107 protein-coding genes (2 of these 107 running past the window's edge) are annotated in these 114461 nt (G+C 61.4%); 40 read left to right on the forward strand and 67 right to left on the reverse strand.

The features are described 5' to 3' along the window. The 4 genes from MLD24_RS02345 to MLD24_RS02360 form a co-directional block, all read right to left on the reverse strand. Positions 1-137: the 5' end (the start) of a chemotaxis protein CheA gene (locus MLD24_RS02345; protein ID WP_248163488.1), read on the reverse strand. Its footprint begins 1792 nt before the window's first position; 137 of the gene's 1929 nt are visible here — the first part of the coding sequence; its start codon is at positions 135-137; the stop codon falls past the left edge of the window. 19 nt (positions 138-156) lie between these two features. Continuing rightward, positions 157-522: a response regulator gene (locus MLD24_RS02350; protein WP_227175176.1), complete on the reverse strand. Its 366-nt coding sequence runs from the start codon at positions 520-522 to the stop codon at positions 157-159. 136 nt (positions 523-658) lie between these two features. Further along, positions 659-1807 (reverse strand): methyl-accepting chemotaxis protein, encoded by a 1149-nt coding sequence (locus tag MLD24_RS02355; protein ID WP_248163490.1) that lies wholly within the window; start codon positions 1805-1807, stop codon positions 659-661. A 442-nt stretch (positions 1808-2249) separates the two neighbouring features. Continuing rightward, on the reverse strand, positions 2250-3014 hold the full coding sequence (locus tag MLD24_RS02360) for a substrate-binding periplasmic protein (protein WP_248163492.1): 765 nt from the start codon (positions 3012-3014) through the stop codon (positions 2250-2252). 168 nt (positions 3015-3182) lie between these two features. Here MLD24_RS02360 and MLD24_RS02365 point away from each other — a divergent pair, with 168 nt between their 5' ends. After that, a complete protein-coding gene (locus MLD24_RS02365; RefSeq protein WP_248163494.1) occupies positions 3183-4103 on the forward strand; it encodes a glutathione S-transferase family protein in 921 nt (306 codons plus the stop codon). A 54-nt stretch (positions 4104-4157) separates the two neighbouring features. Here MLD24_RS02365 and MLD24_RS02370 read toward each other — a convergent pair whose 3' ends face one another. The 11 genes from MLD24_RS02370 to MLD24_RS02420 all read right to left on the reverse strand — a co-directional run bounded on the left by MLD24_RS02370 (position 4158) and on the right by MLD24_RS02420 (position 14853). Further along, positions 4158-4745: a CBS domain-containing protein gene (locus tag MLD24_RS02370; RefSeq protein WP_248163502.1), complete on the reverse strand. Its 588-nt coding sequence runs from the start codon at positions 4743-4745 to the stop codon at positions 4158-4160. A 77-nt stretch (positions 4746-4822) separates the two neighbouring features. Next, complete coding sequence (locus MLD24_RS02375) at positions 4823-5125, reverse strand: hypothetical protein (protein ID WP_248163505.1); 303 nt, start codon at positions 5123-5125, stop codon at positions 4823-4825. 218 nt (positions 5126-5343) lie between these two features. Further along, on the reverse strand, positions 5344-6456 hold the full coding sequence (locus MLD24_RS02380) for an extracellular solute-binding protein (RefSeq protein WP_248163507.1): 1113 nt from the start codon (positions 6454-6456) through the stop codon (positions 5344-5346). A gap of 28 nt (positions 6457-6484) precedes the next feature. Continuing rightward, the gene (locus tag MLD24_RS02385) at positions 6485-8215 is read right to left on the reverse strand and encodes a chloride channel protein (protein ID WP_248163509.1); all 1731 of its coding nucleotides are present in this window, start codon (positions 8213-8215) and stop codon (positions 6485-6487) included. A gap of 123 nt (positions 8216-8338) precedes the next feature. Continuing rightward, on the reverse strand, positions 8339-8647 hold the full coding sequence (locus MLD24_RS02390) for a ribbon-helix-helix domain-containing protein (protein WP_227175166.1): 309 nt from the start codon (positions 8645-8647) through the stop codon (positions 8339-8341). 52 nt (positions 8648-8699) lie between these two features. Beyond that, positions 8700-9281, reverse strand: coding sequence for a DJ-1/PfpI family protein (locus tag MLD24_RS02395; RefSeq protein WP_227175165.1), 582 nt, complete (start codon positions 9279-9281; stop codon positions 8700-8702). A gap of 203 nt (positions 9282-9484) precedes the next feature. After that, the gene (locus MLD24_RS02400) at positions 9485-9844 is read right to left on the reverse strand and encodes a hypothetical protein (protein WP_227175164.1); all 360 of its coding nucleotides are present in this window, start codon (positions 9842-9844) and stop codon (positions 9485-9487) included. Positions 9845-10010: 166 nt separating this feature from the next. Beyond that, on the reverse strand, positions 10011-10616 hold the full coding sequence (locus MLD24_RS02405) for a CAP domain-containing protein (RefSeq protein WP_248163512.1): 606 nt from the start codon (positions 10614-10616) through the stop codon (positions 10011-10013). Between the two features lie 202 nt (positions 10617-10818). Further along, positions 10819-11646 carry a DUF6160 family protein gene (locus tag MLD24_RS02410; protein WP_227175162.1) on the reverse strand — a complete coding sequence of 276 codons (828 nt, stop codon included), beginning with the start codon at positions 11644-11646 and terminating at the stop codon, positions 10819-10821. A gap of 92 nt (positions 11647-11738) precedes the next feature. Beyond that, entirely contained in the window at positions 11739-13553 is a 1815-nt protein-coding gene (locus tag MLD24_RS02415) for a choice-of-anchor D domain-containing protein (protein WP_248163515.1), read from the reverse strand. A 274-nt stretch (positions 13554-13827) separates the two neighbouring features. Continuing rightward, complete coding sequence (locus MLD24_RS02420) at positions 13828-14853, reverse strand: helix-turn-helix transcriptional regulator (protein WP_227175160.1); 1026 nt, start codon at positions 14851-14853, stop codon at positions 13828-13830. Between the two features lie 503 nt (positions 14854-15356). Here MLD24_RS02420 and MLD24_RS02425 point away from each other — a divergent pair. Beyond that, positions 15357-15710, forward strand: a complete 354-nt coding sequence (locus MLD24_RS02425) for a hypothetical protein (protein ID WP_248163517.1) — start codon at positions 15357-15359, stop codon at positions 15708-15710. 39 nt (positions 15711-15749) lie between these two features. On the opposite strand, the gene MLD24_RS02430 is transcribed toward MLD24_RS02425, so the two are convergent. The 4 genes from MLD24_RS02430 to MLD24_RS02445 form a co-directional block, all read right to left on the reverse strand. Continuing rightward, positions 15750-17387 carry an FMN-binding glutamate synthase family protein gene (locus MLD24_RS02430; protein ID WP_248163520.1) on the reverse strand — a complete coding sequence of 546 codons (1638 nt, stop codon included), beginning with the start codon at positions 17385-17387 and terminating at the stop codon, positions 15750-15752. A 75-nt stretch (positions 17388-17462) separates the two neighbouring features. Then, complete coding sequence (locus MLD24_RS02435; RefSeq protein ID WP_248163522.1) at positions 17463-18905, reverse strand: efflux transporter outer membrane subunit; 1443 nt, start codon at positions 18903-18905, stop codon at positions 17463-17465. Beyond that, the gene (locus MLD24_RS02440; protein WP_248163524.1) at positions 18902-22051 is read right to left on the reverse strand and encodes an efflux RND transporter permease subunit; all 3150 of its coding nucleotides are present in this window, start codon (positions 22049-22051) and stop codon (positions 18902-18904) included. The genes MLD24_RS02435 and MLD24_RS02440 overlap by 4 nt, the downstream gene beginning before the upstream one ends. Positions 22052-22054: 3 nt before the next feature. Then, the gene (locus MLD24_RS02445) at positions 22055-23227 is read right to left on the reverse strand and encodes an efflux RND transporter periplasmic adaptor subunit (protein ID WP_227175155.1); all 1173 of its coding nucleotides are present in this window, start codon (positions 23225-23227) and stop codon (positions 22055-22057) included. Positions 23228-23446: 219 nt separating this feature from the next. On the opposite strand from MLD24_RS02445, the gene MLD24_RS02450 reads away from it, so the two are divergent. Together MLD24_RS02450 and MLD24_RS02455 are read left to right on the forward strand one after the other, a co-directional pair. Continuing rightward, positions 23447-24085, forward strand: coding sequence for a TetR family transcriptional regulator (locus MLD24_RS02450; RefSeq protein ID WP_248163527.1), 639 nt, complete (start codon positions 23447-23449; stop codon positions 24083-24085). A 79-nt stretch (positions 24086-24164) separates the two neighbouring features. After that, a complete protein-coding gene (locus tag MLD24_RS02455) occupies positions 24165-24572 on the forward strand; it encodes a VOC family protein (protein WP_248163529.1) in 408 nt (135 codons plus the stop codon). A gap of 47 nt (positions 24573-24619) precedes the next feature. On the opposite strand, the gene MLD24_RS02460 is transcribed toward MLD24_RS02455, so the two are convergent. Further along, entirely contained in the window at positions 24620-25102 is a 483-nt protein-coding gene (locus MLD24_RS02460; RefSeq protein WP_227175152.1) for a DUF1499 domain-containing protein, read from the reverse strand. 378 nt (positions 25103-25480) lie between these two features. Between MLD24_RS02460 and MLD24_RS02465 the strand changes: the two genes are divergently transcribed. Further along, positions 25481-26488: a lipase family alpha/beta hydrolase gene (locus MLD24_RS02465; RefSeq protein ID WP_227175151.1), complete on the forward strand. Its 1008-nt coding sequence runs from the start codon at positions 25481-25483 to the stop codon at positions 26486-26488. An 8-nt stretch (positions 26489-26496) separates the two neighbouring features. Next, positions 26497-27543: a lipase secretion chaperone gene (locus MLD24_RS02470; RefSeq protein WP_248163531.1), complete on the forward strand. Its 1047-nt coding sequence runs from the start codon at positions 26497-26499 to the stop codon at positions 27541-27543. Positions 27544-27855: 312 nt separating this feature from the next. Here the strand turns inward: MLD24_RS02470 and MLD24_RS02475 are convergent, their stop codons facing one another. Next, a complete protein-coding gene (locus tag MLD24_RS02475; protein ID WP_248163534.1) occupies positions 27856-28557 on the reverse strand; it encodes a hypothetical protein in 702 nt (233 codons plus the stop codon). A 233-nt stretch (positions 28558-28790) separates the two neighbouring features. Here MLD24_RS02475 and MLD24_RS02480 point away from each other — a divergent pair, with 233 nt between their 5' ends. Further along, positions 28791-29084, forward strand: coding sequence for a YebG family protein (locus tag MLD24_RS02480; protein WP_248163536.1), 294 nt, complete (start codon positions 28791-28793; stop codon positions 29082-29084). Positions 29085-29223: 139 nt separating this feature from the next. Further along, positions 29224-29631: a DUF2721 domain-containing protein gene (locus tag MLD24_RS02485; protein ID WP_248163539.1), complete on the forward strand. Its 408-nt coding sequence runs from the start codon at positions 29224-29226 to the stop codon at positions 29629-29631. Here MLD24_RS02485 and MLD24_RS02490 read toward each other — a convergent pair. Then, positions 29628-31157 carry a peroxidase family protein gene (locus MLD24_RS02490; RefSeq protein ID WP_227175146.1) on the reverse strand — a complete coding sequence of 510 codons (1530 nt, stop codon included), beginning with the start codon at positions 31155-31157 and terminating at the stop codon, positions 29628-29630. The two genes, MLD24_RS02485 and MLD24_RS02490, sit on opposite strands and share 4 nt — an antisense overlap. A gap of 361 nt (positions 31158-31518) precedes the next feature. Beyond that, positions 31519-33159 carry a methyl-accepting chemotaxis protein gene (locus MLD24_RS21635; protein WP_227175145.1) on the reverse strand — a complete coding sequence of 547 codons (1641 nt, stop codon included), beginning with the start codon at positions 33157-33159 and terminating at the stop codon, positions 31519-31521. Between the two features lie 280 nt (positions 33160-33439). On the opposite strand from MLD24_RS21635, the gene hmuQ reads away from it, so the two are divergent. Then, positions 33440-33742 carry a heme-degrading protein HmuQ gene (gene hmuQ / locus MLD24_RS02500; protein WP_227175144.1) on the forward strand — a complete coding sequence of 101 codons (303 nt, stop codon included), beginning with the start codon at positions 33440-33442 and terminating at the stop codon, positions 33740-33742. Between the two features lie 51 nt (positions 33743-33793). Here the strand turns inward: hmuQ and MLD24_RS02505 are convergent, their stop codons facing one another. The 3 genes from MLD24_RS02505 to MLD24_RS02515 are packed head-to-tail and all read right to left on the reverse strand — an operon-like array spanning position 33794 to position 36424. Further along, on the reverse strand, positions 33794-34828 hold the full coding sequence (locus tag MLD24_RS02505; RefSeq protein WP_248163542.1) for a zinc-binding alcohol dehydrogenase family protein: 1035 nt from the start codon (positions 34826-34828) through the stop codon (positions 33794-33796). Then, the gene (locus MLD24_RS02510) at positions 34825-35970 is read right to left on the reverse strand and encodes an alkene reductase (protein ID WP_248163544.1); all 1146 of its coding nucleotides are present in this window, start codon (positions 35968-35970) and stop codon (positions 34825-34827) included. Before MLD24_RS02510 ends, MLD24_RS02505 begins: the two co-directional genes overlap by 4 nt. Before the next feature lies 1 nt (position 35971). After that, a complete protein-coding gene (locus tag MLD24_RS02515) occupies positions 35972-36424 on the reverse strand; it encodes a VOC family protein (RefSeq protein ID WP_227175141.1) in 453 nt (150 codons plus the stop codon). Positions 36425-36523: 99 nt separating this feature from the next. On the opposite strand from MLD24_RS02515, the gene MLD24_RS02520 reads away from it, so the two are divergent. From MLD24_RS02520 to MLD24_RS02545, 6 genes are all read left to right on the forward strand, one after another. Beyond that, positions 36524-37417, forward strand: a complete 894-nt coding sequence (locus MLD24_RS02520; protein WP_248163547.1) for a LysR family transcriptional regulator — start codon at positions 36524-36526, stop codon at positions 37415-37417. Positions 37418-37527: 110 nt separating this feature from the next. Beyond that, positions 37528-39261 (forward strand): alkaline phosphatase D family protein, encoded by a 1734-nt coding sequence (locus MLD24_RS02525; RefSeq protein ID WP_248163550.1) that lies wholly within the window; start codon positions 37528-37530, stop codon positions 39259-39261. Positions 39262-39446: 185 nt separating this feature from the next. Further along, positions 39447-39812, forward strand: coding sequence for a CidA/LrgA family protein (locus tag MLD24_RS02530; RefSeq protein WP_227175138.1), 366 nt, complete (start codon positions 39447-39449; stop codon positions 39810-39812). Beyond that, complete coding sequence (locus MLD24_RS02535) at positions 39805-40545, forward strand: LrgB family protein (protein WP_248163552.1); 741 nt, start codon at positions 39805-39807, stop codon at positions 40543-40545. The genes MLD24_RS02530 and MLD24_RS02535 overlap by 8 nt, the downstream gene beginning before the upstream one ends. A gap of 86 nt (positions 40546-40631) precedes the next feature. Continuing rightward, a complete protein-coding gene (locus MLD24_RS02540) occupies positions 40632-41264 on the forward strand; it encodes a hypothetical protein (RefSeq protein WP_248163555.1) in 633 nt (210 codons plus the stop codon). A gap of 220 nt (positions 41265-41484) precedes the next feature. Beyond that, positions 41485-42375: a DUF6160 family protein gene (locus tag MLD24_RS02545; RefSeq protein ID WP_227175135.1), complete on the forward strand. Its 891-nt coding sequence runs from the start codon at positions 41485-41487 to the stop codon at positions 42373-42375. A 22-nt stretch (positions 42376-42397) separates the two neighbouring features. Here the strand turns inward: MLD24_RS02545 and MLD24_RS02550 are convergent, their stop codons facing one another. Together MLD24_RS02550 and MLD24_RS02555 are read right to left on the reverse strand one after the other, a co-directional pair. After that, positions 42398-43423 carry a GGDEF domain-containing protein gene (locus tag MLD24_RS02550; RefSeq protein ID WP_248163558.1) on the reverse strand — a complete coding sequence of 342 codons (1026 nt, stop codon included), beginning with the start codon at positions 43421-43423 and terminating at the stop codon, positions 42398-42400. 124 nt (positions 43424-43547) lie between these two features. Further along, positions 43548-44495 carry a DMT family transporter gene (locus tag MLD24_RS02555; RefSeq protein WP_248163560.1) on the reverse strand — a complete coding sequence of 316 codons (948 nt, stop codon included), beginning with the start codon at positions 44493-44495 and terminating at the stop codon, positions 43548-43550. Between the two features lie 179 nt (positions 44496-44674). On the opposite strand from MLD24_RS02555, the gene MLD24_RS02560 reads away from it, so the two are divergent. Both MLD24_RS02560 and MLD24_RS02565 read left to right on the forward strand, forming a co-directional pair. Beyond that, positions 44675-45598, forward strand: coding sequence for a LysR substrate-binding domain-containing protein (locus MLD24_RS02560; protein WP_248163562.1), 924 nt, complete (start codon positions 44675-44677; stop codon positions 45596-45598). Between the two features lie 175 nt (positions 45599-45773). After that, on the forward strand, positions 45774-46439 hold the full coding sequence (locus tag MLD24_RS02565; RefSeq protein WP_248163565.1) for an AbiTii domain-containing protein: 666 nt from the start codon (positions 45774-45776) through the stop codon (positions 46437-46439). Positions 46440-46451: 12 nt separating this feature from the next. On the opposite strand, the gene MLD24_RS02570 is transcribed toward MLD24_RS02565, so the two are convergent. Then, positions 46452-47345, reverse strand: a complete 894-nt coding sequence (locus MLD24_RS02570; protein WP_248163567.1) for a LysR family transcriptional regulator — start codon at positions 47343-47345, stop codon at positions 46452-46454. 104 nt (positions 47346-47449) lie between these two features. Here MLD24_RS02570 and MLD24_RS02575 point away from each other — a divergent pair, with 104 nt between their 5' ends. Then, positions 47450-47668 (forward strand): DUF2798 domain-containing protein, encoded by a 219-nt coding sequence (locus MLD24_RS02575; protein ID WP_227175129.1) that lies wholly within the window; start codon positions 47450-47452, stop codon positions 47666-47668. A gap of 68 nt (positions 47669-47736) precedes the next feature. On the opposite strand, the gene trpB is transcribed toward MLD24_RS02575, so the two are convergent. Continuing rightward, complete coding sequence (trpB, locus tag MLD24_RS02580; RefSeq protein ID WP_248163569.1) at positions 47737-48939, reverse strand: tryptophan synthase subunit beta; 1203 nt, start codon at positions 48937-48939, stop codon at positions 47737-47739. 246 nt (positions 48940-49185) lie between these two features. Between trpB and MLD24_RS02585 the strand changes: the two genes are divergently transcribed. After that, complete coding sequence (locus MLD24_RS02585; RefSeq protein ID WP_248163571.1) at positions 49186-51012, forward strand: 5'-nucleotidase C-terminal domain-containing protein; 1827 nt, start codon at positions 49186-49188, stop codon at positions 51010-51012. Positions 51013-51084: 72 nt separating this feature from the next. Here MLD24_RS02585 and MLD24_RS21515 read toward each other — a convergent pair whose 3' ends face one another. After that, positions 51085-53025 carry a methyl-accepting chemotaxis protein gene (locus MLD24_RS21515; RefSeq protein ID WP_282450395.1) on the reverse strand — a complete coding sequence of 647 codons (1941 nt, stop codon included), beginning with the start codon at positions 53023-53025 and terminating at the stop codon, positions 51085-51087. 429 nt (positions 53026-53454) lie between these two features. Here MLD24_RS21515 and rsgA point away from each other — a divergent pair, with 429 nt between their 5' ends. Beyond that, positions 53455-54498, forward strand: a complete 1044-nt coding sequence (rsgA, locus tag MLD24_RS02605) for a ribosome small subunit-dependent GTPase A (protein WP_248163573.1) — start codon at positions 53455-53457, stop codon at positions 54496-54498. A 98-nt stretch (positions 54499-54596) separates the two neighbouring features. On the opposite strand, the gene MLD24_RS02610 is transcribed toward rsgA, so the two are convergent. Beyond that, positions 54597-55067, reverse strand: coding sequence for an Lrp/AsnC family transcriptional regulator (locus MLD24_RS02610; protein ID WP_227175124.1), 471 nt, complete (start codon positions 55065-55067; stop codon positions 54597-54599). A gap of 188 nt (positions 55068-55255) precedes the next feature. Here MLD24_RS02610 and MLD24_RS02615 point away from each other — a divergent pair, with 188 nt between their 5' ends. Together MLD24_RS02615 and MLD24_RS02620 are read left to right on the forward strand one after the other, a co-directional pair. After that, entirely contained in the window at positions 55256-56209 is a 954-nt protein-coding gene (locus MLD24_RS02615) for a hypothetical protein (protein WP_248163575.1), read from the forward strand. Positions 56210-56362: 153 nt separating this feature from the next. After that, positions 56363-57724 carry an MBL fold metallo-hydrolase RNA specificity domain-containing protein gene (locus MLD24_RS02620; protein WP_248163577.1) on the forward strand — a complete coding sequence of 454 codons (1362 nt, stop codon included), beginning with the start codon at positions 56363-56365 and terminating at the stop codon, positions 57722-57724. A 59-nt stretch (positions 57725-57783) separates the two neighbouring features. On the opposite strand, the gene MLD24_RS02625 is transcribed toward MLD24_RS02620, so the two are convergent. Beyond that, positions 57784-58176, reverse strand: a complete 393-nt coding sequence (locus MLD24_RS02625) for a MerR family transcriptional regulator (protein WP_248163579.1) — start codon at positions 58174-58176, stop codon at positions 57784-57786. Between the two features lie 105 nt (positions 58177-58281). On the opposite strand from MLD24_RS02625, the gene MLD24_RS02630 reads away from it, so the two are divergent. Next, positions 58282-59328 (forward strand): SDR family oxidoreductase, encoded by a 1047-nt coding sequence (locus MLD24_RS02630; RefSeq protein ID WP_248163581.1) that lies wholly within the window; start codon positions 58282-58284, stop codon positions 59326-59328. A gap of 158 nt (positions 59329-59486) precedes the next feature. Continuing rightward, positions 59487-59975 carry a DUF2244 domain-containing protein gene (locus tag MLD24_RS02635; RefSeq protein WP_248163583.1) on the forward strand — a complete coding sequence of 163 codons (489 nt, stop codon included), beginning with the start codon at positions 59487-59489 and terminating at the stop codon, positions 59973-59975. Here the strand turns inward: MLD24_RS02635 and MLD24_RS02640 are convergent. The 6 genes from MLD24_RS02640 to MLD24_RS02665 form a co-directional block, all read right to left on the reverse strand. Next, a complete protein-coding gene (locus tag MLD24_RS02640) occupies positions 59969-60895 on the reverse strand; it encodes a DMT family transporter (protein ID WP_248163586.1) in 927 nt (308 codons plus the stop codon). The two genes, MLD24_RS02635 and MLD24_RS02640, sit on opposite strands and share 7 nt — an antisense overlap. Then, positions 60888-61430, reverse strand: coding sequence for a cytochrome b (locus tag MLD24_RS02645; RefSeq protein WP_248163588.1), 543 nt, complete (start codon positions 61428-61430; stop codon positions 60888-60890). Before MLD24_RS02645 ends, MLD24_RS02640 begins: the two co-directional genes overlap by 8 nt. Before the next feature lie 115 nt (positions 61431-61545). After that, a complete protein-coding gene (locus MLD24_RS02650) occupies positions 61546-63240 on the reverse strand; it encodes an L-lactate permease (RefSeq protein ID WP_248163591.1) in 1695 nt (564 codons plus the stop codon). A 118-nt stretch (positions 63241-63358) separates the two neighbouring features. Further along, positions 63359-64042 carry a LutC/YkgG family protein gene (locus MLD24_RS02655; protein ID WP_248163593.1) on the reverse strand — a complete coding sequence of 228 codons (684 nt, stop codon included), beginning with the start codon at positions 64040-64042 and terminating at the stop codon, positions 63359-63361. Continuing rightward, entirely contained in the window at positions 64039-65478 is a 1440-nt protein-coding gene (locus tag MLD24_RS02660; protein ID WP_248163602.1) for a LutB/LldF family L-lactate oxidation iron-sulfur protein, read from the reverse strand. The genes MLD24_RS02655 and MLD24_RS02660 overlap by 4 nt, the downstream gene beginning before the upstream one ends. Further along, entirely contained in the window at positions 65475-66242 is a 768-nt protein-coding gene (locus MLD24_RS02665; protein WP_248163605.1) for a (Fe-S)-binding protein, read from the reverse strand. Before MLD24_RS02665 ends, MLD24_RS02660 begins: the two co-directional genes overlap by 4 nt. Positions 66243-66594: 352 nt before the next feature. Here MLD24_RS02665 and pdhR point away from each other — a divergent pair, with 352 nt between their 5' ends. Together pdhR and MLD24_RS02675 are read left to right on the forward strand one after the other, a co-directional pair. Continuing rightward, positions 66595-67356 carry a pyruvate dehydrogenase complex transcriptional repressor PdhR gene (pdhR, locus tag MLD24_RS02670; protein ID WP_227175109.1) on the forward strand — a complete coding sequence of 254 codons (762 nt, stop codon included), beginning with the start codon at positions 66595-66597 and terminating at the stop codon, positions 67354-67356. A 266-nt stretch (positions 67357-67622) separates the two neighbouring features. Beyond that, on the forward strand, positions 67623-69578 hold the full coding sequence (locus MLD24_RS02675; RefSeq protein ID WP_227175108.1) for a methyl-accepting chemotaxis protein: 1956 nt from the start codon (positions 67623-67625) through the stop codon (positions 69576-69578). Between the two features lie 51 nt (positions 69579-69629). Here the strand turns inward: MLD24_RS02675 and MLD24_RS02680 are convergent, their stop codons facing one another. The 3 genes from MLD24_RS02680 to MLD24_RS02690 form a co-directional block, all read right to left on the reverse strand. Continuing rightward, the gene (locus tag MLD24_RS02680; RefSeq protein WP_248163607.1) at positions 69630-71276 is read right to left on the reverse strand and encodes a methyl-accepting chemotaxis protein; all 1647 of its coding nucleotides are present in this window, start codon (positions 71274-71276) and stop codon (positions 69630-69632) included. A 499-nt stretch (positions 71277-71775) separates the two neighbouring features. Further along, on the reverse strand, positions 71776-72564 hold the full coding sequence (locus tag MLD24_RS02685) for a MipA/OmpV family protein (RefSeq protein WP_248163609.1): 789 nt from the start codon (positions 72562-72564) through the stop codon (positions 71776-71778). Between the two features lie 72 nt (positions 72565-72636). Further along, positions 72637-72804 (reverse strand): hypothetical protein, encoded by a 168-nt coding sequence (locus MLD24_RS02690; RefSeq protein ID WP_227175105.1) that lies wholly within the window; start codon positions 72802-72804, stop codon positions 72637-72639. A 153-nt stretch (positions 72805-72957) separates the two neighbouring features. Between MLD24_RS02690 and MLD24_RS02695 the strand changes: the two genes are divergently transcribed. Both MLD24_RS02695 and MLD24_RS02700 read left to right on the forward strand, forming a co-directional pair. Further along, on the forward strand, positions 72958-74094 hold the full coding sequence (locus tag MLD24_RS02695; RefSeq protein WP_248163611.1) for a sensor histidine kinase: 1137 nt from the start codon (positions 72958-72960) through the stop codon (positions 74092-74094). Then, complete coding sequence (locus tag MLD24_RS02700) at positions 74091-74729, forward strand: response regulator (RefSeq protein ID WP_227175103.1); 639 nt, start codon at positions 74091-74093, stop codon at positions 74727-74729. Before MLD24_RS02695 ends, MLD24_RS02700 begins: the two co-directional genes overlap by 4 nt. 2 nt (positions 74730-74731) lie before the next feature. Here the strand turns inward: MLD24_RS02700 and MLD24_RS02705 are convergent, their stop codons facing one another. The 3 genes from MLD24_RS02705 to MLD24_RS02715 form a co-directional block, all read right to left on the reverse strand. Further along, positions 74732-75250, reverse strand: a complete 519-nt coding sequence (locus MLD24_RS02705; protein ID WP_248163614.1) for an Lcl C-terminal domain-containing protein — start codon at positions 75248-75250, stop codon at positions 74732-74734. Between the two features lie 29 nt (positions 75251-75279). Then, positions 75280-75552, reverse strand: coding sequence for a hypothetical protein (locus MLD24_RS02710; protein WP_248163616.1), 273 nt, complete (start codon positions 75550-75552; stop codon positions 75280-75282). A gap of 91 nt (positions 75553-75643) precedes the next feature. Beyond that, on the reverse strand, positions 75644-76474 hold the full coding sequence (locus MLD24_RS02715; RefSeq protein ID WP_248163618.1) for a helix-turn-helix domain-containing protein: 831 nt from the start codon (positions 76472-76474) through the stop codon (positions 75644-75646). 259 nt (positions 76475-76733) lie between these two features. Here MLD24_RS02715 and MLD24_RS02720 point away from each other — a divergent pair, with 259 nt between their 5' ends. The 3 genes from MLD24_RS02720 to MLD24_RS02730 all read left to right on the forward strand — a co-directional run bounded on the left by MLD24_RS02720 (position 76734) and on the right by MLD24_RS02730 (position 80731). Next, positions 76734-78215 carry an alanine/glycine:cation symporter family protein gene (locus tag MLD24_RS02720; RefSeq protein ID WP_248163620.1) on the forward strand — a complete coding sequence of 494 codons (1482 nt, stop codon included), beginning with the start codon at positions 76734-76736 and terminating at the stop codon, positions 78213-78215. Between the two features lie 108 nt (positions 78216-78323). Beyond that, positions 78324-79727: an aspartate ammonia-lyase gene (locus MLD24_RS02725; RefSeq protein ID WP_248163622.1), complete on the forward strand. Its 1404-nt coding sequence runs from the start codon at positions 78324-78326 to the stop codon at positions 79725-79727. After that, complete coding sequence (locus MLD24_RS02730) at positions 79724-80731, forward strand: type I asparaginase (protein ID WP_248163624.1); 1008 nt, start codon at positions 79724-79726, stop codon at positions 80729-80731. Before MLD24_RS02725 ends, MLD24_RS02730 begins: the two co-directional genes overlap by 4 nt. A 6-nt stretch (positions 80732-80737) precedes the next feature. Here MLD24_RS02730 and MLD24_RS02735 read toward each other — a convergent pair whose 3' ends face one another. Both MLD24_RS02735 and MLD24_RS02740 read right to left on the reverse strand, forming a co-directional pair. Beyond that, on the reverse strand, positions 80738-81286 hold the full coding sequence (locus MLD24_RS02735) for a hypothetical protein (protein WP_248163627.1): 549 nt from the start codon (positions 81284-81286) through the stop codon (positions 80738-80740). After that, complete coding sequence (locus MLD24_RS02740) at positions 81283-82254, reverse strand: LysR family transcriptional regulator (RefSeq protein ID WP_248163630.1); 972 nt, start codon at positions 82252-82254, stop codon at positions 81283-81285. Before MLD24_RS02740 ends, MLD24_RS02735 begins: the two co-directional genes overlap by 4 nt. Positions 82255-82388: 134 nt before the next feature. On the opposite strand from MLD24_RS02740, the gene MLD24_RS02745 reads away from it, so the two are divergent. The 3 genes from MLD24_RS02745 to MLD24_RS02755 all read left to right on the forward strand — a co-directional run bounded on the left by MLD24_RS02745 (position 82389) and on the right by MLD24_RS02755 (position 84917). Continuing rightward, on the forward strand, positions 82389-83066 hold the full coding sequence (locus MLD24_RS02745) for a DJ-1/PfpI family protein (protein ID WP_227175088.1): 678 nt from the start codon (positions 82389-82391) through the stop codon (positions 83064-83066). A gap of 123 nt (positions 83067-83189) precedes the next feature. Next, complete coding sequence (locus MLD24_RS02750; RefSeq protein ID WP_248163632.1) at positions 83190-84071, forward strand: chemotaxis protein; 882 nt, start codon at positions 83190-83192, stop codon at positions 84069-84071. Between the two features lie 45 nt (positions 84072-84116). After that, on the forward strand, positions 84117-84917 hold the full coding sequence (locus MLD24_RS02755) for a tetratricopeptide repeat protein (RefSeq protein WP_227175084.1): 801 nt from the start codon (positions 84117-84119) through the stop codon (positions 84915-84917). Between the two features lie 91 nt (positions 84918-85008). Here the strand turns inward: MLD24_RS02755 and MLD24_RS02760 are convergent, their stop codons facing one another. The 6 genes from MLD24_RS02760 to putP all read right to left on the reverse strand — a co-directional run bounded on the left by MLD24_RS02760 (position 85009) and on the right by putP (position 91136). Next, positions 85009-86232 carry an MFS transporter gene (locus tag MLD24_RS02760; RefSeq protein WP_248163634.1) on the reverse strand — a complete coding sequence of 408 codons (1224 nt, stop codon included), beginning with the start codon at positions 86230-86232 and terminating at the stop codon, positions 85009-85011. An 87-nt stretch (positions 86233-86319) separates the two neighbouring features. Then, positions 86320-87267, reverse strand: a complete 948-nt coding sequence (locus tag MLD24_RS02765; RefSeq protein WP_248163636.1) for a 5-oxoprolinase subunit C family protein — start codon at positions 87265-87267, stop codon at positions 86320-86322. Next, positions 87264-87971, reverse strand: a complete 708-nt coding sequence (gene pxpB, locus MLD24_RS02770) for a 5-oxoprolinase subunit PxpB (RefSeq protein ID WP_248163639.1) — start codon at positions 87969-87971, stop codon at positions 87264-87266. The genes MLD24_RS02765 and pxpB overlap by 4 nt, the downstream gene beginning before the upstream one ends. Next, positions 87968-88723, reverse strand: a complete 756-nt coding sequence (locus MLD24_RS02775) for a 5-oxoprolinase subunit PxpA (protein ID WP_248163642.1) — start codon at positions 88721-88723, stop codon at positions 87968-87970. Before MLD24_RS02775 ends, pxpB begins: the two co-directional genes overlap by 4 nt. 30 nt (positions 88724-88753) lie before the next feature. Next, the gene (locus MLD24_RS02780; protein WP_248163645.1) at positions 88754-89623 is read right to left on the reverse strand and encodes an urea carboxylase-associated family protein; all 870 of its coding nucleotides are present in this window, start codon (positions 89621-89623) and stop codon (positions 88754-88756) included. Next, positions 89616-91136 (reverse strand): sodium/proline symporter PutP, encoded by a 1521-nt coding sequence (gene putP, locus MLD24_RS02785; protein ID WP_248163649.1) that lies wholly within the window; start codon positions 91134-91136, stop codon positions 89616-89618. Before putP ends, MLD24_RS02780 begins: the two co-directional genes overlap by 8 nt. A gap of 102 nt (positions 91137-91238) precedes the next feature. On the opposite strand from putP, the gene MLD24_RS02790 reads away from it, so the two are divergent. Next, a complete protein-coding gene (locus MLD24_RS02790; RefSeq protein ID WP_248163651.1) occupies positions 91239-92129 on the forward strand; it encodes a LysR substrate-binding domain-containing protein in 891 nt (296 codons plus the stop codon). On the opposite strand, the gene MLD24_RS02795 is transcribed toward MLD24_RS02790, so the two are convergent. Beyond that, on the reverse strand, positions 92119-93285 hold the full coding sequence (locus MLD24_RS02795) for an iron-containing alcohol dehydrogenase (protein WP_486628161.1): 1167 nt from the start codon (positions 93283-93285) through the stop codon (positions 92119-92121). The genes MLD24_RS02790 and MLD24_RS02795 overlap by 11 nt on opposite strands. 162 nt (positions 93286-93447) lie before the next feature. Here MLD24_RS02795 and MLD24_RS02800 point away from each other — a divergent pair, with 162 nt between their 5' ends. The 3 genes from MLD24_RS02800 (at position 93448) to MLD24_RS02810 (ending at position 97134) form a co-directional block, all read left to right on the forward strand. Beyond that, on the forward strand, positions 93448-94356 hold the full coding sequence (locus MLD24_RS02800) for an AraC family transcriptional regulator (protein ID WP_248163654.1): 909 nt from the start codon (positions 93448-93450) through the stop codon (positions 94354-94356). Between the two features lie 198 nt (positions 94357-94554). Further along, on the forward strand, positions 94555-95658 hold the full coding sequence (locus MLD24_RS02805) for a helix-turn-helix transcriptional regulator (RefSeq protein ID WP_248163658.1): 1104 nt from the start codon (positions 94555-94557) through the stop codon (positions 95656-95658). A 192-nt stretch (positions 95659-95850) separates the two neighbouring features. Continuing rightward, complete coding sequence (locus MLD24_RS02810) at positions 95851-97134, forward strand: hypothetical protein (protein ID WP_248163661.1); 1284 nt, start codon at positions 95851-95853, stop codon at positions 97132-97134. A 92-nt stretch (positions 97135-97226) separates the two neighbouring features. On the opposite strand, the gene MLD24_RS02815 is transcribed toward MLD24_RS02810, so the two are convergent. The 4 genes from MLD24_RS02815 to MLD24_RS02830 form a co-directional block, all read right to left on the reverse strand. Next, positions 97227-98921 carry a methyl-accepting chemotaxis protein gene (locus tag MLD24_RS02815; RefSeq protein ID WP_248163664.1) on the reverse strand — a complete coding sequence of 565 codons (1695 nt, stop codon included), beginning with the start codon at positions 98919-98921 and terminating at the stop codon, positions 97227-97229. 239 nt (positions 98922-99160) lie between these two features. Then, positions 99161-100507, reverse strand: coding sequence for an NADP-specific glutamate dehydrogenase (gene gdhA / locus MLD24_RS02820; protein ID WP_248163668.1), 1347 nt, complete (start codon positions 100505-100507; stop codon positions 99161-99163). Between the two features lie 96 nt (positions 100508-100603). Further along, positions 100604-100990: a nucleoside diphosphate kinase regulator gene (gene rnk, locus MLD24_RS02825; RefSeq protein ID WP_248163671.1), complete on the reverse strand. Its 387-nt coding sequence runs from the start codon at positions 100988-100990 to the stop codon at positions 100604-100606. A gap of 315 nt (positions 100991-101305) precedes the next feature. Further along, positions 101306-101545 (reverse strand): hypothetical protein, encoded by a 240-nt coding sequence (locus tag MLD24_RS02830; RefSeq protein WP_248163674.1) that lies wholly within the window; start codon positions 101543-101545, stop codon positions 101306-101308. Between the two features lie 118 nt (positions 101546-101663). Between MLD24_RS02830 and MLD24_RS02835 the strand changes: the two genes are divergently transcribed. Next, on the forward strand, positions 101664-102224 hold the full coding sequence (locus MLD24_RS02835; protein ID WP_248163678.1) for a TetR/AcrR family transcriptional regulator: 561 nt from the start codon (positions 101664-101666) through the stop codon (positions 102222-102224). Between the two features lie 67 nt (positions 102225-102291). Here MLD24_RS02835 and MLD24_RS02840 read toward each other — a convergent pair whose 3' ends face one another. The 7 genes from MLD24_RS02840 to soxR form a co-directional block, all read right to left on the reverse strand. Continuing rightward, a complete protein-coding gene (locus tag MLD24_RS02840; protein ID WP_248163681.1) occupies positions 102292-103392 on the reverse strand; it encodes a sulfate/molybdate ABC transporter ATP-binding protein in 1101 nt (366 codons plus the stop codon). Then, positions 103389-104252: a sulfate ABC transporter permease subunit CysW gene (gene cysW / locus MLD24_RS02845; RefSeq protein ID WP_248163685.1), complete on the reverse strand. Its 864-nt coding sequence runs from the start codon at positions 104250-104252 to the stop codon at positions 103389-103391. The genes MLD24_RS02840 and cysW overlap by 4 nt, the downstream gene beginning before the upstream one ends. A gap of 1 nt (position 104253) precedes the next feature. Then, positions 104254-105105, reverse strand: coding sequence for a sulfate/thiosulfate ABC transporter permease CysT (gene cysT / locus MLD24_RS02850; RefSeq protein WP_248163901.1), 852 nt, complete (start codon positions 105103-105105; stop codon positions 104254-104256). A 36-nt stretch (positions 105106-105141) separates the two neighbouring features. Further along, positions 105142-106137, reverse strand: coding sequence for a thiosulfate ABC transporter substrate-binding protein CysP (gene cysP, locus MLD24_RS02855; protein ID WP_227175037.1), 996 nt, complete (start codon positions 106135-106137; stop codon positions 105142-105144). 180 nt (positions 106138-106317) lie between these two features. Continuing rightward, positions 106318-108111, reverse strand: coding sequence for a diguanylate cyclase (locus MLD24_RS02860; protein WP_248163688.1), 1794 nt, complete (start codon positions 108109-108111; stop codon positions 106318-106320). 177 nt (positions 108112-108288) lie between these two features. Then, positions 108289-110136: a LamG-like jellyroll fold domain-containing protein gene (locus MLD24_RS02865; RefSeq protein WP_248163691.1), complete on the reverse strand. Its 1848-nt coding sequence runs from the start codon at positions 110134-110136 to the stop codon at positions 108289-108291. 173 nt (positions 110137-110309) lie between these two features. Further along, positions 110310-110756, reverse strand: coding sequence for a redox-sensitive transcriptional activator SoxR (gene soxR / locus MLD24_RS02870; RefSeq protein WP_248163694.1), 447 nt, complete (start codon positions 110754-110756; stop codon positions 110310-110312). Between the two features lie 72 nt (positions 110757-110828). On the opposite strand from soxR, the gene MLD24_RS02875 reads away from it, so the two are divergent. Then, positions 110829-112031 carry an MFS transporter gene (locus MLD24_RS02875; protein ID WP_248163697.1) on the forward strand — a complete coding sequence of 401 codons (1203 nt, stop codon included), beginning with the start codon at positions 110829-110831 and terminating at the stop codon, positions 112029-112031. Positions 112032-112069: 38 nt separating this feature from the next. Here MLD24_RS02875 and MLD24_RS02880 read toward each other — a convergent pair whose 3' ends face one another. Together MLD24_RS02880 and MLD24_RS02885 are read right to left on the reverse strand one after the other, a co-directional pair. Beyond that, positions 112070-113638: a BCCT family transporter gene (locus MLD24_RS02880; RefSeq protein ID WP_248163700.1), complete on the reverse strand. Its 1569-nt coding sequence runs from the start codon at positions 113636-113638 to the stop codon at positions 112070-112072. Positions 113639-114060: 422 nt separating this feature from the next. Beyond that, positions 114061-114461, reverse strand: the final stretch of a protein-coding gene (locus tag MLD24_RS02885; protein ID WP_248163703.1) for a TonB-dependent receptor. Its footprint extends 1711 nt past the window's final position; 401 of the gene's 2112 nt are visible here — the last part of the coding sequence; its start codon lies off the right edge, out of view; it ends in the stop codon at positions 114061-114063.

A 114461-nucleotide genomic window follows, 5' to 3' on the forward strand; every position in this document is an offset into this window, starting at 1 on the left:
GCACGAAAGATGCTGTTGAGGTCCTCCGGGTCCGGCTGGCCCAGGTCGAGGTCCATCAGCCGTTGTTCCATGGTATCCAGGTGTTCCTGGCTCTCCTCGAAGAACACCGTATGGAACTGGTTCAGGTCGATGCTCATGGCAGTCTCCGGAACTGCCCTAACGCAGGACTTTGGCGGTGATCTCCAACAGATTGGCGGGGTTGAACGGTTTCACCATCCAGCCCGTGGCGCCGGCCGACCGGCCCTTGGCTTTCATGTCATCGCTGGCCTCGGTGGTCAGCACCACGATCGGTGTGCGCCCGTAGCTGGCCATGGAACGCAGGCTCTTGATCAGGGTCAGGCCATCCATCTTCGGCATGTTCTGGTCGGTCAACACAAAGTCGTAACGGGTGGTTTTGCACAGATCCAGTGCCTGCTGACCATCGGCCGCGGCCGTCACCTGATAGCCACCGGTTTTAAGCGTATGCTCCACCATCTGTCGGATCGACGCGGAGTCATCAACAATCAAAACGTGCTTGCCCATATACTCTCTCCAGAAGGTCGGAATGCATGGGGAGCTGACGACGGCTCCCTTGTCGTGTTTTTTAGTCTTTGTTTGTAGATCGTTATTTATAGATCGTTAGCTATGATTCGCTGTTTGGCAGTCGCTACTGATGCCGCTAAAACAGTTCCACCTCACCGGCTGCCATGGATTGTTGACTGACCGGGCTCTTCCGGAACCCGGACAGGCCACGCTGGGCTTCTGCCAACGCCGCCGCCAGTTGCGCCGGCTCATCACTTCGGGACAACGCCATCGCCAGCTCGCTCAACAGCCCCAGGCGCTGGCTCAGGTAGTCGGAGGTCTGGGTGGAAATATCCTCGAATTGCAGGCCCCGGGTGGCGCGATCAGATGCGTCCACCAGCTCTTCGGCAATGCGATTGACGTTCTGGGTCAACATCCGTTCGCGGTCGGCCAGCTTTTGAAGGTTCCTGATCGATGCCTCAGCTTCGGCCTTGGACTCGGTGAGGGTATCCAGGTCCTGGGCCGCAATGGCACCAATGTGCTGGCTCAGGTGGGCGACCGCCTCATTGATGCCCTGAAGCTGCTTGCGGATATCGCTGCTGAATTCCGCGGATCGTTTGGAGAGCGACCTTACCTCGTCGGCAACCACGGCAAACCCACGGCCGTGCTCCCCTGCCCGGGCAGCCTCAATAGCGGCATTAAGAGCCAGCAGGTTGGTCTGTTCCGCCAACTGGTCAATCTCTTCCAGGGCCTTCATCACCGCTGGCATCTGTTGATCAACGGAAGTGACTTTGGTGACCAGATCGGTGAGGTCTTCGCTGATCTTCACGGTATTGCCGATCAGAAAGTCCAGCATCTCCGAGGTCTTGCTGGAAAAATCGTCGATGCTGATGCCCTGATCTGACGGGTCCTGTCCCGAGAGAATCTCGCCAATGGCCTGTTTCTGCTCATTCAGCAGGCGATGAATGTCATCAAACGCGCCCCGAAGCAGCTGCACACCGTCCTCAAGCACGCCTTGCAGACTCTGGAGCTGCTCCCGATGCAGGGAAAATTCGTCCTGTGCCAGCTCACCAATCCCCTGCAACACCTCATGCTCTGCGGCGCGCTCCCCGGCGCTTACCTGGGCTGCGTCTTCAACGCTGTGATCCTGGCGAGCGATCAGCCAAACCGTCGCTGCAGGGACAACGGCAGCCACCACGACCGCCAGCCAGTCAACTGTCAGCCAAAGCATCAGCAAGCCGGTCAGGGTGCCGGCAACAGCGGCCAGGGGCGTCAGATAGGAGGGGCCTTCAGAGACTCTGGGCATCGGCATGATCCTTCACAAGGTCACCAGTCACACATCCATCAGTTTGGTCCGATGAGCGCTACGGCCGCCGTTACTCTCGGGGCAATTACGTTACGAATGACAGTCGGAGTTTGAAATCCGGTAAAACAGGCGGCCCGCCAGAATCACAACTCACCTGAGCGCTTTGCCTGTCAATACCTATGATTGCGACACATTCTTCAGTGTAGACAAGATTTCATCGGCGTCAGGCCAGTGGAAGGATTTTCTTCGGCAAGTGGGGAAGGAAGAAAGGAACCGCTCGGATTCCAGGACCTGGGACCAGATCAGGTAGATCGGGAAGTAAGCGCCGGCGATCTATGGCTGGCGACAGTCTGAGCGGGAGCAGCGCAGCGTGCTCTACCGTTACTTCAACCTGGACCTGCGCAAATACCTGTAGCGCCAGGGTCCCTTCTGGAGGCGGCGCTCAGCTTCGGCCCGTCGCATTCCGGTAGCGACGCAGCATGTCCTGGTAGGCCGGGCTGCGACGGAGCTGGCGCAGGGCCTCATCAAACGAGTGGATCAGGGACTCGGGGGTCTGCCGCGAGAACGCGATGAACAGATCCATGGTGCAGGCAACGTGGGGAGAAGCACGGAAGCGCCCCTGGTAGCGATCCTGGCTGACGTAGAACTCCGCCACTTGCCGGTTCATCAGCAACGCGTCAATACGCCCCAACTCCAGCATTTTCAGCCCGGCGTCCAGATCAGGCACCCGGTGGCGGTGGATGGTGTCCAACGCCTCAAACTCAGGGCAATAGAAATAGCCCGCCGAGTAGCCGATGCGCAGGCCGTCCAGATCGGCCAGATCATCCAGAGTTTCGGAGCGAGCCCGGGTGTGCAGGATCACCGATTCACTGCTCACCAGGGGCACCCCGGAAAACTGAAACCGTCGGGCCCGGTCGGGGTTTCGCTTGATTCCGAGGATGGCGTCGCTATGGCCTCGCTCCAGTTGTCGCATTGCCCGTTTCCAGGGCAGGAACGTCAGCTCAACCGGGGTATCCATGCGCTGGAACACCGCCTCAGTGATCTCCCAGAGCACCCCTTCGGGCCCGCTATCGCCCTCAACCAGCAACGGTGGCCACGCTTCGGTCACCATCTGTACCGGTTCAGCCCGTGCCGTGCAGATCAAGGCCAGGCTCGCCCACCAAAGCAGCACCAGTTGCGCTGCGTACCACCTGCGCCGCTTTCGCATCTGCGCCTATCCCCCTTCAGATCCAGCCAAGAACCATCGAGCACTACCCGCCGATAGCGCGCCATTCAATGGTCGGCACGGCCATTTGTCCAGTCCGCGCATTCCGTTACGGTAGCCCATCCGCTCTACAATACAACGCCTGACAATACATCGCCTGGAGGCACCCCAGTGCAGGAACTGATCCTCTACCACTACCCGCTGTCGCCGTTCTCAGAAAAGATCCGGGCCATGCTGGGCTACACCGGTCTGGCGTGGCACTCGGTCACTGTGCGGGAAATGCCTCCCCGTCCTGAGCTGGCCACGCTTGCCGGCGGTTACCGCCGGATACCGGTTGCCCAGCTGGGTGCCGACGTGTTCTGCGACACCCGCTCGGTGGCGCGGGAAATCGCCCGACTGGGCCATGCGCCGGAGCTGGTGGTGGAACAACAGAGTGAGCAGATCCAGGCCTTTGTGGCCGAAGCCGACCAGGCCGTTTTTCTGGCCAGTCTGATCACAGCCGGCGGGCCTGGCGTGCTATGGAAGATGATCCGGCAAACGTCGTTGGTGGACACCTGGCAGTTTCTGCGGGACCGTGCTGGCATTGCACGTCTGGCAAAGGTCAAAGCCGACAGCCCCTGGCAGGCAAAACAGCGGCTGGACAACCACCACGCGTTGATGAACGACCGACTTCAGCATCAACCGTTTCTGTTTGGCGATACCCCGTGCATCGCGGATTTCTCGGCGTATCACAGCCTGTGGTTCCTGTGCGATTTTGCCGGCAAACCGGTACTGCGCAAATGGCCTGCGGTGGAGGAATGGTTTGGCAGGATGCGGGCCTTTGGCCATGGCCAGCCCAAGCCGATGACCAGTGATAATGCTCTGGCACTGGCCAAGGCCGCCACACCGCGCCCCGTCGACTGCTGCGACGAGGCCCTGGGCGGCGATACCGTCACGGTTGCGCCCAGCGACTATGGCCGCGATCCGGTAACCGGGCAACTGCGTCATGCCGATGATCATGCCCTGGTGGTTGCCCACGCCGATCCCGGGATCGGCACCGTGCATCTGCACTTTCCCCGACACGGCTTTGAACTCAGAGCTGCGGCTCAATAGGCCATCAGACCGCGAGCCGGCAACCGGATCAATGACCCGGCGCCGGCGGTTCGATCAGTCGAAATGGCCCTGTACCGCTGCCATGATGTCGGAGAAGGATGTCGCCCGGACCTCACTGTCCAGCGGGATCTGCAGCCGTTTGGAGACCTGGCTGGCGGAGATCAGCCCCACCACCGCATTCGCACTGCCGTCTGTCACCACCAGGTGCTCCGCATGCTGGTGCTGGAAGGTGGCCACCACATCACCCACGCTGGCCCGTTCCAGGTCCGCCAGACGGACCGACGGCAACGACGCCAGTGGCTGCATGATGTCGGGAACCCGCACCTCCTCAAGCGGCCGCCCCATCTGATGGGCGCGCGCCATGGCGCGCTTGCCCAACACGTCCTTGAGGGCAATCAGGCCGATGCAATCACCACTTCGGTTAACCACCAGCTTGAGAGCGACATCCGCCAGCTTCATCCGCACGCGGGCGTCACCGACGGACAGGTCATGATCAATCACCGAGGGAGCCTGCTGGCGAAAATCCGTCATCAGGATCAGCGCCGGATCATCGAGCGTCAGCTCCAAATGACTGCCAGGCTGGGCGATAGTGGCGGACGGCTGCGCCGCGGTTGCGGTCAGGGCATGGTAATAGTTGCTCATTGTGTGCCTCACTACAGAACAGGAAATCGAAACACCTGGCACTGGTCACAATACCAGGCGCAGAATCGGATCGGAGTTCAGCAGCGGGCCGGAGGCGCCTGAGGCAACTGGGGGAAATGAATCAGACGACGCCTTGGGGATCGCAGGCCGCGGGCCGTCAGTGGCACGACCCTGGACGACAGCAGCACGCTGGCTACGACGCACAGGATCAGCCAGGGGCCATCCGACGGCGACGGGTCACGGCCATCGGCGTCCAGTGACCACTCCACCACCAGGTCGGTCAGCACCGGTCCACCGGCGTGGTCCGGAGACTGGACAGCCAGCAGCCCGACTGCAAACAGAGCCAGGAAAACCGCGATGGTCCATTGACGTTGAGTCATCACATCCGCCCAAACCGCCCGGCCATGACCAGGAACGGCGTCGCATTGAAGATCGGCTGGCGCAGGCGTCCGCCTTGATTTTGATCAAGGCAATGCGTCCAACGCTCTACTCTCACCATGGGCCCGGCGATGGCAAACCACAAGGCAGATGGAGAAGAATTCATCCTGGGAGCCCCGCATTCACTCCCTGGCCACAAACGCTGGCGAAACGAACGTCGTCAATCAGCGTCTCCCTGTGCCTCACCATCGCGCTTCAGCCAGGCCTCGAACCGCCGCGCCCGTAACCCTGCCGTGCGGGCATACCAGTCATGGTCGCGATCAATCGCCCCGGACAGGTGCGACGGCGCGGTCGGTAGATGGGGGGCCATGGCAACACCCGACGCCCGATGTCGGCCAACCCGCCATTGCGCCGAATAGCGGGTCGGCCCATAGCTGATACGATTCGCCAGCGCCGCCATGGCCTCGGTACGGGTAGCGTGGCGAATGAAACGATGGGCCTCGGCCACCTGGTCACTGCCGCGGAGAATGGTCCAGCTGTTGTAATCCAGCAACTGACCGTCCCAGATCACGGTGATCGGTGCTCCCCGCGTCACCTGGGCGTGAAAGAAGCGACCATTGAAGCCGGACGCCATGGCCACCTCGCCATCCTCCAGCCAACGGGCAGGCTGATCACCCGAGGTCCACCAGCGCAAATGCGGTCGAATCTGGTCCAGGCGGCGGAACGCCAGGTCAAACCCCCGCTCGGTACTCAGCAGGTTGTACAATTGCTGTCGCGGTACCTGATAGGACAACAACGCCCACTCCATCAACCCCACCGGTACCCGTCGCAGCGCCCGCTTGCCGGGGAACCGTTCGAGATCAAAGAAATCCGCCACGGAGCTTGGTTTAACTCCGGGAAAGGCCCGTTCATCGAAGGCCAGTACCGTCGAAAACACCAGGTGAGCCACGCCACAGCGGGTAATCGCCCCCGGCAGAAAATCCTCCCGCGCGGCAACACCAGTTGGCGACGGCGCCAGCAGTTCCGCCGGCAACGGTTCCAGCAGACCGGCGTCGCAGGCCGCCAGGGCGTCGGCATAGACCATGTCCACCAGGTCCCAGGTCACATCGCCACTGGCCAGGTGGCGACGCAGATCGGCCAGGCCGCCATCGTAGTGGACCGTCCTGATGGGGATGCCCGTAGCGTCGGTAAACGCAGCAAAGTACGCCTGCCGCTGACTGGCCTCGTAGGCGCCACCCCAGGTCAGCACCGTCAGCGGGGTTGGGGCTGGCGATTCCGCCCCGGATTCCGCCACTAACTCCGTCACTGATTCCGCCGCTACCGGTGCGGCCAACAGCCACCCCAGGGCCGCAAGCCAGACACTAGGCCGCTTCGTTCTCTTCCTGTCGCAGGTCATGGATGATCTCCAGGTAGGCCCTTATCACCGCTTCCTCCGGCACCACACCCAGCAGACGGCCATCATCCGCCAGCAGCGGCACCGCCTCGCCAATGAATCCCGGTAACTGCTCCATCGACTCCCACACCGAGGTCCGCTCATCGAACACCAGCGCCGGCGGGCTTGCCAGACCGGCGACCGGTTGCGCAGCCGGCTCGGTCAACAGATCCGCCAGGTGCAGCGTACCCAGGTAACGACGCTGGTCATCCACCAGCATGGCTTCGGCCCGCTTGCCCTCGCCCAGGCGTCGCTGGACACCGGCGACGGTCTCGTCGGGCCAGGCCAGAATGCAGTCGTCCACGCGATAATCCGCCACCGCATGGGTGCCCAGAATGGCCTTGTCCCGGCCCTGGGAAAGGTCGAAATGGCGCTGGCGCAATTGCAGGTCAAATAACGAACGCCCCATCACGCGGTAGGAGACCAGGTTGGCAAACACCACGGCCACCATGGCGGCGATGGTGAGGTCATAGCTGCGAGTCAGTTCAAACACAATGAGGATGGTGCTCAAGGGGGCACCAATGACGGAGCTGGCCAGGGCCATCATGCCGCAGACTGCGTAAACCACCTGGCCAGACAGGGGGATGGGCAACAGCTCGGGCAGAAGCAGGCCATAGAGCGCACCGAAGAGAATACCAATCAGCAGCGCCGGGCTGAAAACACCGCCAACAAATCCGAACCCCAGGCACAGGGCCGTGACCAGCAGTTTGGCCACCACGATCAGGGCGAGTTCAGTGCGTCCGAATGCCCCTTCGATGGTGGCAAAGCGCAGGGTTTCCTGGCCGATACCCAGCACCTCAGGCAACCACAGCGCCACCATTCCCAGCCCCAGGCCTGCCAGCGCCGGGCGTCCCCAGGTGGGGACCGACAGTCGACTCGCCAGGCGGGCACTGCCTTGAATCAGGCGCACAAAGGCCACCGCTAGGCCGGCGCACAACACGCCTTCCACCGCAAACAGCACGAACTCGTAACTGTGAGCGACACCAGCAAAGCTCACCTGAAACAACGGAGGGCGGTGAAGGAAAACGTTGGCCACCACGTAACCCACGGCCGCAGCCACCGTGACCGGTGCGAAAGCGCGCAGGGAGTAATGGCGGAGCATGACTTCGTGGGCAAACACCAGGCCGGCGATTGGCGCGTTGAAAGCGGTGGCAATGGCGGCTGACACCCCACAGCCAATGGCAATCGCCCGCAGGTTGCGGACAGGCAGGTGCAAACGCCCCGCCAGCGCACCAAACATGCTGCCCAGATAGACCAGGGGACCATACTGACCAACGGAAGCGCCTGCTCCCAGGGACAACAGCGCGGCCAGGGTCGACGCCAGTCCGCTGCGAAAGTCTGGCGGCGGGCGCCGGGTCTGCACCGCCAGGATCGCGTCCGGCGGTGCCAGACCTCGCCGTTCCCGCACCAGCCGATGCACCACCAGGCCGACCACAAGACCGCCCAGGGTGGGTACCAGCACCGTGGCCAGCATCACCAGGGCGGGCTGGTCAGCACGCTGGATGCGGGCATAGGGCGAGACCAGCAACAAATCGTTGAGCCAATGAAGGGCCTCAACGAAGCCAATCGCCGCCAGTGACGCGGTCGATCCCACCACCACCGCCAGGGCTGAGACCACAACGATGCGTAAGACCGCCTGTTGAGAGTCGTGCCGGGGCATTGCTCACGCTCCTGCTGACAGTGCCCCCGGGCAGCAACACGCCGGCGGGCCCTGTCCTGAGCATAGCCCAGACAGCAGCGATCCTGTGGAGCGACAACCACATCGGCCGTCGCCTCTGATCGATTATCCGACCGCTTTCTGTCCTACCACCGTCAGCGGCACGGTTCGGGCCTCACGTTGGGCCAGGTAACGGGTACAGCTGACCCGCAGGAAAGACGCGAAGTTATCCACCTCGCCCCGTAGCTCGGTGACTTCATCATAGAGTTTGCTGATCAACTGGTTGGTGGTCATGCCATCAACTTCAGCGATCTCCTGGAGAATGTCCCAGAACTGGTTCTCCAGCCGCAGTGTGGTGACCACTCCACGAATCCGCAGGGAACGGGAGCGGGATTCGTAGAGGATCGGATCCGCCTTGACGTAGAGTTCACACATCGCAGTCTCCAATGGGAATGGCCACGGCGACATATGCCATGGCCATCATCAATCACAGCGTAATCTGGGCGCCCAGCAGTTTCACAAATGCCGCCAGCCAGGCCGGGTGCGCTGGCCATGCTGGCGCCGTCACCAGGTTGCCTTGGACATGGGCCTGGTCCACGGCGATATCCATGTATTCACCGCCCGCCATTTTTACATCTGGTCCACAGGCCGGGTAGGCACTGCATTCACGACCGTCCAGAACACCGGCTGCGGCCAACAACTGGGCACCGTGGCACACGGCGGCGATCGGCTTATCAGCCTGATTGAACGCCTGAACGATCTCGATTACCCGCTCGTTCAGCCGCAGATACTCCGGAGCACGACCGCCGGGAACCACCAGACCGACATAGTCCTCAACTTTCACTTCGTCGAAATTGTAACTCAGGGCGAAATTGTGACCGGGCTTTTCGGTGTAGGTCTGGTCACCCTCGAAATCGTGGATGGCGGTCTTCACCGTCTCACCGGCTTTCTTGTCCGGACACACGGCATGCACCTCATACCCGAGCATGGTCAGGGCCTGGAAAGGCACCATGGTTTCGTAGTCTTCGGCGAAGTCGCCGGCCAGAAGAAGCAGTTTCTTGGTGGTCATTGTTCCGTTCTCCCTTGATCGTCACAGATACGCGGCCCACCGGGATTGGTGAGCGGTCTTCCATGATGCGCCGGAATCGCTGGCAGGGGGTAACAGCCGGTTACTACATTGTAAACGGCAGAACGCATTGGACACGGCTGGACGGGCTGGGAAACGACAGGACGGATTGGGAAACCGGGAGAACGATGCCTCCCGGTGTCTGCTCAGGAATAGAACAGCGTGGTGTCGCAGCGGCCACAGATGTGGCCGAGGTAGCCCGTGAACGGGCTCAACTGACGGGTGTGGATATGGTCACTGCCACAGGCACGGCAGGCCAACTGGTTACCCTGAACCCGGTCCGGGTAGGTGGTGTGGTACCAGTCCCGGTTCATCGACTGGTACTTCCAGAGCCGGGGAAGACGGGTCATCATCACCGAGGCCGGAATCAGGATGAGCATGGCGCCCAGCGTCATGCCGGCCGATCCAGCCCCATCATTCATGAACTGCACCATCAACAGCGCCCCCACCAGCATAACCAGAAGACAGGCGCCAGTGATGGCCATCTTGAGTTGAGAAGGACTCATGGCAATCACACAGCATTTTGAAAGTGAATGGAATGCCCAAACGGGGGGCAATACAAAACCGGCGAAATTTTAACCACTTTTTGATCAAACTGCCACCAGAGGCACGATCGTCTGGTGATATCAACCAGAACTGCCTGTGATCCTGAATTCAGGACCAACGCCGTCATCAACGCGGAGTGGCAAACACCTGGGTCCAATAGGAACTGTAGTCGGCATTCTCGGCCAGCACACGCTCCACTGCGACCTCTTCAAAACGCGGGTCCATGATGTTGCGACAATGCCCGGGGCTTTCCAGCCAGCCCGCCATGACACTGTCAACGTCGTGATACCCGGCGGCGATGTTCTCCCCCACCACGCGCCACTGATATCCGGTGGCATCAACCCGCTGTGACGCTTTCAAACCGTCGGAACCGGTGTGACTGAAGAAGTTGTTGGTGGCCATGTCGATGCTGTGGGCAAGCGCTGCTGGTGCAATCTCACAGCTGTAAGTCAATGCCGGGGCCGCGGGATGACGCTCGTCGCCACAGTCGCGAGCCTGTGACCGGGCATGATTGAGGCTGACCAGCATCTGTGCCTGCATCTCGGTCAGCTCACAGGCTCCGGTGCCGCCGCCCGTGAGGTCGGTATCGTCCACCGGCTGATCGGTTGATGATTCCACCGCCCCGGAGGACGACTCCTGTGCGGACGGAGCGGTCTCGCCGTCACTACCGCCACCACCACAGGCAATCAGAGACAACGACAGGGAAAACAGAAAGAGCGGCTTGAGATTCATGTGCGGGCATCCACCGGGGTCGAAAAGATTGGCGGTAACTTTGCACAGATGGCTCTGACAGGAAAGGGGATGTTTGGCAGATTTACATCAAACAACATTCTGCAACCGGGCGAGCGGCCGGTTTCAGCAAAAACAAAAATACCCCCGACGCCTTATCGGCGCGGAGGCCAGTGGAGTAGTCGAACATAAAGGCCTTGCGTGATCAGTGGCCGTAGATGCGCATGCTGGTGTTGTACACCGACAGGTCATCCAGGTGCACCGCGCCGATTGAGGTTCCCCCCAGCTCCAGCGCACCAATGTGCATGTCAGCATCGAACGAGTTGATATCCAGGGCCAGGGCATCCACACCGGCGGCGTTTGGCGCCTTGTAGATATCAAAGTCCGCCATCGCAAACAGACGCACGACGTTTTCGGATTCGCCCGGTGCGGTACCGTAACCGGCGCCGGTAATCTGCATGTCGCGGATACCCATGGCCAGGAACGGCACGTCCGCTTCCAGCTTGTCGACCGCGAAACGGGTGTTCACATTCATCTTCTCGGTCTGGTTGTCGATCACGATACGCATCGAGCCGAACACCCCTTCGACGTTGACGTTATCCATGAGAACCGTGCCGTCGCGGGGTCCATTCTGGGCAATCAGCTCCCATTTGCCGGTGCGGATGGCGAAGTCCACCGGCGAGCCATACAGCGGCAAGACATTAAATACCGCGTCACCGTCCGCCATGATGTCGATGTCGATCTTGATGTTATCAATCGCCGTGGAGGCCTGATTGGGGATTGGGAAGCCCAGTTCCGGGAACATATCATCCCGGTCGGCACCGCCGATAAAGATGTCGCTGATGGCCAGAGAGCCTTCATCCTCGTAGCGGAACTCTCCCAACTGAACCTGTGCCTCCAGCTCAATGGTGATCCCGGACTGACCGGTGACCTGCCCCATGGATTGGTCGTTCAGCGCTTGCAGTTCTGCCTGTGCTACCAGAGGTGCCATCGAAGTAGCCAGGACCAGTGTTGAAATTTTCAGGCTTTTCATTGTTATAAGTCCTTCTTATGTCGTCCTTTGTTCTTCTTGCGCATAACCTTGGCTGACCGTGTGGCCGGGCCCTCGCGGGCCCGGCTTTTGGCTTACAGGTTCGGAGTCAGCTCCAGGTCAATGGTGTTGCCGGAACCGGCCATGAACAGGTTCAGCACGTCGGTCAACAGACCGCAGTTCTCCAGTGGCGGCAGGTCGTAGGTACCGCTGAGGTTGCCACCAGTGAGCGGTTCGAAGGTCTCGCCATCCGGGGTTTGCATGGCAATGGTGACCGGATCAATGGTGCGGCACTCGGAGCCACCGCCCAGCGGGATCTTGAAGCCGAACAGACGGGTGGTCACTTCCGGTACCTGGACGTACATCTGGGATTCCGAGCTCAACACACTGTTGGCCAGTTGTCCGGTGGTGTCACCCACCTGCTCGAAGGTCACCTCTGCGGTCGCGGTCAGGCGACGGAACAGACGGGAAATCTGGAAGGTACCTTCGGTCGGCGCGATGGTGAGATTGGCGGTGAACAGGCCCGTGGCCAGTTCCAGTACCGCATCAATGGAGCCGCTCAGCGGCAGTGAGCTGCCATTGGCGTTAATGGTGGTGGCACCTTCCAGGTCCAGCAGGAAATCCACGGTGTCGCTGGAACCGCTGTCACCCTCGCCCTGCAGGGCAACGTCGACAACACCGGCATCCGGGTCATCAGACTCGATCACCAGATTAGCGGTGCTGACGCCAGCCGCCGGAGCGGTATAGGTCACAGTGATGGTACAGGCCTGATCCTGGGTGAGCATGGCGCAGTCATGGGTCTGCAGGAAGTCGCCACTGGCGGCACCGTCGAGGCTGACACCGTTGATGTACAGCACTTCGTCACCAACGTTGCTGACGGTGATGTCGGCAGAGGCGGACGTACCTACCTGGATCTTGCCGAAATCCACCGACTGCGGATCGACACTGATTTCCGGCTCAGGCTGGAGCACGCTGGTACCCGACATGGGCACACCCACTAGGCCATTGTCCGGATCATCCGACTGGATGCTCAGCTCAGCGAGTTGCTCACCTTCTCCGGAGGGGAAGTAGGTGACATCAACGGTGCAGCTTTCACCCGGCGCAACCGTCGTACAGTCGTTGGTCTGCATGTAGGCAGAGGCAGCGGAACCATCAATGGTGATGGCGTTGATGCCGAGAATGGCGCCACCGGTGTTGGCAATGGTGACACTCTGTTCTGCGGACAGACCCAACTGGACATTACCGAACTCGAGGTTGTCAGGCGTTACCTCAATCTTCGGATCCGGGACCGGATCATCATTCACCACCTCGAAGGTCTGCAGAATGTTGTCCTGACCGGCAACCTGGGTACAGTCGGCCGTGAATTCGCCAATTGGCGCCGGCGCGACATCACCACTGGCGGTGCGTGCGACCATGTCGAGTACCAGGCCACCCACGGAAATGGTGCCCTGGCCAACGTCAGCGGCATCAAATACCTGCTGCTCTGCTTCACCGGTGGCCGGTACGGTAAAGGCGCCGGACTGGTCAGGAATCGGCGACTGGGGAATGGTCAGGGGCACCACGATCTGACGGTCGCCAGCACCGGTGGTAATGATGTTGGTGGAGGTGGCAACCCCCTCGATGGTGGCCGAACCAACCAGTTTCAGCCCCAGCCGGGAGTCCTCGTTAACGGTGGTCAGCGCTTCGATCTGGAAGGGACCAAGTGGCTCGCCAACTTTGACCTCGGCAGGAATATCGGCACTGATCTCAGCGAAGATGGGCTGATCACCGATCAGCGGGAAGGGACAGCTGTATTCCAGGGTGAGGTTAACGGGTTCCGCATACGCCGCACTGCCCAGAGCCATCAGGGATGCCGAGGCAACGGCGGATGACAACAGGCGTGACCGCTTGCGTGCATTCGTCGGGTTCATCATTCGTCCTCTGTATTGGTCTTATTGATCATTGTTTGTGCACAGACGGCATCGATGAGGACACCTCAATCGATCTGTGGAGAGGTCGCGGGGGTCGCCACAACGACCACAAGCAACGCATCGGGGTTCCGATGCCTGGCTCTATTAAGCGGCGGGGAGCGGCGGATCGTCATTGCGAAAAACGGCAGGATCATTGACAGTTCTGGCAGGCCCCGGCACCGGTGTTTGAAAACGTGACGGCGGTCAACCTCCCCCCGGAACCAGACCGTGCCGCTCAGTTCTGGGCCAGCCGGCGAACCTCGCCGGGGGTGTGACCGGTCCAACTGCGATAGGCGCGAGTGAAAGCGGCCTGATCACTGAAGCCGACTTTTTCGGCAATGATGTCCAGCGCCAGGGAGGTGTCCCTCAGATATCGGGTGGCGTAGGCCTCGCGGATGTCGTTACGGATGTCCCTGAACGACTCGCCCGCCTCTGCCAGCCGGCTACGCAGGGACCGGGCGCTGATATCCAGTTTGCGCGCGACAGCGTCCAGCGACGTGCCCCGACCCGGATCACGGGAAACAAACTCACGCACCTGGGCCACCACTTCGGTGACCCGCTCCGGTTGTTCCGACTGCCGTGATCGTTCCCTGGCCAGCACATAGCTGGTGTCCACCGAGTCCACCGGCAGCCGCTCGGTCAGCGGCATGATGACCTGGCAACTGCCGCTGTCGAAGTGAAATTCGGCACAGCGGGCCTGGGCCTGCCACTGGGTGGGCGCCAGCCCGGAGGAAAAATCACACTCAAAACGCATGCTGCGACAGACCTGGGACGCCAGCGAGTGGATGCTGCCCATGTAGATCTTGGCAACAAACGGTCGTACCGGCCCCAGGTCCCAGGTATCCCGCAGGTGGAGATGAATGTTGCGGCTGGTGGAGCTGACTTCCATGTCCATCACCGGCAACCCGACCCGGAGGTACTGCACGATCATGTGGGTGAGTTTGGATTGGCTTTGCTGACTCATCAGCGCAAAACCAAGCAGCCCATGGGCTGGGAAGTCCAGCTGCTGGCCAAACTGGAAGGGTGCCAGCTCATCGCCCAGCAACTGCTGGGCCTGCTGTACCACGGCCATCACCTCCTCCATGGTCAGAAAGGCGTCGGGGTTATCCAGTTGTGACGGTTCCAGCCCGCTGCCCGACAGCAGGGCCCGCCGGCCAATACCCCGGCTCTCCATGAACCGGGCGAAACGGCGGGCATAGCGCACCGCCAGGATCGGCACTTTGTAAGGGGTATGCCGAGAGGTCAAAGGTATGTGTGTCATGGCTCGAGGTCTTGTGTTGTTGTTTAAGAACCTCTGACTACCGGTAGTCCGGGAGCCCTACATCTCCGGCACCGAGCCTGATTCCCAAGACAACGGCGCTGGACTGCCGGGTATTCCCGGGTACTACCCAGAAGGATGGCCTCCTTGCCCGCCGGCTGACGCAGAAGGTCGCCGGGCGCAAACTGCTGAGCGGCACGAGTATAGGTAGGCCCGTCAGACAGGGTGTTGCCAAGGCGTCACAAAGGCCATTGTTCGGCCCGAAAGGACAATTTATCGATTGAATTCTGAGACATTCGACACGCCAGAAAAAAGAAACTGTCGCTCCACGCGACGCGTAACCGTTCTCGTTTTCGCCGTGACAGAACCGTGATAGTCCGTTCATCGAAACGTGACCGAATGGTGTCTGAACGTGACCAACTTCCACCGTGACGGGCGGTCTCAGGGGTAGCGTTGCAGCAAATGCCTGCTCCGCTCACCCCAACCGATACGATGGAGGTTCCACCATGATTCGCAGCCAATTCACAACGCTGAGCCGCACGCTTCTGCTGTCTGCCAGCCTGTTTCTGTTGCCCTTCGCCCAGACCCACGCTGACAGCCGGGCTGACCGTTTACACCACAACGATGGCCGCTCCATGGCCAATCCGGTAGAGCAGATTCACCGCACATACGGACCGACTGCAGCCGGTCCGGCCAAAGCCGGAGACCGCATGATTAAAGACTCCATGAAGGAGGATTCGATGGCCTCCGATACCATGAATCAAGGAATGGGAATGCACCAACAGGGCCGTCACCACTTCCCTATGGGTGTGGACACCGCCTACGAGCGCAAGCGGTTTCTCTTTGACAACAACTATTGATGGCGTCCGGTTCAGGCGTCACGAAAGGGCCTGGACCGGTTATCGCAGCTTGCTCTCACGCAGCTGTCGGATGGATGCGGGTGGATCGAAGCTGGTGCTGTCCGCCATCGGCCAGTAGCGGTCAAACACTGCCTGCCCCGTCCGCCCCCGCAGGAGTGCGCCCGGTTCCAGAAAGGCGTACATGTCGAGGTAAGAGCTGACCTCATTGCGGGATACCCGCCGGATGATGTGTTCCGGCCCCAGCTCGGAGGGATGGGTGAGGCCCGCGGCTGCCAGCAGGTTAGCCAGCGCACTCACCGTGTTATGGTGGAAGTGGTAGACCCGCTCGCTCTTGTTTGCCACGTCCAGCCCCTGGCTGCGTCCAGGGTCCTGAGTCGCAATACCGGTCGGACACTTGCCGCTGTGACAGCTCAGTGACTGAATACAGCCGAGGGCAAACATGTAGCCCCGAGCGGCATTACACCAGTCTGCCCCCAGCGCCAGGGTGCGGGCAATGTTGAAGGCCGAGGTAATCTTGCCGGCAGCGCCTATCGAGATGTGTTCCCGCAGGTGGGTCCCGACCAGGGTGTTGTGAACCAATAGCAGCGCTTCGGTCAGCGGCATCCCCAAGCGATTGATAAACTCCAGCGGCGCCGCACCGGTGCCACCCTCGCCGCCATCCACCACGATGAAATCGGGCCGACGTCCGGTTTCCAGCATCGCCTTGACGATGGCAAACCACTCCCAGGGGTGACCAATGGCCAGTTTGAAGCCGACCGGCTTTCCACCCGACAGTTCCCGCAGGCGGTCAATGAACACCAACAGCTCCCGCGGCGTGGAGAACGCCGAGTGGCTGGCCGGCGACACCACATCCTGTCCCACCGGTACACCACGAGCTTCGGCGATCTCCGGTGTCACCTTGGCGCCCGGCAAGATGCCGCCATGGCCCGGTTTCGCTCCCTGGGACAGCTTGACCTCGATCATTTTGACCTGGTCCCGGGTGGCATTCTCTATGAATTTCTCTTCGCTGAAGCTGCCATCGTCATTGCGGCAGCCGAAATAACCAGAGCCGATTTCCCACACCAGATCTCCACCCGGTTGGCGGTGGTATCGGGAGATCGATCCTTCGCCGGTGTCATGGTAAAACCCGCCTTTGCGGGCACCGGTGTTGAGCGCCAGGATGGCGTTGGCAGACAGCGATCCGAAACTCATCGCAGAGATATTGAAAACACTGGCTTGGTAAGGCTTGTCACAGTCGGCGCCGATGACCACCCGGAAGTCCGGATTGTCGATCCGGGTGGGCTGCAGCGAGTGATTCATCCACTCGAAGCCCTCCTCGTACATCGCCAGTTGGGAACCGAATGGACGCTTATCGAGTGTGTTCTTGGCGCGCTGGTAAACGATCGCCCGCTGCTCCCGCGAGAACGGCCGCTCCTCGGTATCGGACTGGATAAAGTACTGGCGGATCTCCGGCCCGAAGGATTCCAGGAAGTAGCGGATGTTGGCCAGGATGGGGTAGTTGCGACTGACCGAATGCCGACGCTGCAACAGGTCGTAGGTACCCAGGGCAGCGAGTAGCGCCAGTATGCCGGGCAGCCAGTACCCGACCAGCCCGGCAATGGCCAGGGGCAGCGACACCAGTAACCCGAACAGGGACAACAGGTAGGCGAAATAACGGGACGGGGGCAATTTCAACATCCACTCCTTTGGCTGGTATACGTGTGTTCCGGCACGATTCTAGTTGAACCAGCCGCCCCCGTCTGCCACCAGCATTCAGCCGGACGGCGCCTCGACGGCGTCTCCCACCAGGGTTGGCCGGTCGGCCTGACCACCTCCGCCAAGGGAACGATAGAGCTGAACCCGGTTGGTGAGCTTCTGCAACGTCACCGACACCAGCTGTTGGCGGGCATCCAGCAACGCGCGGCGGGCATCCAACACCGCGAGGTAATCATCCACACCTTCCTCGAAGCGGGCTTCCGCCAGGGTCAGGGAGCGGGCGGTTGCTGCCACCAGGGCGGACTGGGCCTGCTCCTGCTGAGCCAGGAACTGCCGGGCTGACAGCGTGTCAGCCACTTCCCGGAATGCCTGCTGTACGGTTTGCTCATAGTCCACCACGCGCTGGTCGCGACGGATCTCCGCCAGGTCCAGGTTGGCCTGATTGCGGCCGCCGGTGAAAATCGGCAGCGACAGGCTGGGGGCAAACGACCAGGCACCGGAGCCGGCGTCGAACAGGCCCGACAGCTCGCCACTGGCCGTACCCACCGAGCCGGTCAGGGCAATGCGCGGAAAGAACGCAGCGCGAGCCGCACCAATGTTGGCATTGGCGGAGCGCAGCCGGTGCTCGGCCTGACGGATGTCCGGCCGAGCCGTCAGCACCGTGGCCGGCAAGCCGGCCGGCACCCCGGTCAAAGGTGTGACCGCAGGATCGGTCAGCTCCCGCATGGCCAGCACCGGGGTGTCACCACCCACCAGCACCGCCAGTGCATTGCGATCCTTGCTCACCAGGCGGGCATACTGGGCACGGCTGGCACGGGCAGTCTCCAGCGCAATCTCGGCCTGGCGCAGGTCCAGTTCCGTGCTGAGCCCGGATTCGTAACGGCGCCGGATCAGATTGATGGCCCGCTGCTGGTCGGCTTCCGCCTGCTCGCTGATGCGCAGTTTCTCTGCATCGGCCATCAGCGTCAGGTAGGCAGCCGTCACTTCGGACACCAGGGTCAGCTGGGCGCTGCGCCGCGCTTCCTCCGTCGCCAGATATTGCTGCAACGCCGCCGACTCCAGGCTGCGCACTCGGCCAAACAGGTCCAGCTCGTAGGACATCAAGCCCAGCTGAACGCCGTATTGTGACGCCACCCGGCTGTCACCGCTGCCACTCAGGTCTGCCGGCAGCCGCTGGCGACTACCATCCGCCCCCACCGCCAGTTCCGGGTAGAGTGCGGCGCCTTCAATGCCGTACTGGGCACGGGCCTCGGCCACGTTGAGCATGGCCATCCGCAGATCCCGGTTATTGCTCAACGCGGAGTCGATCAATTCCTGCAACTGGCTATCGGGAAACATCGTGCGCCACCCTGGCAAGGTGGGCAACGTGGCATGGTCACCGCCGTCCACAGCAGTACCTACCTGTTCCGCGACCGGCAATTCCGGGGTCTGGTAATTGGGCACCAGGCTGCAGCCGCCCAGCAGGCTGACAGCCACGGCCGCTAAGGTCCGTTGTTTCATCCATTCACCTCCTGGGGTTGCGGAGACACCGTCTGTGTCGGCTGGTTCAGGGGCACGCCAGACAACCGACGTACCAGTACGTAGAACAGCGGGATAAAGAAGATGGCCAGCACGGTAGCGGTCAGCATGCCGCCAAAAACGCCCGTCCCGATGGCGTTGCGGGCGCCAGAGCCGGCCCCGGTGCTAAGCATCAGTGGCGTGACCCCAAGCATGAAGGCCAGCGACGTCATCAGAATCGGCCGCAACCGCATCCTTACCGCCTGCAATGTGGCGTTCAGCAGGCCTTTGCCCTTGTGCTCCAGCTCCAGCGCGAACTCGGCAATCAGGATGGCGTTCTTCGCCGACAACCCAATGGTGGTCAGCAGGCCGACCTGGAAGAACACGTCGTTTTCAAGCCCTCTCAGGGTCGCTGCCAGCACCGCGCCGATCACCCCCAGCGGTACCACCAGCATGACCGCAAACGGAATTGACCAGCTCTCATACAAGGCCGCCAGACACAGGAACACCACAATCAGCGACAGGGCGTAGAGCGCTGGCGCCTGGCTGCCGGACTGGCGTTCCTGATAGGACAGTCCGGTCCACTCGTAGCCGAACCCGCCCGGCAGTTGATCCGCCAGCTGCTCCATGGCCGCCATGGCTTCACCGGTACTGACACCTGGCACCGCACTGCCCTGAATATTCATGGCAGACACACCGTTGTAGCGCTGGAGCTGTTGCGGACCGTGGGTCCACTCACCGGTGGCGAAACTGGAGAATGGCACCATGTCGCCCTCGCCATTGCGGACATACCAGTTGTCAATGTCGCTGGGCAGCATGCGATAAGGTGCATCGGCCTGGACGTAAACCCGTTTGATGCGGCCACGGTCGACGAAGTCATTCACGTAGGACGAGCCCCACGCCACCGCCATGGTGGTGTTGATGTCGTTGAGCGAGACTCCCATGGCCCGGGCTTTCTGCCGATCCACATCGAGTCGGTACTGGGGCGCGTCCGGCAGGCCGTTGTAACGCACCTGGGTCAATACCGGATGCTGATTACCCTGCCCCAGCAGGCTGTTGGAGGCGTCCACCAGGGCCTGGTGGCCCTGACCGCCGCGATCCTGGAGATAGAAATCAAAACCACTGGCGACACCAAGGGCGGGAATCGAGGGCGGGTTGAGCGCGAAGATCACCGCCTCACGAATCTGCTTGAATGCACCCATCGCACGGCCAATGATGGCGTTGACACCGTTGGTTTCCAGATCCCTGTCTTCCCAGTCCTTCAGCCGTACAAAGGCCAGCCCCGAGTTCTGGCCCTGGCCGGCGAAGCTGAACCCGGCGACAACGAACATCGATTCCACCGCCTCAGCTTCGTTCACCAGAAAGTGGTGCTCCAGTTTCTCCAGCACTTCCAGGGTCTGGCCCTGGGTTGAGCCCACCGGCAGCTGTACCTGGGCCAGCAGGATGCCCTGGTCTTCATCGGGCAGGAAGGCGGTCGGCAGGCGCATAAAGCTGTAGCCGAGCGCCACCACAACCCCGACGTAGATCAACAGGTAACGTCCGCGACGCCCGAGGATCTTCTCAACCCGACTCTGGTAGCGTCCGGTGGCCCGATCAAAGCTGCGGTTAAACCAGCCGAAGAACCCGCCCTTGGTCTGGTGATCGCCTTTCAATGGCTTGAGCATGGTGGCGCACAATGCCGGCGTCAGGATCATTGCTACCAGCACCGACAACACCATCGCTGACACAATGGTGATGGAGAACTGGCGATAGATGGCACCGGTGGAGCCCGGGAAGAATGCCATTGGAACAAAAACGGCAGACAGTACCAGGGCGATCCCCACCAGGGCGCCGGTGATCTGGCCCATCGACTTGCGGGTGGCCTCCAGAGGCGACAGCCCCTCCTCGGCCATCACCCGCTCGACGTTCTCCACCACCACAATGGCGTCATCCACCAGCAGACCAATCGCCAGTACCATGCCGAACATGGTCAGGGTGTTGACTGAGAAGCCGAAGGCAAACAGCACCGCAAAGGTACCCAGCAGTACCACCGGCACCGCGATGGTCGGAATCAGCGTGGCGCGGAAGTTCTGCAGGAACAGGTACATCACCAGGAACACCAGAACAATGCCCTCGAGCAGGGTCTTCACCACCTCCCAGATCGAGATTTCCACGAACGGTGTGGTGTCGTAGGGATACACCACTTCCAGGCTGTCCGGGAAGTACTGACGCAGCTCATCAACACGGGCCTTGACCCGTTCCGCGGTATCCAGGGCATTGGCGCCGGAGGCCAGGTTGATCCCCAGACCCGCGGCCGCATTGCCATTGAAGCGCCCCTGGATGGCGTAGTTCTCTGCCCCCAGTTCAATACGGGCCACGTCGCTCAGACGCACCTCGGAGCCATCGGCGGTCACCCGGATCAGGATGCTGCCAAACTGCTCAGGGGTTTCCAGCAGCGTCTGCACCACGATGGAAGCGTTCATCTGCTGGGCTTCCACCGCAGGGGCACCGCCGAGCTGGCCGCCAACCACCTGGTTGTTCTGCACCTGAATCGCCTGGGTCACATCGGCGGGGGTCAGGTTGAATTCGTTGAGGCGGTTGGGATCAAGCCAAACCCGCATGGCGTAAGGGGCACCGAACAGCTGCACCTGGCCGACACCCTGGGTCCGGCTGATCGGGTCCTGAATGTTGGCGGCGACGAAATCGGCGATGTCCTCCCGGGTCAGGCTGTCATCGTTGGAGATGAATGCCATCACCATCAGGAAGGAATCCGACGACTTGGTCACCTGAACACCTTGCTGTTGCACCACCTGTGGCAGGCTTGGGGTCGCCAGTTGCAGCTTGTTCTGCACCTGGACCTGGGCGATGTCCGGATCGGTTCCGGCAGCAAACGTCAGGGTAATGGAGGCATTGCCGGAGGAATCGCTCTTGGAGGACATGTACAGCAGGTTGTCGATGCCGTTCATTTCCTGCTCGATCACCTGGGTGACCGAATCCTCCACGGCCTTGGCGGACGCACCGGGGTAGTTCGCCGATATGGTGACTTCCGGTGGCGCCACTGTCGGGTACTGCTCCACCGGCAGGAAATAGATCGACAGGGCGCCGGCCATCATCAGCACGATGGCGATCACCCAGGCGAAGATGGGTCGGTCAATGAAGAAACGCGCCATGGTTTAGCCTTGCTCCCCTTGCTCGCTGACGGCATCCGCCACCTGGCCGCCATCGACGGCCACCGGTCGCACGGAGGCTCCAGTGCGAATCTTCTGCAGTCCTTCCAGGATCAGCCGATCACCAACCTGCAGACCATCGCGGATCAGCCACTGGTCACCCACGGCTTTCTCTGCAACCACCTGACGCTTTTCAACGGTATTGTCTGCGGCGACCACCATGGCGATGGCCTGGCCATTGGGTTCGCGGCCAATGCCTTTCTGTGGCACCAGGATGGCTTCGTCCCGTTCCGCCTGAGGCAGGCGGGCACGAACGAACATGCCGGGCAAAAGTGAGTCATCCGGGTTGGGGAACAGTGCCCGCAGGGTCACTGAACCCGTGGTTTCATCCACCGCAAACTCGGAGAACTGCAGGCTGCCGCTCTGGGGATACGACGCGCCGTCCTGATGCACCAGGGTGACCGCAGCACGATCCTCGCCCACGGTTTGCAGCTGGCCCTCGGCCATGGCGTTACGCAACGTCTGCAGGGAGCTGTAAGACTGGGTCAGGTCGACATAGATTGGATCGAGCTGGCGAATGGTCACCAGCGCGTCGGCCTGGTTAGCCGTCACCAGAGCGCCAGCGGTCACCGAAGAACGGCCAATACGGCCGTCGATGGGCGCAGTGATGGTAGTATAGTCGAGGTTGATTCGCGCCGTTTCCAACGCCGCTCGGCTGGCATCGACCCGTGCCTGACCGGCATTGAGTGAGGAGCGAGCCTCGTCCAGCTCCTGCTGGCTGATGGCACCGGTCTTGATCAGGCGTTCGTAACGCTCGGCCTTGAGGCGAGCGGTCTCCAGGGACGCCTCAGCCGATGCCAGCTCAGCCTTGGCACTGGCCAGAGCGGTCTGGTACAGGCTGTCATCAATCTGATAGAGCGCCTGACCGGCAGTGACGGTCTCGCCTTCTTCAAACAGTCGCTGCTCTAGGATGCCGGTAACCTGGGGGCGAACTTCCGCTACCCGGTAGGGCGTGGTCCGACCCGGCAGTTCATTCACCACGGTGTAAGGCTGGGCCGACACCGTCATGTAACCCACTTCCGGCGCAGGCCGTTGACCGGCCGACTGCGGTTTGGACGGCTCACAACCGGCCAGTACCAACAGCGCCGTCAGTACGAAGGGAAGTTTATATTGTCGCATCAACAGTACCTCTGTTGTTGTCTGGCCTACGCCAACAGGTGCCGAAGAACACCTGTTGGCTGAAAGGCAGTTGAATCCGGGCGTTGACTGGGGGGACCGCCAGTCAACGCCCGATGGAGAATCAGGGAAAGCACGATCATACATACATCCATGAATGTATGTATAGTAGGTAAACTTTCGCACAATCTTTGAACAGAATCGCCAGGAGCAAGCCACGGCATGGCCAGACGCACCAAAGAAGACGCCCAGAAAACCCGCGAACAACTGCTGGATGCCGCCGAGACGGTCTTCCATCGCAAGGGCGTATCCAAAACCTCCCTCAACGACATTGCCGAGGAGGCAGGGCTGACCCGGGGAGCGCTGTACTGGCACTTCAAGAACAAGCACGACGTTTTCGAAGCCATGCTGGAACGCATGGACCTGCCACTGGAAATCCTGCACCAGGCCATTGCCAGCCCGGAACAGGAAGATCCCCTGGGCGAGATGCGCAAGTTCCTCTATTACCTGATGGGCGAGATTGCCAACGACCCCAAACGCCGCCGGGTCTATGAGATTGTGCTGCAGAAGTGCGAGCTGTCAGAGGAAAACGCGTCCCTGGCGGAGCGCCACCGCCAGGGCTTTGTCACCGCCTCTGAGCGGATGAGCCGGATTCTTAACAACGCCATCCACCGCCAGCAGCTGCCGGCCGATCTGGATGTGGAGCGGGCGGTGCTGTTCCTCCATGTCCAGATTACCGGACTGATCTATATGTGGTTGTTAAGGCAGGGGGATTTTGACTTTGAAACCGAGGGGCGACGGGTCATCGACACCTACTTCTGCATTCTCCACCGCGGTTTCGGTGAAAAAAACGACGGGTGACTGTCGAATCCAGCGGGCGCCGGTCGACCAGTCAGTGAAGACACTCTTTCACTGATTCAAGCCTGAAAAGGAAATCACCATGCCACAAGCAGCCTACATCAACCTGCCAGTGACCGACCTGGACCGCGCCATTACATTCTTTGCCAAGCTGGGCTTCGAGCACAATCCGCAATTCACCAATGATGAGGCAGCCGCGATCGTGATATCGGATCACCTACGGGTCATGCTGCACACCCACGAGAGCCTGACACGCTTCACCCGCAAAACGATCGTTGATGCCAAACAGGCCACCGAGGTACTGGTGGCGCTGCAACTGGAGAGCCGGGAAGCCGTGGACAGCCTGTTCACCAGGGCCATCCAGGCTGGCGCCAGTGAATACCGGGACACCGAGGACTATGGCTTTATGTACGGTCGGTCATTCGAGGATCTGGACGGCCATCTGTGGGAGCCGTTCTGGATGGACCCGGACCAGAAGCCCGAAGGCTGAGTGATAACCAGCCAGTGTTCCGAGCGGTGAATTCGCCGCTCGGAACACTAGGACGGCCGCACCGCCAGGCGCAGCCGTCGGCGAATCTCCTCCAGCCGCTCCCGGTTAACGCCAAAATCGGAATAGCCCACACGGGACGCCGAGCGGATATGAATCAGCCCCTCTTCCGGCAGGAAGTGAAACTCGACATCGTCCACAAACCGGAAGATGTTGGAGGTGGCCTCTGCCCTGAGATAGGTCTCGCCCTGCTCAACTATCCGCAGGTTGGGCTGGGAGGAGACCAGTACGGGCAATGAGTTCCAGGTGCCCAGGTCCCCCACCAACGGCGCAATGTAGTGCTCACTGTCCAGATTCTCCACCACGCTGCATACACAGTTGGGTGTCTCGGGACAGGGTGCCAGCCTCTGATCGTTCTGCAACCCCAGGTTATCCGGCGGAGTGCTACTGCAGCCCACCACCCAGACGCTGCACAGGACAACCACCAGCAATCGCAGCCAGGAAAGCCTGACAAGAGAGAAAAGCTCGTTCATGCAAATACCTTATCCGATCTTCCCTGATCCGCATGTCGCCGTAGCGACGGACGTCTTCCGTTAAGGAGCCTCTGCTAACTATAGGCCACTTCTCAGCCTGGTGGCAGGCCGGCTCCCACAGCAGGCCGGTATGATGCAGGTAATCCCGTGCCAGCTCCAGCCTCAATTCGTCGTACAAATCTCCGATGCCCTAACTGATTATCTCCGAACCACCGCCGGTCCCGAGGCCGATTCACACACAGGGCACGACCTCGAAGAAGAGCAAGGGAGCCTCTGATGGCCAAGCAGGCCAAACCTCACCGTATGGCTCGACCCACCCCGGACCACCCACTACGCTCAGTTGGCATTGATCACAAAAACAACAATGAGGAACAACGAATGAACAAGCTATGCTCTTCCCTTTTACTCACCACGGCCATCGGCCTGGTCGCCCCGGCGACCACCATGGCGGCCGGCAGTATCTCCATCTGCAGCGTGTCCGGGTGCTCTGAAACAGCCAGCCCCTGGGGCTGGAGCCGCTACGCCGACACCCGCTACCCCATCGTATTGGCCCATGGTATGGCGGGATTTTCCAGAGTTGGCCCGCTGGACTACTGGTACCAGATTCCCCAAGACCTGGCCCGCAACGGCGCCGACGTGTTCATTACCCAGGTGGCGTCGTTCGAGAGTTCTGAGGTCCGGGGTGAGCAATTGCTGCAACAGGTCGAGGACATCCTGGCTATCACCGGCGCCGACCGGGTCAATCTGATCGGCCACAGCCATGGCTCCCACTCCATTCGCTATGTTGCCGGAGTCGCCCCGGAACTGGTGGCGTCCGCGACCGCCATCGGCGGTCCCAACACCGGCTCGCCAGTGGCGGACCTGGTGGACGACCTGCGCACCAGTGAGGTGGGCGAAGCCCTGGAACTGGGGCCGGTGCTGTCTTCGGTGCTGAACGGCTTCTTCGGCCTGGTCGGACTGCTCTCCGGGGAGGCCTACGAGCAGGATGCCCTGGCCGGGCTGGCGTCGCTGACCACCGAAGGCGCAGCGGATTTCAATGCCCGCTTCCCGGCCGGCATGCCAGCGCTCAATGACCCCTGCGGCCAGGGCGCCGCCGAAACCAATGGCGTGCGTTATTACTCCTGGAGCGGTACCCGCACCCTCACCAACGTGGCCGATGTCAGCGACTACGCGCTGTCTCTGACTGGCCTGGCGTTCAATGGTGAAGCCAACGATGGGCTGGTTGGACGCTGTTCCAGTCATCTGGGCACAGTCATCCGGGACAACTACCGCATGAATCATCTGGATGAGGTGAACCAGATGATTGGCCTGACCTACCTGTTTGAAACCAACCCCAAATCGGTGTTCAGGATTCACGCCAACCGGCTGAAACAGGCCGGGCTCTGAGGCGACCCATGACTCCACCTTCTCTGCGCCGGCTGGGTGCCGGCCTGGTGGCCATCGCCGTTGTCGCCGGGGGCGGGCTGATGCTGGCTGGTCAGACGGACAAGCCGCCCGCCACTCTGGCGGCGTCAATCGCGGCGGCCGATCCTGGCCAGCCCTCGACGTTGCCGGCCACCACCGATACACCGCCCACTGCCAACGCAACATCACCGGATCTGGGCGAGGACGGCCTGTCGAATCTGCCGCCCTCGCTCCGTGGCACGGCGGTGGACGGCCGGCTGCAAGCCAGCGACGATGGCCGGCTGGTGATTGAGCACGCGGTTCGCCGGGTATTCGACTATTTTCTGTCTATCATTGGCGAAGAGCCCGCCGGTGTTGTCTTGAGCAGGCTCCAGCGTTACTTGCAAGCCAGCCTGCCGGCCAGCGCAGTGGTCGATGCCGAGCAACTGCTGGCCCGATATCTGACCTGGCAGGCAGCCGCCGGAGAGCTCGGTGACGGCGCGCCTCCTGCGGCCATGCAACTGCAACCAGAACAGATGCGGGCCCGTCTGGCGCTGATGGAGTCCCTGCAGGTGCAGCATCTGGGGGAAACGGCGGCGGCCGCGTTCTTTGGTGATGAGAACCGTTACAACCGCTACACCCTCGATCGCCTGGCACTGATGGCAAGGGAGGACCTTGCACCGGCTGAGCGCCAGCAACAGCTGCAACAACTGCGGGCAAACCTGCCCCCTGAGATTCGGGCCCTGACTCCCGGCCTGAGCCAGCCACCGCCGTCGACAAGCGTCGTCCAGACAGCAGCCGAACGCTACCAGAGACGGGCAGCGGCCTTCGGCGATGAGGCCGCCCAACGCCTGCAGGCACTCGATCAGAAGCGGGCGCAATGGGATCGGCGCCTTGAGCAGTGGCTGCAGCAACGGCAACAGATTCTCGCCAGTACAGGCCTCGATCCGTCCACACAGCAGCGTCGTCTGGCGCTCGCCAGACAGCAGCATTTCGATGAGCGGGAGTTACGGCGGGTGCTGGCGTTGGAGCGCCTGCGGGATAACCGGTCCGACTGAACCGCCGGACCGGCGGGACTAGTGTCCCGTCTGGTTAATTCGTTGACTTACTGAGCCACTGACAACCCGAAGAGCTAGGCGTGCTGGTGAAGGTTTGGTGGTTCCAAATCAAGACAGTACAACGACGCTATTCGGGTTGTCAGTGGCTCCCGAAGGGCTTGTCTCTGAGGGCTCTGAGCCTGTGTTGCCACTGTTTGATGTGGAACCACCACATCGGCACAGCGGCGCCTTGGTCAGAACCCTCAGAGACAAGCATTAAGTTAACGAATTAACCAGACGGGACACTGGGGAGCCTCTGACAAGTTCATTAACTCAGCGGGATTCGCTGGCGTGAATCAGGCTTTCAAGGTGGTAGGACAGCTCCACCAACTGGTTATGCTGAAGCTCCCGTAACAGCTTGTCGATGAGCTTGCGAATGCCCTTCTCCGCGGTATTGATACCCAGGTCCGCGGTTTTCTTGCTGACCCTGCCCATGGCCACCCGACCTGTGGGTTGGTGGTAATAGTTGACGATACTCAGATCGACGATTTCACACAGGGCGTCAATCACGTCATCGATGTAGTTACCAGGGTGCTCGTCAGTTCTCACCTGGGCAATCAGCCGCAGCGCCCGATCGTGCAGCTCACCATGAACGCTGAACACCAGGTGGGGCTCTTGCCGCTCCGGATGCAGCCACAGCATCTGCTCCAGATACAGGCTCAGCTCCCGCAATTCCGCCTCATTGCGTTTGCTGAAGAACTGCTTGATGACCATCTGGATCGCCCCCATGATCGCGCGAATGCCAGTGTCGGCCGATCGCTTCAGCCCTGGGGTCAACGGCACAATTTCAGTGGGTCGGTGGTAATAGCTCTGCAGCCCATGCTCGGTCAGGCGGATCACCACATGGGCCGCTTCTTCACTCAGCCGGCGGGTACTGCTGCCGCTATCGCTACGGATCTTGTCCGCCGTTGCCTGGGCATCGGCATGCAGTTGTTCATCGATGGGGAAGCCCCAAAGGGCCTTGGCCTGGCTCATTGTTGTTGTCCTGCGATCAGTGGGTCGATGGTGGAACCCCAACTATCCCAGAACGCCTCTGACGGGTACGTGGCCGAGCCGGAAGCAGGTCAAAGCCATCCCGGCCAAGAAGCGCCTGTCGGGCCAATCACGTAAAGACTGTATTTATATACAGCAATTCAGGTACACTCTTTTCCGAGTCAAACGCCACCCCGGCACCAACGCTGCCCAGGGGAACCAATGGAGAGACATTCATGGCCGTAAAAGCACTGTACTATTCAGAGAGGGATGGGCTGGACATGGCACTGAAACACCCAGACACGATGCTGTTTTCGTCCAAGGCCGATGCCGACGCCCGCGACAAGATCCTGGAGCTGGCGGAAGAGATTACCCAGTTCCTCCATAACCGGGTGGAGGGGCTTGGCGAAGAGCTGGCAGAGAAAGCAGCCCTCGCCATCGCAGAAGAGAAAGACCTGTTCGCCAAGGCGCTCAAGAAGCCCTCTTTGCTCAACGCCATAGCCGGCGACGACCGCAGCGACGAAGACTGAACCGCGGCTGAATCACGGACGAATAAGGGAAGCTGGCAATTCTGGCCACGCTATAATCCCGGTATGCTGGTGGACAGATACCCATGAGTTGGCTGCTGCCTGATCAGGCAGTAGCCGGTCCGCCAAAAAGGATCATGCCTTGACCCTGACCACACCCGCACTGCTGTTCCCCGCCATCTCCCTGCTGCTGCTTGCCTACACCAACCGTTTTCTGGTTCTGGCCCAGCTCATCCGCCAGCTCAAACAGATGGAATCCGAGAAGGAACGCAGCATCATCGCCCGCCAGCTCGGCATGCTGCGTAAACGCATCGTGCTGACCAAGCGCATGCAGGCTTTGGGCGTGCTAAGCTTTTTCGGCTGTACCCTGTCGATGTTTGCCCTGTTCCTCGGCGCACAAACCCTTGGTGTGGTCTGTTTCGGCATCAGCCTGATTCTGCTGTCGCTGTCCCTGCTCTACTCACTGTATGAAATCATCATCTCCACCAACGCCATCAATGTGGAGCTGGAGGATTTCGAGCAACGACAGCAACAGCAGAATTTGGACTAATCCCCAATCGGGTTGATGTCGTCGACGTAGCGGATCAGATCAGCCATGGTGAAGGTTCCCGGCACCGCCGACGGCAGGCTTGGCTGCCAATCCGGGCCGTCCAGCCACAGGTACGACTGGCGATCACCGTGTACCAGTCCAACCAGCACCTCAGACACGATGGTCGCGCCCACCGGCCCCAATCGCTCACCGTTTTCCCGGACTTCCGCCTCTTTCAGGATGTAATACCACAGCGGCGTAGCAGCATCGAGTCCCTGACGCCGGGCCTCATCACCATCCGGACCGGTGGCAATTTCCGCCGCGGTGAGTGGATTGCTGATGCCCATGGCCGTGGCGACGTCCTGTCCCGATGGCAGACCCAGCTGGACACCTCGCTGGAGATTGCGCAACGCCAGGTTGCCGCCACCACCGGGCAGCTCGTGCAGCTCGGGCGCCAGACGGGCGTCGATACGTCGGGACAGGTTGGTGGCCAGCCCCGGAGATTGATCCACATCGTAGAACCGGCGCCAATCGATGATCAGGGCACTGGGCAGGGACCGCACCAGGTCACCACCATCCATGTCATCCGGCGCCAGGTTGCCTACGATTGCGCCGGCCAGGCCGCTGAAACGGAAGATTTCCGGGAAATCAATCGGGCTGTATAGCCGGTTCAGATGGTAAGTCTGGCGCACCATGCTGTGGCCCAGACGATAGGCCGCTGCAGAAAACTCCACCGGCATGTACGGGGTTTCCTGGAATCGATAGAACTGCCGCCCATCGGCCAGAATGCGGGCGGTGGTACCGTCACCGCAGAGTTTTTCCATCCAGTCGTGAAGCACCAGCCATTGATAGTGCCAGGTGACCAGTCGTCGTGCCTGTTCGAAGCGCGCCTCCCGGGGAACGCCATCGGCCTCGAGTTGATCGCAAACCCGGTTGTGAAACTTCAGGAATGCCAGATGGGTCTGAGCCACCAGGAGGTTTTCGTCGTTGCGGGGATCGCCGATCAACGCCATACCCTCGGCACTGCGGGGCAGATCATTGCGGAAGTGGCCGGGAACAGAGCCATAGTGAATCCGCATGTTATGCCCCAACAGCAGCCGTTCCCCCCGAACCCGCGGATTGCCGGCCAGGCGCGCATACAGGTGAGGGCTACCCTCCGGCCCGAGACCATAGACATTGTCGAGATCCAGCGCCGGCGTGCGGAAGTTGGTAACACCCAACGGGTCCCGGCGGCGCTGGTTGAGGGATGCCAGGTCCAGGGTGATGTCGTGGTCAACAAACTGCCCGAAGTAGGTATAACCGGCCGGAATGTGGCGGTTGTCCAGCGCCGGGTCCACCGCGTCGGCAGCGACCATGGTCTCTGCCAGTGCCCGCAGTTTGTCTTCGGCAACTTCCAGTGGTGGCAAATCCGGGAACATACGGCCAAACATGCCAGGGTCATCATGGCCGGACAGGCGAGCCAGGGCTTCGGCCGACGGGCGGCGGCCACCACCACCGTGGCCCGGGCAACCCAGCCCCGGGGTTGGATGCATTAGGGTCCTTGTCATCGTTCACTCTCCCATGTGGTACGCATGATCCATCAAGGCAACCGACAACTGGCCACTGCTCCAGACCGCCAACCTTGGGACCGGTCGGCAGCATTAATGGTAGGTACTCTCAGATCGTGGTTCAGGCGGGAAACGTCGTGGTCTCGCCATGCCTGGCTGCTGTTGAGAGTTGATCAATAAGCTTCGCTTCGATCAAAAACACAGGGGCATAGCTCATGCCAGAACGGCAACTCGGCAGTAATATCAGTCAGTGTGGAAACGGGAGAAACCGTCAGCCAAGCCAGGGTGTCAAGAATGCCGACACCCCGGTGCCCCGTCCGGTCGTCTCGCTGACCAGACGGGGCTCTGACGGTCTGAAGCGTCAGCGGGCGCCGGAGATGCGGAACTCGCTGACCAGGGACTGCAGCTCTGCCGCCAGTCGCGCCAGATCCTCACTGCCCTGGGCGGTGTGCCCCGCCCCGGTGCGGGTCTGCTCGGCGGTGTCAACAATCTGGGTCAGGTTGGCATTCACCTGGTCCGCAGCCACCGACTGTTCCTCCGACGCGCTGGCGATCTGGGCACCCATGCCGGTAATGTGCTCGATCGCCCCACTGATGCGCTCGAGGATATCGGCAACTTCCACCACTTGGTCACGGCTGGCTTCCACGTCCCGCTGGCCGGATTCCATGGCGGCCACCGCCCGGTCACTCTCGCCCTGAAGCGCCGTTACCAGGGACTCGATCTCTTCGGTGGAATCCTGGGTGCGCCGGGCCAGGGAGCGAACCTCATCGGCCACCACGGCAAAGCCACGGCCCTGCTCGCCCGCCCGCGCGGCCTCAATGGCAGCATTCAACGCCAACAGATTGGTCTGCTCGGCGATGTCGTTGATCACCTGGATCACCCGACCGATGGACTGGCTCTGGTCCGCCAGACCACGAATGGTCTCGGAGATCGACGCCACTTCGGTCGACAGCTTCTGCAAACGCTCCCGGTTGTCGTTGCCTTTATTCCGGCCTTCGCTGGCCAACTGATCGGCGTTGGTGGCCGCCGCCTGGGCTTCACTGGCGCTGCGGGCCACGTCCTGGCTGGCGGCGCTCATCTGGTTCATCGCGGTCGCTACCTGATCGGTCTGCTCCGCCTGCAGGTCAATGGACTGCTGGGTCTGGTTGCTGACCGCTGACATTTCTTCCGCGGCCGAGGCCACTTCCGCAGTGGCACCAGACAACCGGCGCACCAATGACTCCATCTGGTCCAGCATGTTGTTGAAGGAGTCCGACGTTGCCGCCACCTCATCGGTACCCACGCTCTGCAGGCGCAGGGACAGGTCCGAGTTTTCGGCAATGCGATTGATCATTGCCCTCAGATTGCCAATGGGCCCGGAAATGGAGCGGCCGATCAACATCCCCACCACCAGTAGCACCACAATCAGGCCGATACAGGTAACGGAATAGATCAACACAACTCGATCGTGCAGTTCGACGGTATCATCACGAATCACTTCCGATGCCCGTAATTGCACCTGCATCAGTTCCTCGATGCGCGAGGTAACCGGATCAATGGCGTCGTAGAGAGGCCCGTCAATCGCATCCAGTTGACCTTCCGCATTGCCGCTTGTCCTCGACAACGCGGTGAGTGCATCAGCAATGGCCCGGTCAGCGCGCTGGAAATCCGTTTCCACCTGCCGGACCAACCGCGCTTCTTCCTCGGTCAGCCGGGTTTCGCTGTAACGCCCCCACTGGTCCTCAATGGTCTGCTGGGCCTGACGGATGCCATTGGCCGCCTCCGACGCCGTCATCCGGCCGGCATTGGCCTTGTTGACGGCATCAATGATCAGTACGGCGTAGCTGTCGGAAATGTTCTTTAGCTGTTTGAGTGGCACTATCCGGTCGTCATAGAGGCTCAAAACCCCCTGTTCAACCCGGGTGAAGGACGTCATGCCGTAGATGGTCACCGCGATCACCGCGATCACCGGCAAGGCGTAGGAAATCAGAAGGCGATATCGAATCGTTAGTCTGTTTAACACTCTCGGGAACCCCTGGACTGCTTATCGTTCTATTCATCTTTGGACAGAGGGGATTCCTTTCCGTATCAATGACCGCAGATACGTTGGATAGGTATAGAGGCTGAATACAGATCTCCACCAACAATCGCAGCTTCTGACCATCTTTATAGATCTAAAAATCGCATGTTGCCAGAACGAGGATATTAGCCAAATGTCGAACCTTGCAGTATGCGGGCTTGCCTACACAGGGGTTACCGAAATAACATTCAATGAGAATCATTAACTAACAGAGGTTCAGCCCATGTATATCGCCATGAACCGGTTCCGTATTACGCCGGGCAAAGAACAGGAATTCATCGAGATCTGGCAGGGACGGGACAGCTACCTGGACGAGGTACCCGGTATCCAGAGTTTCCACCTGCTGCAGGGCCCAAAACACGAGGACCACACCCTGTTCAGCACCCACACGGTATGGGATTCGGAGCAGGCGTTTATCGACTGGACCAAGTCTGAAGCGTTCAAGAAGGCCCACGCCAACGCCAAACCGGCCAAGGATCTGTACCTGGGACCACCCCAGTTCGAAGGGTTTGAATCGGTGCTGTAAGCAACATCGAACCACCCCGGCCGCCAGGGCCGGGGCTTAATTGCTGGAGTTCTAGAACCCGTCCAACACCAGTTTCCCCCGCACCTGACCGGATTCCTGCAGCTCATGAGCCCGCCGCAGGTTGGCCACCGAGAGCCCGCCCAGGTGCTGCCCCAGAGTGGTCCGCAGAATGCCCTGATCCACAAGGGACGCTACCTCCGTCAACAGCCGGTGCTGTTCGATGCGATCATCGGTGGCGAACATGGAACGGGTGAACATGAACTCCCAGTGCAGTGAAATGCTCTTGCGCTTCAGCGCCATCACATCCAGCGTCTGGGGATCATCAATCAATCCGAATCGCCCCTGGGGACGCAAGACCTCCACCAACGCTGCCAGGTGCTGTTCGGTACCGTTCAACGACGCCACATGGCTGACGTTGTCCAACCCCAGTCCCGCCAGCTGATCCGCCAGATCGTCGTGGTGATTGATGACATGGTCCGCCCCCAGTGTCAGCAGCCAGTCCCGTGTTTCGGCTCGGGATGCGGTAGCGATAACCCGGGCACCGGTCAGCTGACGGGCCAGTTGCACCAGGATCGATCCCACCCCGCCGCCGGCTCCGACCACCAGCAGGCACGGCGAATCCGCCGTCAGTAACCGTTCCGAACCGGCGGCCCGCCGCGCCAGGCCAAGGCGATCAAACAACAGTTCCCAGGCGGTGATGGTGGTCAGCGGCATGGCCGCGGCCTCGGCGTAGGTCAGGGTTTCCGGCATTCGGCCCACCAGGCGCTCATCCACCCGTTGATACTCGGCATTGCTGCCCGGCCGATTCAGGTCCCCGGCGTACCAGACCCGGTCACCCGGCTGGAATAACGTCACCTGTTCTCCCACCGCCACCACATCCCCTGCGGCGTCCCATCCCAGGATTCGGGGGCCACCTTCCTCCGGCGTGACGTTGCGGCGAATCTTGCTGTCCACCGGGTTCACCGCAACAGCAGCCACCCGGACCAGGACGTCGTGGGGACCAGGCTGGGGCTGCGCCAGGTCAAACGATTCCAGTGCCTCGGCACTGTCAATGGGCTGCGGGGTTCGATAGCCAATGGCCTTCATGAGTCAGCTCCTTCGGAGTGGTTGGCCGCAACGGCCGGATCAATGGTGGATGGATCAAAACGGGGATAATCGCTGTAACCACGCTGGTCTCCGCCAAACAGTGCTGTCGGGTCCGCAGCCGCCAGGGGCCAGTCGTGCAGCAATCGTTCCGGCAGGTCAGGGTTGGCCACGAACGGGCGGCCAAACGCCACCAGGTCCGTCAGGCCAGCAGCCAGCAGGTCGTTGGCGCGGTCACGATCATAGCCCCCGGCCACAATCAGGGTGCCCTTGAAGCGCTCCCGCAACTGGTGACGGAAGGGTTCAGGAATGACCGGCGCATCATCCCACTCCGCTTCCGACAGGTGGATATAGCCAATGCCCATGTCATTCAACCGTTCCGACGCCGCCAGGATGGTGTCAATGATGTCCGGACACGCCATGCCCCGGGTGGTGATGTACGGTGCCAGGCGCACGCCGACGCGCGCGGGGCCGATCTCTTCAGCAACCGCGTCCATCACCTCCAGCAGCAGGCGCAGGCGATTCTCCCGGCTGCCGCCGTAGCGGTCTGTGCGAACGTTGGAGGTGGTACGCAGGAACTGGTCCAGCAGATAGCCATTGGCCGCATGAATCTCCACGCCGTCCGCGCCGGCCGCCATGGCATTCGCCGCCGCCTGACGGTAGTCCGCGACAATGCCGGCCAGCTCTTCGGTCGCCAACGCCCGCGGCATCGGGCAATCCACCATGCCGCCTCCACCCTGACCATCGGCGACCCAGACCTGGGCCCGGGGGTCGATCGCGGACGGCGCAACGGGGGGCTCGCCATCATGGAAGCTGGCGTGGGACATGCGCCCGACGTGCCAGAGTTGTAACACCATACGGCCACCAGCCCGGTGGACGGCGTCGGTCACCCGATGCCAGCCATCCACCTGGGCCTCGGTGTAGATACCGGGGGTGAAGCTGTAGCCCTGCCCCTGGCGACTAATCTGGGTAGCCTCAGAGATGATCAGGCCAGCACTGGCCCGCTGGGCGTAGTAGTCGGCCATCATCGCTGAGGGAATATCGCCCGGTTGTTCGGTGCGACAGCGGGTCATCGGTGCCATCACCACCCGGTTGGGCAGGCTCTGGTCCGTCAGGGTGTAAGGCTGAAACAGGGGCATGGTCATCTTAGAGTTCCTCCAGGGAATCGATGGTTGTCAGGGGTGCTGCTGAGGCGTCCGCAGCCAGGGGAAGATCCAGTTCAATCACCAGGCCGCAGTCGAGGCGAAAGAACAGCTGCAACTGGTCAGTCTCTGGTACCCGGGCCTGTTCGAAGGGCACCTCAAGCTGCTGCAGTTGACGAATGACCTGGTCACCGGGCAGTTCGGCGCGGAACGCCAGGTGGCTGAGCTTGGCAGGCTCCGTCGCCGGTACCTCCACCACATGCAGCAACGCCTGGGAGCCGGCGTAGTGCCAACGGCCCGGGAAGGGAAACGCCGGCCGCGGACCTGGCACCAGAGCTAATAGCCGGGCCAGGATCTGCACATCCCGTGCGCCTTCCGGCGCCGTCAGGCTGAGGTGATCGAACTGCCAGGCAGGACTCGATGGGGCCCGGGACGGACCCGAAGGGGAATCGCTCATCGCGGGTGTCTCCAATCATGGGTGAGGCACCAGCTTATTAATCAATCCACGGTTGAAAAATCGCTTTAAAAGATAACCAGTTTCAAATATTTTTTGAATATGAAAGGCCTCCACGATCTTGCCCTGTTTGTCCGTACTGCGCATGCTGGCAGTCTCTCCGCCGCTGCCCGGCAGCTCAATCTCACCCCCGCAGCCGCCAGCGCCGCCATCAAGCGACTGGAGGCCGAGCTTGGCGTTGTGCTGTTCCTGCGTTCGACCCGCCGCCTGAGGCTGACCCTGGAAGGCGAGAGCTATCTCCAGCACTGCGAGCAGGCGCTGACCATCCTGCAGGATGCCCGCCAGGCCCTGCACAGTGGCCGGCAGGTCATCAGCGGCACGGTGCAGCTCACCATGCCCTCAGATCTGGGCCGAAACCGGGTTCTGCCGCTGCTGGACCAATTCCAGCAGCAACACCCCGATGTGCATCTGCAACTGCGCCTGAGCGACCGCCTGGCGGATATCTACAGCCAGCCAGTGGATCTCGCCTTGCGCTACGGTGAACCGCCGGATTCCAGCCTGGTGGCCTTACCGGTTGTCGCTGACAACCGCCGCGTGCTGGTGGCCACCCCGGGCTATCTGGAACGTCACGGCCATCCGCAAACCCTGGACGAGCTGGCCCAGCACAATTGCCTGTGTTACATGCGCGGTGACTACTTCCACGATCGCTGGCGCTTCTTCGCGGACGATGGACAGGAGACGTCGGTGCCGGTGCGGGGGGATCGGGTCACCGACGATGGTGATGCGGTGCGGCGTTGGGTGCTGGCCGGCTGCGGGGTGGCCTACAAGTCGACTCTGGATATCAGCCAGGAACTGGTCCGGGGCGACCTGATCCGCCTGTGCCCGCAATGGCAGGGGGAGCCAGCGCCACTGAACCTGGTGTGCGCGGACCGGCGCCAGCTGTCGCCAACGGTGCGAGCCCTGCACCAGTTTCTGGTCTCGCAGCTGCGCGACTGAAGACGAATTCGGTAAAACTCCGAAAATGTCGACGAAGTGTCATAAAAAATCCATAAACTTCCCCAAAATGCGGGTTACAACAACCAACGACTGATGGGGAAGTTCCAATCATGAAGCAGTATTCTCGACGCCAGTTCCTCAAGGCTTCGGCCCTCACCATGGGTGCCGTGGCGGTTTCCACCGGCCTTTCCGGCTGCCTGTCTTCCAGCGATGATGACCGCTCGATCTCATTCAGCCACGGGGTGGCCAGTGGTGATCCACTGCAGGATGGCGTTATGCTCTGGACCCGGGTCCTGCCCTCCGAAGATCTGGACAGGCCAGTGACCACCACCTGGGAAGTGGCGACCGATGAAGGCTTCAGCAACCTGATCCACAACGGTTCGATTGACGCCCGCCAGGAGCACGACTTCACCATCAAGGTGGATGTGCGCAACCTGGCACCAGGACAGACCTACTACTACCGTTTCCGCGCCGGCGACAAGACCTCCCTCACCGGCACCACCCGCACCCTGCCGGAAGGTGATGTCAGCAACGTAAAACTGGCGGTCATGTCCTGCTCGAACTACCCGGCCGGCTACTTCCATGTCTACGCCGCCGCAGCCCAGGAGCAGGATCTTGACGCGGTTGTCCACCTCGGTGATTACATCTACGAATACGACGGTAACGGCTACGCCACGGACGATGCCGCCGCCCTCGGTCGCACCCTGCCTGCAGACAACGACACCGAACTGCTGAGTCTGACGGATTACCGCAAGCGTTACGCCCTGTACCGCAGCGATACCGACCTCCAGGTACTGCACGCCCTGGTACCGTTCATCACCGTGTGGGATGACCACGAAGTCGCCAACGACACCTGGCGTGACGGCGCCGAGAACCACAACGACGGTGAGGGCGACTTCCAGCAGCGTAAACTCGCTGCCCTGCAGGCCTACTTTGAGTGGCTGCCGATCCGCCCTGTCACCGACGGCGATCAGGAAACCATTTACCGCACTTTCCAGTTCGGCGACCTGGTATCACTGCACATGCTGGACACCCGGGTGATCGGCCGCGATCAGCAGCTCGACTACGCCAACTACCTCACCGGCGATGGCATCAACGCGCCAGCATTCCAGGCGGACCTCACCGATCCGAACCGCACCTTGCTGGGAGCAGAACAGAAAGGCTGGCTGCAAAACACCCTGGCCCAGTCAACCACCACCTGGGACGCGCTCGGCCAGCAGATCCTGATGGGACGAATGATGCTGCCAGCGGAACTGCTGCTGAACTTCATCAACCCTGATCCCGCTACGCTGCTGCCCCAGTTCCAGGAGTTGGCCACACTGAAGGCCCGCCAGCTCCAGGGCGATCCCACCCTGACAGAAGCAGAGATTGCCCGCCTCACCACCGTGCTGCCATACAATCTGGACGCCTGGGACGGCTACTTCGCAGAACGGGAAGTGGTGCTGGAAACCGCCCGCAGCCTCGACCGTAACCTGGTGGTGCTGGCCGGCGATACCCACAACGCCTGGGCCAGCAATCTGAAAACGATGAACGGCGACACGGTTGGCGTGGAACTGGCGACTTCCTCGGTCTCCTCCCCCGGCATGGAGGAGTACCTGCAGCTGCCCATGGAGCAGGTGATGGGCGCCGAGCAGGCTCTCGGCCTGCTGGTGGATGATCTGCAATACCTCAACCTCAACCAGCGCGGCTACCTGGTGGTGAACTTCAGCCCGGAGCAGGTCACAGCGGACTGGCGCTTCGTCTCAACGGTGAAGAGCCCGGACTATCAGGTTGACAGCAACCGCAGCCAGCGCCTGAAAGTCCTGCCGGGGGCGGGCAATCGCACCCTGGTGCCGGTGGCCTGATTCCTGGCACCGGATAGCCGCCGACAACACTCGCCCCAGCCAACCCGCGCTGGGGCGGGTCATGATTTAAGTCATTGTAATTCCGAACCATAACCCCACACCGCCAAGCAATGCCGGTATAATGCCCGGCTTTCCGGCCCAGCGGGCCGGTCCCCCTTCCCTGTCCCTGCCTGGAGGATGCGCCCATGCCCTTGCTGCGCGGCTTTCTCACTCTTTTGCTGTTCCTGATTCTGGGGGAGCTGTTGCGCTACCTGTGCAACTGGCCGGTCAGCGGTGGTGTTGCCGGGATGATGCTGCTGACACTGTGGCTGATGATCACCGGAGATGTCCGGGATGACGTCGCCCAGACCAGCCAGCACCTGATTTCGCTGCTTATCCTGTTGATCATGCCCGGGGTGGTTGGCGTGTTCTTTCTCGGCAACCAGTTCGACGGCCAATGGCTGGCCATTGCCGCGGCCCTGGTGGGCGGCACCCTGCTCAGTGTACTGACCACTCTATTACTGCTGAAAGCGTTGGTGCCGCAAAAACCGGCGGAGGTCCCCCATGACTGAGTTCAGCGCACGATTACAATCCCTGTTCCCGCATCTGCTGGCGACACCGGCGCTGTCGGTATTACTGACCCTGATTGCCTACTTCGCCGGCGTCACGATTTTCCGCAAGCTGCGCCAGCCGGTGTGGTGCCCGCCGGTGCTGGTGGCCGCACTGTTGCTGGCAGGTACGCTCAGCCTGTTGTCGATCAGTTTTGACGACTATCGACGTGGTGCCGGCTGGCTATCGTTCCTGCTGGGCCCCGCCACCGTGGCGCTTGGCGTGCCGCTGTACCAGCAGTTCCACCACATCCGTGCCCTCTGGCGGCAAATTCTGGTCACCGTTCCGCTGGCCGCCACCATGGCCGCCGCCTATGCCCTGGTCATTGCCTGGGCTCTGGGTGGTAGCAACAGCGTGATGGCGTCACTGGCGCCCAAGTCGGTCACCGCTCCCATTGCCATTGGCATCAACCAGCAAATCGGTGGTTCGGTGTCGCTGCTCATGGGTAGCCTGCTGGTGACCGGGGTCGTGGCCTCGCTGTGTGTTGACCTGCTCAGTCGACGCCTCGGCATCGACGACGATCGCCTGATCGGCCTTACCCTCGGCATCAATGGTCACGCCATCGGCACCGTCCGGGCCTTTGAAATCAGCCCCACCGCCGGTGCGTTTTCCTCTCTGGGCATGGGGCTGACGGGCGTATTCACCGCAGTGCTGCTGCCCTTTGCGATGCAGCTGTTGGCCCTGACGGCAACCTGACGTCGCCGTTTCAGCCCTTTGCAAGGTTCGACCTGACAGGGTTCAATGGAGCCTTCGTGCGATGTATCCCTGTCAGGAGAATAATAATGACGAAGTTCCGAATTCTCGCCGTCCTGATCACCCTGCTGATGGCCAGCCCCATGCTCCAGGCCGCAGAGGACGAGGGCCAGTCACGGGCCGAAGCCACGGTGTTCCAGACACTGACCGAAGATGAACGCAAGGTGGTACTGGGCAACCTGCAGAACCTGCTGAGCAGTTCCATTGATGCGGCGCTGACACAGATCCATCAGCAGGGGGGCGTGAAACCCTTCGCCTACATCGGCGACTATGAAGGCCAGGGTCGATTTCTGAGATTTTCCGAGGATCAGGCGGTGCCACCGGACGTGGCCGTTCATGCAATCCAGCGCTCAGTGGTCAAAGCCGCCACCGACGGCACCCTGGCAGCCAGCCTGCTGTACGTCACCACCGGCGGGTCAGACCACCTCTCCAACGACACCCTCGCCCAGTTCCGCGCTGAAGCGGAAGCCGACGGCCGTACCCTTGAAGATCTTCGCTACCTGCTGATCGAGATGCAGCACCTGGCCGGGCTTGGCATTCTCCATGTCGTGCCCTATTGGCGGGAAGGTGAGGAATGGCAGGTCGGAGGCGCGATCCAGCAGGTCATTGAGCCTCGGCTGCACGATCTGGTCAAAGCCCGACTGCAGCCATCAGACACATAACATTGCAAACATTTGCAAAAGGTTACGGCCAGACGCTAGCGGGCAAGAACAGTTCTCGCTAACGTCTCGAGAGGAGTTGTCAGACAATCTGGCCTCTTATGACACAACATAAAAAGAAATAACGGACCAAGATACACAAAAGAAAAAGAATAGCTCGGGACACCAATCAGCAGGTACTAAAAACAATTCCAACTTCCAGAATTCCCCGAGGAGTCGAACAATGAAAACATTCAAAAAGCTTGCGTGTGCCACTGCGATCGCGTCTGCCACGGCCGCGCTGCCCGCCATGGGCCAGGGCCTGGTGCCGCTGGGCGATACCGACATGAGCAACGTTACCGGTCAGGCCGGTGTCACCATCGAAATGGACGCCAACGTAAACATTGACCGGGTAGCCTACTCCCAGAACGACGGTGGCCAGGGCCAGGGCGCCCTGCTGGTGGACAACATCCGCCTGTCTGGCTGGCAGAACGGCACTGACACCAACGGCAACCCGACCTACGATAACCTGGAACTGAAAGTTGACATCGACATCGCTGCCAACGGCGACGCCATCATCAAGCTGGCCAACCGCGCCTCTGCCGACCCGTTCAAGGTTGGTCTCGGCATTGACAGAATCGGCCTGGGCACCAACATGTCCGACCCGGTCACCACCACTCTGATCTCCAATCTGGAAGTCGAAGCCCTGGTGGGTACCACCACCATCACCGCCACCAACAACAACCCGTTTGCCGGTGGTGGCGACACAGGCTCACTGGTCATCGAATCTTCCTTCGCGGTGAACAACCTGGAAGCCGACGTCGACATGGTTGCGATGAAGCTGCGTGACGTTCGCGTTGCCGCCAGCGGTAACCTGGACACCCTCAAGAGCGGCGGTACCATCACCGACTCCATGCTGGCGACCAACACCGTCACCATCGGTTCCGGCTCTCGCCTGAGCGAGGCTGATCCCAGCAACCCGACCAACCCGCTGGCACTGCGCATGAGCGTGGGTGATTCCAACCTCGACGTTTGGATGGGTGACGTTCAGATCGGTGGCAAGAGCGTTGGCTCCGTCGCCATCCAGGGCCTGAGCATGGCCGGCACCGAAATCGCCGTTTACGGTCGCGACTGATATCCGGCTCAGGCCCTGGCACTCACTCGGGGGTGGCAGGGCCTGGTATCGCCACGCCGGCGCCACAAGCGCCAAGGCGATGCCCAGAACACAACCACAAAGAAGAGCAAGGACTGGGGGAGCGTGATCCGCTCCCCCGCTTCGTTTTAGGCAGCGAGTCTAACCAACCCCCAGCACACCATCGATCGTCCGGTTTTTCCCCGCCGCCTTGGCCTCTATAGAGGTAGCGATCCGCCTCATCAAACCAATGGTCGGCCGAAACGGGCCCGTTGACATGCACCATGCCGATGCTGATAGTGCGGGAAAACGCGCCCCGACCATTGCCCTCAAATCGCAGGGCAGCAAAGTTACGCCGTATCCTCTCCGCAACTTGCGTCAGGGCCTCCACCGGCAGATTGCGCAGCAGGATGGTGAACTCCTCACCGCCGTAGCGGAAGGCGCTGTCCTGTTGGCGGATATTGTCGCGGATGACCAGCGCCAGCTGTCTGATCACCTCATCACCGGTGGCGTGACCATAGGTATCGTTGATGGGCTTGAAGTCGTCGACGTCGAGAACCAGCAAGGCACGCTCCCCTTCCTGGTCGGCCAATAAACCCAACTGCCGGTCAAAGGCGGCTCGATTGCCAAGGCCTGTGAGCGGGTCCGTTTGGCTGAGTACCTGAAAATGCCGACGGGATTGGCGCTGTTCCCGGCCCCAGAAGAAAAGCCCAATGCTGACCAGTAGCATGCCCGCTGGAAACCCCAGGTTTTCAAGCAGCTGCAGAGACAGGGGTTGCATGAACAGCCATTCTTCAAGAGCGTCTTCCAGGCTGGCAATCACAATCAGGGTAAAGCCCGGATAGAGCCACCAGAAAACACGATTGGAGATCGAAAATGTATGCAGGAACACTACCCAGCTTCCTGCCAGCACCGTCATGGCCATCTCACTGAAAAAATCGTGCAACGCAATCTCGCTCCAGCTACGCAGCGGCTCGTCCTTGAACGAAATAGCGATCACCATTGCAACCAAGGCAACAAAAACCGAAAAGGTCACTCGCTTGAGATGCATGCAGAGGTAGGCTCCCGTACTGCCCGTAGCTTGGCCACAGTCGCTCCTCAAAGAGACAAGGGTGCTGGGCCTCCTTAAAGGTAGCCCAGCATCCCTACCCATGCATGGGATGGGTTAAGGGTAGTCAGTGTTCGGTGATCTCCGCAGGCTCGCGTTTCTCCGCATGCCGGGCAACGGCCCAGGCCACACCGCCGAGCAGCAACACAATGGCCAGGGTTTCCAGCGGTCGGGGCCAGCGACCGGCGTAGGCAAAACCGTAGATCAGCGCAAACAGAGGCTCAAACACGAAGACCTGACCGGTCAGAGTTAGCGGCAATCGGCGGGAAGCCGCATTCCAGAGAATGTTGGCCACCACCGATCCGGTAATGCCAATCACCACACTGATCCCCCAGAACAGGGTCCAGTCCCTCGCCTGCGTTGCCGCCACCGGCTCGGCCAGCAGGTGGTTGTAGCCGAGCAAGCCCAACGCCAGCAGGCCACAGGCGATCCCCACCAGATGCGACCATTGCTGGCTGGTGACCTGTTGGCGATGCTTGAGAGCACGGGCGTTGAGCACCGCATACAGGCTCCAGCTGAACAGCGCGGCAAAGCCCAGCATCAGGCCGCCAGCGGCCTCCAGCCAGGTCAGCCCGGCCGCCAGTGTGGCTTCCAAGGCATCAAGATTGATGCAGAGAATGCCCAGCAGCACCATTGCCAACGGCCAGACCAACCGAGCAAGCGGCACCGCACCTTCATCGTTGCGCCCCCACAGGGTCACCACCAGCGGCACCAGGCCCATGATCAACCCGGCCGGGGCAACGCCTACGCGCTGGATAGCCGCGGACAGCAGAATATAGAACACCACACTCCCACAAGCTGCCAGCAGCAACAGCAACAGCAAGTCCCGCCCGCTAAGCCGTCGCCATACCGTGACCAGTGCCGGAGACAGCAGCAACAGCGAGACCAGGCCATACACTGCAAACCGCCCGGCCGCGATCTCCAACGGAGTGAACGCCGACAGCACCACCGGTGCCACAAACATCAGCCCCCAACACGCCCCCGCTGCAGCGCCCAACAGTACCCCAGTCCGCATTGCCTTCTCCTGTGACCAATTCCAATCGGTCACCGTACCGCTCAACGATGCATCTCAAGAAGCGACGATTACGCATTCAGCTATTCCAATTTGTCATAGCTGCTATACTCTTGTGCCGTCGGGTTGGCGCGCTGACCAGTCCGGACACCACGACACCCACCCCGCGGACCCCGGATGACATGGCAGCGATTGGTCGCCTTCCCCCACTCAACACCCTGATCTCCTTCGAGGCAGTGGCCCGTCGTGGCAGCATGACCGCAGCGGCCAGCGAGCTTCATCTGAGCCAGAGCGCTGTCAGCAAGCAGATCAAGACCCTGGAAACCCAGCTGGCCATCCCCCTGTTGCAGCGCCACGCCCGCGGGATTGTGCTGACCGCCGCCGGAGCCAGCCTGCTGGATGAGATTACGCCGGTGCTGAACAAGCTCCGCAACGGCGTGGAGCGGGTTCGACTGGAACATGACAGCACCACCGTCAACATCATTGCCACCCATGCGGTGGCCCATTACTGGCTGTTCCCCCGGGTGACCGAATTCAACCAGCATCACCCCGAAGTGACCATCAACATCCATTCCAATAACGCCATTCACCAAACCAACCTGGATGACTACGATTTCGGGATTCTTTACGGCCCCGGCAATTGGCCGCGACTGCACAGCGACCCGCTGTTTGTCGAACAGGTCTATCCGATCTGCCACCCGGATCTTGACGTGAACGAACCGGACGTTGTGGAACAGCTGATGAGCTATCCCCTGATCCAGCTCGATTCCCGGGCCTGGGACTGCATCGACTGGACCGCCTGGTTCGCCTACTTCGGGCTGGATTATCGGAGCCCGGCCAGTGCAGCGACCTTCAATCAGGTCACACTGGTGTACCATGCTGCTCTGGAGGGACTGGGGGTCGGTCTGGGCTGGAATTTCATGGTCCACCGTGCCATCAACACCGGTCGCCTGCGCCGGCTCGGCCCCTTCAGCTATATCTCCGGGTATTACGACTACCTCGCCTATAGCCGGGGACGGCCACTGAAACCCGCTGCCCAGACCTTCCGCCAGTGGCTGCTAGCGAATCTGCCGGACCCCATCGACGGCCCGGATATGGACAGTTAGCGGCTGCTTTGGCAGAGGCTTACCGAGCGTTACAAAGCACAACCGATTTGCAATGGATTCACCGCCGGATGCGGCCTACGGTGGAGCAGAGACAACAGCAACAACAATAACAGTCAGTACCAGGGACGGTCGGAGCAGCTTCAGCACCCATGGTCCCGGTACGGGAGCGTGCGATATGTCAACATCCGCCAACCATCTCCACCAGCGTCTGCAGGACGAAGCCGAAGCCATCACCCGGCTCATGCCCACCGCCATCACCCTCGCCACCATGGTCCGCCACCGCGCCATGGCCGCCTGGTTGCGCACCGAGTTCGAGGGCTACGGCGATCCCGCCAGCATCCCCACCTATCGGGCCGCCCTGCCCGGCCACCTGGTGGCGAACTCGCCCCAGTACGGCTGGATTCCCGCACCCATCGATGACGACCAGAAGACCCGGCACAACCATCTGGATGTCGGCGACAGCATCAAGGAACTGGAACGGGTGTGCCTGAACTGCAAGAAAGGCAACGGCCATCGGGTCACCTTCGACGACGACACCCTGAGAACGCTGCAGAAACAGGTGAACCTGACCGCCACCCTGGCCCTGACCATCAATCGGGATACCTACTGCCGGGTAATACGGGTTGTGCGAGGCGCGCTCTACCTGTGGTGCCAGGCGCTGCTGGATCACGGCCTGACCGGTGAGCACAACGCCTACACCTCAAAGGAACGCCAGCAGGTCGCCCATCTGGACACCCCGGAGGCGTTCTGGCGCAAGGCGGTCAAGCTGGACGGTGAACTGCCGGTACCGGACGTGCGGGAGGTCGGTTTCCTGCAACGGGTGTTCGGGCGCACCGGCTGAGCCGGCAGGCGGTCAGAAAGGTGTAAACCAGGGCTGTTGTGCCAGGTAGGTCTCAAGCGCCTCAATGAACGCCCGCGCCCTGACGGACATGGCCCGGCGATACGGCCACACCAACTGAAAATGGCGGTGCTGCCCCTGCCATGCCGGCAATATCCTGACCAGCTCGCCACTGCGAAGCTCTGCCTCAACGCCGCTGAGGGGCAACAGCGCCACGGCTTCGCCGGCCTTCAGCAGTTGCCGGGCCAGGGCAATGTCGTTGGATACGTGGGTATGCGCCTTGTTGAGAACAACCTGCTCACCCTCATCGCTGATCAGTTCCCAGCGGCTCAGCACATGGGTGGCCACCGAGGGCCAGCTGTTCAGGGCCTCCGGTCGAATCGGCAGTGATACCCGCTCAGCCAGTGCCGGCGCGGCCACCAGGACTGTGCCGGTATGCCCCAGCCGTTTCTGGATCAGGCTGGAGTCCGGCAGTTCACCGATACGGATGGCCAGATCGGCCTGCGCCTGCTTCAGATCAACGTAGCTGTTGCTCAGCTCCACGGTAAGCTCAATTTGCGGGTAGCGGGCGAGAAAATCCTGCCAGAAGGTGTCCATCGGCCCCACCGCCAGGTTGGTGGGTGCCAGCACCCGCAATGGCCCCTGCAGGCTGTTGAGGGTGTCGTTAAGGCTTTCCAGACGCTGATCCAGGGAATGCACGAACTCAGCGCACTCGTTGAAATAGGCTTCGCCCTCCTGAGTCAGGGTCAGCCCCCGTGGTGAGCGATGCAGCAGCCGACATCCCAGGTGGCCTTCCAGTGCGCTGAGACGCCGGGACACCGTGGCCACGGTGGTCTCCAGGCGCTGGGCCGCCGCCGTCAGGCTGCCGGACTCGGCGGTTACAATAAACAGCTTCAGTTCATCCAGCATGCTTGCAATATCGCAAATTAAGATTGGATTTATCAATCTACTTACAATAATGACGTCCTGCTAGTCTGGGAAACCCCTGATCAAGCAACCGGAGACCCGAGTCTATGTCCGCCAAATACCGCTTTTTCTTTTCCTTGCTGATGTCGCTGGTGCTGTCCGGCCTGATGACCGCCTGGGTCACCTGGATCAACCTGGGGCTTGTGGAAGGTTTCGTTGTGAAGTGGGCGACCGCGTTTGTCACCGCCTGGCCGGCGGCGGCTCTGATTTCGTTTGCGTTCGGGCCACGGATTCATCAGCTGACCCACTGGCTGACCAATCGCTGAGGTCACCCGACAGCCATTGCGGCAAGGCTCCTGCCAGTGCCGCAATGGCTGCTACCGATACGCTGGCGTCAAAGACCCAGTTTGTCGGCGACGTAATCGGCGTCCTTGTCACCCCGTCCGGAAAGGTTCACCAGGATCGTCTGCTCCGGTGACAGCGCCGGCGCCTCCCGAATCGCCCAAGCCACCGCGTGGGCACTTTCCAGAGCAGGAATGATGCCTTCCACCCGGGACAGGGTCATGAACGCATCCAGGCACTCCTGGTCACTGACCGACTGATAATCCACCCGGCCCAGGTCCTTCAGGTAGCTGTGCTGGGGACCAACGCCCGGATAGTCCAGCCCCGACGCAATCGAATGTACCGGCAGCGGATTGCCCTCGGCATCCTCCAGCACGTAACAGGCCATGCCGTGGATTTCTCCGGGTTTCCCCAGGGTCAGAGTAGCGGCGTGGCGGTCGGTATCGAGGCCGTCGCCGGCCGGCTCAACACCCACCAGCTGCACCTCATTGTCGTCCAGAAACGCCGTAAACATGCCAATGGCGTTGGAGCCCCCTCCGACACAGGCCACCACACGATCCGGCAGCCGCCCCTCACGTTCCAGGAACTGGGCCCGGGCTTCACGGCCAATCACCGACTGGAAGTCCCGCACCATGCCCGGGAAGGGATGCGGCCCCACCACCGAACCAATGGCATAAATGAAATTCTGCGGGTCCTTGAGGTACTCCTCGAAGGCACTGTCCACCGCATCCTTGAGGGTCGCGGTACCACGGTTCACTGGCACCAGGGTCGCCCCCAGGATTTTCATCCGGGTGACGTTGGGATGCTCCTTCTCGATGTCCACCTGTCCCATGTGGATCTCACAGGGAATGCCAACCAGCGCGCAGGCCGTGGCCAGGGCAACGCCGTGCTGACCGGCTCCGGTCTCGGCAATGACCTTGGTCTTGCCCATGAACTTCGCCAGCAGCGCCTCGCCCAGACAGTGGTTGATCTTGTGGGCGCCGGTGTGATTGAGGTCCTCACGCTTGAGGTAAATACGGGCCCCACCAAGCTTTTCCGACAACCGGCGGGCATAGAACACCGGACTTGGCCGGCCAACGTAATCCGCCAGCAGCATTGCCAGTTCCTGCTGGAAATCGTCCCGCTGGCGAATGTCCTCATAGGCGGCACTGATGTCGTCCATCACCGCTTTCAGTTCCGGCGGTACGAACTGTCCGCCAAAGCGACCAAAGAAACCCTGGGCATCGGGCAGATTGCTGAATGCTGATGAACTCATGACTGCGTTCCTGGCTGTGTTGGATGATTGGTGGGCGGACTGATAGCAAGCGCCCGGTGACCGTTGTGTGACAGCATCATACCCCGCCTCCGGCCAACCCCCAAGCCAGGCGCTCGCCACTAGTGGATGTCACTCAAGACTGTCACCGGACTGCCATGATCCAGTCACATCAGGCCAATAGGCTGACCCCGGAACAAAAACATAACACTTTGTAATTTAAATCATTTCAGTTCCGGAGTAATCAGAATGTCCCAGTTCAAGCGAGTTACTGCCCTGGGCTGTCTCAGCCTCGGCGCCCTGCTCGTCGCCGGTTGCGGCGGCAGCGATAACGACAGTCAAGACAGCAAGGCCATCGACATCACCCTGCTGCACACCAACGATCACCATTCCTACTTCGAGGGCCAGACCTACGACCTGGCACTGGATTACGACGCCAGTCAGCCTGGCGCGGAACCGGTACGGGTGGACCTCGGAGGCTTTCCCCGTATTGCCACTGCCATTGAAGACTATCGCGATGACCACACGCTGGTGCTGAACAGCGGCGAACTGAATGGCACCCTGTACTTCAGCCTGTTCAAGGGGGAAGTGGACTTCAAGGTGTTCAATCGCATCGGACTGGACGCCTACGAACTCGGCAATCATGAGTTCGACGAGGGTGAAGCCCATCTGGCAGAGCTGATGACACTCGCCGACTTCCCCATCATTGGCGGTAATGTTCACCCCACCGCCGACAGTCCTCTGTATGGGTCCAACATCGAGCCCTACGTCATCAAGGAGATTGACGGAGAACTGGTGGGCATCATCGGCGTACTGAAAGTCGAGAAGACCCGGGAGTCGTCCCTGGTCACCGATGCCGTTGCCTTCGACGACGAGATCGAGTCCGTGCGTGCCCACATCAACGAACTGAAGGGCAAGAGCGTCAACAAGATCATTGTGCTGAGTCACCTGGGCTATGAGTTTGATCAGGTTCTGGCGGCCAATGTCCGCGATCTGGACGTGATCATCGGTGGCGACACCCACGATGTGCTCGATGCCACCGGCGAGTTTGAGGGCATGGGCATCGACGTGGATGGCAGTTACCCCACCGTAGTCAACAACCCGGATGGCGAACCGGTCTATATCGCCCAGGCCTGGGAGTACGCCAAGGGCTTGGGCCGGATGAACATCAGCTTTGACGCTGACGGCCGTGTCACTACGGCAACCGGCCATGTGGAACTGCTGGTCGGCGATCGTTTTCAGATCAGGGATGACAACGGCGACTGGGTGGAAGCCAGCAGCGAACAGCAGGCAGGCATCACCAGCGCCATCGACAACCTGACCACCGTGCGACAGGTCGCCGAAGCGGAGGATGTACTGGCCCTGATCGCCCCCTATAAAGCAGAGTTGGAAGCCTACAAACAGGAGTCTCTGGGCACTGTGCTGGCCCCCATGCCGTTCACCCGGATTCCGTCTGACTTTGCCCCCGGTGAACAGCCCAGCGGTAGTTACGCCGCCCAGGTGGTGGCGGAGGCTTTTCTGAGCTACCTGCCCAAGGCGGATGTGGCCATCCAGAACGCCGGTGGCGTGCGGGCAGCTCTGGATGATGGCAATTTCACCGTGGCCGATGCCTATACCATCCTGCCGTTCTCCAACACCGTGGTCACCATCGATATGACCGGGGCACAGATCGTCAAGGTCCTGAACGAGGCCCTCGACTACGCCCAGGGCATTTCCGCCTCCACCGGCGCCTTCCCCTACTCCGCGAATCTTCGCTACGACGTGGTTCTGGGCGCTGAGGCCGGCACCGGCATCCGCAATGTGGAAGTGAAGGACAAGACCTCTGGCACCTGGAGTCCCATCGACGCCACCGCCACCTATTCAGTGGCCACCAACTCCTTCACCGCTCTGGGCAAGGATGGCTATGTCACGTTTGGCGAAGTACGTGCTGCCAATCCGGACACCTTTGAGGATTCCGACGTGGCCTACGCCGTACCGTTGCTGGAGTACTTCCGGGACGAGCTGGCGGACAACACCCTGCCACCGCTGGACCCGGCCAACTACAGCCTGAAGTCGGTCACCACGGCGCAGCCCTGATACAACACCGGAGCCCACTGGCCCCGATTGTAGTGGAGCGGGCGCCGGACATCCGGCGCCCTGCTGACCACGCTAGATCCGGAACTGTCCGGCCGTCTGTTGCAGGGAACGCAGCAACCGACCGATTTCCCGACTGGCGTCATCGGACTGTTCGATTGCCTGTTGGGTGTGGCCGGCCGATTCGCTGATGCCTGCCACACTCTCGCTGACCTGCCGGGCTTCCTGCCCCTCCTGCTTGGCGGTTTCTGCAACTGCCAGAGCGTGCTCCTGCAAACTGGCCAGTTGGCGCTGGATCTGCTCGAAGTGCTCATCCGCGTCCCGGAACCGGTCGGAGGCCGCGCCCACCTGGGACGATGCCTCGCCGATCAGGTTGACGGCCCGCTCACTGCCCTGACGCAGCCGATCAATGATGGCCTGGATCTCGGTGGTGGACTGCTGGGTACGACTGGCCAGGGTCCGGACCTCATCCGCGACCACCGCAAAGCCTCGCCCGGACTCGCCGGCCCTGGCAGCCTCAATCGCGGCATTCAGCGCCAGCAGGTTGGTCTGCTCGGCAATGGCCCCGATGACCGACAGCACCGAGCCAATCTCCTGACTCTGGTCGTTGAGGGCGTTCACCGCTGTGACCGCCTCCCCGACCTCGGCAACCATGCGATCCAACTGCTCACGGACTCCCCGGGACAGCTCAGCCGTAGCCTCACTCTCGCTGTTGACGTCCTGGACGGTACCGGCCATTTGCTGGATATCGTCCGCCACCTGGGCAATGCGATCAGACATGGCCACCATATGATCGGTCACCTGGGCCACCTCCTGCTGCTGGTGGCCTACTGCCGCCACCGCCCGCTGGCTGGCATCCCCCTGTACACCCGCCTGCTGCACCGCCGATTCCGCCGCTTCGCCCACCTGGCCCACCAGGTGCTGGATGCGTTCGATGAACTGGTTGAAACCATCCGCCATACGGGTCAACTCATCGCGACCACCCAACTGCACCCGACGGGTCAGATCTGCTTCCCCGTCGGCGATGTCCCACACCGCCCGGTCCAGGCGCCAGACCTTGGCCAGTACCCCGATACCCAGCACCACCGCCACCACAATCAGAAGCCCGAGACTGGAGAGGATCGCGAACAGCGACAGGTTACTGGTCAGATCGTCAGCCTCCGCCGAAATGGTCGCCAGTGCCTGGACATTCTGCTCACTGGTGGTTTCCTCCACCTGCGCCAACTGTTCCTGCAGCCGGGCGCTTAGACCGCGAGTGGCCTGATCCAGGGTCTGCCCCAGCACCTGGGTGCTGTCGTCAATCGTGGTGGTGAAGCCCGACGCAAACGCCTCCATCTGCTGATTGATTGCCTGCAGCGACAGACCAATGCGCAGTTGACCAATCACCGTACCCTGGGGCTCGATATTGGCGGTGATGATGACCACATCCGGGTCCCGGGACGCGGCATCCAGCACCTTGTTGGCCGCGCCACGACCCTCGCCGGCACGCATCAGCGCCTTCACCCGATCGTCGGTCCGGTCGACATAACGCGTCAGGCGCTCGCCGTACTGATCGAAATAGACGGCGAACAACACCGACTCCTGGGCATCCGCCAGCTCCACCAGATCGGTGAGACGGGGCACATCCCGGTCCCAGATCAGTGGTGCCGCCACTTCGGCCAGCACCTCAGCCAGACCCTCAGCCTTGGAGCGAACCGCCAGACGCAGGGTTTCAGAAATCTGCGCCTGCTGCTGCCTTAGCTGGCGATCAAGCTGCTCCGCCAGCCGCTCACTGGTCTGGTTCCGCATGCCCTGGAGCCGCTGACTAACGTCTTCCCGGGTCTGACCAAATGCCTGATTGACCTGTTCACCGCCCGCCTGCAGTGCCTGTTCCACCTGATCGGTCAGTGCCTCGACCTGACGACTGATCAGCCATTGGCTGACCACAAACTGCACGGCGCCTGCCAGCAGCAGTATCAGCAGCACCGGTCGCAACAGTCGGCTGTTGAACAGCCCTTTGAGAAAATGCGGAGTCATGCGGCCCCCTATCGCCGTTGTCGCCGTTGTCGCCGTTTGGTTGACTCACTTCCCTGAATGCTTACCGCCCTGTCGGGAAATCACGGTTCTGAGAGCCCCGATCAAGGAGCCCCGATTCACTCACTATAGTCAAGGAACCATCAGCCATCGCGCCGATTGCCCGAGGACGGCACTGTGCTATATTGGCCATCCTACCCACTGCCAAGGAGCACGCTTGATGATTGTCACCCACCCCGACCGGGCCATTACTGCCGGCTGAAGCCGCTGTCAGACCCTGTTTTGAAACGATCCACCCGCTGTGGTGCGTTCGCTCCTGCCTGACACCCTGCCTCTCATGCCCTCGCCCGGTCATTTGCCCTGTTAACCGGATCGCTTTGCGATTCTCTTTTTACAAGGCTTTCAAGACGCTGCGGCGTCGGGGGTATCAACGTGACCAATCACATCCAACTGGCCAACCTTGGCTGGCAACCGTTTTTTCAGCAACAACTGTGCCTTTCCGAATGGGAAACAACCGTGCCCGCACGGGTTACGGAACGCCATCGCTCCTGCCTTCAGCTCGCCAGCGGGCAGGAATCCTTTCAGATTCCCATCACCCCCTCTTTACCGGACGTGACGGTGGGAGACTGGCTGCTGCTAGATTCTGACCAGCGGGTACAGCGCCGGCTGGACCGCAAGACCCTGTTCAAACGACGGGCCGCCGGCCCTGAGGCCAGGGAGCAATTGATTGCTGCCAATGTGGATGTCGCACTGGTGGTATGCGCGCTTCAGGGCGACTTCAACCTGAACCGGATCGAACGCTACCTCAGCCTCTGCCATGAGGCCGGAGCAGAGCCGGTGGTGGTGCTGAGTAAAGCGGACCAGTTTCAGCAGTCGGAGGACTTTCGCAGCCAGGTTCAGGGTCTTGACCCTCTGCTCTCGGTGCACTGCCTGGACACCCGGGAACCGGAGCAGGTGCAGGCCTTGCTGCCCTGGTGCGGTGCCGGCACCACCGTGGTCATGCTGGGCTCATCCGGAGCCGGAAAATCCACTCTCACCAACACCCTGATGAACGCGCAGTGCCAGCGCACCGGTTCGGTGCGGGCCGGCGACGCACGGGGCCGTCACACCACCACCCGGCGGTCACTGCTGGAGATGCCCGGCGGCGCACTCGTGCTGGATACCCCAGGCATGCGGGAACTCCAGCTCACCGATTGCGCCCAAGGGGTTGCCAGTACGTTTGAGGACATTGAAGCCCTGGCGGCCCAGTGTCGCTTTCCGGACTGCCAACACCAGCAGGAACCCGGTTGTGCAGTTACCGGCGCCCTGGAGGCGGGTGCGCTGGACGCCCGGCGGCTCGCCAACTACCACAAACTGATCCGGGAACAGGCCCACAACACCGCCACCCTGGCCCAGCGACGGGCCCAGGACCGCCAGCTCAGCCGTAAATATCGGGGCGTGCAACAAGTACGTAATCGGCAGCGCTATGGCGATTAGCGCCCTACCTACGGAGCCTTAGCACAGACTAGCCAAAGGAGAATCAGCCCCGGGCCGGCATCAACGCCAGCCTGGGGCTGAAGGTACAGGCCACGGCCTCATACATCCGGCAGCGACACCCGGGTATCAAATTTATTGCGGCGACGGGAGATCAGGGTGCGGAACTTGCGCATGTTGTCGTCGGCATACAGTACTTCATCACAGAAGCGGTCATAGGCAACCATGTCTGGCACGTCCACGATCAGCACGAAATCCACTTCCCCGGTCACCTGATAACACTGCTTCACTTCCGGCGCGGCCAGCGCCCGCTTGAGGAAGCGCTGGTACAGATCCTTGCGGTCCCGTTCCATGGTGACTTCCACCACCATATGCAGGGCAATGCCCAGCTTCTGGGGTGCCAACAGCGCAACCTGGCGTTCAATCAGGCCCTGTTGGTGCAGCCGCTGCACCCGCTTCAGGCACGCCGAGGGCGACAAACCCACCTGCTCTGCCAGGGCCAGGTTACTGATGCGACTGTCATTCTGCAGCGCATCCAGAATGCGTAAGTCGAGACGATCCGGCTCATTCACCACAGGCAGCTCCCAAAGAAATAATTAATCGTTTGCATCGATTATTTTCAACAATATCGCTTTTTAAGACCGTCTAAAACGCAACAATTTGTTTAACGCTCCATAAACTGGTGACCAGTACCTGAGCGTGGGGGCCAACCCGGCGCCACCACGACAGTTTGAACATTCACCAACGGAAGCCCCGCACCATGCCAAAGACCCTCTTCGTCCACTGTCGCCAACTGCTGCTGGAAGCCTGGCAGGTCTATCTGACACTGCTGAAAATTCTGGTGCCGGCTTTGTTGGTGGTGGAAGGCCTGATCTGGACCGGCGCTGACCAGGTCCTCGCGTGGCTGCTGGCGCCGGTGATGGGCTGGATTGGCCTCCCTGTCGCTGCCGGACTGGTGTGGGCCACCACACTACTCACCAACATCTACGCCGGCATGGTGGTGTTCTTCGCCCTGGCGCCGGAGATGCCGTTGACGACTGCCCAGGTCACCGTTCTCGGCACGCTGATGATCATCGGTCACGCCCTGCCGGTAGAAGGCGCGGTTGCCCGCAAGGCCGGTGCGCCCTGGTGGCTGACCCTGCTGCTGCGAGTGGGCGGTGCCATTTTGCTGGCGTGGCTGCTCCACCTGGTCTACCAAACCGGCAACTGGCTGCAGGACACCAACCAACTGGCCTGGCAACCAGCCCCGACACCGTCCGGCGTGCTGCCCTGGCTGTATCGTCAGGGCACTATGCTCGCCACCATCTTTGCGGTGATTCTGGGCTTGATGGTGGTGCTCCGGTTGTTGCGTCGACTGGGCATCGAACGGCTGTTCCACGCCCTGATCTATCCCCTGTTACGGGCCATCGGACTGGGCCGAAATGCGGCCAACACCACCGTCATCGGCCTGACCCTGGGGCTGAGTTTCGGCGCCGGACTGCTGATCCGAGATGCCCGCTCCGGCCGCCTAAGCCATCGCGACGCGGTACTGACGCTGAGCTTCCTCGGACTGTGCCACAGCCTGATCGAGGACACCCTGCTGATTCTGATGCTGGGAGCGGATCTCTCTGGCATCCTCTGGGCTCGCCTAGCCTTTGCATTGGCAACCATGGCCCTGGTCGCCAGGTTCTATCCCAGGCCAGCTCACACCGAAGCCACGGCAGTGAACGGCTGATTAGGGAGCCCTGATCAACTCCCCTGTTGACGGGTTTTGACCTAAAGTCAGACAGAGCGGCATCCGTGAAAGACGGGGGCTTGCCCAACGTCAAGAAACGACGGCTGCAGCAGCGCCATAATGAGCGCAACAGACTGACCGGAGGTGCAGTACATGGAACTCAGCTTTCTAGGCGGCACCGGGACTGTCACCGGCTCCCGCTACCTGCTCAGTGATGACCGAAACCGGCTGCTGGTGGACTGCGGCATGTACCAGGGGGTTAAGAATCTCAGGCGACGGAACTGGTCACCCTTTCCGGTCGATCCTGCCACCCTCGACGCCGTTGTGCTGACCCATGCCCACATCGACCACAGCGGCTACCTGCCAGCGCTGGTCAAACACGGATTTCGAGGCCGCATTCACTGCACCCGGGCCACCCATGAACTGTGCAAGGTCCTGCTGCCGGACGCCGGCCACCTGCAGGAGGAAGATGCCCGCTTCGCCGCCCGCCGGGGGTTCTCCCGCCATAAGGAGCCCCACCCGCTGTTCACCGAGAAAGAGGCCCTGGCCGCCCTGGAGCACTTCGAGTCACACCCCTACCACAAGGCCTTCGAGCCGGTGAAAGGGTTTGAGGTCAATTTCTCGCCGGCGGGCCACATCCTCGGTTCGGCCTGCGTCCACGTTCGCCATGCCGGCCACGACCGCACCATTGTCTTCAGCGGCGACGTCGGTCGCCAGGACGACATGATCATGCGACCCCCGGAACCACTGCAACGGGCAGACGTGCTGGTGTGTGAATCCACCTACGGTGACCGCCTGCACCCGGACGATGACCCGGCGCAGGTGGTGGAGGAGATCATCAAGCGGACTGCCGAGCGCGGTGGTGTGGTGCTGATCCCGGCATTCGCGGTCGGTCGGGCGCAGATGTTGCTGTACCTGGTGCACTCACTGATGAAGGCGGGACGCATCCCCCGCTTGCCGGTGTACCTCAACAGTCCGATGGCCATTCGCGCCACCCGGATCTTCATGGACCATCACCGGGAACACCGGCTGGACCCGGAGCAGTGCCGCATGATCGATGACGGCACCCATTATGTCCGGACCGTCGAGGAATCCATTGATCTGACCGGCCGCAAGTTCCCGTCAGTGATCATCTCAGCCAGCGGCATGGCCTCCGGTGGCCGGGTGCTGCATCACCTCAAGACACTGCTCCCCGATCCCCGCAATACCATCCTGTTTGCCGGGTTCCAGGCACCCGGAACCCGGGGAGATGCGTTGGTTCACGGTGCAGGCAGGGTCAAGATCCACGGCGAGTACTGGCCGGTCAAGGCTGACGTTCAGAATCTGGACGCACTGTCCGCCCACGCCGACTACCGGGAACTGCTGACCTGGCTGGAGCAGGGTTCTCTGGCACCAGAGGCGGTCTACGTCACCCACGGTGAACCTGTGGCCAGCGATCAAATGCGTCAACACATCGAAGAACGCTTTGGCTGGCCCACCCGGGTGCCGGAGCTGTTCGAAAAGGTACGGATCTGATCTCGACGCTGATCGTTCCCGACGGATTGCAGCGTGAGTTAATTAGAGGTGCCTTTCGGCTACCCCTGCGCGCGGGCACAGCGCCCTTCGGCGAGTTGCCGCGCGGCGCTGGCTTCCAGCCGGGCCTGCTCCCGCGCCAGCAGGTCACTGACCTGACGCAGCTCGGCAATGCGCTGCTCCACCGCCTGGCGCTTTTCCGCCATCAGGACAGCACCCTCGGCGCAGTCGATACGGTCAGCCCGCAGTGCATCCAGTACCTGACGAATCTCCTTCAGGGAGAACCCCAATGACTTGAGCTGGCGCACCATGGCCACCCGGGCAACAGCCTGGTCAGGATAGTCCCGATAGTTGTTCTGCCGCCGCCCCACCTCCTGCAACAGACCGGTCTTCTCGTAATACCTCAGGGTATGGCGGCTCACGCCAGTGCGGCGCTCCAGCTCGGCAATGCGCATGCAGGCTCCTCATTCTTTGCAGCATTTCGTCCTTGACCTTAGAGCATACTCCAGCCTTTAGCCTGCTGGTATCGGTTCCGTCATCAACTCCCAAGGAGACCCATAATGACCATCCTGATTACCGGCGCCACCGGCTTCGTTGGCCGTCACCTGACCGCCCACCTGACCGCCGCCGGACACTCCGTTATTGCGCTGCTAAGACACACCGACCAGCTCCCCACCTTGCGCCGACAGGTCGCGGAGCTGGGGGGACAGGACGCTCTTCTCTCCGCCTTTCAGGGCGATCTCGACCACCCCCAACTTGGCCTCGCGGACGCCTTGCCACCACTGGCAGCGATCGTCCACCTGGGAGCCCGCTTCGGCTGGAAACTGCCGCCGGACGAAGCCCGCCAAACCAACGTTGAAGGCAGCCTCGCGGTGGCCCGGCTGGCCCAGAGTCAGGGCTGCCGCCTGGTGTTCATCAGTGGTTTCATGTTGGCCAATACCCGGCATCTGGCGGAACTCGGGATCAAACCCGAGGCGCCGGACCAGACCATCTGGGACCAGGTCTATCGCCGGGCCGGCGCTTACGAGGCCAGCAAGCTGGAAGGCGCGTTGCGGGTGCGCCAGTTTGCCCGTGACCAGCAGCTGGACTACGTCGAGGTGCAGCCAGCCACTGTGGCAGGTCACAGCCAGACCGGTGCCATCGACCGGACCCAACCCCTCTACAACCTTATCGACAATCTCGCCAGGGGGCGCCTGGCGCGGGTTCCAGGCACCCCGGATCACTGGCTGCCGCTGATTCCGGTCGACCAGCTGGCGCAGATGATCGCCGCCGCAGCCCTCGCTCCCCACCCGCCTGAGCAACTGCTGGCATTGGCGGACGATACCCCAAACCTGCAGAACACCCTGGCGCTGGTGGCAAAGACACTGGGGCGCAAGACGCCAACAGGGCACATTCCCAAAAGATTGCTGAGGCTACTCCTTGCCCTGCCGGGCATGCCACAGCTGATGAACACGTCGCCCGAGGCCCTGAACTTCATCCAGACCACCCGCTTCGATCTGAGCCAGAGCGAACACTTCCTAAAGACTCAAGCACTCCCGAAGCCAAGCACCGCGAACGCGGTGATTGCCAGCGCAAAGTTCTATTCCGAACAGGCCACTTCCGGCTGAGGACGGTAGGGTGACAGCCGCTACCAGATAACAGGGCCCTTCTTTAGGTTAGGCTCGCACACAGATCTTTACGCTCACACACCGGCTGGCGCACACTGACAGGAACGTGATGCGGCTTACCGCAACGGAAGCCGTGCGCTTACCGTGGGGCACTGGCGATGGTTCAGTTCCTGGAATCCAGACAGGGCATCCGGCTACTGTTAACGCCGAACCGCTCCCTCAGTTGGCGGGGGAATGTGATCATCTGGTGCCTGCTTTGCCTGCCGGTTCTGGCGGCAACGCTGGCTCTCACCCTTGCCGGGGCGTGGATGGTGCTGCCGTTCGCCGGACTGGAACTGGGGGCGCTCGCCGCCGGCCTTTACTGCACCTCCCGGGATTGCCACCGCAAGGAAGTGCTGACCATAGATCGTGATCTTGTGCGGTTGGAGAAAGGCCATTCCCACCGACAATGCCAATGGGAGTGGCCAGCCCGCTATACCCGCGTCTGCCAACAGACCAGTCACCGGCTCCTGCCGGCCAATCCCCGACTGTACCTGCAACACCGGAATACCCGCATACTGCTGGCCGGGTTTCTGAACCCGAGCGATGTCGATCGATTGCTGGTGATACTCGCCGGGGCCGGTCTTACCATTGATCGGCGTCAGTGAACGGGCCGCCCCACCCGGGTCGCCAGCACCAGTCCCAGCAGGATCAACCCGCCACCGGCCAGGTGATGCGGCGCCAGTTGCTCGTCCAGGAACACCATCGCCAGCACCGATGTAAAGACCGGCGTCAGGTACATGAAGACCGCCGACCGGGCCGGTCCGACTTCGTGTATGGCATGGTTCCAGAAACTGTAGGCCAGCAATCCGGGGAAGATGGCGAAATAGGCCAGGCTGGTCAGGTTGCCCTGGTTCAGCTCAAAACCACCGGAGTACCACACAAGGTCCACCAGATAGAACGGCAGGATCACCAGGATACCGATGGCAATCTGGACCGTCAGGAACGCCAACGCCCCCATCGGCACACGCTGTCGTCGCAGCAACACCGAGAACAGCCCCCAACTGAACACCGCGAGCACCATCACCAGGTCGCCGGTTTGCAGCTGCAGGGCCATCAGGCGCTGCCACTGGCCCTGGATGACCACCAGCACAATCCCCAGCACCGCCAGCCCGATCCCCAGCGCCTGCAGCGGCCGGGTCCGATCCCCCAGGATCAGCCAGGCAAGCAGAGCCACCATGATGGGGATGGTGGCGTTGATCAGCGCGATATTGGTGGCGGTGGTGGTCTGGGCGGCGACGTACAGAAGGGAGTTGAACGCCCCCACGCTGAAAGCGGATAGCACCAGCAATGAGCCCCAATGCTGACGCACCAGATGACGCTGGCGCCACACCGCCGGTGCGCCAAAGGGCAACAGGATGGCCAGCGCCAGGCACCAGCGCCAGAACGACATCGCCATGGGCGGCATCTGCTCCACCGCCGCACGGGCTACCACCGCGTTACCTGCCCAGAACAGCGGAGTCAGCACCAGGCCCAGATAGGCCAGGTGCCTTGATGACGAGCGGCCAGCAAGCACCGGGTTACTCACCGACCGGTCGGCCCAGCATCCTCGGTAGCACATTGTCCTGCGGTCGGCGACGATGCACCATGGCCAGCACGATGTGGCCCACGATCAGCGCCAGCAGCGCCCAGCCCAGGTTACCGTGCAGCCAGTTGCCCGGTGTCATCAGCCATTCGATCTTGTCCCCCTCGAACCCCGCCATCAGCGGCAGACCGAAGGGCTCAAAACTTCGACCGGAGCCGTATTGGCGCATCAACGCCAGCAATGGCACCAGAACCATCAGCAGGTAGAGCGCCAGATGCCCCAGACGGGCCGGCAGGTTCAGCGATGGCGGCCGACTGGCACGGTTGGCCAGGGCCCAGAACAGGCGCAACACCACCAGCACCATCAGCACCAGACCTAGCGGTTTGTGGCTGCCCCAAAGCAGGTTATCGAGGGCGGAATCCTCAAACAGTACCCGGGCAATCACGGTCAGAAACTGCCACACGAACAGCAACGCCATTCCCCAATGAAAAGCCCGACTCAGGCCGCCGTAACGGTTCTGGGTATCCCTGAACTGCATGTACTTCTCCTCTCATCATCCATTCTGCCGGATCATACCGGCGAGCCGGGAGTGACCGCCAGTGAGAGAAAAGGTTCCATAGCACCCTAACGGACTCCCGGTCAGCGCCACGTCCCTAAAACAGGGGATCGCCCAAGCCAAGCAGGAAAATGGCAACCAGCCCGATCACCCCCGCCGCCGTCAGGTAATAGGCGGTAGGAATCACCGTCATCCGCAAGGTGCGGCCCTCCCGGCCCAGCAGGCCCACGGTCGCCGAGGCGGCCACCACGTTGTGCACGGCGATCATATTACCGGCAGCGGCGCCCACCGCCTGTAGTGCCACCAGCAGCACACTGGATACCCCCAACAGTTCGCCAACACTGTACTGGAACTGGGACAGCATCAGATTGGACACGGTGTTGGAACCAGCAATGAACGCTCCCAATCCCCCCACCAGGGGTGCGAAGGCCGGATACAGCCCCCCCATCAGGTCCGCCACCCCGCGCGCCATGGCAATAGGCATGGAAGGCAGATCCGCCAGGTTCACCCCGGAGTTGATCAGGATACGCACCATGGGGATGGTAAACACCAGTACGAACCCGGCACCAAGCAGGGTGCGTGACGACTCCACCACCGCGGCCCGCATTTCCTTCAGATACATGCGGTGGAAGAAGAAGGTGATCGCAACCACCATCACCATGATCCCACCGGGCAGGTACAGCGGTTGCACCGCGCCGGAAATGCCCTGCTCCCCGAGAATGTTGCTCCAGCCAAAGCTCAGGTAGCTGGTAAACGCCGCCTTTACCTCCGGAATCACCCGTGACGCCACCAGCAGGCCGGCCAGCAGGATGTATGGAGTCCAGGCCTTGACGCCGGACATGTGCTGTTTGCTGGCTACCTGGTCCATGCTGATTTCAAGCTTGCCCATCCACTCGCTGGGCCAGTCTTTGGCTGGCGCGAAGTCCCAGGCTTGGCGCGGCATCAAGAAACCGGCACGGGCCGCCGGTACCACGATGGCCATGCCCACCAGGGCACCGATCATCGACGGAAACTCCGGCCCCAGGAAAACTCCGGCGACGGCGTAGGGCACCACAAACGAGACACCGGCAAACAATGCGAACGGAGCGACTTCCAGTCCCTCTCGCCAGGAGCGGTTACGGCCGAAAAAGCGCGTCAGCATTACACACATCAACAACGGCATCAGAATACCGATCACAGCGTGAATGATCGCCACCTCGGAGGTCACCAGGCGGAAGAACATCTCCCAGTCACCACCATTGGCCGCCATCTGCTGACCGATCAACTGCCGGTCCAGGCCGCCACTGACGCCAACGACAATCGGCGTGCCCACGGCCCCGAAGGAGACCGGCGTCGACTGGATCATCATGCCAATCATCACCGCCCCCAGCGCAGGAAAGCCCAGCGCAACCAGCAGCGGGGCCGCCACCGCGGCCGGCGTGCCAAAGCCGGAGGCGCCCTCAATAAAGCAGCCAAACAGCCACGCCACGATGACCGCCTGAACCCGGCGATCTGGCGTAATACCGGAGAACCCCCGGCGAATGGCCGCAATCGCCCCGGAGTGTTTAAGTGTGTTGAGCAGCAGGATGGCACCAAAAATGATCCACAGGATCGCGGCCGTCAGGATCAGCCCCTGCAGGGTCGAGGCCAGGACCCGGTTGACGGTCATATCCCAGGCCAGCAAGGCAATTGCAGCGGTGGCCAGAAACACCACCGGCATGGCAACACGGGCAGACCAGTTCAGGCCCACCAGCAGAATGCCGGCAAGAATCAGCGGCGCGAACGCCAGCAGGGAAAACAGAGTATCGGACATGTAGAGCTCCGGATGTGGTTATTGTCGTTGTTGCTCCCCCGCAACCTTGCAGGGGGTATCAGGAGCCCCGGATAGCGGACGGTTCCGGGGCAACCCAAGGTCTCGTCTGGCCGGGACACTATTCCAGGATCAGCACCACCAACTCTCGGGGGCCGTGGACGCCATAGGCCAGGGTCTGTTCGATGTCGGCGGTTTTCGAGGGGCCGGAGATCAGCAGGGCGTTGGTGGGCATGCCCTGTTGCGCCCACTGCTGCTCCGCCATCGCCTGGTGGAAGGTGTCGTAGACACAGTCTGCGGCCAACAGGACAAAATGCACCGGCGGCACCAGGCTCATCAGCCGCGGCTCCTGTGGAGTCGGCCAGAGCATCAGCGACCCGGTTTCAGCAATGGCACCAAGACAGCCGGTCAGTGCCGCCGCCACGTTATTGAACATGGCCGGCTTCCAGTGCTCGATGGGCTGTTCATACCCCAGCAGGGCCGGGGCTTCCCACGGCCACAGGCGTCGGAGTTCACGGCCATGCTCAACGTCCTCAGACACCAGCAGGTTCTCAAGCCCTTTAGCCTTCATAAGCGCGTAAAGCGTGTCAATCCACTGCTCCCTGGCCACCCGGTGGACCTCACCGTTGACCGAGGAAATCCGCGCTTCAAACCGGTCCAGCCGTTCAGCCGGCGTCCAGTTGCGATCCCGCACCACGGCGAAATCACTGGCCGGCACCGTCATCGCCTGGTCACCGCGACCTTCGCGCAGTCGGTTGAGAATGGCGGTTCGACTCTGATTCCTGGCGGTCTTGCCCGGGTTCATGACTGCTCCTCCCGGCGACGGGCCGCCATCAGCTGATGCAGGGTTTTGGCGGCCGGTCGCGGCGCCGTTCGATAGCGGGTCCAGGGACCGACGTTGCGGGGAGTCAGGGCACGGAAGCGCGTCATCATCCAGCCCGCCAGACGGTAGCGTCCGGGATCGGACGCCAGCCAGCGGTAGCCGTTCCAGCTGGCCTGTTCCTTCAGGGTACGTTTGACGCCATGGCCAGGTACCACCGACGGCCGCAGGCGATCACCGTCCACTGACTCCTTGCGCAGACGCTGCAGCAGCTTGGGGATGGGAATTCGCACCGGACATACTTCACCGCAGGCACCGCACAGGGTGGATGCGGATGGCAGGTCACGGGTGTTTTCCAGCCCCAGCAGATGGGGCATCAGGATCTTGCCGATGGGCCCGGGATAGGTGGTGCCGTAGGCGTGCCCCCCGACCCGGGCATACACCGGACAGTGGTTCATGCAGGCGCCGCAGCGGATGCAGCGCAAGGTGTCGAGCAGCTCCTGATCCTGGTAGATGGACGAACGGCCCGAATCCACCAGTACCAGGTGAACCTCTTCCGGCCCGTCTTTCTCATCGGCCTTGCGGGGACCGGAGATCATATTGAAATAGGTGGTGATGTGCTGGCCGGTGGCGGAGCGGGTCAGCAGCGCCAGCAGAGGCGCAACGTCTTCCAGGTGTTCCACCACCTTTTCGATGCCCGTCACCGCAATGTGGCAGGGCGGCACGGTGGTGGTCAGACGGCCATTGCCCTCGTTCTCCACCAGGCAAAGGGTGCCGGTTTCCGCGACCGCAAAGTTCACTCCGGAAATGCCCACATCCGCCTGCATGAACTTGTCCCGCAGCTGCTGCCGGGCACTGGCGGTCAGATACCCCACATCCCGCGAGCGTTCAGTGCCGGTCTTTTCATGCATCAGATCGGAGATTTCGTCGGTATTCTTGTGAATCGCCGGCATGATGATGTGGGAGGGCGTCTCCTCCGCCAGCTGGACAATGTACTCGCCCAGATCCGATTCCAGCGCCTCAATCCCCTCGGCCTCCAGGAAATGGTTCAGTTCCATTTCCTCGGACACCATCGATTTTCCCTTGATAACCCGCCTGGCGTCACGGGCCTTGCAGATGTCCCGGATGATTTCGCAGGCCTGATCACCGGTTTCAGCCCAGTGCACACGGATGCCCTGGAGCTGGCAATTGGTCTCCAGCTGTACCAGCAATTCCGGTAACCGGGACAGTGCCCGCAGCCGTACCGCCGCCCCGAGATCCCGCAGGGTTTCCAGCTCCCAGTCCTCGAACGCCGCCTGGCGTTTGCCCATCAGCCCATCCATGGCGGAGCGGAAGTTGCTGCGAATCTGCGGATTTTCCAGCGCCGAGCGAACCCGGGGGTGAAACTGCTGAACGTCGCTGTGAGCAGTATCGGTACTCATGCGTCCCCCCCCACCCGCTGCCACAGGAAGCTGGCAATATGCTGACCTTTCAGGGAGCGCTGCTGTTTCTCGGCGTAGCCGGCGATGTTCATCATGCAGCCACAGTCGGTCGCCAGGAAGGTATCGGCACCCGCCTCCTCAATGGCGGTGGTCTTGTCCGCCACCATCGCCTCGGACACCTCCGGGTGCCGTACCGCAAAGGTACCGCCGAAACCACAGCATTCCGTGGCCCGGGCCTGCTCAACCACCTCCACCTGCTGTAACTGGGCCAGCAGCGTCGGTCCGATGTCCCCGACCCCCATTTCCCGACGGGCGGAACAGGATGTATGCATGGCCACTCGAACCGGTTCGCCCCGATCCTCCAGGCGAATGTGGCAAACGTTGAGCAGGAAGTCGGTCAGCTCGAATACCCGCGATGCCAGGGCCTCGGCCTTGGCCTGCCAGGGGGTGCCGGCAAACAGCTCCGGATAATGCTTGCGCATCATGCCGCCGCAGGAACCGGCCGGCACCACGATCGGCCAGTCGCCGGGGAACAGGTCCAGCTGGGGCACAACCACATCCCGGGCCTGGTCGTTGAAGCCGGAACTGAATGCGGGTTGGCCGCAACAGGTCTGATCCTGGGGAAACAGCACGTCAATGCCTTCCCGCTCCAGTAGCTGGACCCCGGCCAGGCCTGCGTCGGGGTAGAACAGGTCCACCAGGCAGGTACCGTAGAAGTACACCTTGGCGGGCTTGGCTGGGTAGAGCTTGATGGTGTCGGTCATCAGGGGTCACCTGCTCGTTGTTATAATTGGTCTTACCAATTTACAATTGTCGATAGCCAATGCTAGTGAGCCGATTAACCTGTTGTCAATTTTTAGCCAACAACCATGCGACCTTTGTCTACCATCGCTGCCACAGAAACATTCCTGAGATAGTTTTTGTTCTTGATACCTGGACAAGACGGCATCCATACCGCTGAGCCTCTGAGCGCCACTGTAAACAGGCATCAGATTATTGGTATGACCAATTCTCATCTCCGTCCTGAATAAAGACGCCCGGGCCCGGGCTTTGGTATCCTTCGACAGTCAGCCAACCGCGACCGCAACCCATTGGCCACTCAGGAAGCCGACCACCATGAGCCAAAGCCGCCTGGAGACCCCAAGGCTCTCCGACGTCATCATGCAGCGCATGGAGAGCATGATTCTGGAAGGCAGTTTCAAGCCCGGGCAACGGCTGCCTCCGGAGCGGGAGCTGGCCACCCGGTTTGGGGTGTCACGGCCATCGCTGCGGGAAGCGATTCAGAAGTTGGCTGCCAAGGGCCTGCTGACCAGTCGCCAGGGCGGCGGCACCTTCGTCAGCGAACAGGTGGGCAGCTCGTTCAGCGACCCCCTGCTCGACCTGCTGGCCAACCACAACGAATTCCAGTACGACCTGCTGGAGTTCCGGCATTCCCTGGAAGGTCTGTCCGCCTACTACGCCGCCCTGCGTTCCACCCCCGCCGACAAGGAGCGACTGCAAGCCCGCTTCGAGGAACTCCGCGCCACCTACGAAGATCAGGACCCGGTTCGCGAAGCCGAGGCAGACGCCGCCTTCCACCTGGCCATTGCCGAGGCGGCCCACAACGTGGTGTTGCTGCACACCATTCGCGGGCTGTTCAACCTGCTGGAAAAGAACATCGTGGAGAACCTGAGCCTGTTGTTTGAGCGGGACAACTCCCGCAGCCAGTTGCTGGCTCAGCACCAGGCGCTGCTTGATGCCATTCTGGCGGGTGATGGCGAGCTGGCCCGCAAGATGTCTCACCAGCACCTGGTGTATGTGGAAGAGGGCCTGCTGGAACTGTCCAAACGGGAAACCCGATTGGAGCGCTCACTCCGACGGGTGCAGACCTCCGAGTAACCGCGTCCGCCTCACCCGATACGTGATTTCCGAAGCTTCCGGACATCCCAGACACCGGATGTCGGGTCTGGAATAATCACCATAAAAACCAGCAAGCCATTGATTAAATTTAACTTTTAACTGAACAGGGATTGCATTCAACAAACCTGCCACAACATCACGTTTAACCCGCGTCTGTGACGTCAGACACAAAAATACAACTTTCCCGCCCCTCATCCGGCAGTACCATTCCCCGCCTCCCTTCCCCAATGCACACGGAGTTTTCAATGGGTTGGTTAAACAATCTGCCGATTGCCATTAAGATCGCCATCGCCCCGGCCATCTTTGCCGTCTTCCTGCTGATCCAGGAAACCTACGCCATTTTCAGCATCCAGCGCATCGAAGCCGCCATGGCCTCGGTGACCGAGGACCTGGCACCCGACACCAATCACGCGGCTGACCTGATGGACTCCATGTACCGCTCCCGGATGGCGGTGATGGACTACCTGTCCGATCCATCCGAGGCAAAGGTCGACGCGTTCCGGCAATCCATTGCGTTGTGGGAAGAGCGCCTGGCGGTGGCCAGCCGCGAAATCAGCAACACCGCACGGGCAGCCAAGATCAAACGCATCGAAGCGCTGAAATCGGAATACCGGGATGTGTTCCTCAGCACCATCGTTCGCAACCAGGCGATGATCGAGGACGAAATCGAGAACAACCTCAGTGTCAATGGCCCGGCGGTGGAAGACGTGCTCAAGTTCCAGCAGGACAAGGCCCTCGCCGAGTACGACACTATGGCGGCGGTCGACATCAGCCAGACCATTCGCAACCTGCTGCTGGCGCGGGTATACGTAAACCGCTACCTGCGTGACAACAGCGAGCACAACGAGCAGTACTTCCGGGAAGACCTGGCCGCAACCATGGACCGGCTGCAGAAGCTGTCCCGGCACTACACCGACCTGACCGAAATCCTGCGACCGCAGATTGCCGCGTTTGAAAACTACATGGCCGGCACTGAGCGGGTGGTCAACGCCATCAAGGCCCGCAACGCCGGCAACCAGCGCCTGAACCTGATCGGACCGGAAGTGGCACAGCTGGCCACGGATCTGCGCGCCAGCCTGGTGGACTCCATGCAGGCCGCTACCGACAACGCCAACGAGGAAGTGGCGACCGTCACCACCAACGGCATCCTTCTGACGGTGATCGCCTTCGCTCTGAGCATTGCCGTGGCCTGGTTGGTGGTGGTGCGCCTGCGCAATGACGTCAGCCGCCTCAACGCCACCCTGGTCGACCTGGCCGACGGCGACGGTGACCTGACCGTACGCCTGCCCGCCGAAGGTCGCGACGAACTCAGCGACCTGTCCCGTAACTTCAACAAGTTCGCGGAAAAGATCCGTGTCACCATCAGCCAGGTTTCCCAGGCGGTGAGCCAGTTGGCAGAGTCGTCCCAGGCCCTGACCCAAACGTCCAACCAGGCCATGGAGGACGCCCGTCACCAGGAAAGCGAAGTTACCCAGGTGGCCTCCGCCGTGACCGAAATGGCTGCCAGTGCCAACGAAGTGGCGGAATCCGTCAACAGCACCGCGCAACAGGCCCGCTCCGCCGCCAACCAGACCCAGACCGGTCGCGGCCTGGTACAGGATACCCGTACGGCAATGCAGGCCCTGGCCAGCGATATGGAAGCCAATGCCGGGCTGATCGAACAGCTCAACAACGAAAGCCAACAGGTCGGATCGGTACTGGAAGTGATTGGGGCCATCGCCGAACAGACCAACCTGCTGGCGCTCAATGCCGCCATCGAGGCCGCCCGGGCCGGCGAACAGGGCCGGGGCTTTGCGGTGGTTGCCGATGAGGTACGTCAGTTGGCCTCAAGAACCCAGGAGTCGACCAGCGAAATCCAGACCATTATCGAATCACTCCAGGGTAAGGCGGCTCAGGCGTCCCGCTCCATGGGCGACAGTCTGGACGGCGCCCGTCGTACCGCCAGCCAGGCGGAGGAAGCGGATCAGAGCCTGATGGCGATTGCTGATTCGGTCACCCGGATCGACGAGACCGCCGCGTCCATCGCCGCCGCAGCCGAGGAACAGGCCAGTGTGTCCCAGTCCATCGATGAGAACGTCAACCGGGTTCACCAGATCGTTGAACGCTCCACGGCCGGCATCAACACCACGGCAGTGGCTATTGGACAGCTCCACTCCCTGGGCAACGAACTGCAGACCCTGATGCGGCAGTTCCGGGTCTGATCCCTCGTTTGCATGACCGGGCTGGGCCGCAACGACACCAGCCCGGCCACCTCATTGCTCCAGTTTGAAGAACGCCACGCTCATCTGCAGCCGGTTGGAGATGCTTTCCAAATCCTGCCCGGTGGCGCGAAGGTTGTTGTTGAGCTCAACCGTCTGCTCCCCGGCCGAGGTGATCCGGTGGATGTTACGGTTGATCTCATCTGCGACATGACTCTGCTCCTCCGCAGCACTGGCAATCTGGGCATTCAGGTCGGTGATCTCATTGACCGCCGACTGGATGCTGTCCAGCACCTCAATGGCAGTACGGGCACTTTTGCGGGTGTCGGCTGCACGGGTGTTGCTGTGCTCCATGGCATCGGAGACCCGGCCAACGCCTTCCTGGAGGTTCTCCACCATCGCCTGGATATCCCGGGTCGACTCGTTGGTGCGCTGGGCAAGGGAACGGACTTCATCAGACACCACGGCAAAGCCCCGGCCCTGTTCGCCGGCCCGGGCGGCCTCGATGGCGGCATTGAGTGCCAGCAGGTTGGTCTGCTCGGCAATGCCGTCAATCACTTCCACCACGCTGCCAATCTTCTGACTCTCGGACGCCAGCTGCTGGACAATGGTGACGCATTTCTCCACCTCTTCTGCCAGGGCCTCCAGCGAGCGGATGGTATCCCGAATGCGCAGTTGGCCGGTGTCCACTTCAGAGGACGCGCGGCTGGCCGCCTCACTGGCACTCTGGGCATTGTTGGCCACTTCGGCAACGGACGCCGTCATCTCGTTCATCGCCGCGGCCACCTGCTCAGTCTCGCTTTGCTGCTGGTTCGCAGCCTGGGCGCTGTCCTGGGTTTTCTGAACCAGCTGACGGGAGGTCTCGCGAATGGCGCTGACACTGCTCATCACCCCGCTGACCGCGTCCCGTAACTTGCGAATCATGCTACGCACCCGACCGAGGACACTGTTGGGTCTGAGATCGGCCGCCTCGTGTTCCAGCAGATGGCCCTCGGCAACTTCACCCACCACGTCATTGACCTGGCGCGGGTCCCCCCCCAACCGGCCATACAGCGCCTTGAGGATGAAGTAGGTCAGCACCACGCTCACCAGCAAGCCAATGCCAATCACCAGACCGATCACCCGGCCGATGGTGGCCTTCAGCTCCAGGGAGTTTTCATACTCCCGCTCTGCCACCCGCAACTGCAGCTCGATCAGCTGGGAGATCTTGTCACTGATGGGATCGATGGATTGATAGAGCGGCCCGTCAATGTCATCCAGTTGACCGGCACGGTTGCCCGACAACGCGGTCAGTTTCTGAACGGAGCGGTCGATCTCCTGATTGGCCGGCTGGAACAGGGTTTCCGCCTGATTCACCAGGCTCTGCTCCTGGGGCGTCAGGGTGGTGGCCAGGTATTGCTCCCAACGCTCATGAATGGACTGCTGGGCCTCCATGATCTGGTCTCTGGCGGAATCCACCGAGATCAGACCGGAGTTGGCCTTGTTGATGGCATCGACAATGCGGACAGCGTATTTGTCGGAAATGACCTTCAGGTCCCGCAGGGGCACCACCCGATCCTGATAGATGGTATGGATGACCTGATTGGTTTTCTGCAGACCCCAGGTGGACACACCACTGAGGACCAGCAACAGCAACATCGGTACAGCAACTGCGAGAATCAGCTGGGCACGGACACTCAGCGCATCGAGCAACTTCGACATACACCCTCCCTAAGCAGCCTTGACGGCAGGCCATGGAGGAACGGCCACGTACTGGTTTCGCGGTGTATCGAAGTCCGACCTTGCCCGTGCCGGGCGATCTTCCCGCAAAGGAGTGGAAGCCCGTTCGGCGTGGAACAGAATACGGATCGGGAAATCGGGCCAAGCGTGCCAGTGCCCAATCCCGGCCAGAGATGACCGGGGTCCTCCATGACAATGCGAGTCAGAGGCGATCCAATGCCTTCCAGAGCAACTGGGACAACGTTATCCAGCCTGGTGAAAGGCAGGTTCAACGCAGATTCAGTTCAAACACATCGAACTGGATGTCAACGGCCCCAGAGCAACCCCTGAAGGCCTCAAAGGACAAGCCTGCGAGGCGCTTCAGGCGTTGTTCTGAAGCCCCTTAAATGTAGTCAGTTCACACAGGTCCCGCAAATGACAGGGACGCTTTCCACGTCAACAAATGTAAAACATTCTCATCTATGTCGAGATAGCACCAGACTCAGGGACGATAGGTCAAAAACAGCATGAACCTGCCGAGACCATCCTGCCCAACCAGCGGGCTGTCACTGACGGTTTCGTCCAGCCACTCGTAATGGGCATGAGCACTGAGGGCCCACTGCTGATTGAACGGGTAGATCACCTGCATGGACGCCACGTAGTTCAGGGCGTCATCGGGAAGGTAGGGGTAGCGGCCGACGGAACGGTCGATGTTGTCGCCTTCGATGCCATAGAGGTAGCGACTGTATTCACGGTCCTTCCAGACCACACCACCGCCCAACCGCACCTGGAAGCCTTTGCCCCCCTGGTACACCGGGTGCAGGTAACTGATTTCGCCGCTGGTGCCGCCGGACTGATCGGTCACATCCTGACGCAACCGCACCACCAGATCCTGCCAGCGCAGATCCAGGCGGGCAACGCCCTCGCCATCGGGAGAGTCATAACCCTCAAACACCGGGTCGTCGGAAAGATCGTCGTCGGAGTAGAACAGGCTCTCATAGACCTCATCGCGGTAGTCCAGGCCAATGCCGACATCCACCGGCCACTCGGCGGGGGTCAGTCGATACTGGAACAGGCCGTACTGCACACCGAGGCGCCAGCGGCCATATTCGGCGCGGACATACGGCAGCGACTGATGCTGGGTTGGCATGCCCTTCCAGGGCGGGTCCATAACCAGTACACCGCCGCCAAATTCAAGGTTCCAGTCATCCGCCCGGGCCCACTCGGGGAGCGTCAGGCTGAGCGCCAGAACCAGCGTCGTGATCGATAACAGGGGGTGATTGGGCTTCATAACAGATCTGCCTTGGCTGAGTACGGGAATCTCAGGCTATCTCCCGGCCAGCCGGGCGGCATGTACCAAATGTCATGGCCTGCCGCGACAGGGCATCGGCCAGGTCCAACTGCTCTCCGCGCCCACCAGGCCACCGCGATAGAAACTGGCGCACGGACCCGCCGGCCAGTCCGCCAGATGCCAGGCCATCAGCACGAGCAGCAGTCCAAGCGGCAGCAACAGCACAGCGGAACGACGCACGACAGACTCCCGGAAGAGTGGAATGATCCTGAAGTCTGGAGCCGTCGGTGGTCTGCGGGCATGTATCAAATGTCACGGCCGAACGGCGGCGACGTTCGGGGGATGACATTTGTTCTATTTGGGTTCAGCCCCGGCCATGGAATAATGCCCACCATGACGTCATTACCCGCTACCCGTGCCCAACTGGTGGAGCTGTCACTGGGTCTGCTGACCTGGGGCACGATCACCCTGATCGCTCTGCACTTCTGGCACCAGAACGATCCCAACCTGCCGGCGCGGGTTGAGTTCAATCCCTCAACCCTGGTGGCGGTGGTGGCACTGTTCATCACCAACTTCGCGGGTTTCTGCTGGCGCCTGATGTCCCGACACCGGCCGCAGTGGGGGCTGGTGATCCAGGGCGCCTCTCTGTTGGTGCTGATATCACTGTTCCCCAGCGCGATGATCATGATTCTCGGCATCATGCTGGTGGGCCACCTGGGGGAATACCTGCGCCCCGCCGGTTGCCTGATGATCGCCCTGCTGCTGCCACTGCTGTACTACGTGCAGGCCAGTGAGCAATACGCCTGGATCAACGCTTCCATGCTGGGAATGTTCAACCTGTTTGCACTGCTGATCTCCAGCCGTCTGGTCAACGAACGCCGGGCCCGGGAAGCCAGCGCCCACCTGCTGCGGGAGCTTCGGGCCACCCAGACGCTGCTGTTCGCCACCGCCCAGCGGGACGAGCGCCTGCGCATCGCGCGAGACCTACACGACGTGCTCGGCCATCACCTGACGGCGCTCAGCATCCAGCTGGAAGTTGCCAACCAGCTCGGCAGCGACCCGGCCCTGCCCCACATCCAGAAAGCTCGCGACATCTCCCGCCTGCTGCTCAGCGATGTCCGGGAGGCGGTGTCCGACATTCGCCAGAGCAATGAGCTGGACATGGCCCAGGCGCTGAAGGCCCTGGTGCAGGACCTGAAACACCTTCAGGTCACCCTCAACCTGGAACCGGGGCTCAACATCCATAACGCCCGCGTCGCGGAGGCGCTGTTTCGCACTGCCCAGGAGGCGCTCACCAACAGCATTCGCCATGGCCGTGCCAGCCGCTGCACCCTGGACCTGACACGGGACGATCAAGACCGGATTCGCCTGGTGATGTCAGACAACGGCCACGCGCGCGCGCCCATCGTCCCAGGCAATGGCCTCACCGGGATGCGGGAACGGATTGAGCATCTGGACGGAACGCTGCAACTGAAGGCCGGTGCGGCGGGCTTTACCATTGACACAACCCTGCCGGACCCTGCCCCATGACCATTCGTGTTGCCCTGGTGGACGACCAGAACCTGATTCGGGAAGGCATCAAGAGCCTGTTGCAGATCAGCCCCGGAATTGAAGTGGTGGCCGAAGCCGACGATGGCGATGGTGTAATTGGACTGATCCACCAGCACCGCCCCCAGGTGATTCTGCTGGATTTGCGCATGCCCCGGGTTTCGGGACTGGAGGTGTTACAACAGCTCAAGGATGAAGGTCTTGAAACGCCGGTGCTGGTACTGACCACCTTTGATGATCACGATCTGGTGCTGGACTGCATCCGCCTCGGTGCCAAGGGCTACCTCCGCAAGGACGTCAGCTTCGAGGCCCTTACCAGCGCCATTGCCAGCCTCGCCAATGGCGACTCCTGGTTGCAGCCCGCAGTCACCTACCGGGTGGAACAGGGCAAACCCGAACTGGATTTCGACGACGGCCTGCCCAGCGAACCGCTGTCCAGCGTCGAGCGCCAGGTGCTCAGGCTGGTGGCCGCCGGCTATTCCAACCACGAAATAGCCGACGCTCTGTGCAAATCCGTCGGCACCATCCGCAACCAGGTCTCATCGGTCCTCGCCAAACTCAACGTTCGTGACCGTACCCGGGCGGTGCTGAAGGCGCTGGATCAGGGGTTGATCTGAGGCTACTGGTTCTTTACCAGCCGAATTCTCAGGGGCTTGCTCCGCTGAGTGCCGTCGCTGGGTGCACCATTGCGGAAGTCTACGCTGGTGGCGGCACCTGACATGTATGACGGGGTACTGGACCAGTACCCACCAACCTGCTCTTCGCCAGGGAACGCCGTGGTATTAAGTGCTGGATGGATACACCCAGACGCATACGCCCGACCGGCCCGCAAGCCCATCAGCTCGTCACTGTCGGGCAGTCGCCAACCGCTGCCATCCTCATCGTAGCGGGCGATGGCCTCTTCATAGGTCAGTTGCGCCGCTTCACCGGCGCAAGCGCCGTCGTTCCAGCTCATGCCCTCGGCGCAGCGTTTCCAGACCAGTTCCGTCTTTTTGTCGAGGACCTGATCCTCCATCAACGTAAACTGACTGTCGGGTGTGAGGCTTTCGCCTTTGCACTCGGGGGCCGCATAGACGTTCGAGGCCGACAACACAGTGAATGCCGACGCCATGACCAGGGCTGAAAATCGTTTCTGCATGCTGATGTCCCTTTCAACGTGGTGCTTACTCAGTAAGCCTGAAATTCGGTACCGTGCTGATCTTGCTCATCATAGGGACAGATGGCAACCCAACTCGCCCAGTCAAAACCAGGTTTCAGCATTGCCGACTGGAAGTCTCGATATTCCGAACGGGTTGCCAGCAAATAGCGATAGCGTTCATCTGATGACATATAGGCCACCCAGTAGGGTAGATAGCCGGGGTAATCCACTCCGAAGAAGTCCTCCCAGGACCTCACTTCGTCCAGATGCTCGGCAACAGTATTGCGGGGAAGTTTGGGCACGATGCGACTCAGTCAAGCTCTCGTTTTTTGCTCTCTGACAGTCTACCTGAAAGCAAGCCCATCGCACCTTGGCGGCGACAGAACGCCTATTTCAATGTCTCGCGCGAAACAGCAACTCGTGGGGTGCCATGTCGTTGTTGACTGCGGCCAGGATGGACGTGTCGAGGGCTGGGTCAGAGGTGTCGTAGAGGCCGCACTGGGCCAGCGCCCGGCGCAGCTGCACGGTGGGCCCGAGGTACTCGTACAGGACCCGGGCGCAGCAGGGCATACGCTCGCTGTTGTCGGAAACGCCGACCTTGAGTCCGGTCAGTCGGGATACCCGGTTGCGGAAACTGGGGAACAGGATGGTCTGGGTGATTTCATGATGGTTCAGGCTTTCGTAGTCCACCAGAAAGAGCCGGTCGGTCAGCAGGAAGGCAATGCCCTGGTAGCGGTTATGGCAGGGCGGCAGACCATGCTGAGGCCGCATCCGTTCGGTGCGCTGGAACACCACCTGACCGTCACGCTGCTCCAGACAAACCAGGTTGCGTAAAAGTTTGCCCGGCGTGGACATCGACAGGTAATACTCGAAGTAGTACCCCAGGTAACGCTCCAGCCCGGCCCGACTGACCTGGCTCAGCTGCGTTACGTGGTCTTCCAGCTCCGACTCCTGCTGTCCACCAGAGGCCATCGACGGCGGCCGGGCCTGAACCAGACGCTCAAACTGGCCATGGGGCATCAGGATCTCATGGACCTCAACCCCAAAGAACTCACACAAGCGCCGCAGGGTGTTGGCCGAGGGCTTGTACTGGCCACTCAGGTAACGGTTGAACTGGGGGCGATTGATGTTGAGACGGCGACAGACTTCCGCAATGGATTTGTAATAGCTGCACAGTAGCCTCAGGTTGAGGGCCAGATCTTGGTGGGTGCCGGATACTGTCATTGCATGGGCCTGCGCCGGGGACAACACTCTGCGCCGGTGCGACTCGACGCCGCAACTGCGCCAAACTGCGCCAAAGTAACGAATAGTGCGAAATTCTAACAATAGCGATGTGTTGTTTAAATGCGCAATTCCCGTAAGGGGCCGTTGAATGGCCTCTGGGTTTTCGCAGCCATTGCACCAGCCTCGTCGCGGTTCACGGTCAGGAATCACCCAGTCGTCATTCATCGGCTTCACATAACAATGACCAGTGGAGTTCGCTATGTTGGACGTTCTGAACGATTTGCTGTGGGGCAAGATTCTGATTGCCCTGCTGATTACAGTGGGTGTCGGCTTTACCGTTGCCTCGCGGTTTGTACAATTCCGCTATTTTGGCCGGATGTTCCGCATCCTTGGCGCCAGTCAGGCGTTCCAGCGTGACAAACACGGTCACCTCAGTTCCTTCCAGGCACTGGTCCTGTCGGTTGCCGGCCGGGTCGGTGGCGGTAACATCGCTGGTGTCGCCGTCGCCATCACCCTCGGCGGGCCGGGCGCGGTGTTCTGGATGTGGGTCGTCGGCCTGATGGGCATGGCCACCAGTTTCCTAGAATGCACCCTGGCGCAGACCTACAAACAGGCCGAGCCTGACGGTACCTACCGCGGCGGCCCGGCGCACTACATTGCCCGCGGCCTTGGCAAGAACTGGAAGTGGATGGCCGGCCTCTACTCCGCCCTGCTGCTGCTGACCTTCGGCTTTGGTTTCACCGCCCTGCAGTCCTACGCCGTTGCCACCTCGGTTGGTGACGCTTTCGGGGTTCCGGTCTACTACTCCGGTATTGCCCTGGCGCTGATCGTCGGCATGATCATCTTCGGTGGCGTCAAGCGGATCGCCCGGGTGGCGGAAGTGCTGGTACCGATCATGGCCGTTGGTTACCTGTTCCTCACCGCCGTGGTGCTGGCGCTGCACGCTGAGCGTCTGCCGGACGTGATCATGCTGATCGTCAACAGCGCCTTCGGCCTGGAGCCGGCTGTCGGTGGTGGCATCGGCGCTGCGATCCTGATGGGTGTGAAGCGCGGTCTGTTCTCCAACGAAGCCGGCCTCGGCAGCGCCCCCAACGTCGCCGCCGTGGCCTACGTACCGCACCCGGCCAACCAGGGCGTGGTGCAGGCATTCTCGGTGTTCATCGACACCATGATTATCTGCTCGTCCACCGCCTTCATCATCCTGCTCAGCGGCGTCTACGACCCGGCCGGTGCCAGCGATGTGGGCGGCGTCGCCCTCACCCAGGCCGCCCTGGCGGATCACATTGGTGACTGGGGACGCAGCTTCGTGAGCGTTGCCCTGGTACTGTTCGGCTTCAGCACCATCCTCTACAACTACTACCTGGGTGAGAACAGCCTCAACTACTTCAGCACGGAAAACCAGAACCTGTTCAATGGCTTCCGTGTAGCCATCATCTGCCTGGTGTGCTGGGGCGCAACCACCGACCTGGGCACCGTGTTCGGCTTCGCCGACGTCACCATGGGCCTGCTGGCGCTGGTTAACCTGGTGGCCCTGATCGCGCTGTTCAAGAAAGGCCTGCGCATCCTCAAGGACTTCGACGGCCAGATCGCCGCCGGCATCAAGCAGCCAATCTTTGACGCCAAGCGCTTCAGCGATATGAACGTCGACGAAGCCGCCTGGGATCTGGAGCCGGAAGACATCCAGCGTCTCAAGGAATACAGCGACAAGTCCGCCACCAGCGGCAAACAGGCGCAAGCCTGACCGGGAGGCGGCCCACCACCACGTGGGCCGCTCCCTTTTCCGTTTTCTCTCCCGTTTTCTACCCTGTGATCCCCGCGGATCACCGAAGCTACGAGTTCAGGCCCTATCATGACCACCCGCATTGAGCATGACCTGCTGGGGGACCTCGAAGTCCCCGCCGACGCCTGGTACGGCATCCAGACCCAGCGCGCCGTTGAGAACTTCGCCATCACCGGCGTTCCCATCAGCCACTTCCCGCCGTTCATTCGCGCCCTGGCGATGGTCAAATCCGCCGCCGCCCGGGCCAACCGGGATCTGGGCGTACTGCCGGCCACCAAGGCCAATGCCATCATCGAGGCCTGCGACGACATCATCGCCGGTCGTCTGCACGATCAGTTTGTGGTGGACCTGATCCAGGGCGGAGCGGGCACCTCCACCAACATGAATGCCAACGAGGTGATCGCCAACCTGGCGCTGGAAAAGCTGGGGCATGCAAAGGGTGACTACCAGCACCTGCACCCCAACGACGACGTCAACCGCTCCCAGTCCACCAACGACGCCTACCCCACGGCGGTCTGCCTGGCGGTGCAGTTTGCCGCCGAACCGCTGGAGCAGGCAATCCTGCAGCTCAAGCAGCAGCTGGAACGCAAGGGCCGGGAGTTCGCCGACATCGTCAAGATGGGCCGCACCCAGTTGCAGGACGCCGTGCCCATGACCCTGGGCCAGGAGTTCGAAGCCTTTGCAGTGAACCTGGGCGAGGACATTGACCGCCTGCACGAAGCCAGCCGTCTGCTGTGCGAAGTGAACCTGGGGGGCACCGCCATTGGTACCGGCATCAACACCCACCCGGACTACAAAACCCTGGCGGTGAAGTATCTGGCGGAGATTTCCGGCAAACCGATCGTGTCGGCCAGTAACCTGGTGGAGGCGTCCTCCGATATGGGCGCCTTTGTACTGTTCTCCGGCATCCTCAAGCGCTTTGCCATCAAGCTCGGCAAGATGTGCAACGACCTGCGCCTGCTGTCTAGCGGCCCCCGCACCGGCCTGGGCGAGATTCTGCTGCCACCGCGGCAGCCGGGATCGTCGATCATGCCCGGCAAGGTCAACCCGGTGATCCCGGAAGCGGTCAACCAGACCGCCTATCAGGTGATTGCCAGCGACCTGGCCGTCACCCTGGCGGCCGAGGCCGGCCAGCTCCAGCTCAACGCCATGGAGCCGATGATCGTCTACAACCTGCTGAACTCCATGAAGATGCTGGAATCGGCCTGCACCATGCTGGACGAGCGCTGCATTCGCGATATCCGCGCCAATACCGAACAGTGCGCCGCCCACGTCAACAACAGCATCGGCATCATCACCGCGCTGGTGCCCCACATCGGCTACGCCAACTCCACCCGCATTGCCGCGGAAGCCCTGAACACCGGCAAGACCGTGCGGGAGCTGGTGCTGGAGGAAGCGCTGATGGACGAGGCCACGCTGGATCAGCTGCTCAGCCCGCGGTCCATGCTGGCGCCCGTGGCGGTGGCGTCGTGACAGCCCGGGTTCTGGTGCTCTATACCGGGGGCACCATTGGTATGGTGCCGTCGGAACAGGGCTACGTGCCCTGCCCGGGGTTCGACGGTCGCCTGCGGGAAGAACTGGGAGAGCGTGCCGCGGAGCTGCCGGAGTACGACCTGGTCGAATTTGATCAGCTGATCGACAGCGCCAACCTGACGCCGGCGCACTGGACCCGTATTGTCCAGATGCTGGAAAAGCGCTGGCATGAGTACGATGGCTTCGTGGTCCTCCACGGCACCGACACCATGGCCTACACCGCCAGTGCCCTGTCGTTCCTGCTGCGGGGCTGTGATCGCCCGGTGATCATCACCGGCTCCCAGATTCCGCTGTCCCAGCTTCGTAACGACGGTGTCGACAACCTGGTGACCGCCCTGCTGCTGGCGGCGGACCGGCGCATCACCGAAGTCTGCGTCTGCTTTAATGGCCGCCTGCTGCGGGGCAATCGGGCGCGGAAAGTCCGCACCAGCGGGTTTGATGCCTTCGACTCCCCCAACGCCCCCTGGCTGGGCCAGGTCGGCATCGACATTGAACTGCAGGAAGATCTGTTGTTGCCACCGGGCACACCGGATTTCCTGCAACCGGATTTCGACCCGGCCGCGGTGGTGATGCTGCCGGTCTTTCCCGGCATGCCGGCACGCCTGCTGGAAGCCGCCTGGAACGCCCCCGGCGTCCGGGGACTGGTGCTGCAGAGTTACGGTGTGGGCAACCCGCCGGATGCCGACGAGGCGTGGATGGCATCGCTGGAACGGGCCTGCAACCAAGGCGTTACCATGATCAACATCAGCCAGTGCCAGCAGGGTGCGGTGTGTCAGGGCGTCTACGCCACCGGAGCGGCACTGAACCGGCTGGGCGTGGTGGCCGGAGCGGACCTGACCCCGGAAGCAGCCTTTGCCAAGCTGCATGTGCTGCTGACCCAGCACCGGGAGCCCCAGTCCGTGCGCCAGGCGCTGGCGCAGGTGCTCTGTGGCGAGCAGAGCTAGACAAGCTCACCGAAGCTGGCGAACCCGCGCCCACAGGGCGTCCTTTTCTGCCGGTGCCATGGCCTGAAGTCGGGTGGGGATATCATCCCGGGGATAGCCATCCCGTCGCAGCATCAACGCCAGCTCAAATTCGGCAATGGCAACAAAGCGGGTGCCACAACCACGACAGAACTGCCCCGGACCGGATTCACCGCACCAGAAACACGACCGAGTGGGTTCCGCCTGCTGACCGCAGGACAGACACAGATCACCACTCTTGTAATCCTTGGGCTGCCGGGCCTGACAGTGGGCACAGTGGACTACGTCCGGGCTGTCAATGGTGACCGTCCCGGCCGCTCCTGATGTCGCCGTCTCGCCCATGGCCCAGGCCATCACCCGTTCTGCCGCCTCAGCCTCGAGGCCGGTTACGGCCGCCAGGGTTTCCGCATCGCCGACCACGGCAAAATCCGCTTTGCTGCTGATGCCTGCCGCCGTCAGGGCTGCCAGCCCCTGGTCATTGACTCCCTTGGCCCGGAGAATGTTCTTCTCCAGAACCGACAATTCGGCGTTACTCACGTTGTACTCCTGCTATCCATCGTAACGGGGCCAGTGCCTGCCCCCAGGTTTTCGGCCCAGGTATGGTAGGCGCTTTCCCCCTGCTCACGCACGTATTTTTCAAGCCACTCAATAAAGACCCGAATCTTCTGGGGCAGGTACTCCCGCTCCGGATACACCACCCACACACCAAACCCGGGCGGTCGGTACGCCGGCGCCACTGGCACAATCTGCCCCCCGGCAAGCCAGTCCCGGGCAATAAAGTGCGGCACCTGAGTCAGCCCGGCCCCGGCCGCACACAGCTCGGCAAGGGCCTCGCCATCGTCCACCACAAACTGGCGCCCGGGGTCCAGCATCAGGGATTCCTCGTCACCCGGCACCATAACCGGCAGCACCCGACCGGTCTGCTGGAAACGGAACCGGACCCAGGGGTGGCGGCCAAAATCCGTTGCGGCAATGGTCCGGGTCGCCCCCAGGTAAGCCGGTGAGCCACAGATCAGAAAGTCCACCGGGCTGAGCTGACGGGCAATCAACCCGGACTCCGCCAGGGTGCCGCTGCGAATGGAAACGTCGATACCCTGCTCGATCATATCGACGTAGCTGTCATCGAACCGCACATCCAGCTCGATATCGGGGTAACGCTCGCGAAAGCCCGAAAGCATGGGCACCACATAGCGACGGCCGTAGGACACCGGCACATTGACCCGCAACCTTCCCGATGGGCTGTCGTTCTGTCGCCCCAGGTCCTTTTCACACTGGTCCAATTCGCTAACCAGCTGACGCACCGTCTTGGCGTAGTTCTGTCCCGCCACGGTGAGAGTCAGTTGGCGGGTGGTGCGGTGAAACAGCAACAGCCGCAGGTCTTCTTCCAGACGCGCGATCGCCTTGCTGACGGTTGACGGTGACAGCCCCTGCACGGCGGCCGCCGCTGCAAAACTGCCCCGGTCCACCACCGTCAGGAACAGGCGAATCAGATTTAGCTTATCCATTCGTGAAATTTCTTCACATCAGTTGCCATGATTGTGGCATTTAAGCACAGCCGGGGGCGCCATAGAATCCCAGGGAACTGGTCAGCAAAAGTCTGACTGACTACCCGTGCCCGCCCGTGACTCAAGGAGATTCCATGATTCATCGCTACCTGCTTCCTACCCTTCTCAAACGCACCCTGTTCGCGCTCTCACTCCTGCTGGTGGCTGCCTCAGCCCAGGCTGACAAGCGCATCGGCATCATAGTCTTCGATGGCGTGCTGACCTCTGACATCACCGCCCCGATCGAAGTCTTCGGCATTGCCAGCAAGAAAGCCTGGTTCTCGGATTACGACGTCATCACCATCAACGTGGGTGACGGCGCTACCGTGACCTCGGAAGAAGGCCTGACCCTGGCCGTTGACGCCCATCTCAGCGACCGCCCCGAAGTGGACGTACTGCTGGTCCCCAGCAGCTACGACATGGACCCGCTGCTTGAGAACAAGGACCTGATCGGTTACATCCGCGAGCTGGAGCCCAAGATCGAATGGCTCGCCAGCAACTGCTCGGGCGCCTTCGTACTGGCGGAGGCCGGCGTACTGGACGGCAGGAAAGCCACGACCTGGGCCGGCGGAGAAGGCGATCTGGAAGACGATTATCCTGCGGTGGACGTACAATACGACACCAACTACGTCATCGACGGCAACGTCATTACCTCCAATGGCAGCGTGGTGAGCTACGAAGCCGCCCTGGCGCTGCTGGCCCAGATGTCCTCGGAAGGCCGGGCTGACGAAGTACGTGCAGCACTGCAGATGCAACGGGTCTGGAAGTTGTGATGACGCTGGTCTGACCGGCGAATTGTCCAGACAAAACACTTCGTCACAGGGATACCTTGGCATCCCTGTGACGAATCCTGCAAAATCGGAGATCCGACCATTGTCCAAGCAAGGATCTCCGTCATGTCCGATCGCGCGGCCCATCCGCAGAAACTGCTGCTGTTCAGCCTGGTTGGAGAGCGCCCGTTTGCTCTCGGCACGCTGAAGGTTCGCGAGATCGTACCCTGCCAGCCGCTGACTCACCTTCCTCACAGCCACCCGGCGGTGATCGGCACCATGAGTTTTCGCGGTCGCGCGGTTCCAGTAGTGGATATGGCCGCTGCGGTAGGCTACCCACCGCTAAACGAAACCGAGCGCCAGCAAGGCTCCATCATCGTCACCGACGTTCAGCGCACAGAGATGGGCTTTCTGGTCCGTAAAGTCTCCAATATCATCGAAATTGACTGGAAGGAAGTGCGTTCGGCACCCAAGGGGCTGGGCAGCCAGGCCTTTGTGGCCGGCCTGCTGGAACGCGATGGCAAGCTGGTGCAGTTGCTGGATTTGGAACTGCTGCTGGCGAAGATCTACCCGGCCTCGGCGGAGGGTGATGAGGTCAACCTGACGGATGTCCAGAGCGAGCAGCTCAAAACCCTTCACATTCTCATCGTCGATGACTCCAAGGTCGCCCGTAAGCAGCTGTCTGACGTGCTCGACCAGCACGACATCTCCTACCAGGTGGCAACCAACGGTCAGGATGCCCTGCAGATGGTGATGAGCGCCAACGAGGGCACACCGGTGGATGTGCTGGTCAGCGATATCGAAATGCCGGAGATGGACGGTTACGAACTGACGTTCAACATCCGCGACAACCAGTCACTCAATCAGCCCTATGTCATTCTGCACAGTTCCCTGAACAGTGAAATGAGCGTGAGCTACGCCCGCCAGGTCGGTGCCGATGAGGCGTTGACCAAGTTCGATGCCGGAGAGCTGTTGATGGGCATCCTGCGCGGTATAAAACATCAGTGATCGACCACCCACTACCATCGATTAACGAATACAAGGACCGTACCCATGTCTTCCCAGAACAGCATTGCCACCGAGTTGCAGCGCCTGCAGGACATCATCCTCGATGAAGAGGCAAGCTTCAGCGGCACCGAAATGGTCAGTAATCTGGAGGCCTTGCTGGGCCAAGTGGACCAGCCCCAGGGCCCCATCGCCGGGCAGATCCTGAACCTGCTGTCGCTGGTGCAGAACAAGCGCGGCGACACCGATGAAGTACTGAAACACGGCGAAGCCTGCGTCACCATTGACCAACGAACACCGTTCCTCAATGACGAAAGCCGCTTCTATCTACACTACCGCCTGAGCTGTGCGCTGGAAGAAGACGACCAACCGGAACGGGCGATGATGTACCTGAACCTGGTTCTGCAGAACCCCGTCGCCGTCACCCTGGATGACGATCAACACCGGACCCTGGTGGAAAGCCTGGCTCGCCTGCTGCACGAGGCCGCTCATTTCGAGGAAGCCCTGGCGCTCAACACCAACCTGCTCGATCAGGCCGAGACCGCCGGCGAAACCAACCTGCGGGTGCTCAACAACCTGGCCCAGAACTGCTACGAACTGGGACGGCTGGAAGATGCGGAAAGTTACCTGCGTCAGCGGCTCGCTGCGGCCCAGGCTGCCGACGAGGAAGGCTTTGAAGACGCCTTTGACAGCCTGTTCCAGTTGGGCGTACTGAGCTTTGAAAGCGGCAACCCGGAGCAGGCCCGCCAGTTGTTTGAACAACGCCTGGCACTGGCCCGGAACCACGGTGATGAGTTCGATGTCAGCGAGGCTGAAGAAACCCTGGCGGAACTGGCAGAGCGCAGCTAGTGTCCCGTCTGGTTGATTCGCTCATCGGTTGCGCCGCCGATACCGGCGCTCGCATTCCAACACATTGACAACAGCGCCCCGCCCTCTGAATTCAGGGGGCGTTGGCCAGGCTGTTATCGTCGGTTTCGCCAGTCTCCGGGGTTCGGCGACTCAGCCCTACCATCATCGCCAGGACCAGCAGCAAGCCCGCAGACGCGGCATACGGCAAGACCGGCGACACTTCGTACGCCAGGGTACTGAGCAACGGCGTGACTACCATTGCCAGCCCCTGCACGGCGGTAACGGAACCAGCAGCGACGCCCTGCTCCCGGGCCGTTACCGAATTGGCCGCCAGGGTCTGGATCGCGGGAAACACCAGCCCCAGGCCCATGGCCATGACGCAGTAGCACACCACCAGCCCCACCACCGACGACAACAGCGACACCAGCGCAAACCCCACTGCCGCGATCAGTGCTCCCACACCGAGACAGAGCCTGGGTGATGCACTGCCAAACCGCGACAGGCCACCCTGCACCAGGATAAGGGTTACGCCAACGGCGGTGATTGCCATGCCCGCCGCCCGGGCAGCCTCGTTGGCAGGCAACGCCAGGCGGTCCATGGCAAAGAATCCAACGGTCATCTGCGCGGTAATCACCCCGCTCATGGCCAGCAACATGCCTGCCAGCGGTAATCGCAGACGGGGATCGGTCAGCCGTACCGGCGGTGCATCGCTGTGCTCATGGCGACCGTCCTTCGGCAGCACCCGCGCCAGCCAGATCATACCCAACAGCGGCAGCAGTGCTGCCACGTACAACGGCAAAACCAGGCTGTCCTGTACCAGCAACCCACCCAGCATGGGCCCCAACACCATGCCGAGGGCGTTGGCAGCCCCCAACCGGGCCATGATGCCACCCCGCTCCGCCGGCGCGGTGGTATCAGCCACCCGGGCAGCACTGACCGATGGCAGGGCGGCATAGAACGCGCCGACCAGGCCCCGGAACAGAATCATCACGCTGAGGGTCAACCAGGCTGCCGGCGGTTCGTCCAGCATAACGTCCAGACCCCAGGCCAGCAGCAGGTAACTGACCAGATACCCGGCAGCAGCCTGCAGCAGCACGGTTCTCCGGCCCCGACGATCGCTGCGCCGTCCCCAGACCCGGGCCATCAGCATCCACAGCACCCCCGAAGCGGTCACCACCAAACCACCGTGCCATTCCGACAGTTGCAGCTCGCGAATGATCGGGCCAATGACCGGGACGATGGCCATCATCGCGGTCAGGCAAAGGGTGTTAAACAGCAGAAGGGCGTTCAGTTCGGATCTGGCGGCAGTGCTCATGTCATGCTCTCCCTGGCAGCCTGGCGTCCAACAGGACCACCGAAAAGAGAATGATACTCACTAACAACAATACTGTATAGCGGAAGGTCAACCGGCGAACGGTTTTCTGAACGTCCGGTACTCTGCCTGTGCCCGATCGAGTGGTTGGGGCTTGAGGATCACAGTCTGTCCCGGCTGGCACTGGGCCAGTCGGCTACAGGCAAGTGGCGTCAGGGTACCCAGGCGCGGGTAGCCACCAATGGTCTGGCGATCATTCAGCAGTACGATCGGTTGGCCATCCGGCGGTACCTGCACCGCCCCAAGCGCAATACCTTCGGACACCAGATTGCCAACCTCGCTGTTAAGCACTGGACCAGCCAGGCGGATGCCCATCCGGTCAGAACGGCTGTCCACCGTCCACTCGGCGTTGAACGCATCAAACAGGCTGCGGCCACTGAATGCCCCAATCTGCGCGCCTGGCACCAGCCCCAACACCACCGTCTGACGATAGTCCGGACGCTGCTCCCGTGGCACCTCGAGGACGCTGGGCGCCGGCGACTGAGCTGGGGTGCTTACCCTCAAGGCGTCACCCACCGCCAGTTGACGGCCCTCACCATCGTGGCCTCCCAGGGCTTCCCGTGCCACCCCGGCACGACTCCCCAGCACCGGTTCGGCATGGAAGCCACCGGCAATCGCCAGGTAGGCCCGCATCCCCTGCCGCGGGGCGGCAAAGCCCAGCACCTGACCGGGAGCCAACTGCAAGGTACGCCAGGGAGACAACGCAACGCCGTCGATGGTGGCGCCAAGATCTGCACCACACAGCGCCAGGGTGAGATCCCGGGACGCCTGCAGCTGCAAGCCCCCGAAGGTCACCTCCAGCGCCGCTGCCCCCCAGGCATTACCCACAAGCTGATTGGCCCAGGCCCAGGCGTGGAGGTCCACCGCACCACCCTGGGTAATCCCCAGGTGACGCACGCCAAACCGACCTGCATCCTGCAACGATGCCAGCGGACCGGCCTTGATCACATCCAGCGCGACAACGGGTCCTGAACTCATGACGCCTCCAACGGGGTGGTATCACCTCCCAGACGCAGAAACTCCTCACGGCTGACGGGGACCATGCGTACCCGGTCGCCCACCTGCAAATAGCTCATCTCGTGGCGATGACGATCAAACAGGGTGACTGGCGTACGGCCCAGCAGATTCCAGCCTCCGGGCGACACCGCCGGGTAGGCCGAGGTCTGGCGCCCGGCAATGGCCACACTGCCCCGGGGTACCCTGGGGCGCGGGGTGGCCAGACGAGGCGCCTCCAGGCGCGGGTCCAGCGAGCCCATGAACGCAAACCCTGGCGCAAAGCCCAGGGCAAACACCCGGTAAGTGGTCTGGGTATGCAACGCCACCAACTGCTCCAGACCCAGAGCACGGGCGTCCGCCAGGGTGGGCAAATCCGGCCCGACCGACGGGTCATACCACACCGGCAGCTCCTTCTCTGAACCCGAGGCATCGGACTCATCCGGCGCCAACTCAGCCAGCACTGACTGCAGCCTGCGCTGGGCCTGATCCGGCGTCAGCATCAGTGGGTCGTACTGCACCAGCAGCGTGGTGTAGGACGGCACCAGATCCACCAGCGCCGGGCCAAAGGCCGATTCACACTGCCGGGCCAACGCTGTGACCCAGGGCAGGTTGGCCTCGTCGATGGTGTCGAACAGACGCACCAGCCAGCCACCCAGGCCAGCATTCTCGATCCGGGGCGCGTTCATGGCTGGGCCATCCGCTGCCCAAGGGCCACACGGATGGCCCGGGCCGCCGCAATGGAGGCCTCGTTGTCGCCATGCACACACAGGGTATCTGCCTTCAGGGTCAGCGGCTGGCCATCCACCGACTGGATACTGCGGCCTTCGGCGAACCGCATCGCCTGGTCAACAATCACCGTTTGATCATGATGCACCGCCCCGTCGCGGGTCCTTGCCACCAGGCGACCATCGAGGTGATAGGCTCGGTCTGCGAAGGCTTCAAACCACACCGCCAGACCATGATCCTGCGCCAGCGCTTGGGTTGGCTCCGGGTCGGGCGTGGCTGGCACCACCACGATCAGAGCCGGATCGAACGCCCGCACTCCGCGCATGACCGCCGCCAGCAGCCGGTGATCCCGGGCCATGTCGTTATACAGGGCACCGTGCGGCTTGACGTAGCTCAGGGAAGCGCCCTCCGCCCGGCACATCGCCGCGAGGGCACCGATCTGGTACAGCACCAGATTTTCGACCTGCTCCGGGGTACACGCCATCGACCGCCGGCCAAAGCCGATCAGGTCCGGGTACGCCGGGTGGGCGCCGATACGGACACCGTGACGGACCGCCAGCTGGACAGTGGAACGCATAATGTCCTGATCGGACGCATGGAAGCCACAGGCAATGTTGGCCAGATCCAGCAAAGGCACCAGGGCCGGATCATTGCCCATGGTCCAGGCTCCCAGGCTCTCACCCACATCCGCGTTCAGTAGCAGTTGCGTCACAGTGTCTCGTCTCCTCGTTACCGGGCTGTCTCAGCAGCAGCCCTGTTGTTTGATCGCGGCCCAGTCCACCTTCGGTGCCTGGCGGCCGTGACGTCCCCGGTACGGTGCGTACTCCGGGGATTGCCAGCCTTGCAACCGCTCCGGCGCTACCCGGAATACCTCAACCCCGAGGGGATTGCAGGTCTGCAGCGGGTCCTGCGCGTTCTCACCCCACAGGTCCACCGACAGGTCGCCTCCCGGGCAGCAGGACATGGCACACAGCACGTCGATTTCCGCGAAGAATTCCAGGTAATCCCCCGGGCGCGCGGGGCAGGCCTTCATGAAGTACTGGTCGTCGCTGTTCAACCCGGTGCACTGGAAGATGTTCAGCACATCGTGGACATCAAACTCCGTCAGTCCCCAGGGCTCAACCGCCCGTACCAGGTTGGAATGGCAGTGAAAATCAAAGTCCTCACCGGTCAGCAGGCGGTTGACGTAGGGATCACAGCGGGTACCGAGCAGGTCGTGAACCCGGCCACCTTCGTCGTCTACCCCATAGTTTGCCAGAGTATCGTCGATGATGGTGGCCATTGGCCGCAGGTAAGGCAGCGTCGACCACAACCGGTCGTAGGTGCTGATGTGGGCCCGCTGCAGCTGGCGGGTGCGGGACGCCCACATGCGCTCCCGCGGGTTATGCAGGCTCCACATGTTGAAGTCCCCGACCTGCGGACCGTCGGTGATCCGTACCCGGAACACGTGGCCGGCTGGCACCGTCCAGGCCAGACCGTCCCGCATTGGCACGGTGTGGGTTGCCACCAGCTCGCGGTCGCCAGCGGCGGCAGTCAGGCCATCGTAGAACGTTTTATCGACATCCAGCACCGAACCTTTGGTGGCGCGGTAGGCAGCAGGTACATCAGACATGGCAGGATTCCTCCTTGTTGTAGCCGGAAACAGGATTGGGAGTCGCTGACCCGGACGGTTTGAACGCCGCCAACAGGCCATCGAACTGGCGGGCCTCGCGTTCGCCGTCAGTCAACAGACTGACCGCCACCACGGCCCAGAAAGAAAGAATGAAGCCAGGAACCACCTCGAACATGTCGAAGATCCCCGCCGGACCACCGGTCAGTGGTTTCCACACGGCGACGGTGGCAGCCCCCACCACCAGGCCGGCAATCGCACCGTTGCGATTCATCCGGCGCCAGAACAGCGAGAGCAGGATGACCGGCCCAAAGGCTGCGCCAAACCCGCCCCAGGCGTAAGAAACCAGGTCAAGGATGCTGCTGTTGCGATCCATGCCCATCACCGTCGCCAGCAGCGCCACCACAATCACACTGCCACGGCTGAGCCATACCAGCTCTTTCTGTTCTGCCTGAGGCCGGATCAGGCCACGGTAGATGTCTTCGGAAATGGCGCTTGAACACACCAGCAGCTGGGAATCGATGGTACTCATGATCGCTGCCAATACCCCGGCCAGCACGAATCCGGCAACCCAGGGGTTGAGCATGGTGTCAGCCAGCACAATGAACACCCGCTCGCTGTTCTCCAGCTCACCACCAAACCAGTAGTAACCCAGCGCTCCCACGGCCACTGCGGACGCCATGGTAATGGTGGACCACACCAGGGCGATTCGCCGGGACACCCTCACGTCCTCACGACGACGCAACGCCATGAACCGCACCACCACATGGGGCTGACCACAGTAGCCAATGGCCCAGCCCGCCAGGGAAATCATCCCCACCACCGTCAGGTCCTGAGTCAGGCCTGCCAACGGTGCGATGGCATCGGCATTCACTGCCGCTGTGTCGCCGTTGACCAGCGCCAGCAAGGTCATGATGGCAACCGAGAACAGCGCAGCGGCCATCATGATGCCCTGGATCAGGTCGGTCCACGATGCCGCCAGAAAGCCCCCCAGAAAGGTATACGACACGATCACCGCCGCCCCGAGCCAGAGCGCCAGGGTGTAATCGAGCTCAAACAGGCTCTCAAACAGTACCGCGCCCCCGACCAGGCCGGCAGACACGTAGAAGGTGAAAAACACCAGCATCACCACCGACGACACCGTGCGCAGAATGCGCTGGCTGTCGGCAAAACGGGCTTCCAGATAATCCGGTACGGTCAGGGCATTGCCGGCGGCCTCGGTGAACACCCGCAGGCGTTCGGCGATAAGCGACCAGTTGAGGTAAACCCCGACCAGGGTCCAGATCGCGATCCAGGCCTGGGAAAAGCCGCCGGTAAAGATCGCGCCCGGCAATCCCATCAGCGCCCAGCCACTGAGATCGGAGGCGCCAGCGCTCAGCGCTGCGACGCTCGGCGGCAGGTTGCGGCCACCCAGAATGTAGTCAGACAGGTCACGGGTATTACGGTAGAAGTAGACCCCGATCGCCAACATCATCAACAGATAGATCGCGAACGAGATCAGAACGGAGGTACTCATGGCTCACCTCTTGGAGTAGTTATTGTGGATGAGCAGGTTATCGGCAAGAAAAACTAATTAAAATTGACTAATATTGGCAAAATACATGAATCTGAGTCACCAATGGCCCGCCCAAGCTTCTCCTCACTGAAAACCTTTGAAATCGTCGCCCGTCTCGGCAGCCTGCGGGCCGCCGCCGAGGCGCTGCACATCACCCAGTCCGCCGTCAGCCACCAGTTGCGGCGACTGGAAGAAACTCTGGATCTGCAACTGATTGAAAAACAGGGACGGGGCATTCGTCTGACCCCCAGGGGAGATCAACTGGCGGAAGGGTTACGTGCTGGATTCAGTCAGATTGATGCGGCGCTGGATGCCCTGGCCAGCGACCAGGCCCGGGAACGGTTGCGGGTCAGTTGCCTGCCCTCCATTGCGGTGCGCTGGCTGATCCCCCGCTTGAACCGCTTTCGCAGCCTGCATCCGGAAGTCGCCATCAGTTTTCAGTACATCGACATCGCCAGCAGTGAGGTGCCGCCGGACATCGACGTACAGATCACCTGGTTTGACGGCGATCCCCGCGGTCGTTGCGACCGTACCCTGCTGTTTGCCGGAGACACCGTGCCAGTGGCCAGCCCCCATTACCTGCAGACCGTCCAGGCCATCACCCAGCCCCGGGACCTGCTGCGCCTGGAACTGCTCCATGACGAAACCCGGGACCCATGGCGTTACTGGTTCCACAGCCAGGGCCTGAATCCAAGCCACCTGGACCAGGGGCTGCTGTACCAGGACTTCAACCTGCTCAGTTCGGCCGCCATCGCCGGCCAGGGCGTGGCACTGTGCCCGCCCAGGCTGATCGAGACCGAACTGGCCCAGGGGACGCTGGAAGTGCTGTTCGGCACCCGCGCCAACACCACCCGGGCCTATTGGCTGTTCAGCCACCCGGCGCCACGGCCGGCGGTGCAGCAGTTCATCGACTGGCTGACCGTCGAGGCGGCGCAGCCAACGGTCAGTCGCTGAAAGCGTCCTCAAGCACAGCGCGGCTGATCTCCGGCGTCATGTCGCCCTGCTCGGACAGCGCCACCATGCCGTGAGCCTCGAGGGCCGAAACCACATCACCGATCTGATGCGCCTGAACCCCGTACTGGCTCAGCCTCGTTTTCACCCCCAGGGACTCAAAGAAAGCGCGGGTTTTGGCAATCGCCTGGTCAATCCGCTCCTCCTCACTCCCCGAAGATATGTCCCAGACCCGCTCGGCAAACTGCAGCAACTTCTCACGCTTCTGGTTTTTACGGGCCTTCCACACCGACGGCAGCACAATTGCCAGACTCTGGCCGTGGTCGATGCCAAACAGCGCCGTCAGTTCATGGCCGATCATGTGCGTGCTCCAGTCCTGGGGTACGCCGGCACCGATGAAGCCGTTCAACGCCCAGGTCGCAGCCCACACCAGGTTGGCACGGGCTTCATAATTCTCCGGCTCCGCCAGGGTGATCGGGCCGACCTCGATCAAGGTCTTCAGAATGCCCTCGGCGGTACGATCCTGAATACGAGCGTTGGCGGGATATGTCACGTACTGTTCAACAACGTGTACGAACGCGTCCACCACACCATTCGCCACCTGGCGCTGCGGCAGGGTGAAGGTCAACGTCGGATCAAGTACCGAGAAGGCAGGAAACAGCAGCGGACTCATCACCGGCCATTTGCCTCCCTGATGAGACACTACGGCGCCCATGTTCATTTCAGATCCGGTGGCCGGCAACGTCGCTACAGTGCCCAGAGGCAAAGCCTCAGTCACAGGAAGACCCGCAAAGCCGTGGCCCAGCAGGTCGGCCGCGTTACCATCGTACGGCGCCGCGGCGGCAACAAACTTGGTGCCATCCATCACCGAACCACCACCGACCGCCAGCAGGAAGTCGATGCGCTCCTGTCGAACCAGCTCCACCGCCCGCATCAGCGTATCGAATTGAGGGTTCGGCTCAATGCCAGCAAATTCGAAGACCGCCCGCTCCCCCAGGTTCGCCAACACCCGTTCCAGGGTGCCATTACGCTTGACGCTGCCGCCACCGTAGAGCACCAGCACCCGTGCATCCGCAGCAATCAGTTGGTCCAGCTCAGCCAGACGATCCTTGCCAAATACGATCCGCGTTGGATTATGAAAATCAAAGTTCTGCATCATCTACTCTCCCATCAGGTTACAGGTAGTATGATACGTACGCCGACCGTTTCAGGAATGGGTAAAACCATCTCTTGAATGCCTAATACGATCAACTAAGATCTTTTTGGGCATTTATGATGGAATGCTAGAATGGCGCGGAAAGACCACCTGGGAGCAAGCAACATGACACCATTGGCCGCCGTGCTGGAGCAACTGGCTGAAGGCGAGGGATACCATCCAACTATCCTTAATGGTGTTGGTATCTTTCGCAGCGAACGCTCAAATCAGCGGGAGCCGCTGTGCTACCGGCAGGGCCTCATCATCATGGCGCAGGGCACTAAACGGGTGTACCTGGAAGACCAGGTGTATGAGTACAACCCGGATAACTATCTGGTGCTGACGCTGCCGGTACCGGCCGACTGCGAGGCCATCACAGAACCAGGTCGCCCTCTGCTGTCCCTGGTGATCGACATTGATCTGACCATGCTGCATGAGATTGTCCGGGTCTTTGACGACTGTGGCCGCAACCCGGTTGCCGGCACCAGAGAACCGGAGCGTAGCCTGTTCGTATCCCCGGCTGGAGCCGATTTCCGAAGCTGCGCCCTGCGCTTGGCCCGAGCCCTGCAGGACCCGGTCAAGGCCAAGGTACTTGGCCCCGGACTGGTACGGGAGATTCTGCTGCATACCCTGCAGGGACCGGGCGGCTCGTCACTGATGGCGCTGGCCCGTCACAACACCAGCCTATCGAGACTGGAACCGGTGATGAAGTACATCCATACCCACTTCGCCAACGCCCTGGACGTGGAACAGCTCGCGGCCATGGCCAATATGAGTTCACCCACGTTTCACCGCAACTTCCGCAAAGTGACGTCGCTTTCACCGATTCAGTACATCAAACGCATTCGCCTGACCCGCGCCCGCGACCTGCTGCTGGATCAGCAGGTTCAGGTGGGCCAGGCGGCATCAGAAGTGGGCTATGAAAGCCCCAGCCAGTTCAGCCGGGAATTCAAACGGTTCTTCGGGCAGCCACCCAAGTCCATGGCCGGCGGCGCGAGCGTGCCGCCAGGGAACCACCACGCGCCGGCACTCTGACGCCGAGGCCAAGAGCCCCAGAAAAGCTAAGTACAGCACAGCAGGTCATCGAACCAACCAGAGGGGGCGCTAGCAAAATCGGGCATCTGGTCAATACTTGCACCATGTTCAACGCAACCCTGAGAAGGAACACCATACCTTTCGCTGTTGGGAGCACGGCCGGTTCCGGGGAGAGCTGGCCCTGGCAGGGCAAACGCGATGTATCGATCACCAGACTTCCAAAGCCACCTGGAGTTGATCTATCAGGCCATTGGGTCGCCTGGGCGCTGGCAGGCGCTTATCGAAACGCTAAAGCTTGATATCAACGCTTCCATGGGGCTGTTCTCGCTTGAGGACAAGCTCACCGGCAAGCCTCTGCAGATGCTCTATTCCGGGTTTGCGAAACAGGACCTCGAAAGCTACGGCAAGCATTACTACGACATGGATGTCTGGAGTCAACGGTTGTTTGAAACTGAGAGACCCCAGTTCGTGGCATCCGATGAACTGATGCCCTTGCGGGAGTTTAAACGGACGGGTTTCTACAATGAGTATGCCCGCCATCTTGATATGCACCACGCCACGGGCAACTACCTGATTACGGAAGGCAATGCGGTATTACGGGTCGCCTTCCAGAGAAGCCAGTCACAAGGCCCCTTCCAAACCGCAGAAACCGATCATCTCACGCAATTGCGCCCCCACATCCGGCGAGCCATCACCATCCAGGGTGACCTGGACCGCAGTCACAGTTCAGAGCACCGCCACAAGGCGTTGCTGGACAGCCTGGGTGATGCCGCACTGGTGCTGGACGTCCATGGCACCATTCTGTACCACAATGACGCCGCTGACAGGCTGGTCGGCAGTGGCTCGGACCTGGTTGCTGTTCGGGGCAGGTTGCGCCCCCGAAACCCGGACCTGAGGTCTCAGTTCGGCTTGGCACTCCGTGAAGTCACGCAGCAACTCCAGCCTGTTCGCTATGTTCACACCCCGGATTTCAGACTGATTCTTGAGCTCTCGCCGTTCCAGTGGCGCCAGAGCCTTCTGGGAGTCCCGATTGCGACCAGCATGTGCGCCCTGGTTAAGATCAAGGGCAGCCATCCTGCCCCCGCGGAGGCAATTCAGCGACTTCAGTTGGCCTTCGGCCTGAGTGGCCGGGAGGCCAACGTAGGCTATTGGCTTACCCGTGGCTACACACCAGAGCGGATCGCGGAGCAGGAAAACCGGACCGTACACACGGTACGCTCACAGATAAAATCCATGACAAGGAAACTGCAGGCCACCGGACAAATGGAGCTCGCGCTGGTGCTGTCCCAGGTATTGAACTGACGAGTCACCTTCTGCAGTTGCCCTCCCTCCCCGCTGTATTCACCGCCCCGTATGACGACGCCCGGACCGATCCGGCGCTTCAGGATTTCACCCATATGGGTGAATCGCACCGACATGAACAACCGTTAATCTTGTTATCGAAGGAGTATGGACAGAAGTCGCAAAAAAGACCGTCAAAAGGAAACCCTTACCATGTCTAGCATGACTCTCTCGCAGAAAACGCTCCCAATCCTGGCCACACTGCTGGCCGCGGGCACACTCCACGGATGCGGTGGATCATCAGACGATGACAGCAACACCAATCCTCCTGAGCCGGAGACACGAACCGGCATTTTTGTTGACAGCCCAGTGATCAATATTGGCTATCGCACCGACTCCCAGGCCGGTACCACCAATGAACTGGGCGAGTTCAAATACCTCGAAGGCGAGATGGTCACCTTCTTTATTGGCGACCTGGAATTTCCCACCGTACCCGCCAGTGCTGTCGTCACACCGCTGGATCTGGCCGGGACCAACGATACTCATAATCAGGCCGTAACCAATATGGTTCGACTGTTGCAGTCGCTGGACGAGGATGGAGATCCGGACAATGGCATTGTCATTCCGGAAGGGGCGGCGGCCAACAGCCTGGCCGTGGATTTTTCCGTCGACCCGGGGCAGTTTGTTCCACTGGTGACCAACCTGGTGGCCAACTCCGGCTCCGCGACGACCTCCCTGGTCGCCGAGGCCGAAGCCCGTGACCATTTTGAGGAGCAACTGGTCAGCTACGGCGTTACCTTCGGCACCCTGGACGGCCTGTGGCGACTGGACTCCGATGGGGACGACCTGACCGCTGTGGCCTTTATGTCCGATGGCTACTACATCTTCACCAATTACAACTCTCAGCAACCCGATTCCGAGAACGGTATGGAGCAGGGTAACTATGCACTGGACTCAGGCACCGGCGAATTGACCACAACCCAGTTGTACGACCTAAACCCCGGTTATGGCCTGTCGGAAGACATCGGCCATTTCGCCCGGGTCTATGGCGACAAGCTTCACCTGATATTTGATGATAATGGGGACGGCCTGGCCGACAACTCAGAGACAGTCATTTTCTCCAGAGTGACTTCGGACCAGGAAGTGGGACTATGGGAAATGACGACGATAATCGGGGAAAATGTGACGGGGGATGACAAGGTAAACTTCATGTTCTTCAACGACGGACGCTATATCCACTCGGAATACGGCCCTGAAATAGAAGCCGAAGAGGCGGGAGTCGAACTGGGTAACTACACCATTGATCCGGTAACTGATCAGTTGTCCGTTTCAGCCCTGCTTGACAGGAACGATGGCCGGGGACTCTCGGCTCCCGGAGCTGAGCCGTTTCTGATGTTCGCGACAGTGGACGGAGACCAGCTGTCCCTGGTGCTGGACGACAACGAGAACGAGGTCATCGACGAAGGCGACATTGCTTTGATCTTGTCCCGTCAGTAATCGTTTTGACCGGCCCCACCAGCCATGGCGGGGCCGTCGTGCATCAAAACCATACACCTGCGATAGGCGCTGTCGCCTTTGCCGAGCGGCCCCTAAACCCGATAGCGCTGAACCTCATCGGTCAGTTCGCCGGCGAGTGCTTTGAGCTGCTGGGTGGCGTGACCAGCCCGTTTAGTACCCTGAGCCGTCTGCTCGGAAATGGCCACGATCTCGTGCACGTTCTGGTTGATGGTCTCGGACACGCTGGTCTGTTCCTCGGCGGCGCTGGCAATCTGGGTGTTCATCTCGGTGATGGTTCCTACTGCCTGAGAAATGCGCTGCAGCGCCTCATTGACCTGCCGGGTTTCATCGGCGGTGGCCTCACTCTGCTCGCTGATGGTACCGATCAGCTGCACCGCCCTGTCGGCGCCCTGCTGCAGCTGCTCGATGGTCGCCTGAATCTCCTGGGTGCTCTGCTGGGTGCGGCTGGCCAGGGTTCGCACCTCGTCCGCCACCACCGCGAACCCCCGCCCGCTTTCACCGGCGCGGGCGGCCTCAATGGCCGCGTTGAGCGCCAGCAGGTTGGTCTGGTCCGCAATGTCGCGGATCACTTCCAGTACATTGTCTATCTGGCGTGAGTCCTCGCCCAGCTTCCGGATCACCTGCACGCCCTCTTCCACTTGCCGGGACAGCCCGCCAATCACTTCAATGGCCTGATACAGCACGCCCTGGGCGTCCGACACCTGCACCGACGCATGGCCGGCAGCATCGGAGGCTTCCGCCGCATTGCCCGCAACCTGCTGCGCTGCCGCCGTCATTTCGTTCATCGCGGTGGCGACCTGGTCACTCTCGGACTGTTGACGGGCCACGCCCTGCTCCGCCTCCACCATGACGCCATTGAGCTCGCCAGCGGTCTCATTGAGCGTGTCGGTGGATGCCCGCACCCGACTGACCAGAGCCTGAACCTGATCGGCAAAGCTGTTGAACGCTTCCGCCAGCTGGCCCAATTCGTCACCACTGGCGACCTCCAGCCGCTGGGTCAGGTCGCCGTCACCGCTGGCGATGCCATTCATCGCGGCAACCGCAGACTTCATCGGTCGGATGATGCTTCGCACCACCACCAGTGCCAGGAATACGATGATCGCCAGCGCCACCAGCGAGGTGGTCACCGAGCCGAAGATCGCCTCTTCCAGCGAACTGCCAACCCGCGCCTCCATGCTGGCCACCTGGGCCTCCAGGCCGTCCACCCAGAACCCGGTGCCAATCATGATGCCCCACTCCGGCAGCATCTCGGCGTATCCCAGCTTCGGCGCCACCTGACCACTGTCCGGGTGCTTCCAGCCGTAGGGCACGTAGCCACCGCCGCCACGGGCGACTTTGACCAGTTCACGAATCAGGTAGGTACCATTGGGGTCCTGGAAGTCCCACAGATTGCGGCCTTCCAGCGCCGGGTTGAGACCATGCATCACCGCTGTGCCACGGGTGTCATAGGCAAACAGGTAGCCATCACTGCCGGAGTCATCAAAGCGCAGCTGCCGCAGGATCTTCCAGGCCTGTTCACGGATTGCGGGGTCGTCCGCCGAGCCGGGCTCGTCGTAGAGGTGCTGGATGGAGGTCTTGGCCAGTTGCAGATAGTTGCGCAGCTCCTGCCGCTTGCTGGCCTCCATGTCTTCAGAGAAGCTGGTCACAGCCTGGTCGCCGATGGCGCGGGCCTGGTTCAGGTTGTAGCTGGTCAGCAGGCCGGTCAGCAGGATCACGGGCACGAGTGCCAGCAGCAGCACCCGGGTCTGGATGGTCAGGTTTTTCATGGCGGCAATCTTCCCGTAGGACTGGGGCTCAACCGGCGACGCCGGCATGGCAGGAGCCGATCAGGGCTCCCCTCAAAAAAAGATTAGCAACGCTACAGAAAAACGCGCCAAATAGTCATTGAGGAATCCCCGTAGCGGTTTACCGCAATCGACGGACCATGAACGCCAAACCATTCCCGCCCGGTGCCATGGCACCGGGCGGGGACTACTGAAACAGCACTGTTGCTGGAATCGCGGGTTCAGATCACGCCAAAGGCCAGCATGGCATCGGCCACCCGACAGAAGCCGGTGACGTTGGCGCCCAGAACGTAATCACCGGCCTGGCCGTACTCGCGGGCGGTCTCGTCGCAGGAACGGTGGATGTCGATCATGATGTCCCGCAACCGCTGCTCACTATACTCGAAGCTCCAGGAATCCCGGGACGCATTCTGCTGCATCTCCAGCGCACTGGTGGCGACGCCACCGGCGTTGGCGGCCTTGCCCGGGCCAAACAGCACACCGGCCTCGCGGAAGTTCCGTACCGCCTCCGGTGTACACGGCATATTGGCACCTTCCACCACCGCCAGAACCCCGGACTGGACCAGCTGACGGGCAGCGGATTCGTCCAGCTCGTTCTGGGTCGCACACGGCAAGGCAACCTGACAGGGCACACTCCAGATTGAGCCACCCTCGACAAAATCGGTGCCACTGCGTTTGCGCTCGGCATAGAGCCCGATACGGCCCCGCTCCACTTCCTTGATCTGGCGCAGCAACTCCAGGTCGATTCCCGCCGGATCGTAGACGTAACCGCTGGAGTCGGAACAGGCCACCACCCGGCCCCCCAGCTGGTGCACTTTCTCCATGGCGTAGATCGCCACATTACCCGAGCCGGACACCACCACCTGCTGCCCTTCGAGACTGCGCCCCTGGGTTGCCAGCATCTCTTCCGCAAAGTACACCGCCCCGTAGCCGGTGGCCTCCTTACGCACACGGGCGCCACCCCAGCCCAGCCCCTTGCCGGTGAGCACACCGGATTCATAGCGGTTGGTGATGCGCTTGTACTGGCCAAACAGGTAGCCCACTTCCCTCGCACCAACGCCGATGTCACCCGCCGGTACGTCGGTGTACTCCCCAATGTGGCGATAGAGCTCGGTCATGAAGGACTGGCAAAAGCGCATGATTTCATTGTCGGACCGTCCTTTGGGATCGAAGTCCGCCCCACCCTTGCCGCCACCGATAGGCAGCCCGGACAGGGCGTTCTTGAAGATCTGCTCGAAGCCCAGGAACTTGACCACTCCCAGGTTGACCGACGGATGGAATCTCAGGCCGCCCTTGTAGGGCCCCAGAGCGGAGTTGTACTCAACCCGGAACGCCCGGTTGATCTGCACAGTGCCCTGATCATCCACCCACGGCACCCGGAAGATGATCTGCCGCTCCGGCTCGCAGATGCGCTCCAGCAGCTTGGCCTCGGCGTACTCGGGGTGGCGGGCAATCACCGGGGCCAGGGTATCCAGCACCTCGGTCACGGCCTGATGAAACTCGGGCTCGGCCGGGTTGCGGCGAACAACATCTTCCCTCAGGGCCTCCAGGGCATGGGTGTTGTGCATGACATCTCCTTATCACGTTTTTTGGCTGTGGATGTTTTTTTGACTGTGGATGGTTATTGGAATTTGGTTGTTTTCGGGCGCAAGGGGCCCGTCCGATTACTCGGGTCGGGTCACGCTGACGATCTTCAGATGCAGGATCTTGCCGCCACTCATCGGCCAGTCGATCCGATCACCCACTGACAGCCCCAGCAATGCCGCACCGGCAGGCGCGAACACCGATACCTGGCCGGCGCCAGCGCTGGCCTGATGGGGGTATACCAGGGTCAGATCGTGGGACTGACCGTTGCCCTCGTTGACAAAACGCACCAGCGAATTCATCGCCACCACGCCCTCGGGCAACTGGTCCGCCGGTACCAGTTCCGCCCGTTCCAGTTCTTCGGCGAGGCCCTCCAGCACATCGGAGTCACTGTCGTCCCGATCGAGCAGGGACATCAGGCGGTTGTAATCTTCTTCGGTCACCGTAATGGCAGGTAATTCAGACATAGCAATCCCTCAAACACGCAGGTTCGATAACAGGTGGATCAGCAATCGATTTGGGAAACCGATGCGGCAGTCAGCGCATCAGTCAGGCTGGAGGTTGTCGCCGAATCCGCAGCGACAACACGGATTCAGCGAAGGGAATGGCAGAGGGTCGGGCACCCGAAAAACCGGATCGCGGCGGCCCGGTTCTGGAGCAGGTTGGTAACAGTCAAACGCTTACAAAACATCTTGATCAGGGTCCGCGATCCTTTGAATAGAACCCCCAGTGTTCAAGAAGCCGGGCGACGGGTCAAGTAGCAAAGCGAACCTGTATCAATCTCACCGTTCTGACGGTGATGCCGGAACACGATTCAGTTCGGCACCCTGGGCTGACCGGCGAAACAGTGTCTGCCGCGCCACAGCCCAGGCCTCACCGCGCCCGACGAGCAACAGCAGCGCCAGACCACCCGGCACCAGCACCAGCACCAACAGCGGACCGATGACATAGGCGTAGATCAGTAGATAGGGCACAAGCACCACCGCCATGGCCAGGCGTTTCAGGGATTCAAAAATCGACATGATGACCTCCGGTTAAAATTGAGCGCGCTCATAATGCTAATTTGAGCACGCTCAATTTACAACTTATACTGACCCGGTGTTCCGCTTCACCCAACAGAACCGAAGGCCAGCAGCCACCATGCCAGAACCCAGCAAACGCCAACGTACTCGCCAACAGATCCTCAACGCCGCCTGGCAACTGTTTCGCGAGCAGGGGTACCAGGACACCAGCACCCGCCAGATCGCCCGCGCCGCCGGTGTCGCTGACGGTACTGTGTTCAGTCACTTCGCTACCAAGCTGGAGCTGTTACAAGAGGGAATGCGGATTCAGATTGACCAGGTGCTGGCCGATGCCGAGCAACAGGACCGCAGCCACAGCGCCGCCGGCCGGTTACTGCATTTCGCCGACTACCTTTACCGGTTCTACCTGGCACATCGGGAGTTCAGCCGGGAGCTGTTGAAGGAGATCGTCTGGCAGCAGGACTACTTCAGCCCGCAACTGCTGGCCTTCCGGCAACGCCTTGAAGCGGCGGACGACCACCCTGCCCCGGCCCGGGCCGAGGTGATGCTGGACTTGTACTTCATGACCCTGATCCAGGGCCTGAACCACCCCCGGCTGGAAGCCGGGGATCTGCTGGCGACCCTGGCGGGTAAAATGGAGATTCTGGGGAACGGGGTCCCCGGGCAGACAGGTCAGTAACGTATGGCAGGGGGACAGTAAGGTAGGCAGCGACCGTCAGGAACGCCGCCTGCACTCAGCGTTCACGTCAGGCGCTGTCGCCCCAGCTGATGGTTCGGGGCTGGTCCTGTCCTTCGGCAAACAGATGGGCGATATCGGGCACCGCGTAGCAACGGTCCCCCCGGCGAGGCTGACGGCGATTGAACTCGGCGTGGCTGATTCCCACCTCCCAGACATCCTCGCTTTGCCAACCCTGGGCCTTGAGCTCCACCCGCACCTCGGAGCCAATGAGGCTGACGGCCTCAATACAGAACGGGAAATGCGCCTGCTCCGACGGTTCGCTGGTCAGCCGCACTTCATGGGGCCGCAGGTAGAGCTGAGCCTCGGACCCTGACGGCGATTCCGGCAGACGGACCCAGGCGTCTCCCTGCACCAGCCGGCCTTCCTTAAGCTGGCCGGAGAATTCATTCACCTGCCCAAGAAAGTCGAACACGAACCGGCTTTCCGGTCGCGCGTACAGTTCGGTCGGTGCATTGACCTGCTCCACCCGACCATGGCTCACCACCACCACCTGGTCAGACAGCTCCAGCGCCTCCTCCTGATCGTGGGTGACGAACACACTGGTGAAATGGAACTCATCATGCAGGTTACGCAGCCAGCGACGCAGGTCTTTGCGTACCCGCGCGTCGAGGGCGCCAAAGGGTTCGTCCAGCAGCAGGATACGGGGCTTGGTGGCCAGTGCGCGGGCCAGTGCCACACGCTGTTTCTGGCCACCGGACAGCTGGGCCGGATAGCGGTTGGCCAGGTGTGGCAGCTGGATCATCTCCAGAAGACGCGCCACCGTGGCCCGGATCTCCGGCTTTGGCGGCCGCTGCTTCTTGGGCAGGGACTCGAGGCCAAAAGCGATGTTCTGGGCCACCGTCAGATGACGGAACAGCGCGTAGTGCTGGAACACGAAGCCGACATTCCGGTCCCGGACATGAAGCTGACTGATGTCTTCGCCACCGAACAGGATGCGCCCCCGCTCGGCGCTCTCCAGACCGGCGATGATGCGCAGCAACGTGGTCTTGCCGGAGCCGGACGGCCCCAGCAGTGCGGTGATCTGCCCTTCCGGAATGGTCAGGGAGACATCATGCAGCGCCTGGAACTGGCCATAGAACTTGTTTACCTGGTCAATCTGGATACTCATTTTTCCGTCCTGTGTTCCGGCTGCAGGTCCCGCTCACGGGCCTGGTGCCATTCCACAAAGCCTTTCACTGCCAGGGTCAGAATGGCAATGGCCGCCAGCAATGAGGCGCTGGCGAAGGCCCCCACAATGTTGTAGTCCTGGTACAGCAACTCGACGTGCAATGGCAGGGTGTTGGTTTCGCCACGGATATTCCCGGACACCACCGATACCGCGCCGAACTCCCCGACCGCACGGGCATTGGTCAGTACCACACCGTAGATCAGCGCCCATTTGATGTTGGGCAGGGTGATGTGGCGGAACACCCGCCAACCGGATGCCCCCAGTACCACGCCAGCCTCTTCTTCCTGGCTGCCCTGCTGCTGCATCAGCGGAATCAGCTCCCGGGCCACGAAGGGGCTGGTGACAAACACCGTGACCATCACGATTCCGGGCCAGGCAAACATCAGTTGCAGATCGTACTGCCCCAGCCAGCTCCCCACCCAACCGTTGCGCCCATACAGCAGCAGGTACAACAACCCCGCCACCACCGGTGAGATGGCGAACGGAATGTCGATCAGGGTGATCAGCAGTTTGCGGCCGGGAAACTGGAAGCGGGTCACCGCCCAGGCCAGCGCCGTGCCGAACACCAGGTTCAGCGGCACCGTGACCAGCGCCACGAACAGGGTCAGGCCGATGGCGTGCAGGGTGTACTCATCCCCCAGGTTCGCCATCAGGGTTCCCCAACCAGCACTGAACGCCTGGCTGAAGATCAGCACCAGCGGAATCACCAGCAACACCAACGTAACCGACAACGCCAGGCCGATCAGCGTCCACTTGATCAGCGGTTTCGAGCCGACCTGATGACGGGCAGATTCAGCCATGTTAGCGACCCTCCAGACGGCGCAGGAAGCGGGCCTGCCAGAGGTTGATGGCAAACAGCAGCACCAGTGAGGTCAACAGCACCACCGAGGCGATGGCACTGGCAGCGGCGTAGTCAAACTCCTGCAGCCGCACGTAGATCATCAGACTGGTCACCTCACTGACGTAGGGCATGTTGCCGGCGATGAAGATCACTGCACCGAACTCACCCAGGCTGCGGGTAAACGACAACGCCGCACCGGTCACCAGCGCCGGCCACAGGGCCGGGAAGATCACCTTACGGAAAATGCGGCCATCGGAGGCGCCCAGGCTCATGGCCGCCTCTTCATCCTCCGGCGACAGCTCCTCCAGCACCGGCTGCACCGTACGCACCACGAAGGGAATGCTGGTGAAGGCCATGGCGACGACGATACCCACGGGGGTGAACGCCACTTCCAGCCCCAGCTTGCTCAACCACTGACCGTACCAGCCGGTCTCGGCGAACAGAGTCGCCAGGGTAATACCAGCGACCGCCGTCGGCAGGGCAAAGGGCAGATCCACCATGGCATCCACCAGGCGCTTGCCCGGGAATTCATAGCGCACCAGCACCCAGGCCAGCAGCAGGCCAAACAGGGCGTTGAACAGGGAGGCCGCCAGGGCCGCGAGCGCAGTCACCTTGTAGGAGGCCACCACCCGCGGGTCACTGATCACAAACCAGAACTGTTGCCAGCTCATGCCAGAGGCTTCCACCACCAGACCGCTGAGGGGCAACAGCAGCACCATGCTGACGAACAGCAGCGAGATACCCAGGCTCAGGGTGAACCCGGGCAGGACCCGCTTATTGCGTTTAACGAGGAAAGGGCGCGGTGTTGCCACAGCGCCCTGGGTGACGGTTTCGGTCACGGAGATGTCCTAGCGACGTTGCAGTTGGTCCAGTTTGCCGCCACTGGCGAAGTGCGTCTGCATGGCGTTTTCCCAACTGCCGGCGATGTCCTGAATAGGCAGCAGTTTGACCTCTGGGAAGCGGTCAGCCACCTCCGCCTTGACGGTCTCATCGTGGACCCGGTAGTTGAAGCCGGACAGCAGGCGCTGGGCCTCTTCACTGTACAGGTGCTCCAGGTAGGCCTTGGCCAGATCCAGGTTGCCGTTCTGTTCGGCGTAGTCATCAACCCAGGTCACCGGGAATTCGGCCAGGAAACTGACTTTCGGTGTCACCACCTGGTAGTCATCGCCCAGTCGGTCAACAATGTTGAGGACTTCCGACTCGAAGGTCAGCAGCACATCACCAATACCACGCTCGATAAAGGTGGTGGTGGCACCGCGGCCGCCGCTGTCGAAGACCTTGACCCGGCCCAGCAGGCTGGAGAGGAAGTCATCGATCCGTTCCTGGTCGTCACCAAAGGTGTCCTGAGCGTAGCCCAGCGCCGCAAGATAGGTATAGCGGGCGTTGCCGGACGTTTTCGGGTTCGGCATCACCAGATCAACGTCCTCACGGACCAGATCGTCCCAGTTCTCAATGCCTTTGGGATTGTCCTTGCGTACCAGGAAAGCCATGGTGGAGTAATACGGTGAGCTGTTGTTCGGCAGCCGCTCGGCCCAGTTCTCCGGCAGCAGGTTGCCACGCTCGTGGATGATGTCGATGTCGGTGACCTGGTTGAAGGTCACCACATCGGCCTTCAGCCCCTGGATGATGGCCTGTGCCTGACGGGAAGAGCCGGCGTGGGACTGGCGGATGGTGACATCCTCTCCCTGGGTCTCCTGCCAGTAAGCCTGGAACTGTTCGTTGTAGGCAGCGAAGAGTTCACGGGCAATGTCATAGGATGTATTCAGCAGTTCCCGGTCAGCCGCCAGCACAGGCTGTGCCGCCAGGGTGACCGCGACCGCGACACCTTTGAGAAAGTGTTTCATGGTATCTACCCCAGTCCGGTACGTGGAAAATCGTGTAAGGGCGCCTAAGCTACCAGAAGCACTAAAAAACGAAAAAGCATAAAATAGGATATGGTTATTTCTTTTTTGAATTGAATACCCCGCCCCGCCTCCCTGTCGTAGAGCCATGCCGTCACCGCCCTGAGGCCGGGCATCAGGGCATCAGGGCATCAGGCAGACGTCGTTCTTGTTGGCCTTCTTGACCCGATACATCGCCTCGTCCGCTCTGCGGATCAGATCCTGTCCCTGCTGATCTCCGCCCCGACCGGTGCAGATACCAACGCTGGCACCCACCCGCACCGCGTCTCCCGATGCCAGGGCGACAGGCCGGGTAATGGCCTCACGGAACCGCTGCCCGATCTCCAGCACACTGGCTTCCGAGGCGATGTTCTCTGTTACCACCACAAACTCATCGCCGCCAAGCCGTGCGACACAGTCACTGTCCCTCGCCTCCTGCTGAAGCCGTCGGGCAATCTCCTGCAGCAGGATGTCACCCGCTTCGTGGCCATACTGGTCGTTCACCGGCTTGAATCCATCCAGATCAATCAGGATGACCGCTAACGGTTCATGGCGGCGCTGTGCCCGCTGCAACGCTTTTTCCAGATGGGTCATCAGACCATAGCGGTTGTAGAGCCCGGTCAGCGGGTCCTCCACCACCCGACGCTCCAGCTGTGCCTTGGCCGCTTCCAGCTCGGAAGTTCGCAGTGCAACCCGGTGCTCCAGCTCCCGTTCCTGACGCTGCAGCGCCATGACCAACTGACGCTGGGCCAGCTCCTTCTGGCGCTTGAACTCATTGAAGCGGGCAGCCAGGCCGAAGGACAGCAGGAGCATCTCGATGGCGGAGCCGATCTGGAGGCTGTAGACCGTGAGGAAGTTGGACGGTATCCAGCCCAGGTTGCGCACCGACAGCAGCGCCGTCCCCACCAGCAACAGCAGCCAGGCCAGCAGGTAGATCCGTGCGGCGGGAATCCGGTGGCGGACACCGGCCACGCCACTGGCAATCAGGAACACCGTCGTCAACACGCCCATGGCGGACATGATCTTCAGCGCGCCCTGCACCGGTACCACCAGGGTGATCAGGGCGGCCCCCCACCAGCAAATCACCATGACCGACAGCACCCGGTCCCAACGCGGCGCGATCCGCCGCATGTCCAGGAAGCTGCGGGCAAACATCACCGCCAAAGTCGCCGCCAGGGTATAACCGGTGGGCAGGATGCGATTGCCCCACTCCCCGACCAGACCTGGCCACAGCAGCAGCGGCCCCAATCCATTCATGCTGGACGCGGCGATGCCGAAGCTGAACACGAACAGCGAGTAAAGCAGAAAGGTGCGATGCCGGGTGCCGAGAAACAGCAGAAAATTGTAGGTACCCAATGCCACCAGCATGCCGAAGTACAGCGCCAGCCAGACATAGGCCTGATCGCTGTCTTCGTAGAACTCGATGGTCGGCGCCAGCCGGGCGTTGAGCGTCATGCTGGCGTGGGTGGTCACCCGCAGGTACAGGGTTGCCCGTTCGCCGGCGTCGAATGACAGCGGAAACACCGGCTTGCGGTGCGCCACCACACGATCTGCGGGGGTCAGGGTGCGTCCGGAGCGCATCTGCTCAACCGTACCGTCGGTATTGACCCGATACAGCCGGATGTCGTCCAGGTAGGCGTAGGTAAACTCAAGCATCCGATCCAGCCGCTGACTGGATCGGGATTCCACGTCGACCCGCATCCAGTAAACGTCTGGCGTATAGCCCTGGTGAAGATCCCCAGCGGCCGCCAGGCGGAAAAGCCCGGTGCCGGCACGCACTTGGTCGAAGCTCAGTTCGCCTCCCGGGTCCCTCAACAACGCGACATAGCCATCCAAGGACTGCGCCAGACCTTCATCCAGCACCAACGGGCGTTCCTCGCTCCAGGCCGACATTGCCAACAGCACCAGCCACACCACAGCAAGGCACTGAACACCCATACCACAACCACCAGACCGCAAACGCACGTCCCCCTTCCGACCCCACCGTAGGATCACATGACCCGGCGGCGGGAAGTATAGCGGCTAAGGGATGTTTCCGGCAGGTAAGGCGACGGAATTGTCCGTCCAAAATGGTTCGGGGCGGCAACTCACCGCCCCGCACCGGGGGGCAGAAAATTACCGGTTAAGCAGCCACTCAGAACGATCCAGCACCCGGCGATTGATGCGGATTTCAGCGATATCACCAGCGAACAGATTGCCCGGCTCCCCTTCCCAGCTGTTAATGCCAATGGACCAGGGTTGCCCGGGTTCAACCAGCAACCCCTGTTGCTCACCCACACCGGTGCGCATCACCAGAGAGCCATCAACGTACATCTGCACCTTTTCACCATCATTGATCAGGGCAATGTGGTACCAGTAGCCGTTCATCACTTCCCAGGACCAGTTATCCGGGCCTTTGCCATTCTGCGAGGTGCTCACCCACTGAAACTCTTTCAAGGACGACACGTTCAGTCCAAGAGATGCATCGCCACCACTGCAATCCACCTGATGGTAGTCGCAAACCCGGGAGATCTGGGGACGATGGTTGAGGATACCCGACCACTTGTTATCTTCGGACGACCAATCCTCCGGCAATCTGACGATTGCTTCGATGGTGTAGGTTGGCAGGTAGCCCGCATTCCCCGATTCACTGGTACTGAAGGTCAGCCCGGGTGCTTCGGTGGTCAGGTAGTACCCGCCAACACGGTTATTGCCACGGAAACTGGCGGCACCGTCAGCATACCCAAAGGGAGCCGGCTCATTCGTCAGGCTGAAGTAGTTCGAAAGGTCGCCCTGGGGATCATTGAAAGACGCCAGATGCAGGCTGTTGCCGTTACCGGAGGCATCGAGGAACTCGACGTTTCCATTGGTGGTGGTTGCACGGTGGGCCTCATCCAGAATCCAGTAGGCCTGGGTGTCGTCAATATTGCCGGGTTCGTCGTCCACAGCACCTTGGTTGAAGGCACTGAAGCGGGCATCAAAATCCATTGGCACACTGAACTCCCAACGGGACAGCTCATCCTGTGGCTGGCGTTGCCCCTCGGGAATCGCTGCCACCCATGGTGAGAAGGAACGAAAATCCAGCTCGTCGTTGGCGGCGTCAAACCCCACCAGCTGCATCATGCCATTCCCGCCCCAGAAGCCGGATTGGTAGTCCACTACAACCATCACCACATCGCGGCCATAGTCGTTCTTTCCCACCATCATTGCCTCGCCATGGTGGTGACCGTTAAACGTCAGGAAAATCTGGTCGTTACTGCGAATCAGACGATCCCACAGCATGGCACCATGATCGGTGAAGATCGCCGTTTCGCCGTCACCCGCAATATTGAGCAACTGGTGAGTGGTGAGAATCACGGGCAAGTCCGGATGCTGATCCAGCACTGACTGGGCCCAGGTGACGGTCTGCTCCGAAGACCGCCAGTCCAGCGCCAGTACCAGATACTCCCGGCCACCGGCTGAGAATATGTGGTAACTACTGAATCCTGTACTGTCTGTGCCCTGGAACGTGGTGAAGTTGCCAGCCTGCAACGACGCCGGGAAATGGTTGAGGTAAGGCTCCGACGCCAGCGACCTTTCATTGTCCCACTGGCTGCTGTCCATTACATCGTGGTTTCCAGGCAGCACACTGTAGGGCGTATCAGCATTGGCTTCCAGCACCTGCATGGCCTGTCGGGCATAGGTCCACTCGGAGGGCTCGTCCGCCTGATCAACCACGTCGCCCAGGTGAACGGTGAAGGCGATCCCTTCCTGCCGGTAGTTGTCGGCAATCCATTGAGTCTGGGCCAGAAACCGCTCTGGCGAATAGCGGGCATACTTCTGGGTATCTGGAATCACCGCCAGGGTAAAATCTGCGTCACTGTCGACCACCGGTCCTGTGGTGCTGTTTCCAGAGCTGCCGTCACCACCACAGGCAGACAACATCAGACTCATGGCGATGGGCAATCCGCCCCGCCACCACGCATTGCGGGATAGACACTTCATAGTGAGACTCCTGACTATCGAATGAACGAAGCGCCACCCTAGCCAGAAGACGTTAAAATTGTATGAATATAAAGCCCAGAAACTTCAAAGAATAAAAACATCAAAACCAAATATAAAATAGTCAAATTTTAATTTATAAGTGAATCTATATTTTATATACGAACCGTCCAGCTTTATTGGCCTGCCAGGCAATCACTGGGATTACGCAGCGGACAGGCGGTGAGGGAAAGACACCCGCAACCAATGCACTCTCCCAATTGATCCCGCAACATGGAGAGATCGTGGATCTTGCGATCCAGCAGATCCCGCCAGCGACTGGACATGGCCTCCCACTGCGCCGGCGTCGGAGCCTCGTTGGGCGGCAAGGCATCCAGCGCCACCTTGATGTCCCTGAGGGGTACGCCGGTCTGCTGGGCGATCTTGATGATCGCCACCCGACGCAGCACATGGCGGGAATAGCGGCGGTGGTTGGCGTTGTTACGCCAGCCGTGAATCAACCCTTCAGCTTCATAGAAATGCACCGCCGACACCGCAATCTCGCAACGCTTGGCCACCTCCCCCGCACTCAGGGCCTGCTTGCGACTGTCGATTTTACGGCTCGGTAACTTTCGAAACTCCATGGCTTGACCTCAAGTTGACTTGAGGTCTTAGAGTGCCGTTCCTCCCCCCCTTGGCAAGCACAAAGGAACGTTATGGAACACACCTTGCAACCACCCGCTCGGACATCCCTGTCCCTGCTGACCTTCACCGGCCTGTGCGTGCTGGTCGGCCTCAACCTGCGGCCATCGCTGGCCGTCATCGGGCCACTGACCGAACATCTCCAGCTCGCCCTGGCGATGAACTACACCCAGATCTCCCTGCTCACACTGTTGCCAGTACTGGTGATGGGCCTTGGCTGTTTCGTCGCCATGCCGCTGGCCCGCCGCCTGGGGGTGCATCAACTGGTGGGCATTGCCCTGGTGCTGATTGCACTGGCTGACCTGATGCGACTGTTCGATCTGGGGTGGTTGGCGTTCCTGTCCACCGCACTGCTCGGTGGTGCCGGCATCGCCCTGGTCCAGGCATTGATGCCCGCAATCATCAAACGCCAGACCGGCGAACGCATGGCCATCACCATGGGCTGGTACATCACCGCCATCATGTGCGGCGCGGCGCTATCCTCTACTCTGGCTCCGATTCTCACCGACACTCTGGACAGCTGGCGTCACAGCATGGCGAGCTGGGCACTGCTGGCGGCCGTCGCAGCGCTGTTCTGGCAGGGCAATCGTCGTGGTCTGGCGCTGCCGGCGGAACACCGCAGCCACTCACCCCGGCCAACGCTGGTGCCTGGACGCAGCGCCGCCCTGGCCGTGTTTTTCGCACTGGCGGGCACCGGCTATGTATGTGTGCTGGCCTGGCTGCCCCCTTACACCATGGATCTCGGGTTCAGCGCGGTGGAATCCGGTTACCTGCTGGGGTACCTGACCTGTGTGGAAGTGGTGGCAGGTCTGCTGTTTCCGTCTCTGGCCCAACGCAGTACCGACCGGCGACCGGTAATTTTTCTGGTACTGGGCCTGACCATGGCGGGCTTTCTGGTACTGGCCCTGATGCCGCAGACCCCGTCCATCCTGGTGCCGCTGACGCTGCTGGGGCTGGGTATTGGCGGGCAGTTCCCGCTGGCAATGATTGTGGCGATGGATCACCATCCCGACCACCAGGTGGCTGGTCAGATCGTCGGACGGGTTCAGGGTTATGGCTACACCCTGGCGGCCTTCACGCCGTTGCTGGCAGGGGTCACACGAGACCTGCTGGGGACATTCGTCGATGTCTGGCTGGTATTGGCCGCCGCCTACGTCCTGCTGTTCCTGTTGGCGGCAGAGTTCAACCCCCGCCACTATCACCGGCAGTTCCGGTGACAGTGGCGGTAGGGTGATGGAAGGAGTGTAAGCTCCGGTTACTTCACCAGTCCCTGGGCCCGCGCCATGGCGTAGGCCGCCTGGGGACCGGTCCACAGGGATGGCAGGATGATCAGCGACACAGGTATGGCGGTCAGCACGATAAACTGCTGCAGCACCCCAATCTGACCGCTGCCCATGTACAACAGAATCGCCGCCATGATCGCCATGGCCGCGCCCCAGAAGGTCCGTACCAGGAAGTGGGGCTCGTCATGGCCGGTACCAACCATGGCGATGCAATAGCTCATGGAATCACCGGTGGTGGCAACAAAGATGGTGGTCAGCAACAGGATCGCCGCCGCCATGAAGGTGCCACCTGGCAGAGCCTGAGCCACAGTCAGGGTGGCCACATCGAAGGAGAAGGCATTCAATGCTTCGGTCAGGTCAATGGCACCGCTGAGCTGATAGAACACACCGCTACCGCCGAGCAGGGTAAACCAGATGGTGGTGGCGATCGGCGCCAACAGCGAAATGGCCAGGATGGTTTCGCGGATGGTGCGGCCTCGGGAGATCCGGGCCACAAAGATGGACATCAGTGGGGTGTAGCCAATAAACCAGGCGAAGAAGAATACCGTCCACCATTTCATCCACCAGTCCGGGGCGGTTTCCGAGGTCACGGTGGCCATATCAAAGAATGAGGTCATGTACTCCCCCATCCCGGACAGATAGCTGTTGGTAAGGAACAGCGTCGGGCCGAAGACGAAGATCACCGCCGCAATCACTAACGCCAGCACCACGTTGAAACGGCTGAGCAACTGGATACCGCGATGGACGCCGCTCATTGCGGACGTCATGTAAACCCCTGCCAGAATGGCGAGGATCACCAACTGGGCACCATAGCTGTCGGCAAAGCCGAACAGTTCGTGCAGCCCAAAGCTCATCTGGGTTGCCAGGAAGCCGATCGGCCCCACTGTGCCGGCCACCACGGCAATCACGCAAAGCGCGTCCACCACGCCGCCAACCCAGCTGGTCAGAATCCGTTCACCAAATACCGGGTACAACAGGGTTCGGGGTTGCAGTGGCTTGCCCTGAACGTAGTGGGCATGGGCCAGCACCAAAGAAGTCAGCGAACCAAGCACCGCCCAGGCCAGCAAGCCCCAGTGCATGAACGACTGCGCCAGTGCCGGCGCCACGGCCTCCGCGGTCGCCGCCTCGGTATCGAACACCGGCGGCGTCACCACAAAGTGGTAGACCGGTTCACCCGCGGCAAAGAACACGCCGCCACCGGCCAGCAGCGTACAAAGGATCATCGCCAGCCAGCGGAAGGTACCGATCTCCGGCTTCGCCAGATCCCCCAGCCGGGCCGCGCCCGCCTGACTCAGGGCAACGCCCATGGCGATGAAGAACGTCAGCAGCAGCAGGAGCTGAAAAAACGATCCCAGATTCTTCGCGGTCCAGGCAAATCCCTCGCCTATCTGTGTAGCCACCCATTGCGAATCAGCCAGTGAAAAGCCGATGAAGGCAATGATGAATCCCATGGTGAGAATCAGAACAACCGGATCACCCAGGTGATGCCAGCGGGATGGTGCAGCGGAAGAGCCAGACGCTGCCGACGAGAGAGTGGTCATAAAAAAGCCAGTTTTTTGCAAATGGCCGCGCACCCTAAAGGCCACGGCCATTGGCTTCAACCGGTATTTCCCCTGACACGGGGGGATTGGGCTACCAGGGAGGCTCCCATTAACTCCGAATCGTCCCTGCGCGATCCGGAGTTAATCTGAGGTTCCCTAGTGTCCCGTCTGGGTAATTCGTTAACTTAATGAGCCACTGACAACCCGAAGAGCTAGGCGTGCTGGTGACGGTTTGGTGGTTCCAAACCGAGACAGTACAACGACGCTATTCGGGTTGTCAGTGGCTCCCGAAGGGCTTGTCCCTGAGGGCTCTGAGCCTGTGTTGCCACTGCTTGATGTGGAACCACCACATCGGCACAGCGGCGCCTTGGTCAGAACCCTCAGAGACAAGCAGTAAGTCAACGAATTAACCAGACGGGACACTAGAACTGATAACTCAGACGGCCATACACCGAGCGGGGCTCGCCCGGCATGCTGGAGGAGCGCCAGTAGTCAGTATCCAGCAGGTTGTGCACCGCCAGGGTGGTGCTCCAGTCACGCCACTGCCAGCCCACCATCGCATCAACACGGGTAAAGCCATCCAGGTGCGCGGCGGAGCCGTCGCGGTTGTAGTTGTAGCGGTCACCCAGGTGAGTCACGCCCAGCTCGCCATACCACTGATCGTCCGGCACATAGCGCACAAAGGCATTGCCAGTGACGTTGCTGGTGTTGTCCAGATGGCGCCCTTCCTCAGCCGGATCGGCGACATTATCAACCACCTTCGCGGACATCACCCCTACCGAGCTGCGCAGGAACCAGTGATCAACGATCTGGCCAATCAGGC

The organism is Marinobacter xestospongiae, from assembly GCF_023156385.1.
In the GTDB taxonomy this organism is placed as follows: Bacteria; Pseudomonadota; Gammaproteobacteria; order Pseudomonadales; family Oleiphilaceae; genus Marinobacter; species Marinobacter xestospongiae.

Excerpts from the sequence above, each read along its gene's own strand:
- MLD24_RS02350 (WP_227175176.1), bottom strand. The coding sequence starts at position 522 with ATGGGCAAGCACGTTTTGATTGTTGATGACTCCGCGTCGATCCGACAG.
- MLD24_RS02355 (WP_248163490.1), bottom strand. The coding sequence starts at position 1,807 with ATGCCCAGAGTCTCTGAAGGCCCCTCCTATCTGACGCCCCTGGCCGCT.
- MLD24_RS02360 (WP_248163492.1), bottom strand. The coding sequence starts at position 3,014 with ATGCGAAAGCGGCGCAGGTGGTACGCAGCGCAACTGGTGCTGCTTTGG.
- MLD24_RS02370 (WP_248163502.1), bottom strand. The coding sequence starts at position 4,745 with ATGAGCAACTATTACCATGCCCTGACCGCAACCGCGGCGCAGCCGTCC.
- MLD24_RS02375 (WP_248163505.1), bottom strand. The coding sequence starts at position 5,125 with ATGACTCAACGTCAATGGACCATCGCGGTTTTCCTGGCTCTGTTTGCA.
- MLD24_RS02385 (WP_248163509.1), bottom strand. The coding sequence starts at position 8,215 with ATGCCCCGGCACGACTCTCAACAGGCGGTCTTACGCATCGTTGTGGTC.
- MLD24_RS02390 (WP_227175166.1), bottom strand. The coding sequence starts at position 8,647 with ATGTGTGAACTCTACGTCAAGGCGGATCCGATCCTCTACGAATCCCGC.
- MLD24_RS02395 (WP_227175165.1), bottom strand. The coding sequence starts at position 9,281 with ATGACCACCAAGAAACTGCTTCTTCTGGCCGGCGACTTCGCCGAAGAC.
- MLD24_RS02400 (WP_227175164.1), bottom strand. The coding sequence starts at position 9,844 with ATGAGTCCTTCTCAACTCAAGATGGCCATCACTGGCGCCTGTCTTCTG.
- MLD24_RS02405 (WP_248163512.1), bottom strand. The coding sequence starts at position 10,616 with ATGAATCTCAAGCCGCTCTTTCTGTTTTCCCTGTCGTTGTCTCTGATT.
- MLD24_RS02410 (WP_227175162.1), bottom strand. The coding sequence starts at position 11,646 with ATGAAAAGCCTGAAAATTTCAACACTGGTCCTGGCTACTTCGATGGCA.
- MLD24_RS02415 (WP_248163515.1), bottom strand. The coding sequence starts at position 13,553 with ATGAACCCGACGAATGCACGCAAGCGGTCACGCCTGTTGTCATCCGCC.
- MLD24_RS02420 (WP_227175160.1), bottom strand. The coding sequence starts at position 14,853 with ATGACACACATACCTTTGACCTCTCGGCATACCCCTTACAAAGTGCCG.
- MLD24_RS02425 (WP_248163517.1), top strand. The coding sequence starts at position 15,357 with ATGATTCGCAGCCAATTCACAACGCTGAGCCGCACGCTTCTGCTGTCT.
- MLD24_RS02430 (WP_248163520.1), bottom strand. The coding sequence starts at position 17,387 with ATGTTGAAATTGCCCCCGTCCCGTTATTTCGCCTACCTGTTGTCCCTG.
- MLD24_RS02435 (WP_248163522.1), bottom strand. The coding sequence starts at position 18,905 with ATGAAACAACGGACCTTAGCGGCCGTGGCTGTCAGCCTGCTGGGCGGC.
- MLD24_RS02440 (WP_248163524.1), bottom strand. The coding sequence starts at position 22,051 with ATGGCGCGTTTCTTCATTGACCGACCCATCTTCGCCTGGGTGATCGCC.
- MLD24_RS02445 (WP_227175155.1), bottom strand. The coding sequence starts at position 23,227 with ATGCGACAATATAAACTTCCCTTCGTACTGACGGCGCTGTTGGTACTG.
- MLD24_RS02450 (WP_248163527.1), top strand. The coding sequence starts at position 23,447 with ATGGCCAGACGCACCAAAGAAGACGCCCAGAAAACCCGCGAACAACTG.
- MLD24_RS02455 (WP_248163529.1), top strand. The coding sequence starts at position 24,165 with ATGCCACAAGCAGCCTACATCAACCTGCCAGTGACCGACCTGGACCGC.
- MLD24_RS02460 (WP_227175152.1), bottom strand. The coding sequence starts at position 25,102 with ATGAACGAGCTTTTCTCTCTTGTCAGGCTTTCCTGGCTGCGATTGCTG.
- MLD24_RS02465 (WP_227175151.1), top strand. The coding sequence starts at position 25,481 with ATGAACAAGCTATGCTCTTCCCTTTTACTCACCACGGCCATCGGCCTG.
- MLD24_RS02470 (WP_248163531.1), top strand. The coding sequence starts at position 26,497 with ATGACTCCACCTTCTCTGCGCCGGCTGGGTGCCGGCCTGGTGGCCATC.
- MLD24_RS02475 (WP_248163534.1), bottom strand. The coding sequence starts at position 28,557 with ATGAGCCAGGCCAAGGCCCTTTGGGGCTTCCCCATCGATGAACAACTG.
- MLD24_RS02480 (WP_248163536.1), top strand. The coding sequence starts at position 28,791 with ATGGCCGTAAAAGCACTGTACTATTCAGAGAGGGATGGGCTGGACATG.
- MLD24_RS02490 (WP_227175146.1), bottom strand. The coding sequence starts at position 31,157 with ATGACAAGGACCCTAATGCATCCAACCCCGGGGCTGGGTTGCCCGGGC.
- hmuQ (WP_227175144.1), top strand. The coding sequence starts at position 33,440 with ATGTATATCGCCATGAACCGGTTCCGTATTACGCCGGGCAAAGAACAG.
- MLD24_RS02505 (WP_248163542.1), bottom strand. The coding sequence starts at position 34,828 with ATGAAGGCCATTGGCTATCGAACCCCGCAGCCCATTGACAGTGCCGAG.
- MLD24_RS02510 (WP_248163544.1), bottom strand. The coding sequence starts at position 35,970 with ATGACCATGCCCCTGTTTCAGCCTTACACCCTGACGGACCAGAGCCTG.
- MLD24_RS02515 (WP_227175141.1), bottom strand. The coding sequence starts at position 36,424 with ATGAGCGATTCCCCTTCGGGTCCGTCCCGGGCCCCATCGAGTCCTGCC.
- MLD24_RS02520 (WP_248163547.1), top strand. The coding sequence starts at position 36,524 with ATGAAAGGCCTCCACGATCTTGCCCTGTTTGTCCGTACTGCGCATGCT.
- MLD24_RS02525 (WP_248163550.1), top strand. The coding sequence starts at position 37,528 with ATGAAGCAGTATTCTCGACGCCAGTTCCTCAAGGCTTCGGCCCTCACC.
- MLD24_RS02530 (WP_227175138.1), top strand. The coding sequence starts at position 39,447 with ATGCCCTTGCTGCGCGGCTTTCTCACTCTTTTGCTGTTCCTGATTCTG.
- MLD24_RS02535 (WP_248163552.1), top strand. The coding sequence starts at position 39,805 with ATGACTGAGTTCAGCGCACGATTACAATCCCTGTTCCCGCATCTGCTG.
- MLD24_RS02540 (WP_248163555.1), top strand. The coding sequence starts at position 40,632 with ATGACGAAGTTCCGAATTCTCGCCGTCCTGATCACCCTGCTGATGGCC.
- MLD24_RS02545 (WP_227175135.1), top strand. The coding sequence starts at position 41,485 with ATGAAAACATTCAAAAAGCTTGCGTGTGCCACTGCGATCGCGTCTGCC.
- MLD24_RS02550 (WP_248163558.1), bottom strand. The coding sequence starts at position 43,423 with ATGCATCTCAAGCGAGTGACCTTTTCGGTTTTTGTTGCCTTGGTTGCA.
- MLD24_RS02555 (WP_248163560.1), bottom strand. The coding sequence starts at position 44,495 with ATGCGGACTGGGGTACTGTTGGGCGCTGCAGCGGGGGCGTGTTGGGGG.
- MLD24_RS02560 (WP_248163562.1), top strand. The coding sequence starts at position 44,675 with ATGGCAGCGATTGGTCGCCTTCCCCCACTCAACACCCTGATCTCCTTC.
- MLD24_RS02565 (WP_248163565.1), top strand. The coding sequence starts at position 45,774 with ATGTCAACATCCGCCAACCATCTCCACCAGCGTCTGCAGGACGAAGCC.
- MLD24_RS02570 (WP_248163567.1), bottom strand. The coding sequence starts at position 47,345 with ATGCTGGATGAACTGAAGCTGTTTATTGTAACCGCCGAGTCCGGCAGC.
- MLD24_RS02575 (WP_227175129.1), top strand. The coding sequence starts at position 47,450 with ATGTCCGCCAAATACCGCTTTTTCTTTTCCTTGCTGATGTCGCTGGTG.
- trpB (WP_248163569.1), bottom strand. The coding sequence starts at position 48,939 with ATGAGTTCATCAGCATTCAGCAATCTGCCCGATGCCCAGGGTTTCTTT.
- MLD24_RS02585 (WP_248163571.1), top strand. The coding sequence starts at position 49,186 with ATGTCCCAGTTCAAGCGAGTTACTGCCCTGGGCTGTCTCAGCCTCGGC.
- MLD24_RS21515 (WP_282450395.1), bottom strand. The coding sequence starts at position 53,025 with ATGACTCCGCATTTTCTCAAAGGGCTGTTCAACAGCCGACTGTTGCGA.
- MLD24_RS02615 (WP_248163575.1), top strand. The coding sequence starts at position 55,256 with ATGCCAAAGACCCTCTTCGTCCACTGTCGCCAACTGCTGCTGGAAGCC.
- MLD24_RS02620 (WP_248163577.1), top strand. The coding sequence starts at position 56,363 with ATGGAACTCAGCTTTCTAGGCGGCACCGGGACTGTCACCGGCTCCCGC.
- MLD24_RS02625 (WP_248163579.1), bottom strand. The coding sequence starts at position 58,176 with ATGCGCATTGCCGAGCTGGAGCGCCGCACTGGCGTGAGCCGCCATACC.
- MLD24_RS02630 (WP_248163581.1), top strand. The coding sequence starts at position 58,282 with ATGACCATCCTGATTACCGGCGCCACCGGCTTCGTTGGCCGTCACCTG.
- MLD24_RS02635 (WP_248163583.1), top strand. The coding sequence starts at position 59,487 with ATGGTTCAGTTCCTGGAATCCAGACAGGGCATCCGGCTACTGTTAACG.
- MLD24_RS02645 (WP_248163588.1), bottom strand. The coding sequence starts at position 61,430 with ATGCAGTTCAGGGATACCCAGAACCGTTACGGCGGCCTGAGTCGGGCT.
- MLD24_RS02650 (WP_248163591.1), bottom strand. The coding sequence starts at position 63,240 with ATGTCCGATACTCTGTTTTCCCTGCTGGCGTTCGCGCCGCTGATTCTT.
- MLD24_RS02655 (WP_248163593.1), bottom strand. The coding sequence starts at position 64,042 with ATGAACCCGGGCAAGACCGCCAGGAATCAGAGTCGAACCGCCATTCTC.
- MLD24_RS02660 (WP_248163602.1), bottom strand. The coding sequence starts at position 65,478 with ATGAGTACCGATACTGCTCACAGCGACGTTCAGCAGTTTCACCCCCGG.
- MLD24_RS02665 (WP_248163605.1), bottom strand. The coding sequence starts at position 66,242 with ATGACCGACACCATCAAGCTCTACCCAGCCAAGCCCGCCAAGGTGTAC.
- pdhR (WP_227175109.1), top strand. The coding sequence starts at position 66,595 with ATGAGCCAAAGCCGCCTGGAGACCCCAAGGCTCTCCGACGTCATCATG.
- MLD24_RS02675 (WP_227175108.1), top strand. The coding sequence starts at position 67,623 with ATGGGTTGGTTAAACAATCTGCCGATTGCCATTAAGATCGCCATCGCC.
- MLD24_RS02680 (WP_248163607.1), bottom strand. The coding sequence starts at position 71,276 with ATGTCGAAGTTGCTCGATGCGCTGAGTGTCCGTGCCCAGCTGATTCTC.
- MLD24_RS02685 (WP_248163609.1), bottom strand. The coding sequence starts at position 72,564 with ATGAAGCCCAATCACCCCCTGTTATCGATCACGACGCTGGTTCTGGCG.
- MLD24_RS02695 (WP_248163611.1), top strand. The coding sequence starts at position 72,958 with ATGACGTCATTACCCGCTACCCGTGCCCAACTGGTGGAGCTGTCACTG.
- MLD24_RS02700 (WP_227175103.1), top strand. The coding sequence starts at position 74,091 with ATGACCATTCGTGTTGCCCTGGTGGACGACCAGAACCTGATTCGGGAA.
- MLD24_RS02705 (WP_248163614.1), bottom strand. The coding sequence starts at position 75,250 with ATGCAGAAACGATTTTCAGCCCTGGTCATGGCGTCGGCATTCACTGTG.
- MLD24_RS02715 (WP_248163618.1), bottom strand. The coding sequence starts at position 76,474 with ATGACAGTATCCGGCACCCACCAAGATCTGGCCCTCAACCTGAGGCTA.
- MLD24_RS02720 (WP_248163620.1), top strand. The coding sequence starts at position 76,734 with ATGTTGGACGTTCTGAACGATTTGCTGTGGGGCAAGATTCTGATTGCC.
- MLD24_RS02725 (WP_248163622.1), top strand. The coding sequence starts at position 78,324 with ATGACCACCCGCATTGAGCATGACCTGCTGGGGGACCTCGAAGTCCCC.
- MLD24_RS02740 (WP_248163630.1), bottom strand. The coding sequence starts at position 82,254 with ATGGATAAGCTAAATCTGATTCGCCTGTTCCTGACGGTGGTGGACCGG.
- MLD24_RS02745 (WP_227175088.1), top strand. The coding sequence starts at position 82,389 with ATGATTCATCGCTACCTGCTTCCTACCCTTCTCAAACGCACCCTGTTC.
- MLD24_RS02750 (WP_248163632.1), top strand. The coding sequence starts at position 83,190 with ATGTCCGATCGCGCGGCCCATCCGCAGAAACTGCTGCTGTTCAGCCTG.
- MLD24_RS02755 (WP_227175084.1), top strand. The coding sequence starts at position 84,117 with ATGTCTTCCCAGAACAGCATTGCCACCGAGTTGCAGCGCCTGCAGGAC.
- MLD24_RS02760 (WP_248163634.1), bottom strand. The coding sequence starts at position 86,232 with ATGAGCACTGCCGCCAGATCCGAACTGAACGCCCTTCTGCTGTTTAAC.
- MLD24_RS02765 (WP_248163636.1), bottom strand. The coding sequence starts at position 87,267 with ATGAGTTCAGGACCCGTTGTCGCGCTGGATGTGATCAAGGCCGGTCCG.
- pxpB (WP_248163639.1), bottom strand. The coding sequence starts at position 87,971 with ATGAACGCGCCCCGGATCGAGAATGCTGGCCTGGGTGGCTGGCTGGTG.
- MLD24_RS02780 (WP_248163645.1), bottom strand. The coding sequence starts at position 89,623 with ATGTCTGATGTACCTGCTGCCTACCGCGCCACCAAAGGTTCGGTGCTG.
- putP (WP_248163649.1), bottom strand. The coding sequence starts at position 91,136 with ATGAGTACCTCCGTTCTGATCTCGTTCGCGATCTATCTGTTGATGATG.
- MLD24_RS02790 (WP_248163651.1), top strand. The coding sequence starts at position 91,239 with ATGGCCCGCCCAAGCTTCTCCTCACTGAAAACCTTTGAAATCGTCGCC.
- MLD24_RS02795 (WP_486628161.1), bottom strand. The coding sequence starts at position 93,285 with ATGATGCAGAACTTTGATTTTCATAATCCAACGCGGATCGTATTTGGC.
- MLD24_RS02800 (WP_248163654.1), top strand. The coding sequence starts at position 93,448 with ATGACACCATTGGCCGCCGTGCTGGAGCAACTGGCTGAAGGCGAGGGA.
- MLD24_RS02805 (WP_248163658.1), top strand. The coding sequence starts at position 94,555 with ATGTATCGATCACCAGACTTCCAAAGCCACCTGGAGTTGATCTATCAG.
- MLD24_RS02810 (WP_248163661.1), top strand. The coding sequence starts at position 95,851 with ATGTCTAGCATGACTCTCTCGCAGAAAACGCTCCCAATCCTGGCCACA.
- MLD24_RS02815 (WP_248163664.1), bottom strand. The coding sequence starts at position 98,921 with ATGAAAAACCTGACCATCCAGACCCGGGTGCTGCTGCTGGCACTCGTG.
- gdhA (WP_248163668.1), bottom strand. The coding sequence starts at position 100,507 with ATGCACAACACCCATGCCCTGGAGGCCCTGAGGGAAGATGTTGTTCGC.
- rnk (WP_248163671.1), bottom strand. The coding sequence starts at position 100,990 with ATGTCTGAATTACCTGCCATTACGGTGACCGAAGAAGATTACAACCGC.
- MLD24_RS02830 (WP_248163674.1), bottom strand. The coding sequence starts at position 101,545 with ATGTCGATTTTTGAATCCCTGAAACGCCTGGCCATGGCGGTGGTGCTT.
- MLD24_RS02835 (WP_248163678.1), top strand. The coding sequence starts at position 101,664 with ATGCCAGAACCCAGCAAACGCCAACGTACTCGCCAACAGATCCTCAAC.
- MLD24_RS02840 (WP_248163681.1), bottom strand. The coding sequence starts at position 103,392 with ATGAGTATCCAGATTGACCAGGTAAACAAGTTCTATGGCCAGTTCCAG.
- cysW (WP_248163685.1), bottom strand. The coding sequence starts at position 104,252 with ATGGCTGAATCTGCCCGTCATCAGGTCGGCTCGAAACCGCTGATCAAG.
- cysP (WP_227175037.1), bottom strand. The coding sequence starts at position 106,137 with ATGAAACACTTTCTCAAAGGTGTCGCGGTCGCGGTCACCCTGGCGGCA.
- MLD24_RS02860 (WP_248163688.1), bottom strand. The coding sequence starts at position 108,111 with ATGGGTGTTCAGTGCCTTGCTGTGGTGTGGCTGGTGCTGTTGGCAATG.
- MLD24_RS02865 (WP_248163691.1), bottom strand. The coding sequence starts at position 110,136 with ATGAAGTGTCTATCCCGCAATGCGTGGTGGCGGGGCGGATTGCCCATC.
- soxR (WP_248163694.1), bottom strand. The coding sequence starts at position 110,756 with ATGGAGTTTCGAAAGTTACCGAGCCGTAAAATCGACAGTCGCAAGCAG.
- MLD24_RS02875 (WP_248163697.1), top strand. The coding sequence starts at position 110,829 with ATGGAACACACCTTGCAACCACCCGCTCGGACATCCCTGTCCCTGCTG.
- MLD24_RS02880 (WP_248163700.1), bottom strand. The coding sequence starts at position 113,638 with ATGACCACTCTCTCGTCGGCAGCGTCTGGCTCTTCCGCTGCACCATCC.